The organism is Nocardia glycosmidis (assembly GCF_052545115.1).
This window is the reverse complement of record NZ_JBQWRH010000006.1, coordinates 1-115343: the sequence shown is the minus strand read 5'-3', so window position 1 is coordinate 115343 and position 115343 is coordinate 1. Positions and strand designations below refer to the sequence as shown.

General features: G+C 66.7%; 101 protein-coding genes and 1 tRNA gene (1 of these 102 running past the window's edge). 58 read left to right on the top strand and 44 right to left on the bottom strand.

The window, feature by feature from the left end:
• The 4 genes in view from eno to ACT86A_RS09880 are tightly spaced (at most 23 nt apart) and all read left to right on the top strand, a layout consistent with a single transcriptional unit that may run on beyond the window.
• Positions 1 to 888, top strand: the 3' portion of a protein-coding gene (gene eno, locus ACT86A_RS09895; protein WP_445091735.1) for a phosphopyruvate hydratase. 399 nt of this gene lie to the left of the window's left edge; 888 of the gene's 1287 nt are visible here — the last part of the coding sequence; its start codon lies off the left edge, out of view; the stop codon is at positions 886 to 888.
• Positions 889 to 911: 23 nt separating this feature from the next.
• Entirely contained in the window at positions 912 to 1508 is a 597-nt protein-coding gene (locus ACT86A_RS09890) for an FtsB family cell division protein (RefSeq protein ID WP_445091734.1), read from the top strand.
• Positions 1505 to 2044 (top strand): DUF501 domain-containing protein, encoded by a 540-nt coding sequence (locus ACT86A_RS09885; protein ID WP_445091733.1) that lies wholly within the window; start codon positions 1505 to 1507, stop codon positions 2042 to 2044. Before ACT86A_RS09890 ends, ACT86A_RS09885 begins: the two co-directional genes overlap by 4 nt.
• Complete coding sequence (locus ACT86A_RS09880; RefSeq protein ID WP_445091732.1) at positions 2037 to 2984, top strand: Ppx/GppA phosphatase family protein; 948 nt, start codon at positions 2037 to 2039, stop codon at positions 2982 to 2984. Before ACT86A_RS09885 ends, ACT86A_RS09880 begins: the two co-directional genes overlap by 8 nt.
• A 6-nt stretch (positions 2985 to 2990) precedes the next feature.
• Here the strand turns inward: ACT86A_RS09880 and ACT86A_RS09875 are convergent, their stop codons facing one another.
• Positions 2991 to 3482, bottom strand: a complete 492-nt coding sequence (locus ACT86A_RS09875) for an SRPBCC family protein (protein ID WP_445091731.1) — start codon at positions 3480 to 3482, stop codon at positions 2991 to 2993.
• Positions 3483 to 3815: 333 nt separating this feature from the next.
• Between ACT86A_RS09875 and ACT86A_RS09870 the strand changes: the two genes are divergently transcribed.
• The 5 genes from ACT86A_RS09870 to ACT86A_RS09850 all read left to right on the top strand — a co-directional run bounded on the left by ACT86A_RS09870 (position 3816) and on the right by ACT86A_RS09850 (position 8117).
• Positions 3816 to 5315, top strand: coding sequence for an amino acid permease (locus tag ACT86A_RS09870; RefSeq protein ID WP_445091730.1), 1500 nt, complete (start codon positions 3816 to 3818; stop codon positions 5313 to 5315).
• A 45-nt stretch (positions 5316 to 5360) separates the two neighbouring features.
• Positions 5361 to 6278: a ribonuclease Z gene (locus ACT86A_RS09865; RefSeq protein ID WP_445091729.1), complete on the top strand. Its 918-nt coding sequence runs from the start codon at positions 5361 to 5363 to the stop codon at positions 6276 to 6278.
• A 197-nt stretch (positions 6279 to 6475) separates the two neighbouring features.
• A tRNA-Leu gene (locus tag ACT86A_RS09860) sits at positions 6476 to 6552 on the top strand.
• Positions 6553 to 6580: 28 nt separating this feature from the next.
• Positions 6581 to 7177 carry an HAD family hydrolase gene (locus ACT86A_RS09855; RefSeq protein WP_445091728.1) on the top strand — a complete coding sequence of 199 codons (597 nt, stop codon included), beginning with the start codon at positions 6581 to 6583 and terminating at the stop codon, positions 7175 to 7177.
• Positions 7178 to 7874: 697 nt separating this feature from the next.
• Positions 7875 to 8117: a hypothetical protein gene (locus tag ACT86A_RS09850; protein ID WP_445091727.1), complete on the top strand. Its 243-nt coding sequence runs from the start codon at positions 7875 to 7877 to the stop codon at positions 8115 to 8117.
• Positions 8118 to 8394: 277 nt separating this feature from the next.
• Here ACT86A_RS09850 and ACT86A_RS09845 read toward each other — a convergent pair whose 3' ends face one another.
• From ACT86A_RS09845 to ACT86A_RS09825, 5 genes are all read right to left on the bottom strand, one after another.
• Entirely contained in the window at positions 8395 to 9132 is a 738-nt protein-coding gene (locus ACT86A_RS09845) for an alpha/beta fold hydrolase (protein WP_445091726.1), read from the bottom strand.
• A gap of 306 nt (positions 9133 to 9438) precedes the next feature.
• Positions 9439 to 10842 carry a hypothetical protein gene (locus ACT86A_RS09840; RefSeq protein ID WP_445091725.1) on the bottom strand — a complete coding sequence of 468 codons (1404 nt, stop codon included), beginning with the start codon at positions 10840 to 10842 and terminating at the stop codon, positions 9439 to 9441.
• Between the two features lie 181 nt (positions 10843 to 11023).
• Positions 11024 to 12079, bottom strand: coding sequence for a 2,5-dihydroxypyridine 5,6-dioxygenase NicX family protein (locus tag ACT86A_RS09835; RefSeq protein WP_445091724.1), 1056 nt, complete (start codon positions 12077 to 12079; stop codon positions 11024 to 11026).
• 102 nt (positions 12080 to 12181) lie between these two features.
• Complete coding sequence (locus ACT86A_RS09830) at positions 12182 to 13327, bottom strand: cytochrome P450 (RefSeq protein ID WP_445091723.1); 1146 nt, start codon at positions 13325 to 13327, stop codon at positions 12182 to 12184.
• A gap of 173 nt (positions 13328 to 13500) precedes the next feature.
• A complete protein-coding gene (locus ACT86A_RS09825) occupies positions 13501 to 13698 on the bottom strand; it encodes a ferredoxin (RefSeq protein ID WP_445091722.1) in 198 nt (65 codons plus the stop codon).
• A 347-nt stretch (positions 13699 to 14045) separates the two neighbouring features.
• On the opposite strand from ACT86A_RS09825, the gene ACT86A_RS09820 reads away from it, so the two are divergent.
• The 3 genes from ACT86A_RS09820 to ACT86A_RS09810 all read left to right on the top strand — a co-directional run bounded on the left by ACT86A_RS09820 (position 14046) and on the right by ACT86A_RS09810 (position 18401).
• On the top strand, positions 14046 to 15332 hold the full coding sequence (locus ACT86A_RS09820; RefSeq protein WP_445091721.1) for an amidohydrolase family protein: 1287 nt from the start codon (positions 14046 to 14048) through the stop codon (positions 15330 to 15332).
• A gap of 120 nt (positions 15333 to 15452) precedes the next feature.
• Positions 15453 to 16970 carry an FAD-binding oxidoreductase gene (locus tag ACT86A_RS09815; RefSeq protein WP_445091720.1) on the top strand — a complete coding sequence of 506 codons (1518 nt, stop codon included), beginning with the start codon at positions 15453 to 15455 and terminating at the stop codon, positions 16968 to 16970.
• A gap of 30 nt (positions 16971 to 17000) precedes the next feature.
• Positions 17001 to 18401 (top strand): MFS transporter, encoded by a 1401-nt coding sequence (locus ACT86A_RS09810; protein ID WP_445091719.1) that lies wholly within the window; start codon positions 17001 to 17003, stop codon positions 18399 to 18401.
• Positions 18402 to 18526: 125 nt separating this feature from the next.
• Here the strand turns inward: ACT86A_RS09810 and ACT86A_RS09805 are convergent, their stop codons facing one another.
• The 3 genes from ACT86A_RS09805 to ACT86A_RS09795 form a co-directional block, all read right to left on the bottom strand.
• Positions 18527 to 19051, bottom strand: a complete 525-nt coding sequence (locus ACT86A_RS09805) for a carboxymuconolactone decarboxylase family protein (RefSeq protein WP_445091718.1) — start codon at positions 19049 to 19051, stop codon at positions 18527 to 18529.
• Positions 19052 to 19171: 120 nt separating this feature from the next.
• The gene (locus ACT86A_RS09800; RefSeq protein WP_445091717.1) at positions 19172 to 20122 is read right to left on the bottom strand and encodes a LysR substrate-binding domain-containing protein; all 951 of its coding nucleotides are present in this window, start codon (positions 20120 to 20122) and stop codon (positions 19172 to 19174) included.
• 36 nt (positions 20123 to 20158) lie between these two features.
• The gene (locus tag ACT86A_RS09795) at positions 20159 to 20362 is read right to left on the bottom strand and encodes a hypothetical protein (protein ID WP_445091716.1); all 204 of its coding nucleotides are present in this window, start codon (positions 20360 to 20362) and stop codon (positions 20159 to 20161) included.
• Between the two features lie 263 nt (positions 20363 to 20625).
• On the opposite strand from ACT86A_RS09795, the gene ACT86A_RS09790 reads away from it, so the two are divergent.
• Together ACT86A_RS09790 and ACT86A_RS09785 are read left to right on the top strand one after the other, a co-directional pair.
• On the top strand, positions 20626 to 21207 hold the full coding sequence (locus ACT86A_RS09790) for a TerD family protein (RefSeq protein WP_445091715.1): 582 nt from the start codon (positions 20626 to 20628) through the stop codon (positions 21205 to 21207).
• Between the two features lie 327 nt (positions 21208 to 21534).
• On the top strand, positions 21535 to 22938 hold the full coding sequence (locus ACT86A_RS09785) for a three-helix bundle dimerization domain-containing protein (RefSeq protein ID WP_445091714.1): 1404 nt from the start codon (positions 21535 to 21537) through the stop codon (positions 22936 to 22938).
• A 122-nt stretch (positions 22939 to 23060) separates the two neighbouring features.
• On the opposite strand, the gene ACT86A_RS09780 is transcribed toward ACT86A_RS09785, so the two are convergent.
• The 3 genes from ACT86A_RS09780 to ACT86A_RS09770 all read right to left on the bottom strand — a co-directional run bounded on the left by ACT86A_RS09780 (position 23061) and on the right by ACT86A_RS09770 (position 25011).
• A complete protein-coding gene (locus ACT86A_RS09780) occupies positions 23061 to 23741 on the bottom strand; it encodes a DUF305 domain-containing protein (RefSeq protein ID WP_445091713.1) in 681 nt (226 codons plus the stop codon).
• An 86-nt stretch (positions 23742 to 23827) separates the two neighbouring features.
• Complete coding sequence (locus ACT86A_RS09775) at positions 23828 to 24367, bottom strand: DUF6153 family protein (RefSeq protein ID WP_445091712.1); 540 nt, start codon at positions 24365 to 24367, stop codon at positions 23828 to 23830.
• A gap of 83 nt (positions 24368 to 24450) precedes the next feature.
• On the bottom strand, positions 24451 to 25011 hold the full coding sequence (locus ACT86A_RS09770; RefSeq protein WP_445091711.1) for an AMIN-like domain-containing (lipo)protein: 561 nt from the start codon (positions 25009 to 25011) through the stop codon (positions 24451 to 24453).
• 216 nt (positions 25012 to 25227) lie between these two features.
• Between ACT86A_RS09770 and ACT86A_RS09765 the strand changes: the two genes are divergently transcribed.
• Positions 25228 to 26379, top strand: coding sequence for a class I SAM-dependent methyltransferase (locus ACT86A_RS09765; protein WP_445091710.1), 1152 nt, complete (start codon positions 25228 to 25230; stop codon positions 26377 to 26379).
• A 128-nt stretch (positions 26380 to 26507) separates the two neighbouring features.
• Complete coding sequence (locus ACT86A_RS09760; RefSeq protein WP_445091709.1) at positions 26508 to 27362, top strand: Bax inhibitor-1/YccA family protein; 855 nt, start codon at positions 26508 to 26510, stop codon at positions 27360 to 27362.
• A 74-nt stretch (positions 27363 to 27436) separates the two neighbouring features.
• On the opposite strand, the gene ACT86A_RS09755 is transcribed toward ACT86A_RS09760, so the two are convergent.
• The 3 genes from ACT86A_RS09755 to ACT86A_RS09745 form a co-directional block, all read right to left on the bottom strand.
• Complete coding sequence (locus ACT86A_RS09755; protein WP_445091708.1) at positions 27437 to 28657, bottom strand: acetyl-CoA C-acetyltransferase; 1221 nt, start codon at positions 28655 to 28657, stop codon at positions 27437 to 27439.
• A 44-nt stretch (positions 28658 to 28701) separates the two neighbouring features.
• On the bottom strand, positions 28702 to 29592 hold the full coding sequence (locus ACT86A_RS09750) for an SGNH/GDSL hydrolase family protein (protein ID WP_445091707.1): 891 nt from the start codon (positions 29590 to 29592) through the stop codon (positions 28702 to 28704).
• Between the two features lie 90 nt (positions 29593 to 29682).
• Entirely contained in the window at positions 29683 to 30144 is a 462-nt protein-coding gene (locus tag ACT86A_RS09745; RefSeq protein ID WP_445091706.1) for a hypothetical protein, read from the bottom strand.
• A 102-nt stretch (positions 30145 to 30246) separates the two neighbouring features.
• On the opposite strand from ACT86A_RS09745, the gene ACT86A_RS09740 reads away from it, so the two are divergent.
• Positions 30247 to 31635, top strand: coding sequence for a cystathionine beta-synthase (locus ACT86A_RS09740; protein WP_445091705.1), 1389 nt, complete (start codon positions 30247 to 30249; stop codon positions 31633 to 31635).
• A gap of 71 nt (positions 31636 to 31706) precedes the next feature.
• Here the strand turns inward: ACT86A_RS09740 and ACT86A_RS09735 are convergent, their stop codons facing one another.
• Positions 31707 to 32186 (bottom strand): DUF4254 domain-containing protein, encoded by a 480-nt coding sequence (locus ACT86A_RS09735; protein WP_445091704.1) that lies wholly within the window; start codon positions 32184 to 32186, stop codon positions 31707 to 31709.
• A 330-nt stretch (positions 32187 to 32516) separates the two neighbouring features.
• Between ACT86A_RS09735 and ACT86A_RS09730 the strand changes: the two genes are divergently transcribed.
• Complete coding sequence (locus ACT86A_RS09730) at positions 32517 to 33659, top strand: cystathionine gamma-synthase (protein WP_445091703.1); 1143 nt, start codon at positions 32517 to 32519, stop codon at positions 33657 to 33659.
• Positions 33660 to 33772: 113 nt separating this feature from the next.
• On the opposite strand, the gene greA is transcribed toward ACT86A_RS09730, so the two are convergent.
• Complete coding sequence (gene greA, locus ACT86A_RS09725) at positions 33773 to 34267, bottom strand: transcription elongation factor GreA (protein WP_445091702.1); 495 nt, start codon at positions 34265 to 34267, stop codon at positions 33773 to 33775.
• Positions 34268 to 34564: 297 nt separating this feature from the next.
• Positions 34565 to 35026 (bottom strand): DUF4307 domain-containing protein, encoded by a 462-nt coding sequence (locus tag ACT86A_RS09720; RefSeq protein WP_445091701.1) that lies wholly within the window; start codon positions 35024 to 35026, stop codon positions 34565 to 34567.
• A 122-nt stretch (positions 35027 to 35148) separates the two neighbouring features.
• On the opposite strand from ACT86A_RS09720, the gene mca reads away from it, so the two are divergent.
• The gene (gene mca, locus ACT86A_RS09715; protein ID WP_445091878.1) at positions 35149 to 36015 is read left to right on the top strand and encodes a mycothiol conjugate amidase Mca; all 867 of its coding nucleotides are present in this window, start codon (positions 35149 to 35151) and stop codon (positions 36013 to 36015) included.
• The gene (locus tag ACT86A_RS09710; RefSeq protein WP_445091700.1) at positions 36012 to 36284 is read left to right on the top strand and encodes a hypothetical protein; all 273 of its coding nucleotides are present in this window, start codon (positions 36012 to 36014) and stop codon (positions 36282 to 36284) included. The genes mca and ACT86A_RS09710 overlap by 4 nt, the downstream gene beginning before the upstream one ends.
• Positions 36285 to 36487: 203 nt before the next feature.
• Here the strand turns inward: ACT86A_RS09710 and ACT86A_RS09705 are convergent, their stop codons facing one another.
• Positions 36488 to 38485: an APC family permease gene (locus ACT86A_RS09705; protein ID WP_445091699.1), complete on the bottom strand. Its 1998-nt coding sequence runs from the start codon at positions 38483 to 38485 to the stop codon at positions 36488 to 36490.
• 408 nt (positions 38486 to 38893) lie between these two features.
• On the opposite strand from ACT86A_RS09705, the gene ACT86A_RS09700 reads away from it, so the two are divergent.
• The 4 genes from ACT86A_RS09700 to ACT86A_RS09685 all read left to right on the top strand — a co-directional run bounded on the left by ACT86A_RS09700 (position 38894) and on the right by ACT86A_RS09685 (position 43444).
• Entirely contained in the window at positions 38894 to 39538 is a 645-nt protein-coding gene (locus tag ACT86A_RS09700) for a hypothetical protein (RefSeq protein WP_445091698.1), read from the top strand.
• A 274-nt stretch (positions 39539 to 39812) separates the two neighbouring features.
• Positions 39813 to 39968 (top strand): hypothetical protein, encoded by a 156-nt coding sequence (locus tag ACT86A_RS09695; protein ID WP_445091697.1) that lies wholly within the window; start codon positions 39813 to 39815, stop codon positions 39966 to 39968.
• Between the two features lie 3 nt (positions 39969 to 39971).
• Positions 39972 to 41300 carry a HipA domain-containing protein gene (locus tag ACT86A_RS09690; protein WP_445091696.1) on the top strand — a complete coding sequence of 443 codons (1329 nt, stop codon included), beginning with the start codon at positions 39972 to 39974 and terminating at the stop codon, positions 41298 to 41300.
• Between the two features lie 92 nt (positions 41301 to 41392).
• Positions 41393 to 43444: a thioredoxin domain-containing protein gene (locus ACT86A_RS09685; RefSeq protein WP_445091695.1), complete on the top strand. Its 2052-nt coding sequence runs from the start codon at positions 41393 to 41395 to the stop codon at positions 43442 to 43444.
• A gap of 21 nt (positions 43445 to 43465) precedes the next feature.
• On the opposite strand, the gene trhA is transcribed toward ACT86A_RS09685, so the two are convergent.
• Positions 43466 to 44152 (bottom strand): PAQR family membrane homeostasis protein TrhA, encoded by a 687-nt coding sequence (trhA, locus tag ACT86A_RS09680; RefSeq protein ID WP_445091877.1) that lies wholly within the window; start codon positions 44150 to 44152, stop codon positions 43466 to 43468.
• A 328-nt stretch (positions 44153 to 44480) separates the two neighbouring features.
• On the opposite strand from trhA, the gene ACT86A_RS09675 reads away from it, so the two are divergent.
• Positions 44481 to 45269, top strand: a complete 789-nt coding sequence (locus tag ACT86A_RS09675; RefSeq protein WP_445091694.1) for an isoprenyl transferase — start codon at positions 44481 to 44483, stop codon at positions 45267 to 45269.
• Between the two features lie 52 nt (positions 45270 to 45321).
• The gene (locus ACT86A_RS09670) at positions 45322 to 45879 is read left to right on the top strand and encodes a hypothetical protein (protein WP_445091693.1); all 558 of its coding nucleotides are present in this window, start codon (positions 45322 to 45324) and stop codon (positions 45877 to 45879) included.
• A gap of 6 nt (positions 45880 to 45885) precedes the next feature.
• Here ACT86A_RS09670 and coaA read toward each other — a convergent pair whose 3' ends face one another.
• The gene (coaA, locus tag ACT86A_RS09665) at positions 45886 to 46818 is read right to left on the bottom strand and encodes a type I pantothenate kinase (protein WP_445091692.1); all 933 of its coding nucleotides are present in this window, start codon (positions 46816 to 46818) and stop codon (positions 45886 to 45888) included.
• Between the two features lie 498 nt (positions 46819 to 47316).
• Here coaA and ACT86A_RS09660 point away from each other — a divergent pair, with 498 nt between their 5' ends.
• The 5 genes from ACT86A_RS09660 to glyA all read left to right on the top strand — a co-directional run bounded on the left by ACT86A_RS09660 (position 47317) and on the right by glyA (position 59060).
• Complete coding sequence (locus ACT86A_RS09660) at positions 47317 to 53871, top strand: non-ribosomal peptide synthetase (protein WP_445091691.1); 6555 nt, start codon at positions 47317 to 47319, stop codon at positions 53869 to 53871.
• Positions 53872 to 53900: 29 nt separating this feature from the next.
• Positions 53901 to 54821 (top strand): aldo/keto reductase, encoded by a 921-nt coding sequence (locus tag ACT86A_RS09655; protein WP_445091690.1) that lies wholly within the window; start codon positions 53901 to 53903, stop codon positions 54819 to 54821.
• A gap of 77 nt (positions 54822 to 54898) precedes the next feature.
• Positions 54899 to 56269, top strand: coding sequence for a wax ester/triacylglycerol synthase domain-containing protein (locus ACT86A_RS09650; RefSeq protein ID WP_445091689.1), 1371 nt, complete (start codon positions 54899 to 54901; stop codon positions 56267 to 56269).
• 64 nt (positions 56270 to 56333) lie between these two features.
• Positions 56334 to 57533, top strand: coding sequence for a DUF885 domain-containing protein (locus ACT86A_RS09645; RefSeq protein ID WP_445091688.1), 1200 nt, complete (start codon positions 56334 to 56336; stop codon positions 57531 to 57533).
• 231 nt (positions 57534 to 57764) lie between these two features.
• Positions 57765 to 59060, top strand: a complete 1296-nt coding sequence (gene glyA, locus ACT86A_RS09640; protein ID WP_445091687.1) for a serine hydroxymethyltransferase — start codon at positions 57765 to 57767, stop codon at positions 59058 to 59060.
• 217 nt (positions 59061 to 59277) lie between these two features.
• On the opposite strand, the gene ACT86A_RS09635 is transcribed toward glyA, so the two are convergent.
• The 4 genes from ACT86A_RS09635 to ACT86A_RS09620 form a co-directional block, all read right to left on the bottom strand.
• Positions 59278 to 60015, bottom strand: coding sequence for an ESX secretion-associated protein EspG (locus ACT86A_RS09635; protein WP_445091686.1), 738 nt, complete (start codon positions 60013 to 60015; stop codon positions 59278 to 59280).
• The gene (locus ACT86A_RS09630) at positions 60015 to 61325 is read right to left on the bottom strand and encodes a WXG100 family type VII secretion target (protein ID WP_445091685.1); all 1311 of its coding nucleotides are present in this window, start codon (positions 61323 to 61325) and stop codon (positions 60015 to 60017) included. Before ACT86A_RS09630 ends, ACT86A_RS09635 begins: the two co-directional genes overlap by 1 nt.
• 133 nt (positions 61326 to 61458) lie before the next feature.
• Positions 61459 to 61845 carry a hypothetical protein gene (locus ACT86A_RS09625; RefSeq protein ID WP_445091684.1) on the bottom strand — a complete coding sequence of 129 codons (387 nt, stop codon included), beginning with the start codon at positions 61843 to 61845 and terminating at the stop codon, positions 61459 to 61461.
• 369 nt (positions 61846 to 62214) lie between these two features.
• A complete protein-coding gene (locus ACT86A_RS09620; RefSeq protein ID WP_445091683.1) occupies positions 62215 to 63411 on the bottom strand; it encodes an FAD-dependent monooxygenase in 1197 nt (398 codons plus the stop codon).
• 113 nt (positions 63412 to 63524) lie between these two features.
• On the opposite strand from ACT86A_RS09620, the gene ACT86A_RS09615 reads away from it, so the two are divergent.
• Together ACT86A_RS09615 and ACT86A_RS09610 are read left to right on the top strand one after the other, a co-directional pair.
• Entirely contained in the window at positions 63525 to 64238 is a 714-nt protein-coding gene (locus ACT86A_RS09615) for a TetR/AcrR family transcriptional regulator (protein ID WP_445091682.1), read from the top strand.
• Between the two features lie 23 nt (positions 64239 to 64261).
• Entirely contained in the window at positions 64262 to 64696 is a 435-nt protein-coding gene (locus ACT86A_RS09610; RefSeq protein ID WP_445091681.1) for a limonene-1,2-epoxide hydrolase family protein, read from the top strand.
• Positions 64697 to 64705: 9 nt separating this feature from the next.
• Here ACT86A_RS09610 and ACT86A_RS09605 read toward each other — a convergent pair whose 3' ends face one another.
• Positions 64706 to 64981: a hypothetical protein gene (locus ACT86A_RS09605; RefSeq protein WP_445091680.1), complete on the bottom strand. Its 276-nt coding sequence runs from the start codon at positions 64979 to 64981 to the stop codon at positions 64706 to 64708.
• 87 nt (positions 64982 to 65068) lie between these two features.
• Here ACT86A_RS09605 and ACT86A_RS09600 point away from each other — a divergent pair, with 87 nt between their 5' ends.
• The 4 genes from ACT86A_RS09600 (at position 65069) to ACT86A_RS09585 (ending at position 68820) form a co-directional block, all read left to right on the top strand.
• The gene (locus ACT86A_RS09600) at positions 65069 to 65437 is read left to right on the top strand and encodes a DUF488 domain-containing protein (RefSeq protein ID WP_445091679.1); all 369 of its coding nucleotides are present in this window, start codon (positions 65069 to 65071) and stop codon (positions 65435 to 65437) included.
• Positions 65438 to 65813: 376 nt separating this feature from the next.
• The gene (phoH2, locus tag ACT86A_RS09595; protein WP_445091876.1) at positions 65814 to 67088 is read left to right on the top strand and encodes an RNA 5'-3' helicase PhoH2; all 1275 of its coding nucleotides are present in this window, start codon (positions 65814 to 65816) and stop codon (positions 67086 to 67088) included.
• A 184-nt stretch (positions 67089 to 67272) separates the two neighbouring features.
• Positions 67273 to 67854 carry an LGFP repeat-containing protein gene (locus ACT86A_RS09590; RefSeq protein ID WP_445091678.1) on the top strand — a complete coding sequence of 194 codons (582 nt, stop codon included), beginning with the start codon at positions 67273 to 67275 and terminating at the stop codon, positions 67852 to 67854.
• Positions 67855 to 67950: 96 nt separating this feature from the next.
• Complete coding sequence (locus tag ACT86A_RS09585; RefSeq protein WP_445091677.1) at positions 67951 to 68820, top strand: acyl-ACP desaturase; 870 nt, start codon at positions 67951 to 67953, stop codon at positions 68818 to 68820.
• A gap of 184 nt (positions 68821 to 69004) precedes the next feature.
• On the opposite strand, the gene ACT86A_RS09580 is transcribed toward ACT86A_RS09585, so the two are convergent.
• Both ACT86A_RS09580 and glpX read right to left on the bottom strand, forming a co-directional pair.
• Entirely contained in the window at positions 69005 to 70408 is a 1404-nt protein-coding gene (locus ACT86A_RS09580; RefSeq protein WP_445091676.1) for a class II fumarate hydratase, read from the bottom strand.
• Positions 70409 to 70573: 165 nt separating this feature from the next.
• A complete protein-coding gene (gene glpX, locus ACT86A_RS09575) occupies positions 70574 to 71617 on the bottom strand; it encodes a class II fructose-bisphosphatase (RefSeq protein ID WP_445091675.1) in 1044 nt (347 codons plus the stop codon).
• 132 nt (positions 71618 to 71749) lie between these two features.
• Between glpX and ACT86A_RS09570 the strand changes: the two genes are divergently transcribed.
• The gene (locus ACT86A_RS09570; RefSeq protein ID WP_445091674.1) at positions 71750 to 72316 is read left to right on the top strand and encodes a DUF4245 domain-containing protein; all 567 of its coding nucleotides are present in this window, start codon (positions 71750 to 71752) and stop codon (positions 72314 to 72316) included.
• 447 nt (positions 72317 to 72763) lie between these two features.
• Positions 72764 to 73261, top strand: a complete 498-nt coding sequence (locus ACT86A_RS09565; protein WP_445091673.1) for a GNAT family N-acetyltransferase — start codon at positions 72764 to 72766, stop codon at positions 73259 to 73261.
• A gap of 141 nt (positions 73262 to 73402) precedes the next feature.
• Here ACT86A_RS09565 and ACT86A_RS09560 read toward each other — a convergent pair whose 3' ends face one another.
• From ACT86A_RS09560 to ACT86A_RS09550, 3 genes are read right to left on the bottom strand one after another with little or no spacing between them, the layout of a single operon-like run.
• Positions 73403 to 73684: an exodeoxyribonuclease VII small subunit gene (locus tag ACT86A_RS09560; RefSeq protein ID WP_445091672.1), complete on the bottom strand. Its 282-nt coding sequence runs from the start codon at positions 73682 to 73684 to the stop codon at positions 73403 to 73405.
• A 57-nt stretch (positions 73685 to 73741) separates the two neighbouring features.
• Positions 73742 to 75076: an exodeoxyribonuclease VII large subunit gene (gene xseA, locus ACT86A_RS09555; protein ID WP_445091671.1), complete on the bottom strand. Its 1335-nt coding sequence runs from the start codon at positions 75074 to 75076 to the stop codon at positions 73742 to 73744.
• Positions 75073 to 75753, bottom strand: a complete 681-nt coding sequence (locus tag ACT86A_RS09550; RefSeq protein ID WP_445091670.1) for a lipid droplet-associated protein — start codon at positions 75751 to 75753, stop codon at positions 75073 to 75075. Before ACT86A_RS09550 ends, xseA begins: the two co-directional genes overlap by 4 nt.
• Positions 75754 to 76051: 298 nt before the next feature.
• Between ACT86A_RS09550 and ACT86A_RS09545 the strand changes: the two genes are divergently transcribed.
• The gene (locus ACT86A_RS09545; RefSeq protein WP_445091669.1) at positions 76052 to 77056 is read left to right on the top strand and encodes a 4-hydroxy-3-methylbut-2-enyl diphosphate reductase; all 1005 of its coding nucleotides are present in this window, start codon (positions 76052 to 76054) and stop codon (positions 77054 to 77056) included.
• Between the two features lie 121 nt (positions 77057 to 77177).
• Here the strand turns inward: ACT86A_RS09545 and ACT86A_RS09540 are convergent, their stop codons facing one another.
• Positions 77178 to 78032 (bottom strand): DUF6542 domain-containing protein, encoded by an 855-nt coding sequence (locus ACT86A_RS09540; RefSeq protein WP_445091668.1) that lies wholly within the window; start codon positions 78030 to 78032, stop codon positions 77178 to 77180.
• 438 nt (positions 78033 to 78470) lie between these two features.
• Here ACT86A_RS09540 and ACT86A_RS09535 point away from each other — a divergent pair, with 438 nt between their 5' ends.
• Positions 78471 to 79646, top strand: a complete 1176-nt coding sequence (locus ACT86A_RS09535) for an exonuclease SbcCD subunit D (RefSeq protein ID WP_445091875.1) — start codon at positions 78471 to 78473, stop codon at positions 79644 to 79646.
• 178 nt (positions 79647 to 79824) lie between these two features.
• Entirely contained in the window at positions 79825 to 82905 is a 3081-nt protein-coding gene (locus ACT86A_RS09530) for an AAA family ATPase (RefSeq protein WP_445091667.1), read from the top strand.
• 133 nt (positions 82906 to 83038) lie between these two features.
• Here the strand turns inward: ACT86A_RS09530 and ACT86A_RS09525 are convergent, their stop codons facing one another.
• From ACT86A_RS09525 to ACT86A_RS09510, 4 genes are all read right to left on the bottom strand, one after another.
• Positions 83039 to 83581 carry a methylated-DNA--[protein]-cysteine S-methyltransferase gene (locus ACT86A_RS09525; protein ID WP_445091666.1) on the bottom strand — a complete coding sequence of 181 codons (543 nt, stop codon included), beginning with the start codon at positions 83579 to 83581 and terminating at the stop codon, positions 83039 to 83041.
• A gap of 11 nt (positions 83582 to 83592) precedes the next feature.
• Positions 83593 to 85224: a DNA-3-methyladenine glycosylase 2 family protein gene (locus ACT86A_RS09520; RefSeq protein WP_445091665.1), complete on the bottom strand. Its 1632-nt coding sequence runs from the start codon at positions 85222 to 85224 to the stop codon at positions 83593 to 83595.
• 167 nt (positions 85225 to 85391) lie between these two features.
• Positions 85392 to 85595, bottom strand: coding sequence for a YbdD/YjiX family protein (locus ACT86A_RS09515; RefSeq protein ID WP_445091874.1), 204 nt, complete (start codon positions 85593 to 85595; stop codon positions 85392 to 85394).
• A 53-nt stretch (positions 85596 to 85648) separates the two neighbouring features.
• Positions 85649 to 87907 carry a carbon starvation CstA family protein gene (locus ACT86A_RS09510; RefSeq protein WP_445091664.1) on the bottom strand — a complete coding sequence of 753 codons (2259 nt, stop codon included), beginning with the start codon at positions 87905 to 87907 and terminating at the stop codon, positions 85649 to 85651.
• 233 nt (positions 87908 to 88140) lie between these two features.
• Between ACT86A_RS09510 and ACT86A_RS09505 the strand changes: the two genes are divergently transcribed.
• From ACT86A_RS09505 to ACT86A_RS09480, 6 genes are all read left to right on the top strand, one after another.
• Positions 88141 to 89454, top strand: coding sequence for an ABC transporter substrate-binding protein (locus ACT86A_RS09505; RefSeq protein WP_445091663.1), 1314 nt, complete (start codon positions 88141 to 88143; stop codon positions 89452 to 89454).
• A 56-nt stretch (positions 89455 to 89510) separates the two neighbouring features.
• Positions 89511 to 90386 carry a carbohydrate ABC transporter permease gene (locus tag ACT86A_RS09500; protein WP_445091873.1) on the top strand — a complete coding sequence of 292 codons (876 nt, stop codon included), beginning with the start codon at positions 89511 to 89513 and terminating at the stop codon, positions 90384 to 90386.
• Positions 90387 to 90418: 32 nt separating this feature from the next.
• Positions 90419 to 91291: a carbohydrate ABC transporter permease gene (locus tag ACT86A_RS09495; protein ID WP_445091872.1), complete on the top strand. Its 873-nt coding sequence runs from the start codon at positions 90419 to 90421 to the stop codon at positions 91289 to 91291.
• Between the two features lie 169 nt (positions 91292 to 91460).
• Positions 91461 to 92540: a redox-regulated ATPase YchF gene (ychF, locus tag ACT86A_RS09490; RefSeq protein WP_445091662.1), complete on the top strand. Its 1080-nt coding sequence runs from the start codon at positions 91461 to 91463 to the stop codon at positions 92538 to 92540.
• A 246-nt stretch (positions 92541 to 92786) separates the two neighbouring features.
• Positions 92787 to 93005, top strand: coding sequence for a type II toxin-antitoxin system VapB family antitoxin (locus tag ACT86A_RS09485; RefSeq protein ID WP_445091661.1), 219 nt, complete (start codon positions 92787 to 92789; stop codon positions 93003 to 93005).
• Positions 93002 to 93415, top strand: a complete 414-nt coding sequence (locus tag ACT86A_RS09480; protein WP_445091660.1) for a PIN domain-containing protein — start codon at positions 93002 to 93004, stop codon at positions 93413 to 93415. The genes ACT86A_RS09485 and ACT86A_RS09480 overlap by 4 nt, the downstream gene beginning before the upstream one ends.
• Before the next feature lie 323 nt (positions 93416 to 93738).
• Here ACT86A_RS09480 and ACT86A_RS09475 read toward each other — a convergent pair whose 3' ends face one another.
• Positions 93739 to 93927 carry a hypothetical protein gene (locus ACT86A_RS09475; protein WP_445091659.1) on the bottom strand — a complete coding sequence of 63 codons (189 nt, stop codon included), beginning with the start codon at positions 93925 to 93927 and terminating at the stop codon, positions 93739 to 93741.
• A gap of 167 nt (positions 93928 to 94094) precedes the next feature.
• Between ACT86A_RS09475 and ACT86A_RS09470 the strand changes: the two genes are divergently transcribed.
• Positions 94095 to 96653 (top strand): N-6 DNA methylase, encoded by a 2559-nt coding sequence (locus tag ACT86A_RS09470; protein WP_445091658.1) that lies wholly within the window; start codon positions 94095 to 94097, stop codon positions 96651 to 96653.
• 289 nt (positions 96654 to 96942) lie between these two features.
• A complete protein-coding gene (locus tag ACT86A_RS09465; protein ID WP_445091657.1) occupies positions 96943 to 97689 on the top strand; it encodes a hypothetical protein in 747 nt (248 codons plus the stop codon).
• 616 nt (positions 97690 to 98305) lie between these two features.
• On the opposite strand, the gene ACT86A_RS09460 is transcribed toward ACT86A_RS09465, so the two are convergent.
• A complete protein-coding gene (locus ACT86A_RS09460) occupies positions 98306 to 99037 on the bottom strand; it encodes an alpha/beta hydrolase (RefSeq protein ID WP_445091656.1) in 732 nt (243 codons plus the stop codon).
• Positions 99038 to 99691: 654 nt separating this feature from the next.
• Between ACT86A_RS09460 and ACT86A_RS09455 the strand changes: the two genes are divergently transcribed.
• Positions 99692 to 100897 carry a glycoside hydrolase family 76 protein gene (locus tag ACT86A_RS09455; protein ID WP_445091655.1) on the top strand — a complete coding sequence of 402 codons (1206 nt, stop codon included), beginning with the start codon at positions 99692 to 99694 and terminating at the stop codon, positions 100895 to 100897.
• Positions 100898 to 100926: 29 nt separating this feature from the next.
• On the opposite strand, the gene ACT86A_RS09450 is transcribed toward ACT86A_RS09455, so the two are convergent.
• Together ACT86A_RS09450 and ACT86A_RS09445 are read right to left on the bottom strand one after the other, a co-directional pair.
• Positions 100927 to 101337, bottom strand: coding sequence for a type II toxin-antitoxin system VapC family toxin (locus tag ACT86A_RS09450; protein ID WP_445091654.1), 411 nt, complete (start codon positions 101335 to 101337; stop codon positions 100927 to 100929).
• Complete coding sequence (locus ACT86A_RS09445) at positions 101334 to 101555, bottom strand: FitA-like ribbon-helix-helix domain-containing protein (RefSeq protein WP_445091653.1); 222 nt, start codon at positions 101553 to 101555, stop codon at positions 101334 to 101336. Before ACT86A_RS09445 ends, ACT86A_RS09450 begins: the two co-directional genes overlap by 4 nt.
• 379 nt (positions 101556 to 101934) lie before the next feature.
• Here ACT86A_RS09445 and ACT86A_RS09440 point away from each other — a divergent pair, with 379 nt between their 5' ends.
• From ACT86A_RS09440 to ACT86A_RS09420, 5 genes are all read left to right on the top strand, one after another.
• Positions 101935 to 103743 carry a hypothetical protein gene (locus ACT86A_RS09440; protein ID WP_445091652.1) on the top strand — a complete coding sequence of 603 codons (1809 nt, stop codon included), beginning with the start codon at positions 101935 to 101937 and terminating at the stop codon, positions 103741 to 103743.
• Positions 103744 to 104045: 302 nt separating this feature from the next.
• On the top strand, positions 104046 to 105440 hold the full coding sequence (locus ACT86A_RS09435; protein ID WP_445091651.1) for an ATP-binding protein: 1395 nt from the start codon (positions 104046 to 104048) through the stop codon (positions 105438 to 105440).
• A 19-nt stretch (positions 105441 to 105459) separates the two neighbouring features.
• Positions 105460 to 107412, top strand: coding sequence for a hypothetical protein (locus tag ACT86A_RS09430; protein WP_445091650.1), 1953 nt, complete (start codon positions 105460 to 105462; stop codon positions 107410 to 107412).
• 393 nt (positions 107413 to 107805) lie between these two features.
• Positions 107806 to 108933 (top strand): hypothetical protein, encoded by a 1128-nt coding sequence (locus ACT86A_RS09425; RefSeq protein WP_445091649.1) that lies wholly within the window; start codon positions 107806 to 107808, stop codon positions 108931 to 108933.
• A gap of 185 nt (positions 108934 to 109118) precedes the next feature.
• Positions 109119 to 109832, top strand: a complete 714-nt coding sequence (locus ACT86A_RS09420) for a DUF1906 domain-containing protein (RefSeq protein ID WP_445091648.1) — start codon at positions 109119 to 109121, stop codon at positions 109830 to 109832.
• Between the two features lie 18 nt (positions 109833 to 109850).
• Here ACT86A_RS09420 and ACT86A_RS09415 read toward each other — a convergent pair whose 3' ends face one another.
• Positions 109851 to 110210, bottom strand: a complete 360-nt coding sequence (locus ACT86A_RS09415) for a hypothetical protein (RefSeq protein ID WP_445091647.1) — start codon at positions 110208 to 110210, stop codon at positions 109851 to 109853.
• Positions 110211 to 110335: 125 nt separating this feature from the next.
• Positions 110336 to 111136: an Rv1157c family protein gene (locus ACT86A_RS09410; protein ID WP_445091646.1), complete on the bottom strand. Its 801-nt coding sequence runs from the start codon at positions 111134 to 111136 to the stop codon at positions 110336 to 110338.
• A gap of 318 nt (positions 111137 to 111454) precedes the next feature.
• Here ACT86A_RS09410 and ACT86A_RS09405 point away from each other — a divergent pair, with 318 nt between their 5' ends.
• The gene (locus tag ACT86A_RS09405; protein WP_445091645.1) at positions 111455 to 112753 is read left to right on the top strand and encodes a mannosyltransferase; all 1299 of its coding nucleotides are present in this window, start codon (positions 111455 to 111457) and stop codon (positions 112751 to 112753) included.
• Here the strand turns inward: ACT86A_RS09405 and ACT86A_RS09400 are convergent.
• Together ACT86A_RS09400 and ACT86A_RS09395 are read right to left on the bottom strand one after the other, a co-directional pair.
• Entirely contained in the window at positions 112701 to 112991 is a 291-nt protein-coding gene (locus ACT86A_RS09400; RefSeq protein ID WP_445091644.1) for a 4a-hydroxytetrahydrobiopterin dehydratase, read from the bottom strand. The two genes, ACT86A_RS09405 and ACT86A_RS09400, sit on opposite strands and share 53 nt — an antisense overlap.
• A 48-nt stretch (positions 112992 to 113039) precedes the next feature.
• Entirely contained in the window at positions 113040 to 113216 is a 177-nt protein-coding gene (locus tag ACT86A_RS09395; protein WP_445091643.1) for a hypothetical protein, read from the bottom strand.
• A gap of 155 nt (positions 113217 to 113371) precedes the next feature.
• Here ACT86A_RS09395 and typA point away from each other — a divergent pair, with 155 nt between their 5' ends.
• Entirely contained in the window at positions 113372 to 115270 is a 1899-nt protein-coding gene (gene typA / locus ACT86A_RS09390) for a translational GTPase TypA (protein WP_445091642.1), read from the top strand.
• The last annotated feature ends 73 nt before the right edge of the window (positions 115271 to 115343 follow it).

Here is a 115343-nt window from a genome sequence, read left to right as displayed (position 1 = left end):
GGTGGCCCGAACGCGCACGTGCTGCCGGTCCCGATGATGAACATCCTCAACGGCGGCGCGCACGCCGACACCGGCGTGGACGTCCAGGAGTTCATGGTCGCCCCGATCGGCGCGCCCACCTTCAAGGAGTCGCTGCGCTGGGGTGCGGAGGTGTACCACGCGCTCAAGTCGGTGCTGAAGTCCAAGGGCCTGGCTACCGGCCTCGGCGACGAGGGCGGTTTCGCGCCCGATGTGGCCGGCACCAAGGTGGCGCTCGACCTGATCAGCGAAGCCATCGGCAAGACAGGTCTGAAGCTGGGGAGCGATGTGGCGCTCGCGCTGGACGTCGCGGCGACCGAGTTCTACACCTCGGGCAGCGGCTACCAGTTCGAGGGCGTGGCGCGGACCGCCGAGGAGATGGCGCAGTTCTACGCCGAGCTGCTGGCCGGTTACCCGCTGGTGTCCATCGAGGACCCGCTGTCGGAGGACGACTGGGACGGCTGGGTGACCCTGACCGACCAGGTCGGCGACAAGATCCAGCTCGTCGGCGACGACCTGTTCGTCACGAATCCGGAGCGCCTGGAAGAGGGCATCGCCAAGGGCGCCGCCAACGCGCTGCTGGTGAAGGTGAATCAGATCGGCACGCTCACCGAGACCCTGGACGCGGTCGAGCTGGCGCACCGCAACGGCTACCGGACCATGATGTCGCACCGCTCCGGCGAGACCGAGGACACCACCATCGCCGATCTCGCGGTGGCCGTCGGCAGCGGTCAGATCAAGACCGGCGCCCCCGCGCGCAGCGAGCGCGTGGCCAAATACAACCAGCTGCTGCGGATCGAGGACGCCCTCGGCGATTCGGCACGCTACGCCGGTGACGTCGCGTTCCCGCGGTTCGCGTTCGAAGGCTGATCTCGAGTTAGTAAAGGCATGACATGACGGAGCGACGTGCGCGTGGGACCAGTCCAGCCGGACGAGGGGACCGCCGCACGTCGCACGCCCCCGGATCACGTCCGGCCGATGCCGCGCCCAAACGCGGCCGCCGACGGTCGGATTCCGCGGAGAAAAAGCCGGGGCCGCGCAAGCGCGGCCCGAATTCCTCTGCCGACCAGCACGAATACACCATCTTCGGGTTGTCCACCGGCAGAGCGGTGATCCTCGCGATGGTGGTGTGCGCGCTCGCGCTCACTCTCGCGGTGCCGATGCGCACGTATTTCACCCAGCGCGCCGAAGCGACGCAGCTGGCGCAGCAGCGCGAGGTGCTGGACGCGGACCTGGCCCGGTTGCGCGATCGTCGCGCGCAGCAGCAAGATCCGGCTTACATCCGCAGCGAGGCGCGGGATCGGCTTCGTCTGGTGATGCCGGGAGAGACGCCCTATATCGTGCAGGTGCCCGGTATCGAGGCGCCCGCCCCGCCTCCGGCGCCGACCAGAGCCAGGGAACCGGACCCCTGGTACACCGAATTGTGGCGCAGCATCTCCGAGCCGCAGCCGACGTCCACGCCACCGCAAGTATCGGAAGGATCCAGGTGACCGCACCCACCGACCAGGATCTCGCGACCATCGCCGAGCAGCTGGGCCGCGCGCCGCGCGGCGTGCTCGCCATCGCCTATCGCACCCCGGACGGGATCCCGGCCGTTGTGAAGACCGCGCCGCGCCTGCCGGACGGCACCCCCTTCCCGACGCTCTACTACCTGACCGATCCGCGGCTCACGGCGGAGGCGAGCCGACAGGAATCGGCGGGTGTGATGCGCGAGATGACCGAACGGCTCGGCGCCGACCAGGAACTGGCCGCCGCCTACCGCGCCGCCCATGCGAGCTACTTGGCCGAGCGCGACGAGATCGAATCGCTCGGTACCGATTTCACCGGCGGGGGAATGCCCGAGCGGGTCAAGTGTCTGCACGTGCTGATCGCGCACGCGCTGGCCAAGGGCCCGGGCGTGAACCCGCTCGGCGACGAGTCGGTGGCGCTGGCCGCCGAGCACGGACTGCGCGGCACCGCGATTCCGCACGACTGGCCGAAGTATCAACCGGCCGGTCCGCGAGAGACTGGAGGCAGCAATGAGTAACCGGGTAGCCGCCGTGGACTGTGGCACGAACTCCATCCGCCTGCTGATCGCCGATGTGCTCGGCGATGGACGCCTGGCCGACGTGCACCGGGAGATGCGTATCGTCCGGCTCGGCCAGGGCGTCGACGCGACCGGTTCGCTCGCCCCGGCGGCGATCGAACGCACTCGCGCCGCGCTGGCCGACTACGTGACGCTGATGCGCGAGGCGGAGGTCGGCCGTGTGCGCATGGTGGCCACTTCCGCCACCCGGGACGCTGCCAACCGGGAAGATTTCTTCGCCATGGCGCGCGCCGAACTCGGCGCCGTGGTGGCGGGCGCCGAAGCTGAGGTGATCACCGGTGACGAGGAGGCGCGGCTGTCCTTCTCCGGCGCCATCGGCGAATTGTCCAGCGCGGCAGCGCCTTTCGTGGTCGTGGATCTGGGTGGAGGATCGACCGAGCTGGTATTCGGCGACAGCGCGGGCGTGCGGGCCGCGTTCTCCGCCGATATCGGGTGCGTCCGGATCACCGAGCGTTGCCTGGCGGGCAATCCGCCGACCGCTGAGCAGATCGCCGCCGCACGTGCTTTCGCCGGCGAGCGGCTCGCGGAGGCGTTCACCCATGTGCCCGTGGAAGGAGCGCACACCTGGGTCGGCGTGGCCGGAACCATGACCACCCTCGCCGCGGTGGCACTGGATCTCCCGGAATACGACTCGGAGAAGGTCCACCTCACCCGGCTCAGCCTGAACCAGGTGCACGACGTCTGCGGCAGGCTGATCGCCATGGACCACGACCAGCGCGCGGCGCTCGGCCCGATGCATCCGGGCCGGGTCGACGTGATCGGCGGCGGGGCGGTCATCACCGAGGTGCTGGCGGAGGAATTGTTCCGTCGCGCGGGCATTTCCGAGCTGGTCGTCAGCGAACACGACATTCTCGACGGTATCGCCCTGTCCATCGCCTGAGCCGCGTCAGGTGGTCGGGACGTCCTGGCCCGCACCGACTTCGCCGCGCGTCGCGGCGCGTCGCGCCTTGCCGACCGCGATATCGGCGAGTCTGGACAGCGATTCCTTGTTTCGCGGTACCAGCAGTAGTTCTTGGACGGTGGTGGGTATCAGAGCGCCGAGCCCGTGTTTCGAGTGCTCGTACATGCGGATCTCGGTGTCGCCGGACGCCGTGGCGACGAGTTCCAGGCGAATCCACGCCGAGCCGAGCGGCCGCAGCTTGGCCTCCAGCTCGAGCATGCGCGGCGGGGCCATCGCGACCACCTCGGTCGTATCGTCCACGGTCAACGGCCACACACCTGCGCTGTAGTGCAGCTTGGAGCCGACCGCGGGCCAATCGTCATCGACCTCGCGGATGTGCGTCGCGCCGACCACCCAGGCCGAGAACAGCCACCCGTCGGCCAAGATAGCGAAGATCCGCTCGGGTGATGTCGGGATAATGGTTTCCACGTGAACCATCAGCACAATGCTTTCTCGAGTACGGGGATCGGGGCGATCGCGCTGTTCGGCCTCTCCTGGTGCGGAGTGCCCGGTCGTGCCGGAAGCAAACCCGCGACAAATTCCTGAACAGAACAAACGAATATGCTCGAAAAGCCGCTGGTCGTGAAATTGTCAGTAGATGGTTGATACGGCAACATCGCGGGGAATCGAAAGCGCCACGGATGCTCAGTCCCCCGCGCGCCACGACCGCTCCGGTAATGCCGAAGTAGACGACTCGTTTCGTGGCGGGCGTACCGCGACGCGCCGCCGGGTACCGAAGACATGCACATCAGCGCTGATGAAGGAGAAGCCGTGACGAACCCAAGGCCACAAGCCGAGACGGGTACGGTCTCGTCTCGATGGGCCGGCATATTGCGTACCAAGTCCATCGAGCAGTCGATCCGTGACACCGACGAGCCCGACTCGAAACTCCGCAAGGACCTGACCGCTTGGGACCTCACCATCTTCGGCGTTGCCGTGGTGGTCGGGGCGGGGATCTTCACGCTCACCGCACGCACCGCGGGCGAGGTCGCTGGGCCTTCCGTCTCGCTCGCGTTCGTCTTCGCCGCGATCGCCTGCGGGTTGACCGCGCTGTGCTACGCGGAGTTCGCCTCGACCGTTCCCGTGGCGGGCAGCGCGTACACCTACTCCTACGCCACCTTCGGCGAGCTCGTCGCCTGGATCATCGGCTGGGACCTGACCCTGGAGTTCGCGCTCGCCGCCGGGGTGGTCGCGAAAGGCTGGTCGCAGTACCTCGGTGAGGTGCTCGGCACCACGCCGATCGCGCACTTCGGTCCGGTGAGCTTCGACTGGGGCGCGGTATTGCTGATCACGATGCTCGGCGTGCTGCTCGCGACTGGCACCAAGGTGTCCTCGCGGGTGTCGGCGGTGGCGGTGGCCATCAAGCTCGGCGTGATCGCACTCGTGCTGGTCGTCGGGGGCACCTACTTCAAGTCCTCGAATCTGTCGCCGTACATCCCGCCATCCCAGACCGGCGAGCGCGGCGAGGGGCTGCGGCAATCGCTGTTCTCGTATCTGACCGGCGCCGGGCACAGCAACTTCGGCTGGTACGGCCTGCTCGCCGCGGCCAGCCTGGTGTTCTTCGCATTCATCGGCTTCGACGTCGTCGCCACCGCGGCCGAGGAGACCAAGAACCCGCAGCGCGCGGTGCCACGCGGCATTCTGGGCTCGCTGCTCATCGTCACCGTGCTGTACGTCGCGGTATCGCTGGTGCTCACCGGCATGGTGTCGTACACCGAGCTGTCCGGCAACGACGCCACACTGGCCACGGCCTTCGCGATTCACGGTGTGACCTGGGCGAAGAACATCATCTCGATCGGCGCCCTCGCCGGGCTCACCACGGTTGTGATGGTGATGTACCTCGGGCAGACCCGGGTGTTGTTCGCGATGGCGCGCGACGGCCTGGTGCCGCGCAAGCTCGCACACACCGGTCGGCACGGCACGCCGGTTCGCATCACCGTGCTCGTGGGCGTCGTGTGCGCCCTGCTGGCCGGTTTCGTCGACTTCGGCACGCTGGAAGAGATGGTCAATATCGGGACGCTCTTCGCGTTCGTGCTGGTGTCGGTGGGTGTGCTCATCCTGCGTCGCACCCGGCCCGACCTGCCGCGCGGTTTCCGCGTCCCGCTCGTGCCGCTGATTCCCGTCCTCGCCGTGCTGTCGTGCCTGTGGTTGATGCTGAACCTGTCGGTAGAGACCTGGTTGCGGTTCCTGGTGTGGATGGTGATCGGGTTCGTCGTCTACTTCGGCTACTCCCGGCGTAACTCCGTGCTCGGGAAGACCGCGGTGAGTTAGCGCCCCGTTCGGTCTATCGAGTGTGTCGGCGGATAGCCTGGCGCGGTGTCGCAGCGTGAGTTGGTTGTTCTCGGGACCGCTAGCCAGGTTCCGACGAAACAGCGAAACCACAACGGATATTTCCTGCGGTGGGATGACGAGGCAATCCTTTTCGATCCGGGAGAGGGGACGCAGCGGCAGATGACTTATGCCGGTGTCTCCGTCACGGGGCTTACGCGGATCGCTATCACCCATTTCCACGGCGACCACAGTCTCGGGCTGGCCGGGGTGGTGCAGCGGATCAACCTCGACCGGGTGCCACATCCGGTCGACGTGTGGTTTCCGGCTTCGGGCGCCGCGTACTACGACCGGCTGGTCAACGCGACTTCCTACTATCACCGAGCCGAGCTTCGGCCGTGCCCCGTGATGGGCCCCGGCGTCGTGGATGTGCCCGAGGCGCCGTTCACGGTCACTGCGGTCCGGCTCTCACACCCGGTCGACACCTTCGGCTACCGGCTCAGCGAACCGCCACGTCGGCGGATTCTGCCCGACCGGCTGCGCGCCCTCGGATTGCGCGGCCCGGTCATCTCCGAACTCCAACGGCGCGGCAGCGTCGAGTTCGGCGGTCGCACAATCACTCTGGACGAGATCAGCGAGCCGCGGCCCGGCCAGAGCTTCGCTTTCGTCATGGACACTCGGCTGTGCGCCGGCGTCCAGGAACTCGCCGCCGACGTCGACATGCTCGTCATCGAGGCAACCTTCCTGGACGCCGACGAAGAACTCGCCACCGAATACGGTCACCTCACCGCGGGCCAGGCCGCCCGAGCCGCGGCCGACGCCGGGGTCCGCACCCTGGTCCTCACCCATTTCTCCCAGCGCTACCGCGATCTCGACGAGCACCTGACCGAAGCCGCGAAGTACTTCCCCGGTGAGGTGCACATCGCCACCGACCTCGCCCGAATTCCACTGCCGCCCCGTCGCTGACATACCGAGACCGACACGCGCCCAGCCAAATTTCCGCGCCCAGCCCGGCGGCGGACGGTAACACCAGCCCGCCACCGCCGATCTAATCCTCTGGGACGCCTGCCCGAGCCACCCGGCCGGCCACGGCAGACGCCCGCCACCCCGACGAATTGTCGGAATTCCGGTACAGCCGTACGACTCGGTACGCTGTCCAGGAAGCCCCTATAGCCCAATTGGCAGAGGCAGCGGACTTAAAATCCGCCCAGTGTCGGTTCGAGTCCGACTGGGGGCACCACAAAACCGCCAGGTAAGTCTTCTTCTTCGTGGCTCACTTCGCCCGAGTTGCCGCCCTCAGTCCGCAGTGGGTCCGCAGCAGCTGCGAGCGCCCCCGGTTCATTGCGTCCGCGACCGTCGCGAGGGCTTTCGCCGCCAGGACAACAAACGGCATCGAGGCTGCGTTCGTCGCGATCGAAGTTGAAACCGTCCGAACAGCCCGCCAAACCTCATACGTCCACAGTGTGATTCGCGCCGCTGCGAGCCCATCGCACACCGTCGCCATCGTCAGCAACAACTCGGCCACAGCGATCCAGATCTCCCTCGATGCCCGCAGCCTCGAGTTCGCCGGAATCTTCGCCCGTAGTGGGGCGGATGTCCAGCAGCTAAAGCCGACGCCATACCTCCTACAGCAAGCCATCAACACACTCGGCGTGACGACGGACGAGTGCGTGTTCGTCGGCGATTCGATCACCGACATCCAAGCGGCACACGCCCCCTGTCATCGTATTCGTCAACAAGCCTGGCAAGGCCGAATGGTTCGCCCGGTGGCAACCAACCGCGACCATCAACACGATGGCCGAGCTATTGCCAGGGTTGCCCTCTGCAGCCGATCGGCAGGCCGTAGACGCATCACAGCCGCATAATCTAGAATTCTGGAGTCACGCGAGTGATGCTGAGCGGTGGGACCGCCCCGTATGACGGCCCCACCTGGTGGGTTAGCTAGTCCACACTCGGCGGACCAGCATGAGCGCCCCGGCGATCACGGCAGCACCGACCAAGACGATGCCGTAATCGACCGGGGCCTTGCTCTTTCTCCGGCGATGTTTCGCCATCCCCACCACCTCCTTCCTGGGCGCGGTGTGTGGACCAAGTCCACCGCCCCTCGGCTGGAGGTGCATCCACCCTACGGGATTCATCCGACAGGAACCGTTGAACCGCAACCGTTTCCAGCCGCATGCCAGGACGTCGTGCACCGCCTGCAGCGATGCCACCCACATTCAGGACGACCGGGATACCGCATCGAGCGCGCCGCACGTGGTGCGAATGTCGGGCTTCACTTGATCCTTGACGTTTTGGCTGCACTGGAGCCTTGACGTCGGACCTTAGGCAGGTTAGTACTGCCACGGACACTTGTTAAAGCGTTTGTCCGTCGCGGGGATCAGCGGCTAACGTTCGCGAACGTCCTCGCCCAAGGCGCGCTGGCTCCGGATGAATGCGCCCCGTTTGGAGGGGTTGGCAGCCCGTTCGAGCCGGGCCGAGTCCGAGGGGAGTCCACATGATGTGGGCTCCCCTAAGCCTCACGGGCCAACCGGCAGTGGCGTGCCGGGCTATCACGACACGATGGACAGCCCTTTCACGCTGAACAAGACGCCGTACGGCTTGGCCAATCAGCTTGTCATAGGCGGTGTCATCGAGGCCGCCACCAACTGGTGCACGCACAACCTGCAGGACCGGCTGAACCAACTGCGGATTCCGGCCACCTTCGACTTCGAGCCCGCAGGCACCCATTCGTGGGGTTATTGGCAGGACGCGTTCTACCGATCTTGGCCGATTCTGGCCAATGGCCTCGGATTACCCGAGTAACCGGTAAGCCCCCTGAGTGCGCTGAAGACGCCGGAGAGGTGCCTAACCGACGACCAGGGGAATCGGCCTCTGATGGCCACCGAATCATGATGCAATCTATAGGCTTTCGCCGAAATGTGCAGGTCATCCAGGGGCAGCGCCGAGCGTCTGCGCTCGAGCAGTGGCTGTTGGGCGCCCGGCGGTGTTTCGTGGCGCGTGGCCCCGCCGCGACCTTATCCCCGGACCGACCGCCGACCAGGCGAAGGGGCGGGTGAAACCGCGTCGAAGCCGCGCTCGACTAGCCGAGGAAGTCTGCGAGCACGGCGGCACCTCGGGCCGGATCCTGGAGCATCCACCAGTGCCCAAGGCCTGCCAGGCGGGCGGTCCGGGCGCCCGCGCGTTCCCCGGCGCGAATACGCTGATCGCCGACGCCGACGTAGGCGTCCTCGGTGGCGACGATGTGCAGGCCGGGGCGGGTGGCGGCAGCTTCGAGGTTCTTGCCCAGCTCCGCCATCGCGGGCTGGGCGGCCGAGCGATACAGCGACAGCATGGCGCGGCCCATCTCGTCGCAATGCGCGGCGGCAACCGCCTCGGCGACGTCGGCGGGCATACCGAGCTGAACGGTGCGTTCCACCCGTGTCTCCCACGGGGCATTCATCATGTCGGCGACGAGTTTCTCGCCCTCGACCGGCGTCTGCCAGATCTGCGCGAGGTCGTGCCATACGTAGTCCGGGTCGAACAACCCGACGACATCGCTGACCCAGCTGCGCAGCAGATCCGGCCGGTACATCGCGACATTGACCACATGCGCGCCACCCCAGTCGTGACCGACCAGGTCGACCGGCTCACCGATCGCCTCCAACTCGCGCACCAGCCAATCGCGGTATTCGAGCATCGTGGCGCCGAATCCGTCCGGCAGCGGCGCACCGAACCCGGGCGGGGACAGGCAGACCGTGTCGTCGCGGCCCAGTTCGGCTCGCAGCGGACCCCAGATGGCATCAGTCTCGGGATTGCCGTGCACGAAGACGATTGTCATACCTGACACGGTAGCGCAGTGGCTGACGCTGCTGGAGGAACCGGGTTACGGGGTGCGGATACTGCGGAGGACACGACATTCGCGCAATTCGCGCCTGTAATCCGGTGTGATGCCGCACTGCTCGGCGCAACGAAATCGCCGATAGCCCGGTGCCATGATTACGCTCAAAAAGAATCGGTCTCGAGGCCGGTGTCCCTGCCCGTGGTCATCGGCGACGAGGTCTCTGCGGGATCGCTGACGCGCGGGCGTTCGGCATACGGCAGCAATTCTGTGGCCCAGGCGATCTCAGCGTTGTGAATATCCTCGCTACCGAGTCACGCTCCGTGGTGCCGACGAAATCCGCTGCGCGTCTCTGTCGTACGGCGCGGGTGCGATCCTTGCCCGGATGGTGGTCTGCTCATGCCGCTCGACCTGGGGCTTACGGGAACCTCCATTGGGCTCGCCCCAAGTGATGACGACTTCGGAGCCGATCTCCGCGTGTCCATGGTTTATTACCGCGAGCGATAGGACGTCACCCAGCGGATTCTGGTAGGCCGCGTGGCGTGACAGGCCGATCAGGTCTCCCCCGAGGGAGCGAATTTCGTCGTGCTGGCTCCAGGCGTAGTTCACGATGGGGAACGTGAAGGCCTTGTATCGCGGTTGCGATCCGAACTGAGACCGCAGAACCCGTGCGACATCTTCCCGATCCCATACCAGCGTCACCTTGGTTCGCTTGGCCTCCTCGGGCAGGCCGGCGAGTGCTTCTCGTCCGTGAAAGTCGTGATCGAACTTGATCACGTTCCCGTAGCCGAAATCGTAAGGCGTCGCGTAGTAATCCTCGATATTCGAGCCGACGAAACTGCCACCCAGCTCGAAGTTCGCCTCGTAGGTATTTGCAGGCAACGTCCGGCGGTAATCCTTCAGTTCTGGATCGGTGAGTATCCCAGGTACGGGATACGGCATCCAGCCGCTGGTCAGGTTACTGTAGTAGGCGGTCATCCCCATCTGCTTCAAACCGAAGTCCTTGCCGGCTTCCAGAACGAGCGAGTGAACCGACTCTTCTTCGGCGAACGGCCCGGAAAGTTCAACCGCGAAAGAACCTGTCATGCCGTGCCGCAGTGCCATGACGTCGTGTTCGCCAATGCGCACGAGCTGGTGGCGGAAGAACGGGATTTCCGGTGTCTTTCCTTGCACCAAACGGTCGAAGATCGTCTCGGCATTTGGCCCGGCCAACTCGAACCGGTACCTGACACGGGTACCGCGCGGGTTGTTGTTGGTGGATTCATCGCGGAAGAGTTCGACGTCGTAGCCACCCTGTTTCGCCTGATATTCCACCCAATTGTGCACCGGCGCACCGCTTACGAGCTCAAAACTCTCTTCGCCGTGCCGGTAGAGGATGCTGTCGCCGATGAGGTGGCCGCTGGGCGTGCAGGCGATGAACTGCTTGGCCCGATCAATCGAGTAGTTCTTGAAACTGTTGATCGCGATCGAGTTCAGGAGGGCGAATGCACCCGAGCCTTTGACGAACAGCGCTGGCATGTTGTGTGACTGATGCAGGAGAACCGCTGTCTCCGCGGCCGCCGTCTGCTCATCGCGCCAGTTCGAAAACACCTGCGGCACCGGGTCGGCCCGCACCGCTCGCGAGGAGTGCATGGGCTTGACGTCGTTGTACAGGTGGCTTACCAGATCGGTTGTTCGGTCGATGAATTCCTGCAGGTTCTCGCTGCACATGTCGCATCTCTTCTCTGTTGTGGCCGCCTGGCCACCCTGGACGGTCACGAGCTCGTGACCGATGGCTGTGGCCCCGACACGGTCCACTCGGGCGCTTGCACTTGTCGTCTTCTCGAGGTTCGTTGTGGCCGGCTCAGGCCTTCGTCGGCCGGCCACGGCAGCTGCGCCTGCCTCGACCGGGTCAGATCGTCGGCTCGACGACCAACCGCTCGTCGGTGAACTTGCCATCCTCGAGTACGGCTTTGCCGTCGAGCAGCACGGTGCAGTCGGACATGGGGATGTCGATGTGTCCCTTGGTCGACCGCGTGCCACCGTGTTCGGTGTTGGGGCCGGTGGAGAACAGGAAGTTGCCCGCGTAGACACGCGCGGCCGCGGTGAGCCGGTTCAGCTGCGCGTTGACGTGGAAGATGTAGTCGCGGTGCGCGTTCGGGTGCAGGCCGAAACCGAGATGCGAGATGGCGTAAGGGTCCATGTCGTCCTCGGAGACCTTGTTGCGGTCGAGCCAGTGCCTGAACTCGCGCGCATCGGCGCTGCCTTCGACCTTGCGAATGAAACCGTCGCGGACCTCCAAGCGGATCTCCGACTCCACGATCCGCGCGAAGGGCAGAATCCACATGTCACCGGGCTGGATCACCACTGTCCCGTTGGCGCTGCCCTCATCCGGGCAGTTCGTGATGTGACCCGCACCCCACAAATCCATCCGGCCCGGCTCTTCGGCGAAGCCGTACTGCGATTTCACCCTGAGCTCACCGCGCGTCCAGGTCAGCTCGGTGCCCGCCTGGTTGAGCAACGTGATCTCACGAGCACCCGCCCACAGCTCCGCGGCCTGCAGCACGGCCGGTTTCAATCCCGGCGGGGAAAGCAGCTTCTCCAACTCCACCGGACCATCCATGATGGTCTGAATCCGCACGCCGGCGTCCCGCAGCTGACGCGACCAACTGGCGAAGTTCGGCGGGTGGAAGGTGACCACCAGCTGGCACTGCTTGAGCGCCGACATGATCCCTTCCGCGCCGGTGATGCCGTCGGCGGCTACGCGACTGGGGTCGGGCAATGAGCTGAATCCGAGCTCGAAGGCGAAAGCCCCGAGTTCCTTCAACGCATGCGACGCCGCGGCGACATAATCACGCGGAGTATCAAGGTTGGTCAGCAGAGCCACGGTCTCTCCGGGCTTGACCGCGCACTGTTCGAGATTCTTCCGGAACAGGCCGGCCAACTGAACCTGGTGCACAAGGGACATCTAGATCACGCTTTCTCTCAGTAGACTTCGAGTTCATATTGCCGCGATGGTTGCGACTGCTTCGGCACTCCATATCCCGCGGGTAGGCAGACGACGTGAGTATCAGTCACCCAGCCGCACCGGCAATCGGCGGAAACCCAAATTTGCCCCGCCTTCGAGGCCGGTGTACTCCGGCGCACCATCGAGCCTTATTCGCGGTAGTTCACGCAATTCTTCGAGGAGTATGCGCAGTTCGGTGCGGGCAATGGGGGCACCGACGCACTGATGTATTCCGGCGCCGAAGGCGAGGTGTCCGCGCGCGCCCCGGGAGACGTCGGCCTCGGCGCCGCCTGGATACTTTTCTTCGTCTCGGTTGGCGGAGCCGTAGGCAAGCAGCACCGACTCACCAGCCGGGATGACGACGTCGCGAACCTGGACTTCGCGCGTGGTGGTCCGGGCGAACAAATGGGCAGGGCTGTGCTGCCGCAGCGACTCCTCGACAAAACGCGGAATGATGGCGGGATCATTTCGAATCTGCTCTTGGAGATCAGGCGACGAGCCGAGGAGATAAGCGACATTGCACAGCGCATTGACGGTCGTCTCGTGGCCGGCGATGGCGAATGTGGTCAGAGTACTGATGAGTTCTTCATCAGTTATCGGCCGACCGTCGATTTCCGCGCTCAGCAGTGTTGTGATGTAGTCGGGCTTCGGGTCGGCCCGGCGTGCTGCGATTTCCTCGGCCATCAGGTCGCGGAGCGGATTTCGGGCCTCGTGAAGAGGCCGTGTAGCAGCCTCGTCGAAGGATGCCTGGGTCAGTTCACGGAACTGGGAAACAGTGCTTTCGGAGTATCCGATGAGTTCGGAGAGTACCCGTAGCGGCAGTGGCGCGGCGACAGTGTCGACGAAGTCGGCCGACTTCGCTTCGGCAAGGTCACCGAGAAGTTGCTTGATCGTCTTGCGGACAAGCGGCCCCAGCCCCGTGATCTTCTCCGGAGTGAAGGCCGAGGTGAAGAGTGCGCGATAGGCGGTGTGTATGGGGGGATCGAAGTCGATCGGAATCGAGTGACCGACCTCAGGAACTCGAACCCCGTTCGCGGAGGAAAATGTTCTGTGATCGCGCGCCGCTGCGATGACGTCTTCGTAGCGCGTAAGGATCCAGAATCCGCCGTGCGATTTCGAATGCGCTACCGGGCAGCGAGAACGCAGCTCCGCATAGGTTTCCCAAATGTTGTGCTCACCCATGTCCGCCGCGTGGTGGTCGAAATCCACGTCGATATTCCTACTCATACCACGCTCCTGGATCTTGCGGGATTTGCGATTTACTTCGCATGGCTGCTGCGTACACTCGGGAACTTGCGATTCGAACAGCACGCAGCGTTGCCCCGAGGCTCTTCGGCGTGGTCGGGTAGTCGACAAGCCCGGTTGACTGCCGGCGGTAATTCTCAGCTGCGCACGGTGATAACATCAGCCGGGCAGTCATTGATGGCTTGTTCGACCGCGAGGCGCAAGTCCTCGGGTGGGTCTGTCTGCAGTAGAACGGCTTTGGCGTCGTCGTCCAGGTCGAAAACCTCAGGTGCGGCGATGAGGCAGTAGCCGCAACTGGTGCACCGCTCGCGGTCGAGGGTCAGGTGCATGGACATTCGCAAACTCCTTCGGTGTCCCACTCCGCTACGAGACTTGCGGGCCTCGCGGGCACATATCGGCGCCCGGGTGGTCAGGGCTGAACAGAGGACACGGCGAGCATTCCTGAGGGAACGTCCGAATAATCCGGGACCTTTGGTGCCGATGCTAGACCCGCGATTTTCTTTCCGTCCAATAGGGATTCGTCCCGGGCATATGCCTTTATGGGCATACCGGCGAGGTGGTCGGCCATCGGCCCAGTTCAGCGGCACGTCAGAGCAACTAGAGCCCCGACGGCGACGATTTGGCATAGGTCAGTTGCAGATGGGTATTGGTGCTATTTCGAAAACTGCGGGATTCTCTAGTCATGCTGACTCCGCACGAGAGCAAGTCCGACCGAGAGCTGGTAATCACCGGTGCGCGTATCCTCACTCTCGATGATACGAGCACCGTTATCCGAAACGGCGTCATCCGAATTTCGGGTGACACGATCGTCGGAATCGGTCCCGCGGAGGACTATCGTGCGCAGCCCGGTGTCACCGTTATCGACGCCAATGGCTTGGTGGCCCTCCCCGGTCTGGTCAACGCCCACATGCATTTTCACTACCGACGTTGCGGCGGCACGGTGGGGCCCGAGATCCTCGGCCCGCCGGCACTGGATGCTCTGAGGTCGACGCGAACCGCGTTCAACATGCTGCGCGAGGGCGTAACGAGTGTGCGCGACCTCGGTCACGACGATCATTCCCGACTGCATGTTCGCGACGCCATCGACTCTGGAATGATCGTCGGGCCGACCGCCACCGTGTCCGGCGCCGCACTCGGAATGCCCTACGGGCATGCTGATTTCGTCGCGGAACGGGTGAACGGAATCCAGGATCTGGTGGTCGCGATCCGCAGACAGGCGCATGAAGGCGCCGACCTGATCAAGATCATCGCCAGCAACGAGGACCTTCCGAATCCGCCCGGCAACGAGCTGACCACCAACTGGTACAGCCGGGAAGCGATCGATATCGCTGTGGAGACGGCGCACGAGTGCGGGCTCCCGATCGCCGCACATGCCATCGGAACCCGCACAATCGAGTGGTGTATCGAAGCCGGTGTAGACACCATCGAACACGGAATCTACCTGCAGCCTGATCAAGCAAAAGCCATGGTCGAGCGCAACATCTCGATGGTTCCGACGCTGTCCGGCTACTACGAGAACAGCCGCACCTACTGGGGGCGAGCTTGGCAGCCGCGATACGCCGCCCTGTGGGAAGTACACCGCGAGACGATCTCCAACGCCGTCGAGGCGGGTGTACGGATCGGGCTGGGCACCGACACGCTCGGCACGATGGTCCTCGAAGCTCACCTGCTCCATACCTTTGGTGGTGCATCGCCGCTCGACGCACTCGAGGCGGCCACCCGCGGCGGTGCGGCCATCGTCGGGCGTCAGAAGGAAATCGGCAGCCTCGAGACAGGCAAGCGTGCCGACATCGTCCTCATCGATGGATCGCCGGAGCACAACCTGAAGGACTTGGCGAAGGTCCGGCACACCATCGTCGGTGGCGTCGCGTTCAGCCGCGAGGAACTGTCCAAGGTGATCCCCGATCGGCATAAGTTGTACGTCGACGAGTGGGATGGATCTGACGGCTCCGGACCGCTCGGTACCTGATCGCCTCCAGCGCGACAAGCCAATTCAAGCCGACCGGCACGCGTGGGACGGATACCCACAGAGTAACCGGCCGCCACCTCGATCGGGCGGCCAGACTGCGGAGAAGGGCAATCGAACCTGATGAGCATCGTAATCGACACCAGCCTGGAGCGGTACGAAGCAGACGTACGGCGTGAGCTCGGTCCGGACGCCGCGACTCGAGACGAACAGACATTGGCCAGGTATGGCGCTCACGGACTTCCGGGCCCCGACATTCCGCCGGTCCTGGTCACCTACCCCGGATCCACCGGCGATGTCCAGACCCTGGTCCGCCTGGCCGCGCGCCACAAGATCGAGCTCTGCCCCCTGAGCACCGGTCAGAACATCGGCATGGGGTCGGCCGCGGCGGCGCGGCATGGTCAGGTCATAGTCGACCTCGGGCGGCGGATGAATCGGATACTCCACGTGGACGACGTGCTCAACTACGTGGTCGTCGAGCCTGGCGTGACCTACCAGCAGCTGCACGACGAACTGCTCCAGCGCGGCGATCGGCTCATGCTCGACACGACGAGTGGTCCACCGCTGGGCGGTCCCCTCGGCAACACCCTCGACAAGGGGGCGGGCTACACCCCGGCCGGAGACCACTTCGGCAACAGTTGCGGCTTCGAGGTTGTCCTTCCCGATGGCCGCGTCCTGCGCACCGGCGACGGGTCCGTTTCCGGTGCCAAGTCCTGGCATCTCTCGAAGTACGGCCTCGGGCCGGTACTCGACGGACTGTTCGTCCAGTCGAACCTCGGCATTGTCACGAAAATGGGCATCTGGCTGCTCCAGCGGCCTCCCGTGGTTCGGGCCTTCGGGTTCAGCTATCCCGAAGACGAGGATCTGGCCGAGATCATCGAGCTGGTTCGTCCGTTGAAGCTCAGCAATGCCGTTCCTACCGCGATCAAGGTCACCAGTGACCTGTACTCGCTCGGCACCGAGATGCGATTTCCCGAGGATCTCGCGGGCGGGGCGTCGTCGCTCGACAACGCGGCGCGCGCCGAACTGCGCCGGCGACACAACTGGGGCGCTTGGACTGTGACGGGTGCGGTGTACGCGGCCGATGAGGGCGCCGCCGAGGCGCAGTTGACACGCGTGCGCGAACACTTCCTGGCCGGCGGAAAGGCCACCTATCTGGATCATGAGACCATCTCGAGTGATCCGAAACTACGCATCCACCTCGACACGTATACGGGCAGGCCCACTGCCTCCGAGCTCGGGATCCGCAACTGGCGTGGCGGCGGACTAGCCTCGATGACGCCCGGTACACCGCTGATCGGCAGCGTCGCCGCGGAGCATCAGGCGTTGTCGCGCCGGATTCTCGACGAGCACGGCTTCGATTTCGTCGTCGAGTACATTTGCGCGGGCCGCCTCGCGCGTGCGCTGCACATGGTCTTGTTCGACTCCGCGAACCCGGAGGAACGAAGCCGGGCCGTCGCTTGCGTCACTGCACTCGCCGACGCCTATGCGGCGGAAGGCTGGCCGGTGTCCCGCATGCCCATTCACCTGCACGGCGACGAGATGCAGCGCCGAGAAGTATTCAAAGACGTCTGTAGTGCAATCAAATCGACGATCGATCCGGATCACCTGATCGCACCGAGCCGCTACGGAATCGTGTAGCCGCGCCCGAAAGCGACAGGAGAAAGTGGTATGACGTCGAACCGTCCCGCTATCGGCGACGCAGATCCATTAGGGTGCGGGCCGACGCGACTATCCGGCTCCACGGATGGCTCCGCACCCGCGGCCGCAGACACACCGACCAGGCCCGGGTCGATGTGGCGCGTCGCGGCTGCCAGCTGTGTGGGCAGCATGATCGAGTGGTACGACTTCTTCATCTACGGGTTCGCGGCGGCGCTCGTATTCGGCAAGGTTTTCTTCCCCGCGCTGGGAACCGCAGCCGCGACGGTCGCGTCGTTCGCCACCCTCGGCGTCGCATTCGTTGCCCGGCCGATCGGTGCAATCGTGTTCGGGCACTTCGGTGATCGGCTCGGTCGCAAGAAAACGCTGATCGCCTCGCTGCTCATGATGGGCCTGTCGACAGTGCTGGTCGGCCTGATCCCGACTGCGAACGAAATCGGCGTGGCGGCACCGGTGTTGCTGGTGGTCCTGCGCATTGTGCAGGGGCTCGCGGCAGGAGGAGAGTGGGCAGGCGCCGCACTGTTCGCCGCGGAGAACGCCCCCGCGGGAAAGCGGGGATTCTGGGCGATGTTCGCCTCGCTGGGGGGCGGACTCGCGCTCGCCCTCGCCCCCGCGACTTTTCTGGTCGCCGGCATCGGAATGAGCGATGACGCATTCGCAGGGTGGGGTTGGCGCCTCCCGTTCCTTGCCAGCTTCGCGCTCATCGGTGTCGGACTATGGATCCGGTTGAGAATGACTGAGACGCCAGTATTCGAATTGGAGATGGCTCGAGGGCCATCGACCCGGGTTCCGTTCATCGAGGCATTGAAACGGCAACCACTGCGGATTATTTTCGCTAGTGGAACGATGATCATCGTCGCGGCCTTCGGATACACCGGTGCGACATATTTCACAAATTACGGAACGTCCACCTTGGGTCTCGGGCGGACAGTCGTTCTGTCGATGAGCACCCTCGGTGGCTTGTGCAGCGTGCTAGGAATTCTCGTCGGCGGCGCGATCTCGGATCGATTCGGTCGGCGCCGGGTGGTGCTTGTGACGACCGTCCTCGGAATCGTATGGGCGCCGGTGCTATTCCCGATCTTGGACAGTGGTTCATTGTTCTTGTTCGGCGTCGGGATCGCCGTGACAATGTTCATCAACGGATATGGATTGGGCCCGATGAGCGCCTATATGTCGGAACTGTTCGATACGCGCTACCGCTACACTGCCGCGGGCTTGAGTTACAATTTTGCCACGATCATCGGCGGCGGGATTGTGCCGATCCTCGCCGTTGCGATTACCGCCGCTTTCGGCGGGTTCGTGTTCAGTATCCTGCTGGCGGGCCTGGCGGTAGTCAGCATGCTGTGCGCCCTCGCACTTCCGGAGACGCGGAGTGACGAGTTGTACAAGCTGCCCGAGGTTGAATCCACGTGAGATGCGCTGGTAACCCGGGTAACGGCAGGTGCCCCTCCGCGAGGTCACCACAAGCCCACGGTTGGAGTAGCGGTCCCAGGTCCGCTGTCCGATCTCCGGCCGGCGAACCCGGGAGAGTTCGCCGATCACTCGTGGTCGCCGGCGAACGCCGGGCTGATCCCTTCGGGCAACGGGGCGCGCCAAACGCGCAGCACAAGGCTGAGCATTTCTCGGTAACCGGTCAGCACAACCACGTCGGACAGCGTTTCGATCCCGAGTATTTCCACAGCGCTTGCATAGAGCTCGTCTTCGATGTCCTGCTCTTTCACCAAACGCGCTGTGATCGCGTACACCATCGCCTCGTCATCCGAGAATGTCGGCACGCTCTGGTCCATGCGGATGGTGTCGATCTCGTCCTGAGTAAGCCCGATAGCCAGCCCGAGGCGCTCGTGCGCATACCATTCGTATTCGGATCGGTGCAGCGCCGCGACTGTCAAAACGGCGATCTCCCGTTGCCGGGCAGTGAGATTCGTACCGTTGCGGACCGCGTCCCCGAGTTCTTGAATTCCGTGACCCACTACAGGATTCAAGAGCATGGCATTGAAAGGACCCTCCAGGCGGCCATCCGCATCCGTCACCCGGAAAGTGGCGGGGCGGGGACCGGTCGGCACGCGGAGAATCCGTTCGTAGAAGGCCCGGCGCGATTCGTCGAGTTCCTGCGGTGTCGGCCAGTGCAGGCGACCGTGTTCCATCGGTGTTTCCCTCTTGTGTGGAATAAGTTCACGTTTCGGCTAGATCGAAACTGCCATCATTCTGGAATACGAATTCAGCCTGCCCCGAAGCTCCTCAGCAGTCGAGAGCAGCAGTTCCATCAAAAGCCGAACGCCCCGACTCGGATGGCGATTCTCGGAAACGGTGAGACCGACCGTGCTGGTGATTTTCGGCAGCTGGATGGGCAGGATCTCCAGGGCCGAATCGCTCTCGGCGATGAGGAAGGGCAGAGCAGCGACAGCATCGGACGAGACGAGGAGATTGCGCAGAGTGAGAATCGACGTGCACTCGATGCGATTCGGCGGAAGTTTGAATTCGCGCGAAGCGAACAGCATCTCGAACTCTCGGCGCAGCATCGTCTGATCAAGTGGGATGATCCACGGGTAATCGAAAAGGTCGTCGAAGCTGGGGTCTCTGCCTGCGACCAGAGGATGCCCTTTGCGGGCGACGGCGCGGACCGGCTCGGAATAGAGTCCGATTTGGCGCAGACCGGTTGGCGCCAACCCAGTCGTGATGCGACCGATCGTGATGTCGATCTCCCCCGAGAGGAGCGCCGAGCGCATCAGATCGGGTGTCATCTCCCGCACGACGACAGTGATACCCGGGTGCTTCTCCTTCAGTGCATGAATTGCCTTCGGAAGAAGAATGTTCGAGCCGGCCAAATGTGTCCCAACGGTCACTCGTCCGGCGGTTGCGTCAGCCATTTCGTGCAAATGCTGATCAGCCTGGCGTACGTGCGACAAGATGGCTCGCCCGTGCTCGAGAAACATTTCTCCAAAAACAGTTGGAGACATCCCGCGCGGTCCGCGATGGAACAGCTCGACACCGAGCACACCTTCGAGATCGCGCAGCCCACGCGTGACGACCGGCTGTGTGATGTGCAGGGCCTCCGCCGCGCGGACGATACTGCCATAATCGGCAATAGTCACCGCGAGAACGACTTGCCGAAGCTTCAGTCGGTCGACCAACATATTGTTCCCCTTGTCTCTATAACGGACCATTACGTATCAAGGGCGGATTACCACCTTCGAGAAACCGTTCTTGCGGTCGGCGAACGGTGCGGCTGCGCTGGGTAATTCATCCAGCGTCTCGGAGCCGCACATCGACGTGGTGATCGTCTTGACGATGACATCACCGGCGTGCTCGATCCGGGGATCCTCGACCTTCTCGATCCGAACGTCCCGCGCACCGTGATACGCCCCTGCACGCATGACTTGTCTCCGATCCCACCGGGGTACTTCCTTTCCGTAACGCTATCCTAGAGCGAGATTCTAATAGTGGGAACCTTTCGGCGGAAGTTCACCGAACTGATACACCCCGGCACAGCCGCTGGCGCTACCGCAGCCGCCGCTCCATCTGCCGGCACGAGCTCACCGTCACTACCGCTGCGAGGCGCATTCGCGTGATTCGCGAGCGTGATCGGGTGTAACGCTGTGCCGCTCGGCGTCCCGAAATCGCCGGTAGCCTGGCGGCCATGATTACGCTCAAAAAAGAAGACGGCGCTGCGGATCTGGCGGGGATCACCAAGCTCAGTGTGGGGGTGAGCTGGGATCCGTCGGGAGGCACCAGCGGTGGGGCGCTCGGCTGGGCGCGCCGCAAGCGCGGGGTCGACCTGGACCTGATCGCGATTCTCATGCAGGGCAGCGAGCCCGTGCGTTTCGCGGGACTGGACTCGTTGAACCCATTGGGCAACAGTTCGGTCGTGCATACCGGCGACGAGCAGACCGGTGCCGCTTCCGGTGACGACGAGACGGTGCACGTCACCTTCGCGGATGTGCCCGGCGCGATCGACGCCATCATCTTCGTCGCCGCGGCCTTCAAGAAGGGCAGTTCGTTCGAGAAGGCGAACAACATTTCGTTCAAGGTCTACGACTCGACCGGTGGCAGCAGCCAGCAGGTCGCCGACATCTGGCCGTCGCTGCTCGGCAATGACAACGCCAACGCGGTCGCCCGGGCGTTCCGTTCCGGCGATGCGTGGCAGCTCGAAGTGCTCAACCGTAAGGGCAAGATCAAGCAAGGTGATAAGCAGGCACTGCTGCGCTTCGCTATGCAGTAGTGGTACCCGCGCACGGGGAAACACGAGGACAACGTGCGGTGGCGACTCGGCGATGCGGTCTTGAATTCTGTATGGCGCGTTCGGCGGCCTCGAGTGCCGAGTTCAGGCGGCGCCGGGCGCGCTGCGCATCAGTGCTACGCGGGCCTCTGAGCTGGGTGGAAGCGAGGTGACCGAGGTGCGTGAGATACCCACCGACGCAGTGGAAATCATGCACCGGAGGGAAGGTCGGCTGGATGTCGGCGTCGCTGGGATAAGGCTAGGGTTGGCCGGCGCGGTGCAGCCGGAGATGCCGCCGCGCTAGCGTCGGGACGCCGAGGAGATGGTGTGGTGATCGATACCGTTCGGGAGGAGCAGGCACTCCGTCAGATGACGGAGCGGCTGGTCGAAAACTACACCGAGACGCACTCGGCCGAGCAGATCCACAGCACTATCGATGTGGCGATACGCAAGTTCGAAGGTCACCGGGTGCGGCAGTTCGTTCCGATCCTCGTCGAGCGGGCGGTGCGAAGCGAGTTGGCGAAGCCCGCCGAGGCGGACGTTCGAGCGGCGGCTGTAGCAGTGGAAAAGGCAGCGGGGCCGACCGAAGCGAATTCGACGTTCACGCTGCCCAATTTCGGTGAACTGTGGTCGGCGAACAAGCGGTTCGCGCCGCTCGCGATTGTGGCGGCCGTTGTGGTGGTCGCGTTGGCGGTGGTGTTTGCCGTGCGCCAGCCGGATTCGCCACCGCCCGCCGCGGCCCCCGTCCCGGCTGCGCCATTGACGGTGGTGCGCGGTGTCGTCGGCTCGGAAAAGGTGGCGTTCTTCCAGGACCCGAAGGTGATCGATGTGCTGGCGCGCAATGGCGTTCGCGTCGAGGTCGAGCCGGCCGGATCGCGGCAGATCGCCACGTCCATCGACCTCGCGAAGTACGATTTCGCGTTTCCGTCCAGCGAACAGGCCGCCGAGCGAATTCAGCGGCTGCGCAACGTGACCGCCAAATACACGCCGTTCTCCTCACCGATGGCCGTCGCGACGTTTACGTCGATCGCGGATCTGCTCGCCGGAGCGGGTGTGGTGCGCCAGGGGCCGGGGACGGCGATCGACCTGCGCCGCTACCTCGATCTGGTCCGTAACGACACGCGCTGGGACGAACTGCCGGGCAACACCGCCTACCCGCTGCGCAAGAACATCCTGATCTCCACCACCGACCCCCGGACCTCGAACTCCGCCGCCATGTACCTGGCCGCGGCGAGCTACGTCGCCAACGGCAACACGATCGTGCAGGGCCAGACCGCCGAGCAGGCTGTACTACCCGCGCTGGCACGACTTTTCGTCGGCCAGGGCTACACCGAGAACACCACCGAGGGACCGTTCAACAACTACCTCGCCACCGGCATGGGCCCCACACCGATGGTCTGGATCTACGAGTCGCAGTATGTCGAGGCCACGGTTCGTGGACAGGTCAAACCCGACATGACGTTGCTGTATCCGTCGCCGACGGTGCTGTCGCGGCACACGCTGGTGCCGTTCGGGGCGACCGGCGACCAGCTCGGTCGCCTGCTGTCCACCGACCCCGAGTTGCAGCGGCTGGCCGCCGAGCACGGCTTCCGGACGAACGACGCCGCCCAATTCGCGAAGGTCGCCGCCGAGCGCAACGTTCCGGTGGCCGCGGATCTGATCGACGTGGTCGCCACCCCGACCTACGACACTCTCGAGCATCTGCTCGACGGCGTCACCAAGTCCTACAACTGAGTTCCGTGTCCGCGTTTCGGTGCGGACGAGCCGGGCGGCAGGTGTGCGGCTACTTCTCGCGCCCGGGAGGCGCCCGGCCGTGCCGATATCGATGGTCAACCGATATCGGCACGGCGCACTGGTCAGCGCTGGCCGAGCATGGTGCGCATCTGGTCGATCTCGGCCTGCTGGGCCGCGATGATCGCGCGGGCGAGCGCTTGCGCGTCCGGGTTCTTACCGTCGGCGATTTCGGTCTGGGCCATAGCGATGGCGCCCGTGTGGTGCTCGATCATCATGGTCAGCCACTGGCGGTCGAAATCCGGGCCGGATGCCGCTCGCAGGGCGGCCATCTGTCCGGCGGACATCATGCCGGGCATGGGTGCACCGGACATGGGTGCACCGGACATGGGTGCACCGGACATGGGCATGCCCGGCATGGGGGTGCTCGGCATGTCGTGGCCCTGATGGCCCTCGCCGCTGCTGGGGGCGGGCCGGCCGAAGCTCTGCAGCAGGGTGGTGATCTGCTGCATCTCAGGCGCTTGTGCTTGCTCGATCGATGTGGCGAGCGCGCGCAATTGCTGGTTGTCGGTGCGGCTGGGTACCAATCCGGCCATTTCGACGGCTTGTGCGTGATGCGGGTACATCATCTGCAGAAACGTCACGTCGGCGTCGTTGTGTTCGGCGCGCGCCGGGGTAGCCGCTGTCGAGCTCGCAGAGGTGCCGTGTTCGGTGGTATGCCCGGTCTCGGCGTCGCTACATCCGGCGAGGCTCAGCACGGCGATGGCTGCGGCTGCGACGGTCAGGCGGGGGCGGGTGATGGACATGGTTGTGCTCCTTGTGCATGGGAAGTCTGGTGGCGGGATGGACAACGCCGCGACCGTGGCGCGGGCACACGGCTGCGGCGGACCTGTCAGATCCGCAGGATTCCCAGTTCGGCCAAGGTGAGCACGGTCCAGGGTGGCGGTCTTTCCCGCCGCGGACGCCAGTGCCGCGCCAGTGCCCCACCGCCGCCGGGACGATCGGCCGGCATTCGGTAGAGCAACACCAACGCGACCAGCGTCGCGAGAACGACGAGGATGAAGACACAGCCGTGTATTCCGCTGTGCGCGCGGTCGCACCCATCCCCGGCGCAATCCGGACCCGAGGCGCCACTCGCCGCTGTAGACCACACGGCAGGGTTCGACGACGCGGCCCTGTCGCCGTCCATCAGGGTTCGCTCGGAACGGTCCAGCGCGGCCGTGCTGATACCGGCGCCGCCTGCCGAACGGTCGCCTTTGCCGGATTGCGCGCCGATGTCCACGGAGTGCGCTGCGTTCGAGCCGTGAACACCGGTGGCATGGCCGGTGGCCGTGAACACGACCGAGTGCATAGCGACGATTCCGGCCAGCAACGCCAGCACACCGATCAGCCGGGCGAACCCGGCTGGTCGGAAGAGGCGGCGGCGGACCACGAGCTCCGATTCTAGTGGTCGCCGATCTGTCGCGCCCGCGATACCCCTTGGGCGTATCGGTATCGGGCTACGTTGGTGTCGGACTAGGGACCGGCGATGTCCACGACCAGCCTGGTCGGATTGGACAGGGCGGTGACGGTGAAGGTAGGCCGGTCGGCCTGCACCCCGATGAACGACTGGGTGGTGCCTTCGAACACCGCCGTCCGGTACACGCCGGCGACGCCGGGCACCGCCGCGTCGACAGCCGGATCCGGGCCAGAGTACGGTGTCACGCCGCTGTCGAACGGGTAGGCCGAGCCCAGGATGCGTACCTCGAGAACCGACGCGCCCGCCACGTCGACGGGATTGCCGCTGCCGTCCTGCACGGCGCGGTCGGTGTACCGGACGAGCCACCCGGGTGTCCCGACGCCGCCGAGGTCGTAGACCACACGATCGAAGCCGGGTTGGCGGCCGAGCCGGATATCGGTGACCGTCAGCGCGGCGTCGGCGGAGGCGGCGCTCTGCTTGGGCGAGGTGTCCTGCGGCCCGGCGGGCGCCGCGCGGGGGATCGAGGCGACCGGTAGCCCGGGGGTCGACTCGCCATCGCCGCAGCCCGAGAGCAGTACCGTCGCGACCGCGACCGTCAGCACCATCACGTTGCGCATGTGGCCGATGCTACTCAGCGAAGGGCGTCGGATGGCGTAATCGGAATTCGCCGCGGTTGATTCGCCGTCGACCGGACGTGAAGGGACCTTGTCGCGGCAACGTAGACTGCGTCGAATCCCTTGTGGTAGTGCGTCACACAGTGCGGTTCGGGCGGTCGGAACGCTATGGGACGGGGTGGGCGCGACCATGCGGCAACGATCTAGCACACTTGTGGTGTGGGACATGTCGAGGACGTACTGAGCCGATTGCGGCGGTATCCGGACGTGGAGGCACTGAACCTCTACGCCGTGGACGCCGCCGATCGGCTGATCCTCGACGTCGCCGCCGAGGCTTTGGCGAGTGCCGACGGTGGAAACGTAGCCGTAATCGGTGACAGTTACGGCGCGCTGACTCTCGGCGCCGTCGCCGGGCACGATCTGCGCGGCGTCCGGGTGCACCAGGATCTGCTCACCGGCGAGCTCGCGCTGGCCAATAATGCCCGCGCACTGGGCCTGTCGGATCGCTATACCGCGCACCCACTCGGCGCCGGGTTGCTGGATGATGTCCGAGTGGTGTTGCTCCGCTTGCCCCGGGTGCTGGCGGGGCTGGTCGAAATCGCCGACGCCATCGCCCGTTACGCCGACCCGGACGTGGCGGTGTTCGCGGGCGGCCGGGACAAGTATCTGACCAAGTCGATGAACGACGTTCTGGCCCAGTCATTCTGCGAAGTTCGCGCCAGCCGCGGCAGGCAGAAGTCGCGCACCCTCTTCGTTGCCGGGGCCAAACCCGTGGGCGACCCGCCGTTTCCAGTGCGCGAACGACTCGATGAATTGGGTCTCGAGGTGGTCGCGCACGGCGCGGCTTTCTCCGGCGCCCGCCTCGATATCGGGACCAGGTTCCTGCTCGAGCATCTGAAATCGATGAAGCCGGACGCGCGCGACGCGATCGACCTCGGCTGTGGCACCGGCATCTTGGCCGTCGCACTGGTCACGGCGCGGCCGGGGATCAAGGTGGTCGCCACTGATCAATCCGCCGCCGCGGTAGCGTCGGCGCGCGCCACCGCCGACGCCAACGGTGTCGCCGATCGGGTATGCGTCGTACGCGATGACGCGATGTCCTCGGCCGCGGACAACAGCGCCGATCTGGTGCTGTGTAATCCGCCGTTTCACGTCGGCGCGGCGGTGCACACCGGATCGGCGATCAAGATGTTCGCTGAAACCGGCCGGGTGCTACGTCCCGGTGGCGAGTTGTGGACCGTGTACAACTCACATCTCAACTATCGTTCCGTGGTCGAACGCATGGTGGGCCGGACCGACGTGATCGGGCGCAACCGGAAATTCACAGTGACTCGGTCCGTGCGTGGTCTGCACGACCCGAGGCAGCGGTAGAGTCCGAATTGTCCGGCTTACCGAGTTCCCCGGAACTCGCGGCGGATGACAATCGTTGGACCAGGCAGTTGGATATCGAGGCAACCACCTCGAGGAACAGCGGCAACGACTCCAGAAAGGGACGTGCTTTGCGTACCACGAGCAATCCGGTTTTCAGGAACCTGCCCAGGCAGGAAGGCGGTGGCTACGCCAGCTTCGGTTCCGGCGTGGCGCCCGCGGGACAGTACGGCCAGCAGTACGGCCAACACCCGCAGTACCAGCAGCCCTACCCGCCGCAGGCCCCGCCCACCACCCGGGCGATGACCATCGATGATGTGGTGATCAAAACGGGCATCACCCTCGCGGTGCTCGCCCTGTCCGCGATCCTCTCCTACGGCCTCACCAACGCGAACACCTCGCTCGCGCCGCTGTTCGTGATCGGCGGTGGCCTGGTCGGCCTGGTGCTGGTGCTGATCGCGACGTTCGCGAACAAGATGGACAACCCGGTCCTCGTGCTCTCCTATGCGGTTGCCGAGGGACTTTTTCTCGGTGCGCTGTCGTTCATGTTCACCAATATCGAGTTCGGCGGGGTCGGCGGTAGCGCGCTGATCGGTCAGGCGGTGCTGGGCACGTTCGGTGTCTTCGCGGGCATGCTCGTGGTCTACAAGACCGGCGCCATCCGGGTGACGCCGCGATTCACCAGGATCATCGTCGGCGCCATGATCGGCATCGTGGTGCTCATGCTGGGGAACCTGATCGCCGGCTTCTTCATTCCCGGCGGCCTCGGCCTGCGCGACGGCGGCCCGCTGGCGATCGTCTTCAGCTTGGTGGTCATCGCCATCGCCGCGTTCAGCTTCCTGCTCGACTTCGACGCCGCCGATCAGCTGATCCGCGCTCAGGCTCCCGAGCGAGCGGCCTGGGGCGTCGCGCTCGGCCTCACCGTCACTCTGGTCTGGCTCTATGTCGAGATCCTGCGACTGCTCAGTTACTTCCAGAACGACTAGCCTGCTTCCAGAACGACTAGCCACACAGTGAAAGGGGCGGTCGCCGGAACATCCGGCGACCGCCCTTTCGCGTCTCAGCTCAAGCGTTCGATGACCATCGCCATGCCCTGGCCGCCGCCGACGCACATGGTCTCCAGACCGAACTGCTTGTCGAAGGTTTGCAGGTTGTTGATCAGCGTGGTGGTGATCCGGGCGCCGGTCATGCCGAACGGATGGCCCAGCGCGATCGCGCCGCCGGAGACGTTCAGCTTGTCCTCGTCGATCTTCAGCGCGCGGGCGGAGCCGAGCACCTGCACGGCGAACGCCTCGTTGATCTCGACCAGGTCGATGTCGTCGATCGTCTTGCCCGCCAGCGCCAGCGCGCGCTTGCATGCCTCGATCGGGCCGAGGCCCATGATCTCCGGTGACAGTCCGGACACGCCGGTGGACACAATGCGCGCCAGCGGCGTCAGCCCCAGCTCCTTCGCCTTGGTGTCGCTCATGATGACCAGCGCCGCCGCGCCGTCGTTCAGCGGGCAGCAGTTACCCGCGGTGACGGTGCCGTCCGGGCGGAACACCGGTTTCAGTCCGGCGACCGCGTCGTAGGTGACTCCGGCGCGAGGGCCGTCGTCTTTGCTGACAACTGTGCCGTCCGGCAGCGTCACCGGGGTGATCTCGCGCTCGAAGAAGCCGTTCTCGAGCGCCTCTTCGGCCCGGTTCTGCGAGCGCACGCCCCAGCGGTCCTGCTCGTCGCGGGTGATGCCGGTGAACGAGGCGACGTTCTCGGCGGTCTGACCCATCGCGATGTAGACGTCGGGCAGCAGGCTGTCCTCGCGCGGGTCGTGCCAGCTGCCCGCGCCGCCCCCGGCGGTCTCGGCGGTGCGCTCCTGAGCCGCGGCGAACAGGGAATTCTGGGTGTTCGGCCAGCTGTCGGCGGAACCGTTCACGTAGCGGGAGACGGCTTCTACGCCTGCGGAGATGAACACGTCGCCCTCGCCCGCCTTGATCGCGTGGAACGCCATCCTGGTGGACTGCAGCGACGATGCGCAGTAGCGGTGCACCGTGGTGCCGGGCAGGAAGTCGTAGCCGAGTTGCACGGCGACGACACGACCGATGTTGAAGCCCTGCTCACCTCCGGGCGAACCGCAGCCCAGGATCAGGTCGTCGATCTGCGCGGGGTTCAAAGCGGGCACTTTGTCGAGCGCTGCCCGCACAATCTGCGTGGTCAGATCGTCGGGCCGCAGGTCGACCAGCGAACCCTTGCGGGCCCGGCCGATCGGGGAGCGTGCGGTCGAAACGATGACGGCCTCGGGCATGAGGACACTCCTTTGTGGGACGGTCGCGGTGCACCCTTTTGTACTTACTCTCGGATGCGTATCGAATTTACGTCTCGCCGCGCACCACTGGAAGTGGTGGTCGCACCGCGCACGGTCTCGATGAGGGCCGGAAGCAGTTGCGCGGCGGCGATTTCGTAACCCGCGGCCGAAGGGTGGAACCCGTCGGCCGCGAAAAGGAGTTCGGGCGCGGCGCGGAACTCCGGGGTGAGCAGATACCCCATCGGCACCGGATGCCCGCCCGCGACAATCGTCGCCACGCGCTGCGCCCTGGCCAAACGGACACTCCAGTTGTGTACCACGGTCCGCAGCGGCTGCGGGATGGCGGTCACCATGCCCAGGTTCGGGCAGGTGCCGACCACCACAACGGCGTCGGCGCGGCGCAGCCGGGCCACGGCCGCGGCGAGCCTGCGCGCGGAGGCACGAATCGAATGCTTCTTGGTGACATCGTTGGCGCCGATCAGAATGACCGCGACGTCCGGTGGCGGGCCCGCGACGAACATCGCGTCCACCTGACCGGCCAGCCCCTTGGAGGTGGCGCCGGAGATCGCCTTGGTGCTCAAACGGATCCGCTGCCCGGTCGCGTCGGCGAGGCCGCGGGCCAGGCGCACGCCCGGCACTTCGTCGGCCACCACGCAGCCCACACCCGCCGCGGTGGAGTCGCCGAAGATCATCAGGTGCAGGTCGGCGTGTTTGCCGGTGCGCCACGGCTCAGGCTGCGTGCAGCCCGCGGTATAGACGCCGTCCGCCTCCGGCGGTTTCGAGGTGTCCCGGCCGATCACGCCGCGCGCGACCCCCGCCTGGGCCATGAGCAGGCGATAGGTCGCCCACCATGCGGTGCCGGCGCCCGAACCGGCGAGCACGGCCGCGGCACCGGTCACCGCCGCGGTCCGCCAGTGGAACTGAGGTGTGCTCACGTCAGGAATTTTACGAAACAATGCCGACCCGCTCAGTGCGGTACACGCGCCGAGGCGCTGCTCCGGGGCGCCGTCGCCGGATCGGCTAGCTCAGCCCGGCACCACGAAGGAGCCCCGGCCGGGCAGGCTCGCCGCATCAGTGGAGACGGTGACCTCGACCAGTCCCGGGCCGGTGTCCTGGAACAGCGCGTACTGGATGCTGCCGTAGATCCCGGTGACCACCGTGTTGTCGTAGCGGCCGGTCGCGCCCGTGGTGACGTTGCGCCAGGCGACGGTCGTGCGGACCTCGCACAACGGCGCGAACGGGTACTGGCCGGGCCCGATGCCTGATACCGGGAGTGCGCGGACATTGAGAATGGCGCGGCCCGGCCATTCGGGGCTGGTGTCGGCCCAGGTACGGATGGTGGTCCAGCACAGGCCACCATGCGCCGCGGTCGGCACCTCGGGGAATTCGACGGTCCCGGCGTCCGCGGGCGCGCCGGATCCGATCACTAGAGCCATCGCGGATCCGGCCAGAATCGCTGCGGCGCGGGCGATGTTCGGCTGCCTCATGGCAGCGATCCTAAGGGCACGACGGCCGGTTTGCCGGTATCCCGGACCGCCTGCGTCCGACGTGCGCTGACTCACAGATAGTGCGTCTGCAACGATGGGTCCATGCGCATCGCGGATCATGTCGTGGATCTCATCGGCAATACGCCGCTGGTCCGGTTGAACTCGGTCGTCGGATCGAACGCAGGGCTGGTCGCGGCCAAGATCGAATACCTCAACCCGGGCGGCAGTTCGAAGGACCGGATCGCGGTGAAGATGATCGACGCCGCCGAGAAGTCCGGACAGCTGCGCCCCGGCGGCACCATCGTCGAACCCACCTCCGGCAACACCGGCGTCGGCCTGGCACTGGTCGCGCAGCAGCGTGGCTACTCGTGCGTGTTCGTCTGCCCGGACAAGGTCAGCGAGGACAAACGCAACGTGCTGCGCGCCTACGGCGCCGAGGTCGTCGTCTGCCCGACTGCCGTGCCGCCGGACCACCCGGACAGCTACTACAGCGTGTCCGACCGCCTGGTCCGCGAGATCGACGGCGCGTGGAAGCCCGACCAGTACTCCAACCCCGGCGGCCCGGAAAGCCACTACGAGACAACCGGCCCGGAGATCTGGCGCGACACCGACGGCAAGGTCACCCACTTCGTGGCGGGTGTCGGCACCGGCGGCACCATCACCGGCACCGGTCGCTACCTCAAGGAGGTCTCCGGCGGGAGGGTGAAGGTCATCGGCGCCGACCCGGAAGGATCGGTGTATTCCGGCGGCACCGGACGGCCATACCTGGTCGAGGGCGTCGGCGAGGACTTCTGGCCGTCCGCCTACGACCCGGCCGTGCCGGACGAGATCATCGCGGTGTCCGACGCGGACTCCTTCGATATGACCCGCAGGCTGGCCCGGCAGGAGGGACTGCTGGTCGGCGGCTCGTGCGGCATGGCGGTGGTCGCGGCGGTCGAGGTGGCGCGGCGTGATCCGGATGCGGTGGTCGTGGTGCTGCTGCCGGACGGCGGTCGCGGCTATCTGTCGAAGATCTTCAACGACGAGTGGATGAGTTCCTACGGCTTCCTCCGCGAGCGGCTGGATGGCGCCGAAGAGCCCTTGGTCGGTGACGTGCTGCGCGGTAAGTCCGGCGCACTGCCCGACTTGGTGCACACCCATCCCTCGGAGACATTGCGCGACGCGATCGAGATCCTGCGTGAGTACGGCGTGTCCCAGATGCCCGTGGTCGGCGCCGAGCCGCCTGTCATGGCGGGCGAAGTCGCGGGCAGCGTGTCCGAACGCGCCTTGCTGTCGGCGGTCTTCGCGGGGCGGGCGCACCTGACCGATTCGGTGGGCCAGCACATGAGCGAGTCGTTCCCGCTGATCGGCTCGGGCGAGCCGATCTCCGCCGCGACCAAGGCTCTCTCGGACACCGACGCGCTCATGGTCGTCGAGGACGGCAAACCCGTCGGCGTCATCACCCGCCACGACCTGCTCGGGTTCCTCAGCACCGGCCACATCGGAACGTAACCGAACCTTCCGATCCGCGTGCCCGTGCGACGCGGAGTTCGTGCGGCAGGGTGTCGCGGCTGGAATCGACGCTATGCCGGTCGTCCGCGACGCACTGTTTCGCGCACTCCGCCGGTAATCAGGTCGGTCCACTCGTCGGCTAGCGAAGCCAGTCGGTACCAGGCGGCGTGCACGCGGACGTCGGAGACCTTTTCGGCGGTGTGCAGCAGATGGCTGGCGTGGACGTGGGCTGCGGCCATCCGATCCACTGTGGCGCCGAGAGATTCCGCGCGCGGGTGGTCGGTCGAGCGCTTGCCGGGTAGCCGACCGACCACCCAGGCATCGATGGCGGACACCAGTTCGGCACGGCGGCAATCTGTTCCGGCGGCGGACAGTGGATCGGTGCGCAGCTGCCGGTGCAGCGTAGCCAGGGTTGCGGCCCAGGCCAGCAGGGGATGATCGTCGTCCGAGTCGCTCGGACGCGCGCCGAAGGCCGCGACGAGTTCGCGCTGATCGGGCAACGGTCGGGCGCGGCCGCGCGGGTCGCGCGGAAGGTGATCACGCACGAACATGGCTGGCTCCCAGTGCATTCGGAACCGGTCGGCGTGCGCCACGGTCGATCGACAATTTGTGCATCGTGCACCTCCGGTGGAGTGGCGGTGGTGGCATCGCCCATATGCCGGGTCCTCCTTCAGTGTGACCACCACGGTTGGCCTCCCGATGACACGCACATGGCTCCGAAATGACGACGCGTGACAACTGGCTGCCGACGGCGCCCCGACCAGCACCTGGTCGGTGCCGTCACGCCTGGCCCTGGCCCGGATGTCGCCGGGATCGGCGCCGAAATCGGGTTCGGTCAGCCCGGAGCAATTGCCCGGGAATCGCCCGATTAGGCTGAGCCCATGAGCGAGCTGGGATTCTCCACACGTGCCGTGCACGCCGGGTTCGAACCCGATCCGCAGACCGGCGCGGTGAATGTGCCCATCTACGCGAGTTCGACATTCGCCCAGGATGGCGTGGGTGGGTTGCGCGGTGGTTTCGAGTACGCCCGCACCGGTAACCCGACCCGCTCGGTGCTGGAGGCGAACCTCGCCGCGCTGGAGTCGGGCCGCTACGGCCGCGCCTTCGCCTCGGGCATGGCCGCGACCGACTGTGCCCTGCGGGCCACCTTGCGTCCGGGCGATCACATCGTGATCCCCGACGACGCCTACGGCGGCACCTTCCGGCTGATCGACAAGGTATTCAGCCAGTGGGGTATCGAGCACTCGCCCGCACACGTGTTCAACGTCGACGAGATGCGCGCCGCGATTCGGCCGAACACCAAGCTGGTCTGGGTCGAGACCCCGACCAACCCGCTGCTGAGCATCGGCGATATCCCCGCACTGGCCGATGTGGCCCACGCCGCGGGCGCGAAACTGGTGGTCGACAACACCTTCGCGACCCCCTATCTGCAACAGCCGTTGCTGCTCGGCGCCGACATCGTGGTGCACTCCACCACCAAGTATCTCGGCGGCCACTCCGACGTGATCGGCGGCGCGCTGATCACCAACGATCCCGAACTCGACGCGGCGTTCGCGTTCCTGCAGAACGGTGCCGGCGCGGTCCCCGGCCCGTTCGACGCCTTCCTCACCCTGCGCGGCACCAAGACCCTCGCGCTGCGCATGGACCGGCACTGCGACAACGCCGAAACTCTCGCGGAGTTCCTGTCCCGGCACCCCGCGATATCCCAGGTGATCTACCCGGGCCTGCCCGAGCACCCCGGCCACGCGGTCGCCGCCGCGCAGATGCGGCGATTCGGCGGAATGATATCGGTCCGCCTGCACGGTGACGTCGAGGCCGCGCGCAAGTTCTGCTCGCGGACCGAAGTGTTCACCCTCGCCGAGTCCCTGGGTGGGGTCGAGTCGCTGATCGAACATCCGGCCGCGATGACGCACGCGTCCACCGAGGGCTCCGAGTTGGAGGTGCCCGCGGATCTGGTGCGGCTGTCGGTCGGTATCGAGGATGTCGGCGACCTGCTCGCGGATGTCGAACAGGCGTTGAGCTAGGTTCTCGGAAATCCGGGTTCACGGACATGAGCGAGCGGCCGCACCCGATGATCGGTCGCGGCCGCTCGTGTCCGCGGGTGTGTCGGCTGGGCAGTGTGCCGCAGCCGCGAACGTCAGCTGTGGTAAGGCTCCGCGCTGATCAGTGTGACCTTCATGGTGTTGCCATTGGGCAAAGTGTATTCCCTGGTCTCGCCCACCTTGGCGTCGATGAGCGCGCCACCGAGCGGGGAACTCGGCGAGTAGGTCTCCAGCTTGGAATCGCGCAGACCCTCTTCACGGGTGGCGATCAGGAAGGTTTCGGTGTCCGTCTCGTCGCCGTCGTAGTAGACCTTGACGACCGACCCTGGAAGCGCGACGCCGGATTTCGTGGGTGCAACGCCGACCTTGGCGTTGTTCAGCAGTTCCTGCAGTTGGCGAATGCGCGCCTCCTGCTGACCCTGCTCCTCGCGCGCGGCGTGGTACCCGCCGTTCTCCTTGAGGTCGCCTTCTTCGCGGCGTTCGTTGATCTCGGCGGCGATGACCGGACGATTGGCGATGAGCGCGTCGAGTTCGCTCTTGAGCCTGTCGTGCGACTCCGGGGTAAGCCAGGTCACTTGCGTCTCAGTCATCTCGATCACTCCCTAGTAGTTGTTCCCGGCAGGCCGGGATTCCCTGAGCACTGGCGTATACCCGCTCGGAAGCAGGCATGCACCAGTCGACGGCTAGAGCGATCCTGGGAAGTTCATCGAACCCCGACAGGCCCTGGTTGCGGGCAAGCTCGCAAGCCCGAACCGTCAGTGCTGGCCGCCAATGCAGCAAACACGGCTCCGAGCCCCGGAACCGTGTATCAAACCATTTTAGCATGATTCACAAATGTGCAGGTCGGAGTTGATTTCGTGGGCACGTCGGGGGCAAACGCGCGGAAATCAGCCAGCTCGAAGATAACTGGGCACGCGATCACTACACCCGTAGATGGCGCTCGATACCGGTCGCGGGGACGCACGCACGGTTGTGGTCAACTCCACCGTTCCGCTGTTGGAGGGCTCGACGAGCACCTCGCGACGGCCCAGCTCCGAACCGTCGCGCGCCATCGCGCGGACGAAGCACACCACCGGTTGCGCCGGGTCGACCCGGGTGACCTTGAACCGGACATTCACGGTCGAGTCGTCGACCACGGTGTAGCCGAGTTGCTCGGCCTCGATGTCTTCCGGGCCGTACTTCTGATAGCCGAGGTAGGCGACGCCGAGCCCGGCCAGCAGAACCACCGCGCCGAGGACGGGCGCGATCCAGCGCCGCCGCACCAAGGGCTGCGTTCCGTACCGGTTGGCCGGCGGTCCGCTGGGCGCGGTCGCCGCGAGACCGCCGTCTTCCGGCGCAGGCTCACTCATGAAGTCGTCGCTCCCGGGGGGTAGGTCGGAACAAAAATGGGTCGAATGGAACTATAGGTAACGAAGCCCCGACACCAGCGAGCGAGAGCGACGGTGAACGAGACGTGAGTGGCCTTCGCCTCATGGCGGTGCACGCCCACCCAGATGACGAATCCAGCAAAGGTGCCGCGACCACCGCCCGTTACGCAGACGAAGGACACGAGGTCCTCGTCGTCACGCTGACCGGCGGCGAGCGCGGAAGCATCCTGAACCCGGCCATGGACACCCCGGGTGTCCTGGAGCGGATCGATGAGATCCGCCGGCAGGAGATGGCGGCCGCGGCGCGCGCGCTCGGCGTGCGCCAGCACTGGCTCGGATTCATCGACTCGGGCCTGCCGGAGGGTGATCCGCTGCCGCCGCTGCCCGAGGGGTGCTTCGCGCTGGTTCCGTTGGCGGAGGCCACCGAGGCCCTGGTCCGCGTGGTGCGCGAGTTCAAGCCGCATGTGATGACCACCTACGACGAGTTCGGCGGCTATCCCCATCCCGACCACATCCGCGGCCATGAGGTGTCGATGGCCGCGTTCGAGGCCGCGGGCGATCCCGAGCGCTTCCCCGACGCGGGCGAGCCGTGGACGCCGCTGAAGCTGTACTACGACCACGGGTTCAGCATGCAGCGGATGGAGGTGTTCGCCGCGGAGTTCGAGCGCATCGGTGAGCCGTTCCCGCTGCAGGAGTGGCTGGACCGGATGCGCAAGTACGCCGCCGAGCGCGGTGACGTGGTCTCGCGGATCACCACGCAGATCGAATGCGCCAAGTACTTCCCGCAGCGCGACGACGCCTTGCGCGCGCACGCGACGCAGGTCGACCCGAACGGGGCGTTCTTCTCCATTCCGATGGAAATGCAGCAGCGGTTGTGGCCGACCGAGGAGTTCGAGCTGGCCAAGACCCGGGTGAGCACCGCGGTGCCGGAGACCGATCTGTTCGCGGGCATCGAGGACGAGCCGTCGTGACGCTCTGGCTGCTCGCCCAGACGCCGGGCACCCCGACCGGGCCCGAGTTCGGCAAAGCGTCGCCGCTCGGGCTCGCCATCGTGCTGATCCTGCTCGCGGGCACCTTCCTGCTGATTCGGTCGATGAACCGGCATATCAAGGGTCTGCCCACGACCTTCGAGCCCGAGCATCCCGAACCGGACCAAGAGGCCGACGAGGGCACCGAGCACGGCATCACCCGACGTACCCAGGAGCCGAAAGGCGCCGACCCCGAAAAGCGCGCCGAGTAGTTTGTTGTCGTGCCGCGCGGGCGGCGGTGCTGCTGGTGCGCACAGCTGGGCGGATCGGCGTGGTCGAGGTGCTTGTCTGAGGCGTCGGCGCGGTGGCGTAAGTCACGATCACACGGCCACCTACTTTCTGTCGAAGATCGAGCTGGCGCGCGGCACCGCCCCGGCGATGGCAGTGTGGCGGAGGCGGCGACCTCAGCCGGTCGTCATCGTGCGTCGGTGATTCCGCGACGGACTTCGCCAGGACTGTGTGTGACCTTGGAGAAGTCCCGCAGTCGGGACGAATGCAGCTGGTAGGGCACGCTCGTGACCATGACACCGGGCTCGAACAGCAGCCGTGCCTTCAAGCGCAGCGAGCTCTGATTGTGCAGCAGGTTCTCCCACCAGTGACCGACGACGTACTCCGGGATATAGACGCTCACCACGTCGCGGAGACCGAATTGGCGCAGCCGTTTGATGTATTCGACTACGGGACGGGTGATTTCGCGGTACGGGGATTCGATGACTTTGAGCGGGATGGCGATGTCGTGCTGTTCCCAGTCTCGGACCAGGCCGTGGGTCTCGGCGTCGTCGACGTTGACGGTGATCGCGGTGAGGGTGTCGGGCCGGGTGGCGCGGGCGAACTGCACGGCGCGCTGGGTTGCCTTGTGCCAGCCGGACACCAGCACGATGGCGTGGACTCGGCCCGGCAGCGTAGGAGTGTCGTCGGGGTCGATCGCCAGCTCGGCGCGCACCTTCGTGTAGTGGCGGTAGATGAGGTACATCACCAGGACCAGCACCGGCATCGCGATCACGACCAGATAGGCGCCGTGGCTGAACTTGGTGATCATGACCACGACGAGAACGACGCCGGTGAAGCAGGCGCCGACCGCATTGATCAGCTTGCTTCGCCGGATACGCAATCGTTCGATCGGAAGTGTCGCGCTGCGTAATTCCCGATTCCAGTGCCGGACCATGCCGGTCTGGCACAACGTGAACGAGGTGAACACGCCCACGATGTAGAGCTGGATCAGCCGGGAGGTCTGCCCGTCGAAGGCGTAGATGAGTCCGCTCGCGACCAGCGCGAGCAGGATGATGCCGTTGGAATACGCCAAGCGGTCGCCGCGGGTGTGGAGTTGGCGGGGCAGGTACCGATGCTGGGCCAGAATCGATGTCAGCAGCGGGAATCCGTTGTAGGCGGTGTTGGCGGCCAGGATCAGGATCAGCGCGGTGGTGACCATCAGGTAGTAGAACGGGAGACTGCTGCCGCCGAAGACTGCCGCCGCGATCTGGGCGATCACCGTCTTCTGGGCGTCGGTGTGGCAGTCGCCGGAGAATCCGATGAGATCGCAGGTGTTCTCGGTGACCCGGGTGTGGGAGATCATCGCCAGCGCGGTGACCCCGCAGAACATGACGATGGCGATGACTGCCATCGCGGTCATGGTGCGAGCTGCGTTGCGGGCCTTCGGTTTCCGAAACGCCGGCACCCCGTTGGAGATGGCTTCCGCGCCCGTCAGCGCGGTACAGCCGGAGGCGAACGCGCGCAGCGCCAGGAACGTCACCGCTGCCGTACTCAGCCCGACGTGTTCTGCGTGTATCTCGTAGTGTGCGCTCTCCGCGACCGGCGCATGCCCGAATACCGTCTCGCCCAGGCCGATCGCGACCATCGTCAGCACCCCGAGGACGAATCCATAGGTCGGAATGGCGAACGTACGCCCGGACTCCCGCACGCCGCGCAGGTTCATCGCTGTCAGCAGCACGATCAACGCGATATCGATGAACACCCGGTGGGGGTACAGGCTCGGGACGGCGGAGATGATGTTGTCCACACCTGCCGCGATGGACACCGCGACGGTCATCACGTAGTCCACCATCAACGCCGCCGCGACCACCAGACCGGGGAGCGCGCCGAGATTCTCCGCGACCACCTCGTAGGAGCCGCCACCGGAGGGGTAGGCCTGCACCACTTGGCGATACGACAGCGCGACAACCGCGAGCAACAGGACGACACCACCGGCCACCCACGGCGTCAGATAGAGGTAGCTGAGCCCGCCGAGGGTGAGGATGAGCAGGATTTCCTGAGTCGCGTATGCGACGGAGGACAGCGGGTCGCTGGCGAAAATCGGCAACGCCAGGCGTTTCGGTAGCAACGTCTCACCGAGCCGATCGCTACGAAACGGGCGTCCCAGCACAACTCGCTTGGCGATATCGATCGGTGAAACCACGATGACTGAGCGTAAGGCGGCACAGGGGGTGCCGATACGGCTCGGGCCGTAGAGAAAATGTAAAAATTTGCCCGATCATCGGATGAAATGCATTAACGGGCTTACACCTGGCCCTTTATCGCATTCAGCGTTGTTTGCTCGCCGCACACCCAGGAGGGTCAACCGATCCGACCACGCTGAGCGGTGCGTTACTTACTTCGACGGCGAGGTCATATTTCCGGCTCTGGTGGAAGCATCCCAGGCAGACGTAGTGCTCGATGCGGTTCTCGGTGCCCTCTGGATTTCTGCCGGATCAGGACCCGGATTCGGGCTGCGGCAGGTGTAGCCGACCCGGCGGCAGGGCATCTATCCAGTGCTACAGCGAAAGGCGAGCCGACCTCGGGCACGGTCCGCCGCGACCGAGGAGGAATGACTACCGATATGAGTTTCCAGCAGGGCTGGCCCGGCGCGGCACCGGGCAGCTATCCGCCCCCGCATCCCCACCTGCCGGGCGATGGCTACGGGGCGCCGCGATCTTCGGCGGGTGGTGGCAGCGGGATCGCGGCGGGATTGCTCGCGTTGCTGGGTGGCGGTTGGGAGATGTATGGCCTCGTGTCGTTGGTGAAATTGCGGATCTTCGACACTCTGGCCGGTCTTGCGCTGATCAGCGTGGCGGTGGCCGGATTCGTGGCGTTCCTGCTCCTTCTGGGCGGTGTCCTGCTGCTGTGTCGATCGACTGCCGGCCGAGTTCTGGTGATCGTCGGCAGCGCACTGAGTTTGATCAACCTGGCTGTGGGACTCGCGAGGGTAGGGCTTTTCGGCCTGCAGCCGATAGTCGGCGGCGTGCTGACACTGGCGACACTCGTCCTCGCCGCCATCAGTCCGACCGGCCGGTGGATCGCGGCACGTCGTCGATCAACTCCGCTGTACAGCCCCCAGTCCGCACCGCCATATGGCCAACCCCCGTTCGCGCAGTACGGCCACCAGCCTCCCCAGCCATACGGACATCCAACCGCTCCGCCGCCGGTCCATCCGGCTCCACCGTACGGCCGGCCGCCATATCCGAACCGCTGACCTGCTGGTCCGGCGTCGGGCTGTGGCGGGGTGAAGCCGGGTGAAAGGCGGGCATCGTTAAGGGGCCTTTTACGACGAGCCGTAGCGTGCCGCCCATGACGTGATCATTTTCCAACATCTTGGAGCGGAGCGCTGAATGTGACAATTTTTTGACATCGGCACCTGTGCGGAATAATGTTGGAATATGCCAACATCGACGCGAGGTGGATCGACGCCTATTCGCTCCCCGGAGGCTCTGGGGCGGGCGGTTCGCGCTGCTCGCGTGGAGGCCGGGATGACGCAAGCCGAGTTGGCCGAGCGGACGAGAGCCAACCGATACGCCATCCACGTGCTGGAGGCGGGGAACGAGACTCGGGCTGTAGAGCTGATTTTCGATGCGCTGGCCGCGCTGGGGCTCGAGTTGACGATCCGGCCACGCGGGCGGGCGTGACGCATGGAACTGGATCTGTGGCTCGGCGGCCGTTTGGTTGCGCGGACGATCAGCCGCGATCGCGGAGCCAAGGTCCGGATTGTCTACGAAGACCAGGTCGCGGCCGAAGTCGGCAGCGAAGTTCCGCTGTTGTCCTGTTCGCTACCTACGCCAGGGCCCAGCTCTCCGGCAATGGCTCGCGCTTTCTTGGAAGGGCTGCTTCCGGAGGGACGAGCGTTGGAGACCGCGGCGGCGCAGGTGCGTGGCGTACGACTGCGTAACGGTGCTCCTGACGCTGCGAGTGACACCGTGTTGTTACTGGCTGCCTATGGCCGCGAATGCGCCGGTGCCGTCGTGGCGATGCCCGCGGGTTCGGCGAAGCCCACAGGGGGCCGGTACGAAGTGGTCGACGCCAATGGTTTGGCAGGGCTGGTGACGGCCCTGCCGGAGCATCCTCTGGGTGCCGACCTCAGTCGTGACATTCGTATGATGCTGGCCGGGGCGCAACCCAAGTTGCTCCTGGCCCGCATCGGTGACCGCTGGTGCGAACCCGTGGACGGAGCACCGTCGACCCATATTCTCAAGCCCACTGGCGTCTGGCCGCACAGCGCGCGGAACGAGGCGCTTGTCATGACGTTGGCTCGCGAGATCGGGCTGACCGATCGTCCGGTGTGGGTCGAGGACGTAGGTGGCGTCGAAGTGCTCGTGGCCGAACGCTACGACCGCGCGATACGAGCCGGCGGATCCATCGATCGGCTCCACCAGGAGGACATGTGCCAGGCCGTGGGGCTGCGGCCGGTGGACAAGTATCACATCAGCCGGCCGAGTAAGCGAATGGCCAAGCTGCTCAGACAGTTCACCGAATCACCCCGCCTCGAGCTCGAGCGGCTGTTCCGCCTGTTGGCCTTCCGTGTGATCGTCGGCGACGAGGACGGTCACGGGAAGAACTATTCGCTGTTGCTGGATGATGGAAGCGTCACGCTCGCACCGCTGTACGACTGCCTGTGTACTTTGGTCTATCCCGAACTCAGCGGTCATATGGCGACCCCGGTCGGCACCCAGGTGACCTTGGCGAAGGTTGACCGCGCGGCTCTTATCGATGAGGCCAAGGCTATGGGGATGCCCGAGGCCGAGGCGAATGCGAGCCTGGACGACCTCGGCGGCTCGGTGCGTACAGCGATCGACGCGCTGGGTCCCGGGCTGACGGCCGGATGGCCCAGCGAGCAGATGATCGGTCTTATCCGAACTCGACTCGATCGACTGGAATCCGGTCGACCACTCGGCGCACCCCGGGCTGAGGGTCCGCGATCTCATCGAACACTGGACCAATCGACATGGCAACGCCGTCCGTGACGAAGAGAGCGCTCGCCCCTGTTGTCTTCCGCCACCGGAGAGTCGAGGAGTTGGTTTCCGCGCGGCGCCGGGAGTGGTCGTACGGTGGAGCCATGAATCGGCTCGGTAAGGCGACCTCTCCGTACCTGCGCCAGCATGCGGACAACCCGGTGCACTGGCGCGAATGGGATGCCGATGCGCTGGCAGAAGCGCGTGAGCGGGACATGCCCATCCTGCTTTCGATCGGGTACGCGAGTTGCCATTGGTGCCATGTGATGGCGCACGAGTCGTTCGAGGACGTGGCGACCGCCGAGCAGATGAACGAGAACTTCGTTTGCGTGAAGGTCGACCGGGAGGAGCGGCCCGATCTGGACGCGGTCTATATGAATGCCACGGTCGCGATGACCGGACAGGGCGGCTGGCCGATGACCTGCTTCCTCACCCCGGCAGGCGAACCGTTCTACTGCGGCACCTACTATCCGAAACTTCCGCGCGGCGGCACACCGTCGTTCACGCAGTTGCTCACCGCGATCACCGATACCTGGCGCACCCGCCGCGACGAGGTGGACCAAGCGTCCGCGCAGATAGCCGAGGCGCTGCGCGCGCAGGCGGCGGGGCTGCCCGACGCGGATCTGGCCATTACCGCAGAGTTGCTCGGCCACGCCGTCGCCGCCGTGCTGCGCGAGGAGGACGAGAAGCACGGCGGCTTCGGTGGGGCGCCGAAATTCCCGCCGTCCGCGTTGCTGGAGGGTCTGCTGCGGCACTGGGAGCGGACCGGCGATCCGGCCGTGTTCGACGTGGTCGCCCGGACCGCCGAGGCGATGGCGCGCGGCGGCATCTATGACCAGCTGCGTGGGGGTTTCGCCCGGTATTCGGTCGATGCCGCGTGGGTGGTGCCGCATTTCGAGAAGATGCTCTACGACAACGCGCAGCTGCTGCGCGCGTACGCCCACCTGGCGCGGCGCAGCGCGTCGGCGCAGCCGGAATCGTTGTCGCACCGGGTCACTCGCGAGATCGTGCGGTTCCTGCTCGACGACCTGGGCACGGCGCAGGGCGGCTTCGCCTCGGCGCTGGACGCCGATACGCACCTGGAGCCCGGTAAACCAGGCGTCGAAGGTGCGACCTATGTGTGGAATCCCGCTGAGCTGGCCGGTGCGCTCGGTGCGATCGACGGGGCATGGGCCGCCGAATTCTTCGGCGTCAGCACTGCGGGGAACTTCGAACAGGGCACGTCCGTGTTGACCAGATACACCGAGCCGACCGCCGCGGCGGACAACGCCCGCCTGGAACGCGTTCGGGCGACGCTGATCGCGACGCGCGATCGCCGTCCGCAGCCCGAGCGCGACGACAAGGTGGTGACCGCGTGGAACGGGATGGCGATCACCGCGCTCGCCGAAGCCGCGGGCGCGCTGGACGAACCGGATTGGGTGGCTGCCGCCGTCCGGTGTGCGCGGTTTCTGCTCGCCGAGCACGTCGTGGACGGGCGGCTGCGGCGTGCGTCGCTGGGCGGTGTCGTCGGCGCCGCGCCCGGCGTGCTCGAGGACTACGCCTGGCTGGTTACCGGACTGCTCGCGCTGCACCAGGCCACCGGTGAACTCAGCTGGTTGGACGACGCGCAACAGTTACTGAACACGGCGATCGAGCACTTCGCCGACCCCGACCAGCTGGGCGGCTGGTTCGACACCGCCGATGACGCCGAAACGCTCGTCACCCGTCCGCGCGATCCGGTCGACGGCGCTACGCCGGCCGGCGCGTCGGCGCTGGCGGAGGCGCTGCTCACCGCCGCGGCCGTGAGCGACCCGGAGCGCGCGGCACGCTACCGCGAGCACGCCGACCGCACGCTCGAGCGCGGCGCGATCGTGCTGGCGCGTGCTCCTCGTTCGGCGGGCCAATGGCTGGCGGTCGCCGAGGCGGCCCTGCGCGGGCCGCTCCAGGTCGCGATCGCCACCGAATCCGGCTCCCGCCCAATGGAATTGCTCACCGCGGCCCGGTTGGCCGCTCCTGGCGGCTCGGTCGTTCTCGCTGCCGCTCCCGATGCCGTCCCGCTGCTGGCCGATCGGCCACTGGTTCGGGACGCCGCCGCGGCGTATGTCTGCCGCGGTTCGGTGTGCGACCTGCCGGTCTCCACCCCCGACCAGCTCCGCATGGCGCTGCGGCGGAACTGACAACGCGCCGGCTGGATGCGCTCAGCGCAGGACCACCAGCCACACCGCGACGTAGTGCGTCAGCGCCGCGAGGGCCGTGGCCGCATGGAAGAACTCGTGGTGACCGAACACAGTCGGCCACGGATTCGGCCACTTGGTCGCGTAGAGGATGGCGCCGCCGCTGTAGAACAGTCCGCCGATCAGCAGCAGGATCAACGGCGCGATGCCGATCTGGCTGTTCAGTTGTCCGGCCACCGGCACGATGGCCCAGCCGAGCAACAGATATAGCGGAACGCCGACCCAGCGGGGCGCGGTCGGCCACAGCAGTTTCAGCGCCACCCCGGCCAGCGCTCCCGCCCAGACCACGGCCAGCAACGTCTGCCCCGTCCGTCCGGGCAGCCCGAGTAACGCGAACGGCGTATAGCTGCCCGCGATGAACAGGAAGATCATCGAATGGTCTGCCCGCTTCATCCGGATGCGGGCGCGCACGGTCGGCCAGGTCACCCGGTGGTAGATCGCGCTGATGCCGAACAGTCCGCACACGGTGAACCCGTAGACCAGCGTCGACCATCCCGCCGTCGCCGAGATCGTGGCGGCGGTCGCGATCAATATCGCGGCCGCGATCGCCGCGACGCCGACGGCCCAGGTGTGGATCCAGCCGCGCAGGCGTGGTTTGACGAGCACATCCGCGAGCGCTTCGCCCGCCGCGTGCGGGCCCGTGGTGACCAGTGCCGCGTCGGCGGCGCCGACCGGTTCGGACACGAGTACCTCCTGATTGGACGCAGCCGGACGAAGTCCGGCCCAATTGGACACAGCTGGAGCAGTCCGGCCCAATGGACGCAGCCGGAGGATTCCGGCCCAATGGACGCAGCCGGAGGATTCCGGCCCACATGGACACAGCCGGAGCAGTCCGGCCGTAGCCGCGTGCCGGCCGAGCGGAGATGGCGCAGCCGCTCAGCCGAACCCGTGAGTAACCTACGGAACCGTAAGTTACGGCTCTACAGTACTGTACCGGCGTATCCCGGTCGATGCCGAGATCGTGTCGGTGAGGCGTAGGGTGGCCCGCGTGGAACTTCCGAGTCAGGTGCGGGGTCTGCCGTATCGCATCTACGAGGCCCGGCTGTCCAGGCAGCTGGCCGGCAAACAGCATCCCCGCCACGTCGCGGTGATGTGCGACGGCAATCGCCGGTGGGCGCGGGAGAACGGTTTCACCGACGTCAGTCACGGTCATCGGGTCGGCGCGCTGAAGATCGCCGAATTGGTCGGCTGGTGCGCGGCCGAGGGCATCGAGATGGTCACGGTCTACCTGCTGTCCACCGAGAACCTGCGGCGCGATCCGGACGAGTTGGAGACGCTGTTCGAGGTGATCACCGACGTGGTCGAGGAACTGTCGGCACCGGAGCAGACCTGGAGCGTGCGCATCGTCGGCTCACTCGACGGCTTCCCCGAACTCATCGCCAAGCGGCTGCGTACCGCGGCCGAGCGCACCGAAGGTCGCGATGGTGTGCACGTCAACGTCGCGGTCGGTTACGGCGGCAGGCAGGAGATCGCCGACGCGGTGCGCTCGCTGGTCCGGCAGGAGGTCGCTGCGGGCGAGACGGGTGAGGACCTGGTCCAGTCGATCACGGTGAACGCGATCGGCCAGCATCTCTACACCTCCGGCCAGCCGGACCCCGACCTGGTTATTCGCACCTCCGGTGAGCAGCGATTGTCCGGGTTCCTGCTGTGGCAGAGCGCATACTCGGAAATATGGTTCACCGAGGCGTACTGGCCGGAGTTCCGGCGGGTGGATTTCCTGCGGGCATTGCGCGACTACGCCGCACGCCATCGCCGCTTCGGCGTCTGAGCCGGTCTCTGTGCGGCGGATCTGCCGCTGTTCTCGCTCACCGCGCGGTGCGATGAGCGCCGATTTCGTCAGCTACCCGGAGTTCGGTAGGCGCTTTCTGGAGTTCGCAGCCTCCGAAGAGCGCATCTTGGCGACATTCAGCCGGCTGACCGGCGCCGCTTTCGATCTCGGCCCGATCGGCGTCGGCCCGGGGCGGCTGGCGAAGGTGACCGCGGAGGTCCAGCTCGGCCGGTCGCGGCTGCACCGGCTGGATGGCGAGCTGATCTGCTTCGAGCAGATCATTCCGCTGGAACTCGACCTGCTGCTGGACGTGGCCGTCGATCGGCATCGGTTCCACGTCGAAGGCACGGTTCACCTGCACCTGACGGTGCGTACCGCCGCGCCGTTGCGGGTGGTGATCGAGATCGCCGAGCCGCGTCCGGCCGACGTCCGGGTCGATGTCGCCGCCGCGACCAGGCGAGGCCAGTGGCTGCGCGTCCTCGCCGGCGTCGATCATGAGGTCAGGCGATTCGTCGCCCGCTATATTTCTACCGAAATCCGCAGGCCGGATGTAGCCGCCGCCTGCGATATCGATGTCGCCCGGCGCCTCGATCAAGCGTGGCAGCTGTAATAGAAATCACAATTTACGCAAGCGCAGCCGGTTGATGCTGTGGTCGGCGTCTTTGCGCAATACCAGGGTGGCCCGCGGCCGGGTGGGCAGAATGTTCTCCACCAGATTGGGGCGGTTGGTGTTGTTCCAGATCTCCTGCGCGGCGGCGGTCGCCTGCTCGTCGGTGAATCCCGAGTAGTGGTGGAAATGCGCGTTCGGATCCGCGAACGCGGTCTCGCGCAGCGTGAGAAACCGTTGCACATACCACTTTTCGATATCCTCGATGCGCGCGTCGACGTAGATCGAGAAGTCGAACAGGTCCGAGACCATCAGTCGTGGACCGGTCTGCAGCACGTTGAGGCCCTCCACGATCAGAATGTCGGGCTGCCGTACGCAGTGCAGCTTCCCCGGCACGATGTCGTAAGAGATGTGTGAATACACGGGTGCGCAGACTTCCGCCGCACCGGATTTCACCTCGGTGACGAATCGCAGCAGCTTGCGACGGTCGTAGCTTTCCGGGAATCCCTTGCGGTGCATGACGCCGCGCCGGGTGAGTTCCGCGGTGGGATAGAGGAATCCGTCGGTGGTGACCAGATCGACGCGGGGATGGTGATCCCAGCGCGCGAGCAGTGCTTGCAGCACGCGGGCGGTGGTCGACTTGCCGACCGCGACGCTGCCCGCGACGCCGATCACGAACGGTACCTGATGATCCGGATGGGTTTCGCCGAGAAAGGTCGCGGTGGCGGCGAACAGGCGCTGGCGAGCGGCGACCTGCAGATGAATGAGCCGAGCGAGCGGGAGATAGACTTCCGCGACTTCCTCGAGATCGATCTGTTCTCCGAGGCCACGCAGCCCGATCAGTTCTTCCTGGGTGAGCACCAGGGGAGTCGACTTACGCAGGGTTCGCCACAGTTTCCGGTCGAATTCCACGTATGGACTCGGCTCGCTCATCCGTGCCACTTACCTGACACTCCCCTTCGGCAAACACGCACGGTTACCGCGCGGATCCGGTGAGATTCGGTCTAGCTGTCGCCGCATAGCCGAATTCTGCTCTCTGCCGTGCTGACGTGATGAGTGGGGTCTACTACCGGCCGGTAACCGGCTCGACGGCCGGATGGAAGCCGATTGTGCACCGACCGAAATGCAATTCCGAATGGGACTGAGTTTCGCCATACAAAATGCGCGGATCGCGCGCCTTCTCTCGGCTTCGGGCGCGGCGCCCGGTAGGGACCGGATCCAACTCGATGGCCAGCGCGGATCGAGCGAATCGCCGAGCAGGCGCGCCATCGGTCTCCTACGCGGCCGGGTGCGCCCGATCGATCCCGGCGCACAGCGTGCGTCCTCGGCACCTCGGCTCGACCGGGAAGCCCAAGGACGTGGAGGCACCGTCGAGATGGAGCGCCGGACGAGCGCGTCGTAGTGTTCATTCATGCGTCAGACCTATGCCAGGAAGCGACCGTGCAGCGATTCGAGCGGATTTTCGTCGCTGTCGCTGCCGATCCGTGCGCGATCGTCGATGCGATCGGCATCCTCGACGTCGCTGAACAGGACGTCGCAGCACAGGACGTCGCAGAACAGGACAGGGCACTGACCGCGCCGATCCGCCCTGCCGAGCCGAGCCAGGCTGCGCAGGTCGGTGTCACCATGCTGCCCGAGCTGCTGGCCGGGGCGGTGGAGAACAATCCGGACGGCGTCGCGGTGGTCTACGCGGACGCCTCGACGCGGCTGGGTGAGCTGGAATACGTCGACCTCGATGACCGGTCGACCCGGCTGGCTCGATTGCTGATCGACCGCGGCATCGGCCCGGAGGATCTGGTCGCGATCGGCATTCCGCGCTCGCTGGACTCGGTGCTCGCGGTGTGGGCCATCGCCAAGACCGGCGCCGGATTCGTGCCGGTGGACCCCAACTATCCGGCCGAGCGGGTCGCGCATATGGTCTCCGACTCGCGTGCGGTCTTGGGACTCACTATCGCCGAGGTACGACCGGATCTGCCCGAAGACGTGGACTGGCTGGTCATCGATGCCGAGAATGTCGATCGACGGGATGTCGATCGACGGCTCGACGACTACTCGGCCGCGCCGGTCACCGACGCGGATCGGACCCGTCCGTTGCGCGCCCAGCATCCGGCCTATGTCATCTACACCTCCGGATCGACCGGCAAGCCCAAAGGCGTGGTTGTCACGCAGGCCGGACTGTCCGGCTTCTGCGATGAACAGCGCGAGCGCTACCGGGTGACGAGCACGTCCCGCACATTGCATTTCGCTTCGCCGTCGTTCGACGCGTCGGTGCTGGAACTGCTGCTGGCGGTGGGCGGCGCCGCCACCATGATCGTGGCGGCGCCGACCGTCTACGGCGGTCCGGAACTGGCCGCGCTGCTGCGCCGGGAGCGGGTGACGCACGCGTTCATCACCCCCACGGCGCTGGCATCGGTCGACCCGACCGGACTGGACAAGCTGCGCGTCGTGGTGGCCGGTGGCGAGGCGTGCCCACCGGATCTGGTCCAACGCTGGACGATCCCGATTGCCGGGCGCCGCACCCGCGAGTTCTACAACGGATACGGGCCGACCGAGACCACGATCATGACCAATATCAGCGCGCCGCTGGTGCCGGGCGAGACCGTCACCATCGGCGGGCCGATCCGCGGCATCACCGAGTACGTGCTGGATCCGCGACTGAAGCCGGTGCCGGACCTGGTCGTCGGCGAGCTGTACATCACCGGCGCCCAACTGGCACGGGGATACCATGAGCGACCCGCGTTGACGGCCGCTCGGTTCGTGGCGAACCCGTTCGACCCGAGCGGAGCCCGGCTGTACCGCACCGGCGATCTGGTTCGGCGGACCGTCGATGGGCGGCTGGAGTATCTGGGCCGCAACGACTTCCAGGTCAAGATCCGCGGGTTCCGCATCGAACTCGGCGAGATCGACGCGGTGCTCGGCGCCCACGACACGGTCGACTTCGCGGTCACCGTCGGGCACGAACTTGCCAGTGGCGCAACGATTCTCGTTTCCTATGTGCACGCCGCCGCCGACGCGGTCGTCCGTCCCGACGAGCTCGTCGCGTTCGCCGAACGCAGCCTTCCCGCGCACATGGTGCCCACCACCGTCATGGTGCTGGACGAGATCCCGCTGACCCCGGTCGGCAAACTCGACCGCGCCGCGTTGCCCGCGCCGGTGCTGCAGGCGAAGCAATTCCGGGCGCCGTCCGGGCCGCTGGAAGAACTGGTCGCCGGCGCGTTCACCGCACTGCTGCGTCCCGCAGCGCCGGTCGGAGCCGACGACGATTTCTTCGAACTGGGTGGCAATTCGCTGATCGCCACCCGGCTCATCGCGCGGCTGGGAGCGGCACTGGACGCCCGCATTCCGGTGCGGTTGCTGTTCGAGGCGTCGACGGTGGCCGCCCTCGCGGCGCATCTGGGCACGAGCGGGACCGGGGCGGGCCGCCGGCCGTTGACCGCCGGTCCGCGCCCGGAGCGGATCCCGTTGTCCTTGGCGCAGCAGGGAATGTGGTTCCTCAACCGTTTCGACACCGCCTCGGTGGCTTACAACGTGCCGCTGGTGGTGCGGTTGAGCGGTGCCCTCGATACGGACGCGCTGCGAACGGCGATCGCGGATCTGGTGGCCCGGCACGAGATTCTGCGCACGATCTATCCACACCAGGACTCGGGTTCGGGGGACGCCCAGGATGCTCCGGTGCAGGTGATCCTGCCTGCGGCACAGGCGGTTCCGCAGCTCGAGGTCCGGGCTGTCCCGCCGGCCGACGTGACGGATGCCGTCGTCGCCTTGGTGAGTACCGCTTTCGACCTCACTACCGACGTACCGGTCCGGGTGGTGCTGTTCGACCTGAACGGCGCGAACCCGGATCACTCCGGTGCCGCGCCCGAGTATGTGCTGGCGATGGTGGTGCACCACATCGCCGCTGACGGGTCGTCGATCGGCCCGCTGACCCGGGACCTGATGACCGCGTACTCGGCGCGCTGTGCCGGAGCAGCTCCGGCTCGGTCGCCGTTGCCGGTGCAGTATGCCGACTACAGCCTGTGGCAGCGGGAGCTGCTCGGCGCGGAGGATGATCCGGAATCGTTGGCGGCGGAGCAGATCGCCTACTGGAAGCAGGCGCTGGCCGGGTTGCCGGATCAGCTCGACCTGCCGTCGGATCGGCCGCGTCCGCTGACGCGCTCCTACGCGGGCGGCGGGGTCGCGCTGCGGATCGATGCCGAAACCCACCGTGCGCTGGTGGAATTGGCGCGGGCCGAGGGCGCGACGTTGTTCATGGTCGTGCACACGGCGTTGGCCGTGCTGCTGGCGCGGTTGTCCGGCACCGACGACATCGCGATCGGTTCGCCGGTCGCCGGGCGGGGCGAGGCGGTACTCGACGACCTGGTCGGCATGTTCATCAACACCCTGGTCTTCCGGACCCGCTACGACGCCGGGGAGACCTTCACCGACCTGCTCGGGCGGCAGCGCAAGGCCGATATCCAGGCGTTCGCGCATGCGGACGTACCGTTCGAGCGGCTGGTCGACGTGCTGAAACCGGTCCGGTCGACAGCGCGGCATCCGCTGTATCAAGTGGCACTATCGTTCCAGAATCTGGAGCCCGTCGCGCTGGAGCTGCCGGATCTCACGGTCTCGGGTCTGGATATCGGTACCGAGGTGTCGCAGTTCGATCTGCACTGGATGGTGGGTGACACCTACGACGGTGCGGGCACGCCGAGCGGGATCGGCGGCGTGGTCAGCTACGCCGCCGACATGTTCGACCACGACACGGTGCAGAGCTTTGTCGACCGGTTCGTGCGTCTGCTGTCCGCGATTGCCGCCGAACCCACGGCGGTGCTCGGTGATATCGACGTGATCGATGCGGCCGAACGCGTGCGGCTGCTGTCCGACGCGGTCGACACCGCTCACCCTGTGCCGGACCGTATCTTGCTGACCGGCTACCGCCATGCCGTTGCCGCGACACCGGATGCGGTGGCTGTGGTGCACGACGAGACGGTCTGGACCTATCGGGAATTCGACGCGCGGGTCAACCGCTTGGCCCGGTACCTGATCGGGCAGGGGATCGGTCCCGAGTCCGTGGTCGCCCTGGCGCTGCCGCGGTCGCCGGGGTTGCTGGTCGCGATGTATGCGGTGCTGACCGCGGGAGGCGCGTACCTGCCGCTCGACCTCGATCATCCCGCCGGCCGGCTCGCGTACGTGCTGGAAGTGGCCGAACCCGTGTGCGTGCTCACCGGCAACGGCAATCCGGTCCCCGGTTCCGGGGACCCGGTCCTCGATGTCCCGGTCCTCGATGTCCCGGTCCTCGATATTGACGCCCTGGATCTGTCGGCATACGCCGCCGATCCCGTCGCCACCGGCGAGTTGCGTGCACCCCTGCGTGCGGACCATCCGGCATATGTGCTGTTCACGTCGGGATCGACCGGGCGCCCCAAGGGGGTGATGGTGTCGCATGGCGCGATCACCAACCAGATCGAATGGATGGCGGCGCAGTATTCGTTCGCGCCGGACGACGTCTACCTGCAGAAGACGGCTACCACGTTCGACGTGTCGTTGTGGGGCTTCTTCGCTCCGCTGTCGGTGGGTGCGCGATTGGTGCTCGCCGCGCCGGGCGGTCAACGGGATCCGGAGTACATCGCAGGTCTGATCGCCGCCCACCGCGTGACGATCACCGACTTCGTCCCCTCTGTGCTGCAGGTGTTCCTGGCCGCCGCCGCAGTGGAGCAATTGGCGTCGCTGCGTGCGGTTTTCGTTATCGGGGAGGCTTTGCCGCCCAGCACCGTCGCCGATTTCGCCGCGCTGTCGAGTGCGGGATTGCACAACTTGTACGGCCCAACCGAAGCGGCGGTGTCCGTGACGTATTGGCCCGCGTCGACGAATGACCGGGCCACTGTGCCGATCGGTGTCGCGGAGTGGAATACGCGGACCTATGTCCTGGATTCCCGGTTGCGTCTCGTCCCGGCCGGCGTAGTCGGCGAATTGTATTTGGCGGGAGACCAGTTGGCGCGCGGCTACCTACGGCGTGCGGACTTGACCGCGGATCGATTCGTCGCCGACCCCTTCGGCCCGGCGGGCGCACGAATGTACCGGACCGGTGATCTTGTGCGCCGCCGTGCCGGTGTCCGCGGTCCCTCCGTATCGACCCAGACCGGGTTGACGCAGACCGCGTCGACCCAGACGGTGTCCACCCAGACCGTGTTTACCCAGACCCCGGCCCCCGGACCGGACGCCACCGCCGGTGGCGTACTGGAGTATCTCGGCCGCAGTGACTTCCAGGCGAAGATCCGTGGCCACCGGATCGAGCTGGGGGAGATCGAGGCCGCGCTGCTGGCCGAGCCATCCGTCGCCCAGGCGGTGGTCGTGGTTACGGCGTCGGAGAGCGGTGACCAGCTGGTCGCCTATGTGGTCGCGGCCACCGACGTCGCGGCCGACGCTCTGCGCGAGTCGCTGGCGCAGGTGTTGCCCTCGTACATGGTGCCGTCGGCCATCATGCTGCTCGACTCCTTCCCGGTGAACGACAGCGGGAAGCTCGATCGTGCCGCGCTGCCGAAGCCGGTGTTCCGGGCGCGCGAGTTCGTCGCGCCGGCGACTCCGACGGAGCGGGCGGTCGCGGAGGTGTTCGTCGATGTCCTCGCCATCGCGCGTGCGGGCGCCGAGGACGATTTCTTCGATCTCGGCGGCACGTCGCTGCTGGCGTTCACGTTGCAGCGCGCGCTGACCGCACGGCTCGGCATCGACGTGCCGATGGCGGCACTGTTCACCGCACCCACCGTGCGCGGCCTGGCGGCCCGTATCGACAACCTGGACGAGCCGGCAATCCCGGCCGACGACTCCGAGACCATCGCCACCGATGCCGTTCTGGAGCCCGAGATCGACGGTGCCGGCGCCGCGCCGGTGCGCTCGGCAACCCCGATGGATGTGCTGCTCACCGGTGCGACCGGATTCGTGGGAGCGCACCTGCTGCGGGAATTGCTGGCCAGCACCCCGGCTCGCGTCTGGTGCCTGGTACGCAGCGACGATGACGAGCGGGCATACAAGCGGATTCGTAATGCCCTCGAGAAATACCGCATCTGGGATGACGCCTACGAGACCCGTATCGTCGCTGTCGCAGGTGATCTGGCGGCTCCCCGCTTCGGGCTCGGCGACACCGGCTATGACCGGCTGGTGGACCGGATCGACGTGATTTACCACAACGGAGCTCGGGTGAACCACATCGAGCCCTATTCGCGGCTGCGTGCCGCCAACGTGGCGGGCACCCGAGAGGTGTTGCGGCTGGCGACCACCGGCCGGATCAAACCGGTGCATTTCGTGTCCACCGTCAATGCCGTGATTCCCGCCGCCCCCGCACCGGATTTCCGCGGTGGCGAGGACACGGTGGTGCGGGTCGGCGAGGTGTCCCGGAACGGGTACGTGGCCAGTAAATGGGTTGCCGAGCAACTGGTCCGGCAGGCCGGTGAACGCGGTGTGCCGGTAAGCATCTACCGGCCCGGAATCGTCTGCGGCGATCCGCGGATCGGTGTGAACAGTGCGGACGACTCGTTCTGGAACATGATCCGCGCGGCCGCCATCCTGGGGCTCGCGCCCGACACCGGCGACGCCGACACGGCGCTGGTACCGGTGAACTACGTCGTCGGCGCCATCGTGGCGCTGGCGGCCGAAGCCACCAGCGGGGCGGCCTATCATCTGGTGAACTCGCAGCGGGTGGCGATTCGCGACATCTTCGAATCCCTACGCAGGCACGCGATCCCGGTCGCGATCGCCTCGGTCGAGGAGATCGGCGCCAGACTGGCCGCGGAAGCGGCGGCGCGCGACGCGGCCGGCGACGACTCGCTGGTGCGTGCCGCCCTGGTCAGCGGCAATTACGGCGGTGTGGCAATCGCCGTCGATGACACCCGGACTCGTATGGAGCTCGCCGGGCACGGGATCCATTGTCCGCCGATCGATTCGGCTGCGCTGGACGCGTATGTCGAGTCCTTCATCGACTCGGGGTTCTTTCCCGTCCCGCGCGATGCAAGTGCACGTTGAGTGATCAGCCACCCATTCGGAAGGAAGCCATGACCGAACAAGCCGAGTCACGTCCCGCCGCCGCGTCGGGCACCTTCGCCCTCGGCGGCGATCTCCCGGTTCATCGCCTTGGTTACGGCGCGATGCAGCTCACCGGCCCCGGGGTGTGGGGCGACCCGAAGGACCCGGATGAGGCCATTCGTGTTCTCCGCCGTGCCGTGGAACTCGGTATCACCTTCATCGACACCGCGGATTCCTACGGTCCGTTCGTCAGCGAAACGCTGATCCGCCAGGCCCTGCATCCCTACGCCGACGACCTGGTCATCGCGACCAAAGCCGGACTCACCCGGTCGGGTCCCGGTGACTGGCGTCCGGTCGGCCGCCCCGAATACCTGCGTCAGCAGCTCGAACTGAGCCTGCGCCATCTCGGCCTCGACCGGATCGATTTGTATCAACTGCACCGGATCGACCCGAAAGTGCCGCTGGCAGACCAACTCGGTGAGCTGGCGCTGCTGCGCCAAGAGGGCAAGATCCGCCACATCGGCCTCTCCGAGGTGACTGTCGCCCAGGTCGAGCAGGCCCGCAAGATCGTCGACATCGTCTCGGTGCAGAACATGTACAACCTGGCCAACCGCGGCGCCGAGGACCTGCTGGAGTACGCCGAGGCGAACGACATCGCCTTCATCCCCTGGTTCCCCATGGCGACCGGTGATCTCGCCCGTCCCGGTGGCGTCCTGGACAGCTTCACCCGTGCGGACGCCAGCCCATCCCAGCTCGCGCTCGCCTGGCTGCTGCGCCGCTCGCCGGTCCTGCTGCCCATCCCGGGCACCGCCAGCGTGGCGCATCTGGAAGAGAACACCGCGGCGGCCACCATCACGCTCACCGATGCCGAATACACCGCCTTGTCCGAGGTCAGTGCTCCCGCGCCGCGCGAGCGGCGCTTCCGGCTGCCGAAACTGAGCCGCAGCTGATCGAACAACTCGCCGACAAGCGATTTCGCTGTTCGGGCGATAGAGTGCGGCAAACCGGGATCAATGAGAGCAGCAGGATGCGCGATTCACAGTTGGTGGCAAATGACGCCTCCTATTACTACTTCACGCGCTCGGGTCGCGTCACCGACTGGACGATATGGTGGGTGTTCGACAACGAGACCGGTGCGCCGCCGACCGCCGCCGACTTGGCCCACCACATCCGTGAGCGGGCTGAGCTGCTCGAACCGCTGCGCCGCCGGATTCATGAGGTGCCCGGCGGGCTCGGGCATCCATTCTGGGGTGTCGACGACAGTCCGATAGACAGTCACGTCGTCACCCATGCGGCGGAGCTGGACTGGGTGGGATGTCTCGACCGGATCGGGAGCATCCTGGAGCGACCGCTCGATGCCCGGGTCAGCACCTGGCAGCTGCACCTGTTCCCCGGCGTATCCGGCGTACCGACGCTGAGCGGCTCGGGCACCGTGGTGATGATGCTGGTCAGCCATGCGCTGATGGCGGGCCCGGCGGTGCCGTCGCTGTCGCAAGCGTTGTTCGCTTCCGCGCCCGCACCGCTGCGGATCGAGGGGCTCGGGTCTGCCGCCAAGCGCCTGGGCCCGCGCCTGAACCTGGCCGCCGCGGGCGGCGTATTGCGGTGGCCGTTGCAGGTGATGCGTTTCAACGCCCGGGTCCGGGCCGAAAACCGCCGGATCGCCCGCACCGGCGACGACGGCGGGCCGCAGACGCCGCCGCGCAGCAAGACGGTGTTCAACCGACGAATCGGTCCCCGACGCGCCGTGCGGTCGATTCCGTTGAAACTAAGGGACTTTCGGGCACCGGGGATCACGGTGACGTCGGTCGGCCTGACAGCGATCTCCCGGGCCATGCAGCGTTATCTCGAAAAGCAGGATGGGTGCCCGGACGATCTGGCGGCGTTCGTGACCGTAGCGGTGCCGGCCGCACGGGCGCTGGGTGTCAATCACGTTGGCGCCGACGTCGTCGACTTGTTCCCAGGAGAACCCGACCTCGCCAGCCGTGCGCGGGCGGTCGACGCCATGCTGCGGGTACGCCGTCAGTCGTCGTCGAGCCGCCGCGAACTCACTCGACTGGAGTTGGTCGACCTGCTTCCGAGCCGCGTGTATCGGGCCAGGTTCGGCACGCTTCCGCCGGCCGAACCGCCGGCGCCCGATGTCGCGCATACGATCTTGACCAGCATTCGGTGCGAGTCGAATGCCGAATGGTCGTTGCTGGGCAGGCCGTTTCGCTTCGGGGGCGGCACGCCGCCGGTATACCCGGACATCGGTCTGGCACACTCGTTCCTCGGCGTGGGAGACAGTTTTACCGTGACCGTGGCGTGTGATCCGGCGATTGTCCCTGACCTGGATGATTACATCGACATCCTGCGGGAATCGTTCCACGAAATCGCTGCCGTCATCGGCGAGACGGACTGAGGATCGTCGGTCGTGCCCCGCCCCGCACTGTGTGCGTCCGTTCGGCGCGCTAGTGTCGGCTGGCATGGAAGCGCATCCGCTCGTCACCGAATACCTGCGGCTCGGCCTCGCCTTCGATCGGCTCGAGGAAGGGTTCGTCGACGCCTACACCGGTGATCCCGCGCTGCGGCTCGCCGTGGAGAACGCGCCCGCGCCGCAGCCACGCGAGTTGGCCCGCCGGGCCGGCGCATTGCGCGCCGCGGTGCCGGATGCCGGGTTGTCGCCGCAGCGTGCGGAATTTCTCGACGTGCACTTGCGTGCGCTGGAATGTTCCGGTCGCAAGTTCGCCGGCGACGAAATCGGCTTCGTCGAGGAGGTCCGCGCCTATTTCGACGTCGACATCGCACCCGGCGAGGTGGCGGACTATCGCGACGCGCACCGGCAGATGGACGAAGTGCTCGCCGGAAGCGGCTCGCTGGCCGAACGAATGGCCGCCCACCGCAAGGCCGACGAGATCCCACCGGAGCGACTGCAGGTCTGCGTCGAGGCGTTTTCCAGTGCGCTGCGCGAGTTGGTCCGCGCCCGCTACCCGCTGCCCGACCACGAGCATGTGACCTATGAGGTGGTCGGCGACAAGCCTTGGTCCGGATTCAATTACTACCTGGGCAATTACCACTCTCGGGTCGCCATCAACTCCGACCTCGAGCAGCACATGGCACACCTGCCGCAGCTGATCGCACACGAGTCGTACCCGGGGCACCACACCGAGCACTGCCGCAAGGAGGCCGGGCTGGTCGCCGACGGGCAGGCCGAGCAGACACTGTTCCTGGTGAATACACCCCAGTGCCTGATGGCCGAAGGTCTGGCCGATCTGGCGCTGCGCTCGATCGTCGGGCCGGACTGGGGGAAGTGGGCGCAAGAGATCTACGCCGATCTCGGCCTGCGCTTCGATGGGGAACGGGCCGAACGACTTTCGAATGCTTCGGCCAAGCTGCTCGGTGTGCGTCAGGACGCCGCGCTGCTCTTGCACGACCGGCGGCGCACCCCCGACGAGGTGGCGGAGTTCTTGCAGACCTGGAGCCTGGTGACACCGCAGCGGGCCCGGCAGTCGCTGCGGTTCCTGTCCTCGCCGCTGTGGCGGGCCTACATCTCCACCTATGTGGAGGGCTATCGGCTGCTGGGCGGATGGCTCGATCGCGCGGTCGACGCCGACGACCGGGCCGACCGGTTCCGCAGGCTGCTCGACGAACCGCTCACACCGGGCGCGGTGCGCGCCGCCGCGTAAGCGACAGCGGCGAACTGGGCGCGGCGCGTGGTCGCGTCCGGCGCAGGCATCAGGACGTGATCACGGCGGCGGCTGGCCCTGACGTCGCGTTGTGCGATGCGGCGATATATCGCCCGTCGCGGCAGCACATGGAGTGTCGTACGTCACGGCTGCGCGGTAAGTTGTCCGGTTGTCCGGGCGAGGGATGAACCCCCTGCTCGGAGCTCGGACCTCGGCCCATAGACTGAGGCCGTGACGCCGACGACCGCCTCTGTCAATACCCAGTCTCTCGGTGAGCTCGATCCGGAGCTCGCTGCCGCGATGGCAGGCGAGCTCGCCCGGGAACGGGACACCCTGGAGATGATCGCCTCCGAGAACTTCGTGCCGCGCGCGGTGCTGCAGGCGCAGGGCAGCGTGCTCACCAACAAGTACGCCGAAGGTTACCCGGGGCGGCGTTATTACGGCGGGTGCGAGGCCGTCGACGTGGTGGAGAACCTGGCGCGCGACCGCGCGAAAGAGCTGTTCGGCGCGGAATTCGCCAACGTGCAACCGCATTCCGGCGCGCAAGCGAACGCCGCGGTGCTGATGTCGCTGATGGAACCGGGCGACAAACTGCTCGGCCTCGACCTCGCGCACGGCGGTCACCTCACGCACGGCATGCGGCTGAACTTCTCCGGCAAGCTCTACGAGGTGCACTCCTATGGGGTGAGCAAGGAAGACCACCGCGTCGACATGGACGAGGTGCGCGCGATCGCGCTGGGCGCGCGTCCGAAGGTGATCGTGGCGGGCTGGTCGGCCTACCCGCGCCATCAGGACTTCGCGGCGTTCCGCTCGATCGCCGACGAAGTGGGTGCCTATCTGTGGGTGGACATGGCGCACTTCGCCGGTTTGGTCGCCGCCGGGCTGCACCCCTCACCGGTGCCGCACGCCCACGTGGTGTCCTCGACCGTGCACAAGACGCTCGGTGGCCCGCGCTCGGGTCTGATCCTGGCCAAGCAGGAGCACGCCAAGAAGCTGAACAGCGCGGTGTTCCCCGGTCAGCAGGGCGGGCCGCTCATGCACGCCATCGCGGCCAAGGCCGTCGCCTTCAAAATCGCCGCGACCGAGGAGTTCCGCAACCGCCAGGAGCGCACCCTGTCGGGCGCGAAGATCCTGGCCGAGCGCCTGACCGCCGCGGACGTCAAGGACAAGGGCATCAGCGTGCTCACCGGCGGCACCGACGTGCACCTCGTGCTGGTCGACCTGCGCAACTCCGAACTCGACGGCCAGCAGGGCGAAGACCTGCTGCACGAGATCGGTATCACGGTGAACCGCAACGCCGTTCCGTTCGACCCGCGTCCGCCGATAGTCACCTCGGGTCTGCGCATCGGCACCGCGGCCTTGGCCACCCGTGGCTTCGGCGACACCGAGTTCACCGAGGTCGCCGACATCATCGCCACCGCGCTGGCCCGCACCACCGACCTGGACTCGCTGCGCGCCCGGGTGGGCAAGCTGGCCAAGGACGTCCCGCTGTATGACGGTCTGGAGGACTGGCGCATCCTCGGCTGAGCCGCCATCGCTTCGCGCATCCGGTGCGGTCAACCGGATGTGCGAAGCGCGGCCGGCGCGCAGTGTGACGTTTGCTCGGGCACGACGTCGCACGGTGATGCTCAGGAACCAGGCAGTTCGATGCCTTTGACGGCGGCCACCTCGGGCTCGGAAATGCTTCGATGTCGTCCCGAGTTTTCATGGCCTCAAAACTACGAGCCGACTCGGCGACCTGGCACTAGCGGTCGATGCGCGCTTTGGCGCGCACGATCGCCTCGTCCAGGTACCGGGCGATGTCGCCGCTGGTACCGGGGCGGATCATCAGTGCGCGATTGGCCGGGACCTCGCAGTAGCGGCCGTCGGGCGTATCGATCCAGCGCAGGCGGCCGGTGCACAGCGGTTGCGCGTTGCGCGGACCGAGTAGCACGACGGCGGTGCCGCGCGTGGTGGCGGACTGGTGCCAGAAGCGCCGGTAGCGTTGCTTGATCTGATCGGCGGGCGCGTTGCCGAACACGTCGGGGCGATCGTCGCCGAGGTCGTCGAGCAGAAAGCTCTTCTCACTCGCGGTGCCGGCCGGGGTTTCCGGCAGCAGGCGCACCAGTTCGGTGGCGAGTTGGTCGGTCCGATAGCGGCGTAGCCGGACTCGGCCACCATCCGGCGCCGGGGATTGCTCGGCGAGCACACCAGAGCCGGTCCGGGTGCCGCAGGCGACAGCCCGCAGTTCGACGCCGTCGCGGGTGTTGTCGTAGCCGACCAGTTCGATGCGCCAGTCGGGCCGGGCCAGCGTGCTGATCGCGGCGCGCAGCGGCAGCCGCTCATCACCTTCCAGTTCGGCGCGGAACTCGTGCTGGTAAGTCTGGTACTCGCGTAGGCCGGGAAACCGGCTGGTGAACCGGAATGGGAACGGCATGCGATCCAGGCCGGTGCCGAACCACGCCGCGGCGAACTGCTCGGCCGACAGTGTCCACGGCGCCATCATCGCTCGCCGAGCGCCGACGGTACCGTTGGTTTCACCTCGCCGAGCAACTCCTTCGCATGCTCTTCGGTGCGTAGGTATTTCGGCGATTTGTGCTCGTCGTCCGTGCCCCTGCTGTGGATACCGGGCGGGATCATGCCCGAGTATGTCGAGACGCCGGGCGCGGCGGGGCGGCCCGGCACAGACGGTGGTGTCGGCGTCGCGGCGACGTTGGGTGGTGCGGCGCGGGAGGTGCCTGGTCGCGATTGGTTGTCGTGGTCCGCGGTGATACTCGTGCGACCGAGCGGGCCGGGTATGCCCGGCCCACTCGGCGGGGTGTTGAGTGAGTTCGGCGGGACATTGAGTGGGTTCGGCGGGACATTGAGTGGGTTCGGCGGGGTGTTGAGTGGGTTCGGCGGGGTGTTGGCTGAGCTCGGTGTAACAGCGACGGGCGCCGTCGGCTGTGGCATGGTGGGCACGGCCGGGGTGGCGGGCGTTGTCGGCAGTGGCATCGTGGGCGCGATCGGGGTGGCCGAGCCGGATGGCGCGAGCCTCACGGTGGACGCCGCCGTGGTCGACGTTTCAATGTCCTGATTGTGCGGAACTGCCTGGGCCGGAACCACTTCCGGATCAATTTCGAACATCGGCCCCGCTTGCTCGGCGGGGTTTGCTTTCGTGTCAGCGCCGCCGGAAAGGTCGCTGACCTCAGCGGGGGACGTGTTGCCGGAGACGGCGGCGTCGCTGCGGCCGGCACCGTTCGATATCGCCTGTGGTCTGACGTTCGTAGCCGCCTCCGTGCCGTTCCCGGCGATGAAAGCCGATGGCGCGGCGGCGGGTGCGAGTGGGCCGGGCAGGGTGGGGATGGCGGATGCGGTGGTCCCGTACGGCTGAACGTATTGGGTATGCATCTCGTCGCGGGCCTGTTCCTCCCGAGAGTTACGCTGCCACGGATCGGCCGGATTGCCGGAGGTGTCCGGCACGTCCGATACCGACAGCTTGAACTTCGCCGCGGCGTTCGCCGCCGTTGATAACGGCCCGCTCTGCGCCGCCAATGCCTCGCTGAAATCACCCAACCGTGCCACGTAGTCCTGTACGGCACGCACCGCGCTCTCCGCCGCCGCCCCCTCCCAATGTTGTCGTACCGCTTTCTTGATCGCGGTTTCGAATTCTTGCCCAGCGCTCGTCACCGTTGCCGCGATGCCCGCCCATGCGTCGAGCGCATCGCCGAGCTCGGCCGGATTCATCGCGTCGGCCGCCTGTTCGATCTCGGCGAGCGAGAAGCTCTGGGCGTTTTCCGGATTGGTGATCGCTCGGCCGTCGGTCTGTCTCATGAGCGCTTCCCCCTGATTTTCAGCTGCCAGAAGGCAGCGGCGGTGCGATTGTCTGGGCGATGTCACACGGCTTGGGGCGACGCCATGGTGGCGAAGCCGCCCTTCAACCAGCGCCTACCACACTGAACGGCCTTCATCTGTTCAGTTCCCGTATCTCGGCTGCGAACTCGGTGTCGGTGCGGTGATAGGTGTCGCTGATGGTCTTGAACAATGCCCGGAGTTCTTCGGCGACGGTGACGTAGTCGCTCAGAATGTCGTAGGCGTTGTTCGGGCCTCCGAATGCCTTCTCGCGGAACAGCCGCACCAGTTCGACCGCGGACGAGAGGCGCGGATTGCCTTCACCCAATCCCCACGATGTCTTCTCGCCGAGCTCGCGTGCGTCCGCGCGAGCGCCGGTGAGCTGGTTGATCAACTCCTGGCACGCCCGGTCGATCTCGCAGAACCCCTGCGGACCCATCCGCACCCGTAGCGCCCCGGTTTTCGCAGCCTCGACGTAACCGGGAAATGGGCTGTCCACCATTGCCGCCCCCTTCCGTCAGTGGTGTCTGACCATATAGACGCGTCCCGTCCCGCTCCGGTTCCATCGGAAACACTGCGGATTCCGCGAACGCGCGCCCCCACGACACTCGATGCGGCGCCGGAGGAGTCGGCGCAGATTCCGCGGCGTTGCGGCCACACCTCGACCGGGCGCGGTCCACGATGCCTCGACCGCGGATCCAAGTGCAGCAGCGGGCCGGCCGTCCGTCGCCGTATCCAGGCCGCGATCACCATCGGCGATACATATGGGCGTGCCTATACCGTCTGCTGTCGCCGTACCCGGGGCAGGTTCGGCGTCGAGCGTTCCGCCCGGCGGGCCGGGCCGAGTGGCGTCAGGGCGGCTGACGAACTCTCAGCCCGCGTCCCGGACGCCGACCAAGGCCGGGTAGTCCCGCAGGTCGATGTCTTCGGCGGCGTGGTCGCCGTATTTCGCCATCAGGCCGAACAGTGGAGATCCGAGGAACCAGTTGCGGGCTCTGATGCCGAGGCGGGTCTTCGGAGCCAGGAACGGCCCGATGTTGCTGTTGCCTGCGATCTTCGCGTAGCGCGTCATGATCTCGTCATAGCGGCCGAATGCCACCGTGTGATCGCCATCGGCCAGCGCCAACTCGCCCGCGATGACGTACGCGCCGACCACGGCGAGTCCGGTGCCGAAGCCGCCCAGTGTGTTTCCGTATGCGGAGTCGCCGACCAGCGCGACGCGCCCTCTGGTGTAGCGGCCGGCCATCCGAACTTGGCTGATCGAGTCCAGATAGACGTCATCGAAGTCGGCCAGTTCCGCGAGCATCCGCGGCAGTTCCCATCCCACGTCGGCGTAGCTATCCATGAGCACGCGCCGCTGGGCGGCGCGGTCGTCGCGTGGGTAGTCGAGTTCGGGAGCGGCGAACAGGTACATCTGTTGCGCCTTCGGTCCGCCGCTGATCGCCAGCCGGCCAGGAGCGTTGTGAGCGTAGGCGGTCGCCCGTTCCCGCGGGCCGGTCGTCTCCGTGCTCCACGGGCTGGCGCCTGCGACGGCGTAGTAATAACCCAGGTACTTCACGAAATCTCGCTCCGGGCCGAAAGCCAGCGCCCGTACCCGGGAATGCATGCCGTCCGCCCCGAAGACGAGGTCGAAGATGCGTGCGGGCGCGTGCTCGAACTCGACATGAACGCCGTCCCCGGTCTCGGTCAGCGTGGTGATCGAATCACCGAACAGATATTCGCAGTGGTCGGCGGTGCGTCGGTAGAGGATCTCGGACAAGTCGCCGCGCAGGATCTCCACGTCGCCGCCGGTGAAATCGCCCGGCATCAGGGCGAGCCGCGTGCCGCGCTGGTCGATGAACACGGTGTCGGTGGTGCCGGTCTTGTGTTCTTCGACCGCGTCCAGGATGCCCATCCGTTGCAGGACGGTGCGGTGGGTATGGCCTTTGAAATCGACGGCCTGCCCGCCGGGGCGCAAGGCGGGAGCTCGCTCGACGACGGTGACGGCGAATCCGTAGCGATGCAGCCAATGGGCCAGGGCGGGTCCGGCGATGCCGGCGCCGGAGAGCAGGACGGTGGTGTTGTGCATGAGTATCAGCTCCCGAGTAATTAGTGTCCATAGGAAACTGTATCCATTGGACGCAAAATAGAGTATGGTAGACACAGTTCTACGTCAAGTCGTTTTCCGGAAGGACTCGCCTCATGCCGACACCGACCGCCCTGGAACTGCTCTGGGGCACGCAGCAGCGCCCCAAACGCGGGCCGAAACCCGCGCTGTCGGTGGAACGGATCGTCGCGGAGGCGGTCGCGCTCGCTGATGCCGAGGGCTTGGCCAACCTGTCCATGCAGCGGCTGGCCGAGCGCTTGGGGTTCACGAAGATGTCGCTGTACCGCTACATTCCCGGCAAGGCCGAACTCGTCGCGCTCATGGTGGATACCGCGCTCGGCGCGCCCCCGCAGATTTCCGGGTCGGCCCCGGGCGAGGAGCCTTGGCGCGACCAACTCGGCGTGTGGTGCGAGACGCTCTACCAGCGCTTCAGCGATCATCCCTGGTCGCTGGAGGTGTCGGTGGGCGTACGGCCGATCGGCCCGAACGAGATGGCCTGGATGGAATCCGCCCTCGGCGCGCTCGCCGAAACCGGACTCACCCACGCCGAACGCCTGGACGCCATCGTCCTGCTGACCGGCCACGCGCGCAGTCTGGTGCAGCAGGTGCGCGGGCTGGACGCCGAGGCGTTCGAGAAACAGATCGCGCAGCAGTTCGCCGAGATGGTCGCCGCCGCGGCCGATCGTTACCCGGCGGCGGCCGCCGCGTTCGCCGAGGAAGGCGCGGCCGCGGGTGGGGAAGGCGCGCTGCGGTTCGGCATCGAGCGCATCCTCGATGGACTTGCCGTGCTCATCGCGCGTCGTCGCTGACCAGCGCGGCTTACGCTCGGAATATGACCGACGAACCCGACCTGAAACAGGACTCGATCACCACGGTGCGGGAGTTCTTCGCCGCGCTGGCACTGGGCGCGCCGGAGGAGGCCATCGACCTCCTGCACCCGGACGTCGTCTGGAAGAACACCTCGCTGCCCGATGTGCGCGGCGCCGGCCGGGCTGGCGGCGTACTGCGCGGCCTACGCCGCGAGTGGCTCGGCTTCGGTGCCGACATGCACCACATCGCCGCCGACGGTGACATCGTGCTCACCGATCGCACCGATTACCTGCGCTTCGGGCCGGTGCGCATCGGGTTCTGGGTGACGGGCACGTTCGAGCTACACGAGGGCCGAATCATCCTGTGGCACGACCATTTCAGCTGGGAGAACTTCCTCGGTGGCACAGCTGTCGGCCTCTGGCGGGCGGCAATGGCGCGTGGTAACCAGCGCGGCTGATGCGCGGACTCACGTGGAGTGCTGGGTCAGGTACTCCAGGTAGACCGGCCGCAACACCTCGGCAACCGCGCTGTCACCCGCGTGGATGTAGTCGTCGATCATGGGCAGCACATATTTGATGTCCGCCTCGCTCTCGCCGACATTGCCCGCGGCGGCCTCCGCGGCCGGGATCGAGGTGAGCAGCCGCCAGAGGAACTTGACGTCACCGCGCCGCACGGCCAACTTCATCGCTCGGTCGTGCAGCTCCTTCGACGACAGCTTCTCCAAATCCTTGTTACCGGACATACCAGCGACTCTATCCGCCGGATCGGGCGGGCGGCGACTGCGTGGCGTATCCCGGCAAAATGTCGGCACCGTGCTGCGATGACTACCATGACACGCCGACCGCCGCCCGGATTCCGGGTGAAACGCGTCTACGAGACACCGGACCTGGGCGACGGCGCCCGCGTGCTGGTCGACCGCCTCTGGCCGAGAGGGATCAGCAAGGCGCAAGCCCGGGTCGACCGCTGGCCCAAGGAGCTCACCCCGTCCACCGAACTGCGGCGCTGGTTGCACGCCGACCGGGATGCCCGCGCCACCGAGTTCGTCCGCCGCTATCGGGCCGAACTCGCGACTGCGCAGGCTCAGCAAGATCTGCGGGAATTGCGCGCGCTGGCCGCCGAAGGTCCGGTCACTTTGCTCACCGCCGTACAGGATCCGGCGAACAGCCATGTCACGGTACTGCTCGACCTGCTGCGTTGAGCCTGGCGACCGTCCGGTTTACGACAAATTCACGGACCTGCCGCCCTGTCTCCGAGCGCGCACGCGAGGTTCGCAGGTAGCGTCGAATGTGCGGGCCGCGGCGGTGTGGCTCGTACGGGAGGTCCTGACCGTGACTGAGTTGCTCAGTACGAGGGGGCCGGCACCCGGCCCTAGTGGCACCTGACGGCAACGTCGGGCCCATCAGGACGGACCGGTCCAGCGCGATCGTTCGTGCGAGTGCCGCACGAACACAGAGGAGCCCACCGTGACTGCTGCACGCTCCGTTCCCGCTCCCTCGGCGAACTCCCGCTCCGCGAAAGGCGGAGCCGCCGCGAAGGGGGCCCGCCCCTCGCAATTACCCGGCAAAACCTTCGTCATCGACACGTCGGTCCTGCTGTCGGATCCTTGGTCCTTCACCAGGTTCGGCGAGTACGACGTGGTGTTACCGCTGGTGGTCATCAGTGAACTCGAAGCCAAACGGCACCATCACGAGCTGGGCTGGTTCGCGCGGGAAGCCCTGCGCAACCTGGACGATCTGCGCCTGCAGTACGGCAGGCTGGATCAGCAGGTGCCGATCGGCACCGAGGGCGGAACGTTGCAGGTGGAACTGAACCACACCGATCCCGCGGTCCTCCCGGTCGGGTTCCGCACCGACACCAACGATTCCCGAATCCTCGCCTGTGCGCTCAACCTGGCGGCGGAGGGACGCGAAGTGGTCCTGGTGTCCAAGGACATTCCGCTGCGCGTCAAGGCCGGTGCGGTGGGCTTGGACGCCGACGAATACCACGCACAGGACGTGATCACCTCCGGCTGGTCCGGGATGGTGGAGCTGGATGTCAGCTCGTCCCAGATCGATCAGCTCTACGCCGAGTCCGCGATAGATCTGGACCAAGCGCGAGAACTGCCCTGCCACACCGGTATCCGGTTGCTCGGCAGCAGCTCCAGTGCCCTCGGCCGGATCACCCCGGACAAGCGGGTGCAGCTGGTGCGCGAGCGTGAAGCGTTCGGGTTGCACGGTCGCTCCGCCGAGCAGCGGATCGCACTCGACCTGCTGCTGGACGAGAGCGTCGGCATCGTCTCGCTCGGCGGCCGGGCCGGCACCGGCAAGTCCGCGCTCGCGTTGACCGCGGGTCTGGAGGCGGTGCTGGAACGGCGCACCCAACGCAAGGTGGTGGTATTCCGTCCGCTATACGCGGTCGGCGGCCAAGAACTCGGCTACCTGCCCGGCACCGAGAGCGAAAAGATGGGTCCGTGGGCGCAGGCGGTGTTCGACACGCTCGACGGGCTGGCCAGCCGTGAGGTGCTGGAGGAGGTGCTCAGCCGCGACATGCTGGAGGTGTTGCCGCTGACCCACATTCGTGGGCGGTCGCTGCACGACTCCTTCGTGATCGTCGACGAAGCCCAGTCGCTGGAGCGGAATGTGCTGCTCACGGTGCTCAGCCGGCTCGGAACCGGGTCCCGGGTGGTGCTCACGCACGACGTGGCCCAGCGGGACAATCTCCGCGTCGGCAGGCATGACGGCGTCGCGGCGGTGATCGAAAAGTTGAAGGGCCACCCACTTTTCGCGCACATCACACTGACCCGCAGCGAGCGGTCGCCGATCGCGGCGTTGGTCACGGAGATGCTGGAGGAGTACGGCCCCAACGCTTGACTCGGCGTGTCGTCCAGCGGCGTGTTTCACCTCATATCCGGCGGGTATTATCCGCCGCGATAGCTGTTCGGTATGACCCGGTGATCGCTTGTCGATCGCCGGGTCATTTCCGGCAATCGGCCGAGGCTACGCACGCCGTCACCGAGCCCGTGGTGTGCCGGTAGCCCTTTGCGAGAGGATGGACATGCACCACTTCGCTCGACGAACGGCTGGATTCACCGCAGTGCTCGCCGCGGCGGGGCTGGTCGCGGCCGGCTGCGGCAACGATGACAACACGCAGACCGGTGCCACTACGACCGGCAGGTTCACCACCATCGCGTCACCGACCACCACCGCCATGCACCACACCACGACGCGGGACAACTCCGACCGCACCACGGGCACACCGGGCGCCGCCGCGGACGAGACCAGGATCATGACCCCGAGCGGGGAGATCGCCGTGTCCGGCGACATCTATGACAAGTACGTGCAGAACGGTGGCCCGACCGGACCGCTCGGCCTTCCCCTGGCAGCCGAGCAGGACGGCCCCGCCGAGGGCGAATACCAGGACTTCGCCGGCGGCACGATCTCCCAGGCCAAGGACGGCGAACCGCATATCGTGTGGGGCGAGATCCGCAAGGCATGGGAGGACAACGGCGGCGCGCAGGGCAAGCTCGGCTACCCGATCAGCGACGAGAAGGACATCCCCGGCGGTAAGCAGAGCGATTTCGCCGGCGGCACCATCACCTGGGTGGACGGTACTATCACCGTCACGCCGAAGTCGTAACCCGGTATTCGGCGTCCGGGACCGGCGGTCCCGGACTGCCAGTCGACCCCATCCATCCACCCCGCGCTTCGCGGGCCGAACCGCAAGGTTGTCTCGGTGCAAACTCTCCTGACCGATCGCGAACTGCTCGAATCGCTCGCGGTGGACGTAGAACTGATTCTGCGCAAGCACATCGACGCCGCCGACGGGTGGCAGCCACACGACTTCGTGCCGTGGGATAACGGGCGTAACTTCGCATTCCTCGGCGGCATCGACTGGACGCCGGAACAGTCCGAGCTGAGCGAAACCGCCAGACTGGCCTTGACCGTCTCCGTGCTGATCGCCGACAACCTGCCCTCATATCACCGGGAGGTGGGCAAGTACCTGCGCACCGGTGCGTGGTGGCGCTGGGTCGGGCGCTGGACGGCCGAGGAGAACCGGCACGAGATCATGATCCGCAACTACCTCATGGTCACCAGGGCGGTCGACCCGGTGGAGCTGGAGCGGTTGCGCATGGAGCAGATGACCAAGGGCTTCCGCCGCCCGGCGATGCATCTGCTCGACGCGCTGGCCACCTGCGCGTTCGAGGAGGCCAGCAGCGCGCTGCGGCATCGCAACATCGCGGCGCTCCAGGAAAACCCGCAGGTCACCGCGATCGCCGAGCGGATCGCGCTGGATGACGAACTGCAGTCGGCAGTCTTCGCCGATCTGATCGCGGCAGCACTGGAGCTGGTCCCGGACCAGGCCATGCGCGCGATCGCGGACCGAGTCGCCGGTTTCGAAGTCCCCGCCATAATCCTCCCGGACGGCCGCAGCAGCGACGAAGTGCTGGCCGCGGCCGGCGTCTACGATCGCGCCGCAGAGGGCGAACTGGTCTTCGCTCCGCTGCTGAAGCGGTGGAACGTCTTCACCCGCACCGATTTCGGTCCGGACGGCCGGCTGGCGCGCGACGAACTCGCGCACTTGTCCGCCGCTGCGGGGCTTTAGGCCGTACAGGTTGGGAGACAACGGGTTTGCGTTCAGGGCCTGCGCTGGGAGTCGCGCGGGTCCTGGGCGTACCCGGTGAGTTACCCATGTCTCCGCGAAATCAGCTGATGGGTTAGCTAGGCGAATAAGTAGTCGCGTCGGCCGAACGCCACCCCGTTTCGGTGCGATGCGGCGTTCGTTCTGGTCAGGCCGGGTCTTCTGGCTTCGCCATGGCGAGCACGTCGAGTCGGCGGTCGAGTTCCTCCTCGGTCAGTTTCGCACCGATCAGTCCGCGGTCGACGACGGTCTGACGAATCGTCTTCTTCTCTCTGAGCGCTTCCTTGGCGACCGCGGCCGCCTCCTCGTACCCGATCGCGGAGTTCAGCGGAGTGACGATAGATGGGGAGGACTCGGCGAGGGAGCGCAGATGCTCGACGTTGGCGACCAAGCCGCGCACGCATTTGTCGGCGAACAGGCGGGAAACATTGGCCAGCAGGCGAATCGACTCCAGCAGGTTGCGCGCCATCACCGGGATGTACACGTTCAGCTCGAAGGCGCCGCCCGCGCCCGCGAAGGCGACCGCGGCGTCGTTGCCGATCACTTGCGCGCCCACCTGGGTAACCGCCTCGGGCAGCACGGGATTCACCTTGCCCGGCATGATCGAGCTGCCCGGCTGCAGATCGGGCAGCTGGATCTCGGCCAGCCCGGTCAGCGGGCCCGAGCCCATCCAGCGGATGTCGTTGGCGATCTTGGTCAGGCTCACCGCGATCGTGCGCAGCGCGCCGGAGGCCTCGACCAGCCCGTCCCGCGCGGCCTGCGCCTCGAAGTGGTCCTCGGCCTCGCGCAGCGCGTCGATGCCGGTGGCGCGCACCAGCTCCGCGACGACCTTCGCGCCGAAGCCTTCCGGCGCGTTGAGCCCGGTGCCGACTGCCGTTCCGCCGATCGGCAGCTCGCCCAGCCGCGGCAGCGTCGCCATGATGCGGTCGATACTCGCCGCCACCTGGCGGGTGTAACCGCCGAACTCCTGGCCCAGGGTCACCGGGACGGCGTCCATGAGATGAGTGCGGCCGGACTTCACCACAGTGCGCCACTCGGTCGACTTGTCCAGCAGCGCCAGGCGCAGATGCTCCAGTGCGGGCACCAGATCGGTGATGACGGCCTCGGTGGCAGCGAGATGCGTCGCGGTGGGGAAGGTGTCGTTCGACGACTGCGACATGTTCACATGGTCGTTCGGGTGTACCGTGACGCCCCGGGCCTCGGCCAGCGAAGCGATCACCTCATTGGCGTTCATGTTCGAGCTGGTACCGGAACCGGTCTGGAAGACGTCGATCGGGAATTGGTCGTCGTGCTTGCCGTCGGCGATCTCGCCGGCCGCCTCGATGATGGCGTCGGCCTGCACCGGATCGAGCAGACCCAGCTCGCGGTTCACCGTGGCGCACGCCGCTTTCAACAGGCCGAGCGCGCGAATCTGGCCGCGTTCCAAGCCGCGTCCGCTGATCGGGAAGTTCTCCACGGCCCGCTGAGTCTGCGCTCGCCACAACGCGTCCACCGGAACCCGAACCTCGCCCATGGTGTCGTGTTCGATGCGGTACTGCGTCTGCTCGGTCATGCCGTAATCCTATTTGCAACGTCTGCGGCGCTGCGTTGTTCGCGGCCTCCTTCTGGGCTACGCGGCCGAGCGACCGCCGTGGCGACTTTGTCGCGGGCACGGCGGTCGCGCAAACGAGAGCCATAAAGAGGCCGAGAGCACGCGGCGCCGCAGGCGCCGCCGATATCACGGCAGTGGTGGGACGGCGTGCTCGTCGCCGATGAAGTCGACCGACGAGTACTCGCGCAGCTTGGTCAGGCGGTGGTAGGCGTCGATCATGCGGACGGTGCCGGACTTCGAGCGCATGACGATCGAGTGGGTGGACGCCCCGCCGCCGAAGTAGCGCACGCCGCGCAGCAGGTCGCCGTCGGTGACGCCGGTGGCGCAGAAGAAGACGTTGTCGCCGGAGACCAGGTCTCGGGTGGTGAGCACGCGGTCGAGGTCGTGGCCGGCGTCGATGGCCTTCTGCCGCTCCTCGTCGTCCTTCGGGGCGAGCATGCCCTGGAGCTCGCCGCCCATACAGCGCATCGCGGCGGCGGCGATGATGCCCTCGGGCGTGCCGCCGATGCCGACCAGGATGTCGGTGCCGGAGTCCGGCCGGGCGGCGGCGATCGCGCCCGCGACGTCGCCGTCGGAGATCAGGCGGATCCGGGCGCCGGCGTCGCGGACCTGCTGGATCAGCTCGGCGTGCCGGGGACGGTCCAGGATGCAGACGGTCAGGTCGGACTTCGCGGAGTTCTTGGCCTTGGCGACCCGGCTGATGTTCTCACCGATCGGGGCCGAGATATCGATCACGTCGGCGGCGTCCGGGCCGACGGCGATCTTGTGCATGTAGAACACCGCCGACGGGTCGAACATCGCGCCGCGCTCGGCGACCGCGAGCACGGAGATCGCGCCGGGCACGCCCTTGGACATCAGCGTGGTGCCGTCGATCGGGTCCACCGCGAAGTCCACTTCGGGTCCGGTGCCGTCGCCGACGGTCTCGCCGTTGTACAGCATCGGCGCCTCGTCCTTCTCGCCCTCGCCGATGACGACGATGCCGCGCATGGACACCGAGCTGACCAGCTGCCGCATGGCGTCGACGGCGGCGCCGTCGCCCCCCTCCTTGTCGCCACGTCCGACCCACCGGCCAGCGGCCATCGCCCCGGCCTCGGTCACGCGGACCAGTTCCAGTGCGAGGTTGCGGTCGGGCGCCTCGCGGCGGCTGGTGCTGGGGGAAGTTGCCGTCATTGCGGGGTGCCTCCTGTGCGTCGGTTCGTGCGGGTCAATTGTCTCATTCCGGGTGGCACGGTCGTACACCCCTGGCCCGGGCGATTCGGGGTGCGCCGGGGCAGTGCCGCGCCATGAGTGGATACTGGGAGCGTGTCGTACCAAAAGCCACGCATCATGAACGACTACCGGGATCTGTTCTGGTCGCTGATCCCGCTGGTTTTGATCGCCGTGGTGTTCGCGGGCCTGGCCAGCCAGTGCAGTTTCGCCGCGAACGGTCCGACACAGGGCACGATTCCGCATTTCGACGTGCGGGCGGCGCTCACCGCCGACGCGAAATCCCTGCCGTTCCCGATCCGTGAGCCCGCTCTGCCCGCGGACTGGACGCCGAACTCCGGCAGCCGCGAGTCCATCGGCGGCCAGGGCGGCGGACCGGTCAGCACCGTGGGCTACATCACGCCGCAGGGCACCTACATGCGATTCACGCAGAGCAACGCGACCGAGGAGGCGCTGGCTCGGTTCGTTCTCGGATCCCGGTACGCCGGCGGCACCGAGCAGATCGGCGCGCAGAAGTGGATCGTCTACACCGAACCGGGCTCGGAAACCGCGTGGATCGCCGACCTCGGCCGATCCCGGGTGCTGATCACCGGCGCGGGCAACCAAGCGGCATTCACCACCCTCGCCCAGGCGATCACCGCCGCCCAGCCGCTGAAGCCCTGACGCTTCACCAGCGCGCTGGTGTCCAGGTAGAGCATCAACAGGGCTCGTCGTCGCGAAGTGCCTGCAACGCCGAAATTGCTCGGCCCTCGGAGTCGACGGATTCGCTGTTCAGTCGACGGCGCATGTCCGCGACCAGGTCCGATCGACTCCTATTCGCCGGCCGTGTGCGTCCTTCGGCGAGCATCCGTGCTCGGACGTCGCGCTCCGCATCCACTGGCACTATCCTGCCGATAACCTTGTATGTGTCACAAGTGGGTTTGCTTGCCTGCGGTCACCTACGGCAGTTGGGCCGGCCGCGGCGCGAGACACGTGCCGAACCGGATATCGGAGGTTGATGAATATGGCTGTCCTCAGCTGTCTTCCGCATGCCTTCCTCCGGTCCGCGCGCCCCTGACTCCACAGACGCGTCGACGCGGACCGGTCCTCTTCGATGACCAGGAGTGTCACGTGTCTCTTGTTGTGTCCCCAGATCTGATCACTGAACGTCTCGTCCTGCGGTCGTGGACGGCCGACGAGGCGGCCGCCATACTCGATGACCGGCGCGCGGCCGCGTGGCCTGCGGATTTCCCGGCCGAGGGTGATCGTGTTATCGCCGGACTGTTCGACGAGCATCCGGACTGGCTCGGACCCTTCGGGCACCGGTTGATCGTCGAGCGAGCCAGCGGGCTCGTTGTCGGATCGATCGGGTTGTTCTGGCCGCCGCTGGACGGTGATCTGGAGCTCGGGTACGGCGTCGTCGCGTCGCGGCGTGGTCGCGGCTACGCCACCGAGGCGGCTGTCGCGCTGACGGCCCACGCGTTCACCGCGCCCGGCGTTCGCGTGGTGCACGCCGATGTCGAACTCGCCAACCCGCCGTCGGTGCGTGTGCTGGAGAAGGCCGGGTTCCAGCGGGTCGGTACACAAGACGGCGTAGCCCGGTTCCGCGCCACATCCGTACGGCGCTAGACGGCGACCCAGCGGGGTCCGTCGGTCAGTGGTGGCTCACCACGTTGACGACGGTCCCGCTGGGGTCACGGACGAAGAAGCGGCGTACGCCCGCGGCTCGTCGCGCAGGGCGTAGACGATGTCGGCGCCCGCGGCGGATGGTCATTCCGGTTGCTCCAGGTCGGAGCGGTGCAGCGCGTCCTCGACGCGTTTGCGTGCGCCTGCCAGGTGCTCTTCACAGCGGTTGGCCAGCGCCTCGCCGCGTTCCCACAGGGCGAGGGATTCGTCGAGGTCGAGGCCACCCTGCTCGAGGATCTTCACCACATTGACCAGTTCGTCCCGGGCGCGTTCGTAGCCGAAGCCGGCGATCTCGGCCAGTTCGTCGGCGGGGTCGGCGCCGGTCTCGTCCTTACCCGTGGACTTGCCGGAGTCGGCCAAGGTCATTCCTCCCTGTGTCGGTGCGCGGTGCTGTGTCGGTGTGCGGTGCCGACGCGCGACTGCTCACTCATTCGCTGGTTGTCGGTGCGCGGCGCTGGCTGCGTCGCTCTTCGCGCCGAGCGCCTTGGTACCGAGCGCGGCGGCCGTGACGGCGCCGTCGGCGACCCGGATGCGCAGCTGGCTGCCCGCGGGCGCGTCCTCGATCGAACGCACCACCACCCGGTCCCGGCCGGTGACGCGCTGCACGACAGCGTAGCCACGGGCCAGCGTCGCGGCCGGGCCTACTGCCGTGAGTTTCTCGCGCAGATGTGTGGTTGCGGTGGATTCGGTGCGGAGATACTGCTGAACACAGCGACGCGCCGAAGTACGCAGGCGCTCGATCTCTTCCTGGCGGCGGTCGATCTCGCGCAGGGGGTCGGCGAGCACCGGCCGCGAGCGCAACTGGGCAAGCGCCCTGGTCTCCCGGTCGACCCAGCCACGCAGCGCGGCGGCGCTGCGGCCGCGTAGCTCACCGACGCACGCCAGCTCGGCGGCGGCGTCCGGGACGATGCGCTTGGCGGCGTCGGTCGGGGTGGCCGCGCGCAGATCCGCGACGAAGTCGCTGAGCGGGTTGTCCGGTTCGTGGCCGATCGCGCTGACGATCGGCGTGGTCGCGGCCACGATGGCGCGGCACAGCGCTTCGTCGGAGAACGGCAGCAGGTCTTCCACGCTGCCGCCGCCGCGGGCGAGCACGATCACCTCCACGGCGGGGTGGCGATCGAGGTCGGCCAGCGCGGCGAGCAGCTGCGGCACCGCGGTGGGTCCCTGCACCGCGGTATTGCGGATCTCGAAACGCACGGCCGGCCACCGATTTCGCGCGACGCTCAGCACATCCCGCTCCGCGGCGCTCGCGCGGCCGGTGATCAGGCCGATCGTTCCGGGCAGGAACGGGATCGGGCGCTTGAGCCGGGGATCGAACAGGCCCTCGGCGTCCAGCAGCGCCTTCAGCCGCTCGATGCGGGCCAGCAGTTCGCCGATGCCGATGGGCCGGATCTCCAGCACACGCAAGGAGATCGTGCCGCGCCCGGTGAAGAAGGAGAGTTTGCCATAGACCACCACTCGGCTGCCCTCGTGCAGCGGGACGGGGGAATTGCGGATGAGGTCCGGATCGCAGGTCACCGAGAGGGACATGTCGGCGGACGGGTCGCGCAGCACCAGGAACGCGGTTCGGGTGCCGGGGCGCAGGTTGATCTGGGTGATCTGACCCTCTACCCACACGCTGCCGAGCCGGTCGATCCACTGGGCGACCTTGATGGCCACCGAACGCACCGGCCAGGGGTGCTCGGCGGAGTTGGCGGCGGGTTGCCCAGAGGTTTCCCGGCCGGCCGTCGATGCCGGCGGCGTCCGCGGGTCGGTCACTGGGCCCGCACGGTGGCGATCCGGTTCGTCAGCATGGTCACGAACGGCGCCCTGGCGCGGGTGTGCTGCTCGTACTCCAGCAGCGCGGTGAGATCTTCCACGGTCAGCATGCGCAGCCGGGCGCGCAGCTGGGCCAAGGTCATGTCGGTGTAGCCGTAGCGCCTGGCGACTTCGGGTTCGATGATTCCGGGCGCGTCCGCGGCCGATTCGGCTTGCGGCTCAGCGGTTTTCGGTTCGGCGGTTGTCGGTTCGGTAGCAGCCGGTTCGAACGAATCGTCGATGGTGGGGGCCGGGGCGACGTGACCGTTGGTCGCGCCGGCGCGGGAGGTGGCTTCCGCGAAGGATTCGACCGCACGGTACGGGTCGTGGTCTTCGTCGGCGTAAAGATCGAATCGACTGGTGTCGAAGGGGGCTGGGTTCGGGTCGTCGGTGCGGTCCTCGTCGAACGTGGCCCACTCCGGCTGTTCGACCGGGCGGTTGGACAAACGGTCGAAAACCGCGTCGCCCTTCAGTGCCAGGCTGGTCACGAACTGTTGGACGTGCATCGTCGTCTGCAGCAGCTGACTGATCGCCGTGATCGGGAAATTCACTGCCGCCGTGGGGAGCCGGCGGGTTTCCTCGAGGGCGTAGACGGCGGCGCCGGCGGCGACCCGGGCCAGGAAGGGTGGTCGAACCATGGTCCCAGCCTGCCCGAAATGGTGTGTTATGCAAAAGATAGGCGTGCGCCAGTCGCTGATCCGTCTGCCTCGGCGGGTGGCGGATCGGCCAGAATTTCGCGGCGCTGCGCTCATACCCGGAGAATAGACCGCGGGTCCCGGCGCGAGCACTCGCCCCGATCACCCGCGCGTCGCGGCGCCCAGTGGTCCGCGATGGTCTTGCGGCCCAGCTCACGGCCTGAACCCGGTCGCTGCGGCGGCGATGTGGCGGACAACTCCCGGACGTGGCCGGCCCCCCGGCCGCACGTATCCTGTGGGCATGTCTTCGGCCATTGCCTTGAACGTCGGAATCGCCCGCTCGGCAGGTGTCGCAAACGCCGACGGCGGAAAGCGTGTGTTGCTCGCCGAGCCGCGCGGGTACTGCGCCGGCGTGGACCGTGCCGTCGAAACCGTGGAGAAGGCGCTGGAGAAGCACGGCGCGCCGATCTACGTGCGCAAGGAGATCGTGCACAACCGGCACGTGGTGGAGACGCTGCGTGCGCGCGGGGTGGTATTCGTCGACGAGACCGACGAGGTTCCGGAGGGCGCGGTCGTCGTCTTCTCCGCGCACGGTGTCTCGCCCGCGGTGCACGAATCCGCCGCGGCGCGCAACCTGCACACCATCGACGCGACCTGTCCGCTGGTGACCAAGGTGCACCAGGAGGCCAAGCGGTTCGCCCGCGACGACTACGACATTCTGCTGATCGGTCACGAAGGCCACGAGGAGGTCGAGGGCACCGCCGGTGAGGCGCCCGAGCACGTCCAGCTGGTCGACGGACCGGACGCGGTGGACAAGGTCAGCGTGCGTGACGAGTCGAAGGTGATCTGGCTCTCGCAAACCACGCTGAGCGTGGACGAGACGATGGAGACGGTGCAGCGGCTGCGGCAGCGCTTCCCCGCCTTGCAGGATCCGCCGAGCGACGACATCTGCTATGCCACGCAGAACCGTCAGGTCGCGGTGAAGGCGATGGCGCCGGAATGCGACCTGGTGATCGTGGTCGGTTCCCGCAACTCCTCGAACTCGGTGCGCCTGGTCGAGGTCGCGCTCGGGGCGGGCGCCAAGGCCGCCTTCCTGGTGGACTTCGCCCGCGAGGTCGATCCGGCTTGGCTCGACGGCGTCCGGACGATCGGCATCACCTCCGGCGCGTCGGTCCCGGAGATCCTGGTCCGCGGCGTCCTGGACATGCTGGCCGGGCACGGATACGGCGATGTCCAGCCGGTCACCACGGCAAACGAGACACTCGTCTTCGCGCTGCCCCGCGAACTGCGCGAGACCCGCCGCTGAGAACACCCGAGCCCGCCGCTGAAATCCGAGCCGAGCGCTGAAATCCGAGCCGACGGATGAACGCCTGAGCCCGCCGCTGATCCGGCCTGAGGTTCATCGCCGGTCCATGCCGGGCAGGCGGCTATAGATTCTCCGGCCTGCGCCGCTCGGTGCGAGTCGAATCGCGGTAACGCACGTTGGGTTGCGGATGCGGAGGGATTTCCCGGCGGGCGCCTGCCGTGCGCGGTGCTTCGCCTTCGGCGCGGGCCATCGCCCCGGTCGGGCGGGAGCCGCCGCGTGCCGGGGCACGGCTTTCGCGTGGCCGGGACGGGGTGACCCGGGGCGGGGCGTCGGCGACCTGGGCCGCCGCTCGGCGGGACGGACGGGAGGCGGGCTGGTTCACGTCATCCAGGTCGGGCTCATCGGGCTCGGTCCGTGGACGGCGGGCCCTGCGCCGCGCGGCGTCCGCGAGCGTGCCGGAGGCGCGAGTGGGCCCGGCCTTCTTGGCGGGCGGCTTCCTCCCACCGCGGCGCACGGGGAGCGGTCCACTGGCCTCCTGTTCGCGCCGGTGCAGCAGGATTCGGGCACCGCCGATCAGCGCTACCACGACCGTGGCCAGCATCATCGTCGGGAAGCGGTACACCAGCGGGATCGCCAGGTTGAGCAGGATGTCCTTCACCGAGGTCGAGCCGCGGCCGATGAGCTGCTGATAGGCCAGCGGCACAGCGACGAACAGCAGCAGCGGCGGCAATACCATCGTGCTGAACAGCCCGCGGTAGCGCACCGCCGCGACAGCCGCCACACATCCGACGATGTACAGCGTGGCGAACGTACCGGTCAGCTCGCCGCCTCCGCCCGCCGCGTCGATCAGGAATCCCACAAACGTGCAGGCAGCCGCGATCAGGACCGCCGCGCCGATAGGGGTTCCCGGTACCGACGGCAGGATCGAGCGTTTCGCCGCGGGCACCCGGGATCGCGCACGTTCGGAAGCAGCCACGCTATGCACCCTAGTTGCCGCCGCACTCGGTGGCGTCGCGGCACGGCCATAGGCCTGCGGCTACCCACCCATGTCGGCTGAGGTCACCCAGCGGCTCAGGTATCCACCGGGGCGATCGCAGGCACCGGAGATTCGGCTTCCAGCTCGTGCGGATCGCGCACGGGTGCCCGTTCGCTCCGATGCGCTGATCCAGTCGAAACCGCGATGTAGCCGTGCGGATGGAGGTCCGCCGCGGCGACCGCCGCATGGCCTACGGGATCGTCGGTACCGCGATGGCTGGGAAGCTTCGGCGTGCCCGGCAACCTGCGTGACGATCCGGGCCGGGTGACCGAACACGTCGTCCGATCCGGCGGACACGCCGTGCCGTGCCTGGGCAAACCCGGCGCGGCGGGCGGGGCGATTGAAGTCTGTCGGTGGGTTGCCCTACGGTTTCGCGGCATGCGGATGCTGCACACCTCGGACTGGCACATCGGGCGCACGTTTCACGGTGTCGATCTGCTTGCCGACCAAGCTCGTTCACTGACCGCCATCGCGGAGCTGGTTGCCGAGGAGTCGGTCGACGTGGTACTGCTGCCAGGCGACGTGTACGACCGGTCGATCCCGAGCGCCGACGCGATCGCGGTGTGCAACCGGGGATTCGAGGCCATCCGTGCGGCGGGGGCGCAGATCGTCGCCACCTCGGGTAACCACGATTCGCCGGCCCGGCTGGGTGCCGGCGCCAGTTTCGCCGCCGCGGGCGGGTTGCATCTGCGCACCACGGTCGCCGATGCCGATCGCCCCATTCTGCTCCAGGACGCTCATGGGCTCGTCGCGTGCTACGGCATCCCGTACCTGGAACCGGAGATCACCCGGGCCGAACTGGATGTGCCGCAGGCCCGTTCGCACGCGGAGATCTTGGCCGCGGCGATGGCACGCATCCGCGCCGACATCGCGCGGCGGCCGGATGCGCGGACGGTTGTGCTGGCGCATGCCTTCGTAGTCGGTGGCGCGGCCACCGGGTCGGAACGGTCGATCTCGGTCGGGGGAGTGGAGACGGTGCCGTTGGCGGCTTTCGAAGGCATCGACTACGTGGCGCTCGGCCATCTGCATTCGCCGCAGACGCTGGCGGAGTCGGTGCGCTACTGCGGCTCGCCGCTGCCGTACTCGTTCGCCGAGAACTCGCATCGCAAGGCGGTGTGGATCGTCGATTTGGACGGGGCGGGCTTGTGCGCGGTACGGCGCCGGGATCTGCCGACGATCCGGGGACTGAGCAAACTCACCGGCACCCTGGACGAGTTGCTGAGCGATGTGGGGCACAGCGAGTCCGAAGAGCATTACGTCTCCGCAATGCTCACCGACACCGCTCGCCCGGTCGACGCCATGCGCAAACTCAGAGCACGGTTTCCCTACGCCGTGCACGTCGAATGGGCACGGCCCGAGGGCAACCCGGAACTGCGCTACCGTGAGCGGGTGCACGGCCGCCGCGACACCGACGTAGCCCGCAGCTTCCTCACCGACGTTCGCGGCGCGCCGACCGGCAGCGAGATGGCCTGGCTGGAGAGCGCGCTGACCGCCGCCGTCGCGGAACGCGAGCAGATGAGCGCGGTGACCACGCCCGAGGAGTTGACGGCATGACCGGTCACGCCAGGCGGCGGCAGGGTGGCGTGGTTATACAGGGCCCGGCGAACGCGGATAGGCGACAGAGCATGAGCGGTTGGGCCTGGCGGCAGGGCAGCGTGGCGACACAGGGCTGCGCGCATGCCGATAGACGACACCGCACGGGCGAGCCGGCCATGGGCGTGGGCGCGGCGATATGAGACTGCACAAGCTGGAGATGACCGCGTTCGGCCCGTACGCGGACACCACGGTCGTCGACTTCGATGCGCTCGGCTCCGACGGCTTGTTCCTCCTGCACGGCCAGACCGGCGCAGGAAAGACCACGGTGCTGGACGCGATCGCGTTCGGTCTCTACGGCAAGGTGCCCGGTGCGCGTGGTGAAAGCAAGCGACTGCACTCCGATCACGCACCGGAGAACACGCCGCCGCGGGTGGTGCTGGAGGCGACTCTGGGCGGTCGGCGACTGCGGCTGACCCGTAGTCCCGAATTCGCGCGCCCCAAACGAGACGGCACCGGCGTGCGCATTGTGCCGGCCAAGGCGACGCTCGCCTGGCTGGACGGGCACGGCGAAAATCTCTCTCGGATAGCGGATATCGGGGAAGAGGTGCTTCGGTTGCTCGGAATGAGTGCCGACCAGTTCTTCCAGGTGGTGCTGCTGCCACAGGGCGATTTCGCCCGATTCCTGCGGTCGGACAATGAAGACCGCGAGAAGTTGCTCGAAAAGCTCTTCGATACCCACCGTTTCGGCACCGCCGAGCAGTGGCTGGCCGACAGACGCCGTGCCGCCGAAGCCGAGCTGGACGTACGGACCGACGGCATCAAGCGACTGATCACCCAGGTCGGGATGGCGGCCGGAGTCGCGGATTCGGTCGGCGCGGTGGAGTCCGTCGCCTGGTCCGAAGACCTGCTGTCCGCCGCACGCGCCGATCTCGCGACCGCCGTCACCGAACTCGAACGTTGCCAGCACGAATCGGCGCGGGCTCGTGAGCAAGCCGAACAACAGCGTCGGTGGCACGAGCTGCACCGCAGGATGGCCGCGGCGCGTCAGCAGCTGGACGACCACGCCGCCGGGGCCGAACGGCGCGGTGCGCGACAAGCCGAACTCGACTTGGCGCGCCGGGCCGAGCCGGTCGCGGCGGCCATCGACGAGGCGCGCGCAGCGGTCCGGACCCAGCGGCAGCGTGGCAGCGAAAAGGCCAGCGCGGCAAGACAATTGGTGGCGCGGCTGCGGGAGCCGGCAAGCATCGAACTCGGTGCGGCCGAGTTGCTCCGGTCCGATGACGACGCGCAGCTACGCGAGGGCGCAGACATCGACGCGGCGATCCAGCGCTGGAGCGGGCAGATCGGGGCCCTGGACGAAGTACGCGTCGACGCCGCGACCGCTGCCCGGCTGGGTGACGAACTCGTCGCGCTGCGCGCCGAGGACACGACGCTGGCCGAACGCGTCATCGAACTCACCGAGCGGCGCGACCAGTTGCCCGCCGCGCTCGCCACGATGGAGGCCGCGCTGCGCGAGGCGACCGAGGCCGCCGCGGCGCTGCCCGGCCTGACCGCGGAGACCCAGCGACTACAGACGGCTGCCAAGGCCGCCGTCGAACTGGCCGCGCGCCGAACCGCGCTCGATCACGCCAGGGTCGAGTTCGATACTGCCCGCACGACCCACCTGGACGCGAAGGAACTCGTGCTCGACCTGCGCGAGCGCAGGCTGTCCGGGATGGCTGCCGAGCTGGCCGGTGCACTGATCGAGGGAAGTCCGTGCGCGGTGTGCGGTTCCGCTGTCCATCCCGCGCCCGCCCAGCCCACCGCGACCGCGGTCGCCAAGGACGAGGAGGAGGCCGCCCAGGCGGCCGAGCGCGCGGCGGAGGACAGCCGCGATCGCGCGCTGGCCCGCATCACCGGGTTGGAGCGCGAGATCGAAGCGCTGGTCGCGCGCGGCGGCGACACCGATCGCGTCGAGCTCGCCGCTGCACTGCGCGCCGCGACCGACTGTTACGAGGACACCGCAGAGCTGGCCGCGCATGCCGACGACCGGACCACCGAGCTCGCCCGGCTGCGCGAGGACCAGACGCTGGTGCACGATGAGCTGCGCGAATGTGCCGCCCGGCGCAGTGCGGTCGGCGCCACCATCACCTCCGCCGAGCAGCGCCGGAACGAACTCACCGAACGTCTGCGCACCGCCGCCGGCGCCGACGAGACCATCGAGCGGCGCCGCGCTCGGCTCACCGCCCTCGTTGCCGAGGCGACCGCCCTGCGCGACGCCCGCGCGGACGCGGTGGCCGCAGACGAGCAGGTCTCGACTATCGCCGAACGTGTGGAAAGACTCGCCCGCGCTGCGGGTTTCGAGGCAGCCGGGCAGGGTGGCGATTCCGGCGTAACCGCGGGCGGCGGTGCCCGCGATGACCTCGCGTTGCTGACCGCCTACGCGAAGGTTGTCGCCGCCGCCTCGCGTCCGCCTGAGCGGCTGGCCGAGATCGAAGCGGAACTCGTGGCGGCAGACCGTGCCCGTGCCCACGCGCAGGCCGTTCTGGCGGAGCCGGAGATCCAGGCCGCGGTGACGCTGCAGCCGGCTGACTCGGCCGAGCTGGACGCCCAGGTAGCAGCCGCGCAGGCCCGCTTGAACGCCGCGGTGGCCGCCCACGCCGAAGCCGGCAGGCGAGCGGGTCAGCTGGCGGACCTGTGCGGTCAGCTCTGGGCCGCCGTCGACCGGATCACTCCGGCCCAGCAGTCCTTCGACGAGCTGAAGGGACTCGCGGATGTGGTCGCCGGGCGCGGTGCGAACAATCGCCACATGTCCCTGCACTCCTATGTCCTGGCCGCCCGTCTGGAAGAAGTAGCGCAAGCGGGGTCGTTGCGGTTGCGCAAGATGTCCGGTGGCCGTTACGAATTCGTCCACTCCGACAAGGCGGGCCCGCGTGGTCGCCGCGGTGGGCTCGGCCTCGACATCCGCGACGATTACACCGGGGCCATTCGGCCCGCCAAAACCCTTTCCGGCGGCGAAACCTTCATGGCCGCACTGTCATTGGCGTTGGGTCTGGCCGACACCGTGGCTGCCGAATCGGGTGGCGTGGTTCTGGACACCCTTTTTATCGACGAGGGCTTCGGCGGCCTGGACGCCGACAGCCTCGACGCCGTCATGGGCGTTCTCGACGAACTGCGTGCCGGTGGCCGAGTGGTCGGCGTGGTCAGCCATGTCGACGAGATGCGTCAACGCATCCCCAGCCGTCTGCATGTCCTGCGCGGCCGCACCGGCTCCCGCCTGCAAGCAACCATCGCTTGACGCGGGGTCGTGTCCTGCGTCTGGATGCGGGCGAGACGTTCTCCGATGTGCGGTACCTGACGCCGCGGGTGCCGAGCGACGCGGCGATTCCTGGCCGATGTCTCGAAATATGAATCGGTGCGCTCGGGGACGCTCAGCTCTCGTGGTCGAGTAGCCAACGCTTCACCGGCAACCCCCAGCGGAATCCGCCGAGTGCGCCGCCGACGCGAAGGATTCGATGGCAGGGCACGAAGAGCGCGGCGGCGTTGCGGGCGCACGCGTTGGCGGCGGCACGTGTGGCGTCCGGGCGGCCGGAGCGGGCGGCGAACTCGGTATAAGTGAGCGGGCTTCCCGCGGGGACCTGACGCAGCACCGCCCAGGCATGTACCAGGAAATCCCCGGATTGCTGGCGAACCGGAATCGGGTCGATCGCCGTGAGGTCGCCTTCGTGGTAGGCGGTGACGGCGCCGCTGACTTCGCCCAGCGATGCTCGTTGCCGCAGCCGGGCGGGGCGCAGCGTGGGATGGATCAGGCCGCGCAGGTTCTCCGCGTCGCAGGTCCAGCCGGAGGCCAGGACCGCCCCGTCCGAGTCCACGAGCGCGGTGAACGGACCTAGTGGCGTATCGGTAGTCGCGAAATCAGCTGTAGAAGTGCCGATTCCGTCGACTGCGAAGGAAACGGTGGTGCTGGCGTTCATGATTCGACCATTCATGATTCGACACTGCCTTTCGTGGTGGCGAGCGCAGGAACTTTGGTAGGTGTGACGCGGTCGGTCAGCGCCGCTTTCCAGAGGTGCATCGACAGGTACGACCGCCATGGCGCCCAGCGCGCGGTATCCGTCAGGTCGATGCCCAGCAAGGCCGCCCCTTGGCGGACGACCAAATCGGTGCTCAGCAGTACGTCCGGATCGGCGAGCAGGCGCATGGTCATGTAGTCGGCCGACCAGGGCCCGATGCCGTCCAGTGCGAGCAGATCGCGGCGCAGGTCGGCGGCGGTATGCCCCTGGTGCAGTAGCAGCTCGCCGGTGGCGAGCGCCTCCGCGGCGGCGACGATGGCGCGGATCCGCCGTGCCGGGCCGGTCAAGATTTCGGCGCCCCGCTCGGCGATCACTTCCGGTGTCGGGAACAGCAGCGGGATCGGACCGTCGACCCGCTCGCCCAGCGCCTCGACCAGCCGCGCGGTGTGCGTGGCCGCGGCGGCGACCGAGATCTGCTGGCCGATCATCGTGCGCAGCAACAGTTCCGCTCCATCCAGGCAGCCCGGTACCCGAATTCCCGGCGTGAACGGCGGCCGCAGCGCGCCGATCCGGTCGGCATCGGGGATCGACTCGGCATCCGGCGGCGAGCCCGCGCCGGCGTCCGGCAGAGACCTGGTGTCGTGATCCGACAGTCGCTCCAGGGACGGCGCGGACGCATCCGGCCGGACGCCGAACGCCTCGTCGATCCCGACCGGATCGGCGTCCAGATCCAGCAGGTGCCGCAGCCGCGCCACCGTTGGCGCGAGATCACGCATGTCGTGCAGGGACAACTCCGCCCGCACGTGGTCGCGCTGGAAACTCAGCCGCACCGTGGCGTGCCCATGCGGCGTGCGCAGGTTCCTGGTGTACGTGCTGTTTTCCCACAGCTCCAGGCCGGGCACGACGTGCGCGGACAGGAACCACTCCAGCCAGGCGCGGTCCAGCGGCTCCCGGTAGGGCAGCCGCAGCGTGAGCGAGCCGGTGGCGCCGACGGCGGGACGAGCGGGCCGGCCGGATCGTGCGCGTTGCGCCTCGGTCCGCATGGTGGTGGGGCTGACCGCGAAGACTTCGCGCACCGTGTCGTTGAACTGGCGGATGGAGGCGAATCCCGCCGCGAACGCGATATCGGACATGGGCATCGTGGTGGTCTGGATCAGCAGTCGCGCGGTGTGTGCCCGGTGCGCCCGGGCCAGCGCCAGCGGTCCCGCGCCCAACTCGGTGGTCAGCACCCGCGTGAGCTGGCGCTGCGAATAGCCGAGTGTGGCGGCCAGTGCGGGCACGCCGCCGCGTTCGATGACGCCGTCACCGATCAGCCGCATCGCTCGCGCGGCCAGATCCGCCCTCGTGTTCCACAGCGGCGAGCCCGGTGCGGCGTCCGGCAGGCAGCGGCGGCAGGCACGGTAGCCGGCCTGTTGCGCCGCGGCCGCGGTCGGCAGGAACGAGACGTTGGCCCGCTTCGGGGTGATCGCCGGACACGAAGGGCGGCAATAGATTCCGGTGGTCCGCACCGCGGTGAAGAATTGTCCGTCGAATCGCGAGTCTCGGGTGGTCACCGCCCGATAGCACCGTTCGAAATCCAATGCCGTGATCGTCACGTCCCCCACAATGGCAGCAATGACGGACCTGCGCTAGCGGAAATCGGCCACCGTTGACCGTTGACCGGTGTGGCCGCCGACTCCCAAGGCGCCACGACATCGCGCCATTGCCGCGTGGCGAAGAATATGTGAACCACCCACAACGATATGCGGCGGCGCGCACCGGAAAATTTTGCTCAGCAGCAGCGGTTGGCCGGATTGCGATCCGCCTCGGCGTACCGCTGCCGCCAGTACTCCCGCTCGGTCGGGATCGCGCACTCCGGGTGCCTGCGACGCAGGTGCTCGACGTAGCGCCGGTAGTCCTGTCCGCCCAGTATCGAGTCGAACCACCAGATCCCGGCGCGGACGCCGGCTGCACAGGCCCGTGCCGTGGCCCGCAGCCGGGTGCCGACCGGTCGCGCGGACCGGTCGGCACCCGTGGTCGCGGAAGCGCTCATCGCGCGTGCACGTGCGCGGCGCCGGGTGCGCGCACTTGCCCGGTCGCGATCAGCTCATCCCACTGCTTCTGGACTTCCTTCTCCGCCGCGGTGGCGACGAATCCACTGGGCGCGAAGATCTTCGACGGCTCCTCGGGTGTCTCGGTGGTGCTCGTCTCGCCGGAGCGCCAGGTGCGGTAGGCGACCACCGCGCCGACAACCGTCACGATCAGCACCAGCGCCGCGAACACGATCGACAGGGTCCCCTGAATGAAGGTATTGCGCACGATGGCGTTCATATCGTCCTGGGTCTTCGCGGTCAGGCACAGTTTGCCTGCCTCCTGCGCGGCCCGGCAGATGCTGTGCTGCTTCCAGTACCCCAGCTTCGGGTCGGCGGAGAAGATCTTCTGCCAGGACGCGGTCATGGTCACCGCGAGGTCCCAGACCAGCGGAATGCCGGGGATCCAGGCCCATTTAGCCAGGCCCTTCTTCACCACGATCACCAGCACCACGGTCAACGCCATCGCCGCGAGCAGTTGGTTGGCGATGCCGAACAGTGGGAACAGCGTGTTGATGCCACCCAGCGGATCGGTGACGCCCATCAGCAGGATCGACCCCCACGCGGCGACCACCAGTGCCGAGCACAGCCACGCCCCGGCCCGCCAGGACGGATCACGGAACTTCTTCGCCGCCCCGCCGAAGTTGCCCAGCGCGTCCGACAGCATGAACCGCGCCACCCGGGTGCCCGCGTCGATCGTGGTGAGGATGAACAGCGCCTCGAACATGATCGCGAAGTGGTACCAGAACGACTTCATACTCGCGCCGCCGAGGAACTGGTGGAATACCTCGGAGATGCCGACCGCGAGCGTCGGCGCACCGCCGGTGCGGGAAATGATGGTCGTCTCGCCGACGTCGCTGGCCGCTTGGCTCAGCTGCGCGGGCGTCACGGGAGGACCACTGAGGCCGAGGCTGTTGGTGTAGGCCGCTGCCTTCTCCGCGGTGCCGCCGGTGAGCCCGGCCGGCGCGTTCATCGCGAAGTACAGGTGCTGGTCGACGATCGTGGCCGTGATGATGGCCATCACCGCGACGAACGACTCCATCAGCATGCCGCCGTAGCCGATCATCCGCGCTTGGGATTCCTTCTCCAGCAGCTTCGGCGTGGTCCCGGAGGAGACCAGCGCGTGGAAACCACTGAGCGCGCCGCAGGCGATGGTGATGAACAGGAAGGGGAACAGCGATCCGGCGAACGCAGGCCCGGTGCCGGTGGTCGCGAAGCTCGAGACCGCGGGCGCCTGCAGCACCGGCAGCGTGATCAGGATGCCTACCGCGAGCAGGACGATGGTGCCGACCTTCATGAACGTGGACAGATAATCCCGCGGCGCCAGCAGCAGCCACACCGGAAGCACCGAAGCGAAGAAACCGTAGGCGATCAGCAGCCAGGAGATGGTCACCGGCGAGAGCGTGAACCAGCTGGCGCCCCAGCTGGTTTCCGACACCCAGCCGCCGCCCACGATGGCGAGCAGCAGCAGGCCGAACCCGATCAAGGACACCTCGCCGACCTTGCCCGGACGTAGAAACCGCAGGTAGACGCCCATGAACAACGCGATCGGAATGGTCATGCCGATGGAGAAGACGCCCCACGGACTGTGCGCGAGCGCGTTGACCACCACCAGCGCGAGCACCGCGAGCAGGATCATCATGATCACGAGAACGCCGACGATGGCCGCCCAGCCACCGACTACGCCCAGTTCGTCGCGCGCCATCTGACCCAAGCTGCGACCGCGCCGCTTCATCGAGACCCACAGCACCAGGTAGTCCTGCACCGCGCCGGCCAGCACCACACCGACCACGATCCAGATAGTCCCCGGCAGGTAGCCCATCTGCGCGGCCAGCACCGGACCCACGAGCGGACCCGCGCCGGCGATGGCGGCGAAGTGGTGTCCGTAGAGCACCCGCCGGTCCATCGGCATGTAGTCTTTGCCGTTTTCCAGGATTTCGGCGGGTGTGGCCAGGTCGTCGCGCGGCTTGGTGATCTTGCGTTCGATGAACCGGGCGTAGAACCGGTACGCGATGATGTACGTGGACACCGCGGCGATCACGATCCACACCGCATTGACCGATTCGCCACGCGAGATGGCGAGCACCGCCCAGGCGATGGCACCCAGTACCGCGATCGCGGCGAAGATCAATTTCTTGGCGGGAGTGATCGGGGACTTGTCGACCACGCCGACGGGCGGCAGATCGGGATCGGTCCGCAGATATTCGATTGTCGCCATCTGCCTACTCTCCTGTGAAACGCGCAGGATCTTGCTGAACCCTAGGACGCTGAAACATAGGACAACGTATCCGATAGGCGAACGCCGCCGTGCCGATTCCGGCCGTCAGGCGTGCAACGTGAAATATTGTTCATGCGCCGGCCGTCACCCAGCGATAGCCGAGACGTATGCCGGTATAACGAATGCCGCTATGAGGTCGAAGAAGCTCCACATCCGCCCGGAGGAGGGCTGTGTTGCGTGCCGATCCCGTCGCCCAGGTCCGTCGCCGGACGCTGCTCGGGTCGGCGCTGGCGGCCCCGCTGCTGGCCGGCGGCGGCTGCGGCTCCGATGACGACGCGCTGACCTTCTTCTTCCAGGCCAGACCGGAAGAGGCGCGGGTGCGGCTGAAGATCATCGACGAGTTCCGGAAACGGCACCCGGACATCAGGATTCGCACCATCATGTCCGGTCCGGACCCGATGCAGCAGATGCTCACCTATTGCGCGGGCGGTAAATGCCCGGACGTGCTGATGGCCTGGGAACTGCTGTATTCCGGCTTGGCCGACCGCGGTGTGCTGCTGGATCTGAACACGCTGCTGGAGCGTGATCCGCAGTACGCGGCCCAGCTGCGCGCCGACAGCTACCCCGCGCTATACGACACCTTCACCTATGCCGGGGGACAGTACGCCCTGCCCGAGCAATGGTCCGGCGTGTTCCTGTACTACAACCAGCGCTTGTTCGCCGATGCGGGGATCACCCCGCCCGCTCGCTGGCGTGACGCATGGTCGTTCGACGAGTTCCTGGCCGCCGCCCAGGCTTTGACCGAGCACGATTCGTCGGGGCGGACGCGGTGGGGCTTCGCCGACGCCTGGGTGCCCTACTTCTCGGCGGCCTGCTTCGGCATGAACAACGGCGCCGAGTGGTTCACCCCGTCGGTGAATCCGACCAGAACCAATATCGGCGATCCGCGTTTCGCCGAAGGATTCCAGTTCTACGCCGACCTGGCGGTGCGCCACCGGGTGGCCCCGAAAGCAGCCGATACGCTGTCTGTTTCGGCGCCGGACCTGTTCCGGCGCGGACGGGCCGCCATGGCTCTGGGCGGACATTGGCTGTACTCCGAATTCGCCGGGCACGATGATCTCCCTATCGACGTCACGGTATTACCGGCAGGCCCGCGCGGCGGTCCGGGCGCGATCACCGATGTCGGCAGCACGGGACTGTCCATCGCCGCGGACAGTAGCCGCATCGAACAGGCGTGGGAATTCGTCAAATTCGCGACCGGGCCGGTGGGACAGGAGATCATCGCGGCGTCCGGCTTGTTCGTGCCGGTGCTCGGGTCCGCCATGCGGTCGCCGGGTTTCGCCGCCGCGCACCGCGAGATCCGCAATCTCGAGGTGTTCACCGAGGGCCCGGCGAACTCACGGCCATTGCCGGTGACGCCCGTTTGGGGCAAGGTTTCGGCTCTGCTCGAGCGCGGATCGAACCGCGTCCTGCGCGGCGCCGCCAGCGCCGACTCCTGGCACGGTCGTTTCGTTTCCGACGTCGATGCCCTCTTGCAGGCACGATGAGCGGGTTACAGCTGTCGCAAACTCCCGGCGAACCGCGGCGGCGTGCTCCGTCCCGCTTGGCGCGGCGGCGAGAACGAGCGGGTTGGGCATTCGTCGCGCCCAATGTGGGAGCCGTCGCGGTCTTCTTGCTGTTTCCGTTGGGTTTTTCGCTCTATCTGAGTTTTCATTCGTGGGACTTGTTCAGCCCCATGCGGTTCGTCGGTGTGGATAATTATCGAAGGCTGTTCGCATCCGATCCGTTGTTTCTCATCGCGGTCCGCAATACGGCCGTTTTCACGGTGCTGACTTTGCTGCCCACGGTGGCGATCGGACTCGCGGTCGCCGCGTTGCTGAACCGAAAATTTGCCGGTATCGGGTTGTTTCGAACAATTGTGTTCCTGCCGCTGGTCGCCTCGGCAGTCGCTATGGCGGTGGTGTGGCGGTTCCTGTTCACCGATGACGGCCTGCTGAACACCACGCTCGGCTGGGTCGGCATCGACGCGGTGCCCTGGCTGACCGACCCGGACTGGGCGCTGGTGTCGCTGAGCATCGTCACCGTGTGGAAGAGCGTGCCGTTCGCGACGGTCATCCTGCTCGCCGCGATGCAGGGCGTCCCGGACACGCTCTACGAAGCCGCGAAGATCGACGGCGCCGGAGCGCTGCGACGGTTCTCCGCGATCACCGTGCCGCTGATCCGGGGGCCACTGTCGTTCGTTTTCATCATCACGATCATCAACTCGGTGCAGGCCTTCGACCAGGCCTACGCGCTGACCGGCGCTAATGGTGGTCCGGAGACAGGCACCTATCTGCTGGGGATCATGCTTTTCCAGAATGCCTTCGGTTTCTACGAGGTGGGCTACGCCTGCGCGCTCGCTTGGGTGATCTTCGCCATCCTGCTGCTGCTGACGCTGCTGCAACTGCGGATGGCGCGGCGGGCGGAAGTCGAGCAGTGAACGCCGTCGAGGCGGCGCGGCGCGCGCTACCGATGCGGCGTGGCGGCGCGATCGTCACGCGCGGCCGGGTCGAGCGGGCGATCGTTCGGCGCGTCGTCCGCGGGGCCGCAGTCTACGCCGGGCTGGTCGCCGTCGCGTGGTGTGCGCTGCTGCCGATCCTCTGGGCGGTGTCGGGGTCGCTGAAACGAGACGGTGAAATCGCTGATACCGCAGTACTTCCGCAGCGGCCGCAGTGGTCCAACTACGGAAAGGTCTTCGAGCTGCTGCCGATGGGGCGGATGCTGCTCAACACCACGGTCTACGCGCTGTGCGTCACCGCGGGACAGGTCTTCTTCTGCTCGCTGGCCGGTTACGCGTTCGCGCGCCTGCGGTTTCGTGGCCGCGACATGCTGTTTCTCGCCTACCTCGCGACGCTGATGGTGCCGCTGACCGTGACGGTGATCCCGCAGTTCCTGCTGATGCGCGCGTTCGGCTGGGTGGACACGCCGTGGGCCATGATCGTGCCCGGCCTCTTCGGCAGCGCCTTCGGCACCTATCTGATGCGCCAGTTCTTCCGCACGCTGCCGGCGGAACTGGAGGAGGCGGCCATCCTCGACGGCTGTACCACGTGGCAGGTCTACTGGCGGGTCCTGTTGCCGCACACTCGCCCGGCCCTCATGGTGCTCGCCGTGCTCACCTGGATCACCGTGTGGAACGATTTCCTGTGGCCGCTGGTCATGATTCAGCGCGAGGACGTCGCCACCGCGACACTGGGTCTGGTCCGGCTGCAAGGTCAATACCACACCCAGTGGCCGATCCTCATGGCCGCCGCGGTCGTCATTCTGCTTCCGCTGCTGGTGATCTACGCGATCGCCCAGCGCGCGTTCATCCGCGGCATCGCGATGTCCGGGCTCGGCGGGCGTTGAGGCTCTCGCCGGCACTCTGCCCGGCGCGGCCTACCGACGGACTTCGTCCGGCCGCGCCGTTACGCGCACAGTAGGTGCCGAAACTCCAGAGGTCGCCCTCTTCGCGCACGTAGCGGATCATAGCCTCGGCGGTCGACGCGGGTCGCGTGGCGCGTAGACTCTCTTCCTCGTGAGTCTCACCCTCGGAATCGTCGGCCTCCCCAACGTCGGAAAGTCGACGCTGTTCAACGCGTTGACCAAGAACGACGTGCTCGCCGCGAACTACCCGTTCGCGACCATCGAGCCCAACGTCGGCGTGGTCCCGCTGCCGGACCCGCGGTTGAACCAGCTCGCCGAGATCTTCGGCTCCGAACGCATCGTGCCGGCCACCGTGTCGTTCGTCGACATCGCGGGCATCGTGAAGGGCGCATCCGAGGGCGCGGGCCTGGGCAACAAGTTCCTCGCCAACATCCGCGAGGCCGACGCCATCTGCCAGGTGGTGCGCGTGTTCGCCGACGACGACGTGGTGCACGTCGACGGTCGTGTCGACCCCTCCGCCGACATCGAGGTGATCGAGACCGAACTCATCCTCGCCGACCTGCAGACCCTGGAGAAGGCGGTCGTCCGCCTGGAGAAGGAAGCCAAGGTCAAGAAGGATCGCAAACCGGTCGCCGATGCCGCGAAGGCCGCCCAGGAGATTCTCGACAGCGGCATCACCCTGTTCGCCGCCGCCGACAAGGTGGACACCGAACTGCTGAAAGAGCTCTCCCTGCTCACCACGAAACCCTTCCTCTACGTCTTCAACGCCGACGAATCGGTCCTCACCGACGAAGCGAAGGTCGCCGAGCTGAAAGCTGCTGTCGCCCCGGCCGATGCGGTCTTCCTCGACGCCAAGGTGGAAGCCGAACTCCTCGAACTCGACGACGAATCCGCCCTCGAACTCCTCGAATCCATCGGCCAAACCGAACCCGGCCTGCATGCCCTGGCCCGAGCGGGCTTCCACACCCTCGGCCTGCAGACCTACCTCACCGCAGGCCCGAAAGAGGCCCGCGCCTGGACCATCCATCAAGGCGACACCGCCCCGAAGGCGGCCGGAGTCATCCACACCGACTTCGAACGCGGCTTCATCAAAGCCGAAATCGTCGCCTTCGCCGACCTGGTGGACGCCGGCTCCATGGCAGCGGCCAAGGCTGCGGGCAAGGTCCGCATGGAGGGCAAGGACTACGTTATGACCGACGGCGACGTGGTCGAGTTCAGATTCAACGTATAGGAGCGGCTACGCAGAAGTGACCGAGTCGGGGGCGGTCGGCGGCCGACTCTACGGCAGGTGCGCGCGCTCGGTGTCGACATCGTGCTCGAGATAAGGGCCGCCTGCGTCAGGCTCGATGGCGCGGTTCTCTAGACCTGTCGGACGTGAAGCGAAACGATGCCCTGTTCGAGGCTGTCCGCACGCTGGGGTGGCTCCGTGATACCGCTTGCTATATAATCAGTCATATAGTTTCGAGAGGGGGTCATCATGGCAGTCACAAGTGTCGACCTGGATCCGCGGTTGATCGAGCGTGCCAGGGCACTCACGGGTGCGAGGTCGAACCGGGCCGTCCTCGACCTCGCATTGCGCCGACTCATCGCCTCGAAGCAGAAGGGCGCGATGATCGACGGTATCGCGGGACTGGCCGACCTCGATAACGAGCTCGGCGCGGCGGTGATCTCTCCGGGTGAGTCCGGGTCCGCGTGACCGACTACCTGGTCGACAATTCGGTCTGGGCAAGGCTGGCCACTGGAGACTCAGGTATCACCGCGCGACTGCGGCGCATCGAGCGGGCGCCGTCCGACCTGTTCGTCACCTGCCCGCCACAGGTGCTCGAGTTCTGCCACAGCGCCCGGACGCCCGAGGAGCACGCACACTATCGAGAACAGATCTCGCTCGGGTTCCCGCTCGAGCACGCGCCCGACGAATCGCTCGTGCTCGATATCCAGGCGGCACTGTGGAACGCGGGGCTCGTCCGTGCGGCTGGCTCACTCGATATCCTCATCGCTGGCTACGCCATCGTGAACGACGCGACCGTGCTTGCCGCGGACCGCGATTACGAGCACATCGCAAAGGTTTCCGACCTGCGGTGCGAGTACATCGCGCCTTCGCCGTGACACTGCTTCGTGCCACAACGCGGAGGTGTGCCGTAGTCGGACAACCTGATGATGAACCAGGTGGTCGGCGTACGTAGAGGTTCTGGCAGGATTCGACCCGTGGTCGAGTTCCGTTTTCAAACAACATCAGGTGGGAAGGCAGCGCAGAAGTGACAGGTCCGCATTGGGATCTCACGGCTCACGTGCGGGGTGCTCTGTGCGAAGCCCTAGTCGCTGAAGCGGTCTATCAACTTCACGCCGACACCGTTCTTCATTCGCCCCGACATCCAGGCTATGACGTCGAGACCAAGGCGGGTTGTCTCAGAGTCGATGCTAAGGCGGCGTCAGTTCTCGATGTCGACCTTGATGGAGGCGGCAATGTTGATGCGGTCGAATGGGATGCGGGCGGTCGAGCTGACGTAATCCATGAGACGGCAACGCATCTGGGCTTGGTCGTGCTTGAGAGTGAGTCGACGTTGATGAGACTCTTCGGTGACGCAGAGACCGTGCTGCGCGGGGACGTGGTTGCCCACGGGCGGGTTTTTCTGGTCCCCGGTGCCATCGCGCGGGACGAATCCCTGCCGATCTGGAGCGCGCGTCACGGACGTCCTAGCCGTGGCCGGTTTCGATACCTGCGGTTAGCGACAGTCGAGGCGCATGAAGTCGAGTTCCGAACCGGAATTACTCCTGATGGGAAGAAGTGAGCGACAACGTGACTGATGCCATCCCCAGCGACAACGAAGCCCCAGACGGTCGTCTTATCGACTTCATCTCGGGCAAGAGCATCCCGGCCAAGCCCGAGGAGTTGCTCGCTGTGCAGCCGTTTGCTCGTCAGCTCGTCGAGGATTACGGCTACCCAAAGGAGCACATCCGTACTCGGCCTCAGTGGCACGTCAAGGCCCGGCCATCTGATCGTGCGAAGACGTACCCGGTCGACATCGCTGTCTTTACCGGCGAGCAACACCGCGATGAGGACCTGTTCCTCGTCGTTGAGTGCAAGAAACCCGACCGACGTGATGGCCGAGACCAGCTGGAGGACTACCTGCGCCTGTCCCGTGCCTACCTGGGCGTGTGGACAAACGGCAACGAGCGCTTGTTCCTACGTAAGCGCGAGGCCGCTGGCAAGGTCACCTTCGAGGAAATCCCGAACATCCCCCGCTTCGGTCAGCGCGTGGAGGATGTCGGTCTGTTCAAGCGGGCCGACCTGCGCCCAACCCATAACCTTAAGGCCGTATTTCGGTCGATTCGCAACTACCTCGCAGCCAACGCGGTTGGCATGACCCGGGACGAGCCTCTCGCGCAGCAGATCATGAACCTGATCTTCTGCAAGATATATGACGAGCGGTTCACCAAGCGTACGGCGGTCGTAACCTTTCGCGCTGGAGTGGACGAGCCGTCGGCTGAGGTCGCGGTACGTGTGAAGAACTCCTTCAAGAAGGTAGTCAAGCAGTACTCGGACGTCTTCACCGCCAGCGACAAGATCGAGCTCGACGACAAGTCGATCGCCTATGTCGTCGGTGAACTCCAGCAGTACTGCCTCATCGAATGCGAGCGCGACGTCGTCGGCGATGCCTTCGAGACGTTCATCGGTCCGTCGCTCAAGGGCGGCCAGGGCCAGTTCTTCACCCCGCGCAACGTGACCCATTTGGTGCGCATGCTGGTTCAGCCCAAGGTCACAGACATGATCCTTGACCCTGCGTGCGGCTCCGGCGGCTTCCTTGTCGAGGCTCTGCGGGGGTTGTGGGACCGGGTTGACGAGCAGGCCGACGAACTCGACTGGCCCGACGTCGAGCGCGACTCCGAGAAGCAAAAGGTGGCGATCCGACAGCTGCGCGGGATCGACAAGGACGAGTTCCTCAGCAAGGTGGCCAAGGCGTACATGGCACTCCTCGGCGACGGCCGTGGCGGGGTGTTCTGCGAGAATTCGCTTCTGCCGATGGTCGAGTGGGAGCTGAAGGCTCGGCAGGAGGTCTCGGTCGGTGAGTTCGACATCATCATGACTAATCCGCCCTTCGGCCAGAAGCTCAAGGTCACCGAGCGCAGCACGCTGACCCAATACGACCTCGGGCAGAAATGGAAGAAGGTCAGGGGCTCATCTCAATACGAGATGACGGACAAGACTGCCGACTCTCAGACGCCCCAGATCCTATTCATCGAGAGGTGCCTGGAGCTGATGAAGGACGGGGGGCGCATGGGCATCGTGCTCCCCGAGTCGATGCTTTGCAACCCCTCACACCGCTACATCATGCAATACATCCTCAGCCGGGCGAAGATTCGCGCGGTCATCTCCGTTCACGAGAATCTTTTTCAGCCGCACACACACGCCAAGACCGCCGTCGTACTCCTGGAGAAAGGTGCCGAGACGGACGGTGAGTCGCACGAGGTATTCATGGCTGTCGCCCGTTGGTGCGGCCACGATTCGCGAGGCCACTCAATCCCCTTCGACGACTTGCCCAAAATCGCCGAGCGGTGGGAGAAGTACCAAGGCGGTGTGCAACTCGACTTCGATCATCTCGGCTTCGTCGTGGACTCCGCCGAGATTACTGACATGATTTACCTGCCAAAGTATTACAACCCCGAGGTGAAAGCTTCCGTCGATGCGCTCGCGGATACGCACGACCTTGTCCGGCTCGGCGATCTTGTCGCGGATGGTGTGATCGACGTGTCCACCGGTGACGAGGTTGGCAAGCTCGCATACGGAACCGGGTCAATCCCGTTCATCCGCACGAGTGACATCGCCAATTGGCAGATCAAGGGTGATCCTAAGCACGGTTTGAGCGAGGCCCTGTACGAGTATTACGCCGACAAGCAGAACGTGGCTCCCAACGACATTCTCATGGTTCGGGATGGCACCTACCTCGTCGGCACCTGCGCGATTGTCACCGACCTGGATTGGAAGATTGTTTATCAGAGCCACATCCTGAAGTTCAAGGTCCTCGACCAGGACCGAATGGACCCACACCTGCTGCTCGCTCTGCTGTCGTCACCCTTGGTGAAATCTCAGATATTCGCCAAACGGTTCACCCAGGACATTATCGACACTCTGGGCGGTCGCTGGGCCGAGCTGGTGCTACCTATCCCGAAAGACGCTAGGCGGCGCAAGGAGATTACCGATAGCGTCAAGAAAGCTATCTTCCTGCGTCGCGAAGCGTCGGAGTTGTCGTGGCAAGCCGTGCAGAAGGTCGCCCCACGCGCAGAGGGCGAGATTGCGCTTCTCGACGACGAGGCCGAGTACGGGTTCGGAATCCTCCACCAGTAGCACGGCGGAGCTGGGGGGAACTCTGATCAGCGCGCGAACGGGAGGCCGAGAGCTACGCCCTGTGCCGGTGCCGCTCAGACCTGAGTTGGCTCATGTTTTCTCCGGTGGTGGGTTCGGAGTTCGGCACTAACCGAATGAGCCAACTCAGGTGGGACATTCGACGGGCGCGGTCTCGGCCACCCGTTCGTGGGAGGTATTGGCCGGTATCTGAGCGCGGCGATTCGGGGTCTTTGCCGTCTTCCTGAATCTGTTTGCCCTGCGCCAGGCTCACCGGATAGCATGCATTCCGGTGTCCGGATTGCCGAATTTCGGCAATTGTTTTGTGGATATGACGGCGCCATCACCCGACATCGCTGACAATGACATCGCCGGGCTCAATGTCCGATTTGAAGCTTGGAACGATGAGGAGATCCCTGTGAAGAGCAGGAAGACGGGGTATGCGACTGCGATCGTGTCGTTCGCGGCACTATGTACGAGCATCGGATGCGCGAGTGCGGAACCCGCTCATGCGGCCTCGATTTCGCTTGTCGTACCAGACTCCCTCGGTGGTCGCGAGAAGATAGTTCGGCCCCCGAATGCGGTGGACCAGGCCGACCAGGCTGCCGAAATAGCACGCTTCCGAGCTGCGGTGCCGACCGCTGACACCATTATCGACGGCCTCTACAGGAAAGGCACCTCGCCCAGTGGGCTCATCTTGATGGCGGGCACCGCCCGGATAGAGGGAGATCTCGAGACCACATTGGACAGGCTCATCTACAGCACTCCCACGGACAAGTTGGGCGGAGTAGGAGGGGTGCTGACCCCAGACCTGAAGTTTGTGGATCTGGTGTCTGTGGCCCCAGGGCCGCTGGGTGGACTGGCCAAATGTGCTGGCCAGAACCGTAGGAACGATCCATACAATCGAAACTACCCAGTTGCCGTGTGCGTCTGGGCAGATCGGGGCAGCGTGGGCTCGGTGATCTGGCCGACCGCTTCGGTGGAGGTCGCTGGAGGTGAGTTCGCCGCGATCCGAGGCCAGGTTGAACAGGTTAGCTGAGTTATTCAGCTGATTGAACGCTCCCCTGGACCTGACCACTCAACGATGTGGCTGATTCTGGTGGCGTACGGTGAACCACCTTCGGCATAACAGTGCGTTCAGGCGAGGGTCGTGAACAGCTCATCTGTGTGTCACGGTTCAATTTCAGTCGATAGGTCGGACGTGTGGTGCCCGGAAGAGCTCACAGAAATTGGATCCGCTGTGTGCGAGCGTGTTGCAGCAACTGGTAGCTTCGCGGCATGACTGTTTCGCAGGCTGGACACACGGATGCGTTGTGGGCTGTCCCGCGGGTCGAGTTCCGTTTCAATATATAGGAGCGGCTACGAAGTAGCGCGTCATGTGACTCGCTGCTGGTAGAGGCTCTGCTGAACCCACATCCGTTGGGGGCTCGGTCGTTTCGCCGGCGCCGAGGGCCGGTTCTGTGAGCGCGACCTGCACCGCGTCGATCCGCAGACGCGCCGCCCCGACCGGCCAGTACCGTGGACGGTCGGCACCGGCGCGGTCGGGGTTGCGCAGCTGCGGGCCACCGCTATCGAGGAGGGCCGGGACCTGTTTTCGATGAGCGGCATCCTGGCCGACAGCTCCTATCGTCTGCTGCAGGCCTGACCGGCTGGCCTCATTTCAGGTGCCGGGCGAAGAACCGGTTCCCGTCGTCTCCCTCGAACTGTGGAACGCCGGTATGCCCGCCGATATTGGCGTGCAGCGTCTTCTCCTTGGAACCGAACGCGTCGAACAGGTCCAGGGCCCGTTGCCGGTCGTTTCCTTCGTCGTCCCACTGCAGCAGGACCTGCAGCGGAATGGTGACCTGCCGTGCCTCGTCGAACATGCTGCGGGGCACGAAACTCCCGGCGAACAGAAGGGCGGCCGAGATGCGTGGCTCGACCACCGCCAGCCGGACGCCGATGGCGATCACCCCGCCCGAGTACCCCACCGGGCCGCCGATCTCGGGCAGCGCAAGCAGGGCGTCCAGGGCGGCCCGCCATTCCGGGACCGCCTTGTCGACCAGCGGGAGCACGAGCCGGTCGATGATCTCTTCGTCGACCGGCTCACCGGCCTGCAGCGCCCGGCGCAGGTCGGCGCGGGCCTGCTCGGCGGCGGCGGAACGGGGCCGGTCACCGCTGCCCGGGAGCTCGATGGTGGCCGCGGCGTAGCCCTCCGCCGCGCTGGCCCGGGCCCGGGCCACCAGTCGCGGGTACATGTTCCGCAGTCCGCCGGGGTGGCCGACCAGGATCAGCGGCGCCGGTGCGGACGCGGATCCCGGCGTCCACAGGATGCCAGGGATCTCGCCGAGGGTGAATTCGCGCTCGAGGACGCCGTCGTCGAGGCGCTGTTCAGAAGTGAATTGCATCGTGGTGCCTTTCGGGAGTGCTCTTGAACGGCGCTCCCGGACGACTATCGCCCGACCGTGACCCCAGAGGGGAGCACCCATGTCGATACTGCGTTCACGGGTACCACCTCCTCGTTGTCTCACACGGCCTCCCGAAAGCTAGCAGTGGTAGCCGTGGTCGGCCAACTGGTTTTTGTGGTGGGTTCGTGGCCGGATATCACGGAGCCACTTGCTTGAAATCAGGCTTCAGGCTCCAAGGCTCGCCGCGCAGACGGTCACGCCCTGAACCCGGCATGAGCTGAGGTGGTGGGCACCCGAGCGGGCGGGTTGCTGGGAACCTGCTGTCAATCGGCGCAGAGTTCCAGCAGAGTGCATTTACGCCCGTTGTTATTCCTCTTGTGCGGCTGTACTTTTCGGTTATCCGCTGGATTGTCGAAAGGGTCGACCATGCTTCTCAGTCTCATCCTCGCAGGACTATGCGCTACTGGTAGTGCCGCCGCCGGAATCCTCGGCACCGCAGCTGCCCTGGCGGGCAATATCTGAATCACCCGGCGCCAACTGTCCGGTACTCGGTGAGCCGGTCGTCGCCGCGCCGAGACGGTCGTTGCGCGATAGGGTAGCGGCACGGTTTCCGGCCCCCGGTGATCGTTGTTCAGTCGAGGGAGTCCGGAGCGGATGGATCGCCGGAACACGGGGATCGGCCGGCGCAGTCTGCTGTTGGCGGCCGGAGCCTCGATCGCACTTACCGCGATGGCCCAGCCGACGCAGGCGGAGACGATCAGGCCGATGGTGTCCATCGGCCCCGAGGAGCCCGGGAGGCGGGCCGACCTCGCGGAACAGGCGATCGTGCAGCGGCACGTGCGCACGCTCTGGGGCCAGCCGCAGACCCGGCTGGGCACACTCGCCTGGCCTGCGTCCTTGCTGGACCAGTCGTTCATGCGCTGGTGCTATTGGTGGCAAGCCCACCTGCTGGACTGCGCGGTCGACGCCGCATACCGCGCCCGCACCCCTGAACGCATAGACCAGGTGGTCGCCCTCGCACGCGGTATTCGGACGCGCAATATCACCGGCTGGACCAACCGGTACTACGACGATATGTCGTGGCTGGTGCTGGCGCTCGAACGCGCCGACCGGCTGCTCAGTGTCCAGCTCGGCGACGCTGTCGGCGAACTGCGGGCCGGCTTGATCGAGGGCTGGAACCCGGTCGTCGGTGCGGTGCCCTGGCGGTCCGGCGACGATTTCTACAACACCCCCGCGATCGGTCCGACCGGTATCGCTATGGCGCGTTTGGGTGAGCTGTCCCGCGCCGGACAACTTGCCGATTTCCTGTACACCCGATTGCACGACACCGACAGCGGCCTGATTCTCGACGGTGTCCATGAGCCCGGCGGACGAGTAGAGCGGACCGTCCACACCTACTGCCAGGGCGTGGCTATCGGGCTGGAAACCGAGCTGGCGCTGCGTACCGGTGAATCGGGCCATCACAGGCGCGCGGCAGCCCTCATCGCCGCAGTGCGGGACAAGCTCACAAACGCAGGAGTGATTGCCGCGGCCTCCGGGGACGATTCCGGGCTCTTCATGGGAATCCTCGCCAGATATCTCGCGGAGGCCGCACTGGCCTTGGGCGACACCACCGCAGCGGATATCGTGCACGCTTCCGCGCGGGCGGCCTGGGAACACCGCGCCGAGGTGGACCGGCTACCGCTGTTCGGTATGGACTGGACCCGCCCGGTCACGGTGCCGGCGAATCTGGAAACCTTTCCCCAGCTGGCGCACTCGTCCGCCGCTTCGGCGGCGAACCTGAGCCGCGATCTCTCGGTACAGCTGAGCGGGTGGATGCTGCTCGAAGCGGACTACCAGCTCACCGCCGCGGGACGCTGAGCCAACGGTGGCCGGAGTACGCAGGCGAGTCAATCTGTCCAGGGATTGATCACTGCTATGCCGATATCGGTGAAATCTTTGACGTTTCGGGTCGCGATCGGGCACTCCTGTGCCGCGCAGATCGCCGCGATTTGTGCGTCCGCGTAACCGATAGGGCGGCCGATGCGGCGGCGCTCGACCACGATACGGCCGTATATGCGCGCCGCCTGAAAATCGTAGGACTCGATTTCGGCGCCGAATTCGCTGAATACGTCTTCGGCCAGTGCGCCCAGCCCGGCTTTGCGGTGCCCGTCCGGCAGGTTCTCGATGCCTGCCCAGATCTCGCCTACGGTGACTGTCGTGAGCGTCACCTCGGAGGAGTTCTCCAACCATTCGATCACCCGAGGATCGGGGGTGGGCTTGAACAACTCCGACACGACGTTCGTATCGGCGATGATCACAGCTGCGCCGCTCCGGCCTCCGCCTGCTCGGGAATGTCCAGTTCCGCAGCATACGGACGGCTGCGGTCGTACAGCTCACGCAGCAGGCGTTTGGGCCGGACCGCCGCGGCGAGAATCGCCCGTGCCTCGGCTTCCATGCTCCGACCGTGCGCAGCGGCCCGGCGGCGCAAACGTTCTTTGACATCGCTGTCGAGGTCGCGGATGGTGATACTCGCCATGCAATCAATGCTATCACTGACTGCATCACGCAGCGACGGTCTATCGTCGGCGAAGCAAACCCGTGGAATCGGCTTGGTGGCTGGTGCCACAGCTCAGCAGCTGGCGTGGGAGATGGCAATTCAGTCATAGAGGCATCTGCCGGGATGGCTCCAGAACTCGTCGGCCGTACGAAATAGGTGGGTACTCAACCGCGTTGGGGTAGTGGTCCGGCCACGAACGCACCCCTGTCCGAAGGCACTCGGGTCGAACGGTTTTCGATAACGGGTTATCTTTTCGGTCGCGGCCGAGGCGGTTGTCGCGTTCGACGACTGTCGACGGCCCGAGCTGCTCTGGCGCACTGCGTCTGGAACACTCGATCATCGGAAAGGTTCTTTGCTGATGCTCCGTCGTTTCACGACCCAAGCGCCCGCCGCGGCGCAGCCTGTGGATGATCTGGTGGCCGGCGCCCTGCCGGACCGGGTGCAGATCGCGCATGAGCGGTTGGCGCACCAGGACGATCCGGCGCTGCTGGAAGCGCTGTCGGAACGAGAGCTCGGCGCTGCACGCGAGCTGGCCGAGCTCGTGCGTGACTATGAACGCCATGAGCAGCGGGCGCGTATCCAGGCGGCGGCTGATGCCGCGGAGCGGGTGCGGCGCACGGCGGCCGAGTTGGCCGAACGCGAGGCCGCGGATCTGCTGCGGGCCGCGCAGGCGATCGGGGAGCAGCGGCACAGCAGCAGCCCGCATGCGAAAGTCGCTCGCCTGCATCAGCGCAAACCGCGTGTGCTGGGGTTGCTCGCCGGTGTGGTGGCGTTTTCGATGCTGTTCTCCGCAGTCACGGTGCAGCAGAACATCGCACCCACCGGCGGCGTGAGCAATCCGATGTTCTGGTTGTCATACGGACTGGAAGCACTGATCAGCGCGGTGCTCGTCGCCCTGATGCTGTCCACCGGCGATACCTCCGAGTGGGGTGTGATCGACCGGCTGTGGCAGGTCTACACCGTCGAGGGCGTCCTGCTGACAGCGAGTATCGCGCTGAATACGTTCCCGTACTTCAGGACCGGGGACATGGCGGGCATCGGAATCCATATGATCGCGCCGATCATGATCGGCGTCGCGCTCGTCACCCACCGGCTCATCGCCGAGCGATACGGGCGGGCGATAGAGCAAGCGACCGCGGCCGTGCCCGACCACGAAGATCTCCAAGAGCGGCTGGCGGCGCTCACTCGAGTCGGCGGAGCCGCGAACCAGATCTTGCCGAGCATCCTCGCCTCGCCGCCCACATCCGCTCGCCGCGTCAGCGAACACCCTGCCGGTACTACCGAGCCGGCCGACGCTCCGGCGGACCCGACCCTCCCGGTGCAGCCGCCCGCCGACGCCGCTGAGGACGAACGGAGCACCGCGCAGCCGTCCACCGCGCAGGCCCCCTCTGCCACCGATCCCACCGCCACAGCGCCCGAGCAGGCGCTGACCGAGCTGTGGCTGGCCACTACTCCGCTCCCGGTTATCGAGCGGCTCCCCGCAGCGGACTCGGGCGGTTCGCAAGCCGATGCCGCCGACGGTACCGATGACGCCGAACTGAACGCGCGGTTGGCGGCGGCCGTGCGACAAACCCTCCACCGCATCCGGATCAGCGAGCAGGCGGAGCCCGCGCGCGTCGAACACCCGGCGGGCCCGGAATCTGTTGAACGCCCGGCGGGTCCGGAATCTGTTGAACGCCCGGCGGGTCCGGAATCTGTCGAACGCCCGGCGGGCCCGGAATCTGTCGAACACCCGGCGGGCCCGGAATCTGTCGAACGCCCGGCGGGCCCGGAATCTGTTGAACGCCAGCCGGATCTGGTGTCTGTCGAGCGCCCGGCGGAGCTCGTACCGGTCGAGCACCCCAGGGGTGCCGTGCCTGTTGAGCATCAGGTGGCGTTCGCCGCCGCTGTTCCGCCGAAGCTGTCCTCCCCTGATTCCCCGGCGACGGTAGACGAGCAAGCCGCGGAGACGGAGACGCCCGAGAAAAATACTGACTCGATCGAGCGAGGGGAATGGCAGCCGATGCCCACACGCGAGGCCGAGGACCGCGGATCGAGCGAGAGTGACAACCACCTCGCCTCACAGGACACACAGATCGCGGCCGGACCGATCGCGGACGAGACCGGTAATGCCTTCGCCGCGACCGCAACGCAGGTGGCCGATGCCCCACAGCTCACTGCCCGGTAACTCGGGCTCAGAGCGTTCGCGCTAGCCGCGGATTGCTGAAGCCGGTCGTGAACCCGAGCACGCTACCGGTGGACGGCGGCAACGGCCGCGATACCAAGGGACCGGTTTGCGGCCGCAACCAGGTCAGCGGACGGGGCCGAATGTCGGGACGAAACCACCGAGCTGAGCTGTGCTCGTGGTGCTGATGCGGACAGCACCACGGCAGTGTTCAGCGCACCGGCGATTGTCAATTTATTTTCCGGCATGTCTCCTCGCGCTGCTCGAGGTCGACCCGGTCGCCGAATGCACGTAGCGTCGAATTCGTGAAAGTTCCCGCACACCTGCCCACGACGGTGGGCGAGCTGCGCTCGGCCGGATATCTGCCGCGTGGCGTGAAGACCGAGATCCGCGAGAATCTGCTGGCGCTGTTGGGTTCCGGCGGCGAGCCGTGGCCCGGCATCGTCGGCTTCGACCGGACCGTTGTGCCGCAGTTGGAACGCGCGTTGCTCGCGGGGCACGACGTCGTGCTGCTGGGGGAGCGCGGTCAGGGCAAAACCCGGCTGCTGCGTACGCTGGTCGGCCTGCTCGACGAGTGGACACCGGTGATCGCGGGCGCCGAACTCGGCGAGCATCCGCTCGACCCGATCAGCCCGCAAGGGCACCGGCTCGCGGCCGAGGCGGGCGACGACCTGCCCGTCGCCTGGCGGCATCGCTCGCAGCGCTATGCGGAGAAGCTCGCGACACCGGACACGTCGGTCGGGGACCTGATCGGTGATGTCGACCCGGTCAAAGTGGCCGAGGGGCGCAGTCTCGGCGATCCGGAGACCATCCATTTCGGCCTCGTGCCGCGTGCCCATCGCGGCATCGTCGCGATCAACGAGCTGCCCGACCTGGCCGAACGCATCCAGGTCGCGCTGCTGAACGTGATGGAGGAACGCGATATCCAGGTCCGCGGCTACACTCTGCGGCTGCCGCTGGACGTGCTGCTGGTCGCGACCGCCAACCCGGAGGACTACACCAACCGCGGCCGGATCATCACGCCGCTGAAGGACCGGTTCGGCGCGGAGATCCGCACCCACTACCCGCTCAGCGTCGAGGCCGAGGTGGCCCTGGTACGCCAAGAAGCCGACCTGGTGGCGGAGGTCGGCGATCCGCTGATCGAGGTGCTGGCCAGGTTCGTGCGGCAACTGCGCGAGTCGTCCGCGATCGACCAGCGCTCCGGGGTGTCGGCGCGATTCGCGGTCGCCGCGGCCGAAACGGTGGCCGCCGCCGCGCTGCGCAGGTCCGCGGTGACCGGCGAGCGTCCCGCCGTCGCCCGTCCGGTCGACCTGGAATCCGTGCCCGCGGTGTTGCGCGGCAAGCTGGAGTTCGAGTCCGGCGAGGAAGGACGCGAGCAGGAACATCTCCTTCACCTGCTGCGGCGCTCGTTCTCCGAGACCGCGCGGGCGTTGCTCGGTGGACTGAACTTGCGGCCATTGGCCGAGGCGGTCGGCGACGGTCACCTGGTCACGACCGGCGAACGCGTGCCCGGTGCGGAAGTATTGTCCGCGCTACCCGAGCTACCGGTCCTGCACGAGGTCGCCGGTCGGCTCGGCGTCGACGCCGCTGATCCGCCGCCGCGCATCGCCTCGGCCGTCGAGTTCGCCTTGGAGGCCCTCTATCTGGCGCGCCAGATCGCGAAGGACTCCGACGACGGCATGGCGGTGTACGGCCGATGAACGCTCTGCGCGAGGCGTCGTGACGTCCCCCGATCGCTACTCCTATGGGCCCTATCACGACGGGCCCGACCCGCTGGCGCCTCCGCTCGACCTGCGGGAGGCGCTGGACCGGATCGGACACGAGGTGATGGCGGGTGGCTCGGCGCATGGCGCATTGCAGGAGCTGTTGCGGCGCGGCACCGGCACCACTCCCGGACTGGAGGAGCTGACCCGCCGGGTGTGGCAGCGGCGTTCGGAGATCTCCCGGCGGCACCGGCTGGACGGCACGTTGCACGAGGTCCGCGAACTGCTGGACGAGGCGCTGGAGGCCGAGCGGGGCGCTCTGTTCCCCGATCCGTCCGATGCCGCCAGGTTCGCCGAAGCGCAGCTCGACGCGCTGCCGTCGAGCACGGCCGCCGCGGTCAACGAGCTCGCCGGCTACGACTGGAGATCCGAAACCGGTCGGGAGAACTACCAGAAGATCCGCGACCTGCTCGGCCGGGAGCTGCTGGAATCCCGCTTCCAGGGCATGAAGCAGGCGCTACGCAGCGCTACGCCGGAGGACGTCGAACGGGTCAGACGAATGATGTCCGACCTGAACGACCTGCTCGCAGCGCATGCCCAGGGTGCGAACACCGAGCGGCAGTTCGCCGAATTCATGGCCGCGCACGGCGAGTTCTTCCCCGAGAACCCACACGACACCGAGGAACTGATCGACGCGCTCGCCGCTCGCGCCGCCGCCGCGCAACGCATGATGAACTCGATGTCCGACCAGCAGCGGGCCGAGCTGAGCGAACTGATCGGCCAGGCGTTCGGCGACCCGCGGATCGCCCAGCAGGTCGCCGCGCTGGACGCGAATCTGCGGGCACTGCGCCCGGGCGAGGACTGGGCTTCCGGACAGCGGTTCCGCGGCGAGGATCCGTTGGGGCTCGGCGCGGGCACGCAGGCCCTGCAGGACCTCGCCGAACTGGACGCCCTCGCCGAGCAGCTCGCCCAGTCCTACCCCGGTGCCAGGTTGGAGGACATCGACATGGACGCCCTGGCCCGGCACCTCGGCGAAGACACGAGCGTGGCTGCGGCTCGGCTGGCCGAGCTGGAGCGGGAACTGCGCAGGCAGGGCCTGTTCGAACGCGCGCAAGACAGCTCGCTTCGATTGACGCCCAAGGCGTTACGCCGCCTCGGTACGGTCGCCCTGCGCGATGTCGTCGGTCGGTTGCGGTCTCGGCGTGGCGAGCGGGATACGGCCCTGGCCGGTGCGGCGGGCGAGCCGACCGGGGCGGCACGCGCGTGGCAGTTCGGCGACACCGAGCCGTGGGATGTATCGAGGACCGTGCGCAACGCGGTGCTGCGATCGGCGTCGACGGGCAGTCGGCATGTCGCGCTGGATGTTTCCGACGTCGAGATCATGGAAACCGAGCAGCGGTCCAGGGCAGCCGTGGCGTTGTGCGTCGACACGTCCTGGTCGATGGTGCAGGACGGCCGATGGGTGCCGATGAAGCGGACCGCCCTCGCCCTGCACCACCTGATCGGCACCCGGTTCCGGTCCGACGCGATGAGCGTGATCACGTTCGGCCGGTATGCCACGACAGTCGGCATCGGTGAACTGACCGAGCTGGAAGGTGTGTGGGAGCAAGGCACCAATCTGCACCACGCACTGCTGCTCGCCGCGGCGCACCTGCGCAAGCATCCGGACGCGGTGCCGGTCGTGCTCGTCGTCACCGATGGCGAGCCCACCGCCCATTTGGAGCCGAACGGCGAGGCGTACTTCAACTGGCCGCCCGAGTCGCGCACCTTGTCCGTGACGATGGCCCAGGTCGACGCGCTGGCCCGGCTGGGCGCTGCGCTGACGGTGTTCATGCTCGGCGACAACCCGCGACTGGCCGCGTTCGTCGACTCGATGGCCCGCCGCAGCGGCGGCCGCGTCGTGGCGCCCGACCTGGACGGTTTGGGCGCCGCTGTGGTCAGCGACTACTTACGCGGCAGACGCGGCTGAACGATGCGGCTTATTCTGCTGCGTGAACGGGTGCCGATCGGGGGTTGTCCCAGCCTGGTGGGCGCGGCCACGCCTGGTTGAATCGCGAGATGAGCCTGCCGATTCGGTCCGGGTCGGCGTCGGGCCGAGACCGTGACGCGGGCGTGGCCGGTTTCAGGTGGTTGTCACGAACGCTCTCGATCCGCCCAGCGAGACATCGGATGAAAGAAGCAGCGCCGATAGCCTTACGATGGAGACGACGGTGCCCGGCAGCGCCGTCGCCGGTCCCCGCCCTGCTTCCCCCTCATCGGCAGGACGGGGATTTCGGGCAGCAGCCGCGCGTGCGGTGGTAACGAACGATCGGTCGCGTACCGTGTCGGTTGTCCATCGAGAGGTGAGGGTTCGGAACTACTGATGCCGCCGACCGACGAACCGCCCACTGCGCCGGCCTGGATCGACTATGCCGAGTTCGGCGAGCGTTTCGTCACGCACGCGGTGACCGCGGCCCGGATCGAATCCGCCATCTCCGGCATGGCCGGCCGCGGGCTGACCATCGGCCCGGTGTCGATCGGCCCGGCTGGGCTCGCCGGTTTCGTCGCCGAAGGCAAGATCGGCACTCCGCACGTCGAGCACAGCGGCCCAGGTGTGACGTTCGAGGTCACCGTTCCGGTGTCGTTGACGCTGAAGGTGCTGCTGGGTGGCCGCAAGCTCCGGTTGCAGGCCAGGGTCGAGATCGATCTGACACTGCGCGCCCGCACCGCCGAGCCCGTGCTCATCGTCATCGATATCCCGCCGATCACCCAGCGCGACATCAGCTTTGTCTTGCGCGCCCAGGCGGTGGAGTCGGCTTGGGAGTGGCTGTTGGGCCCGATCGCGGGAGTGGTCCAGCGCGATGTCGCTGCCCGGGTGAACGCCATGCTCGCCGATCCGCAGACCCGCCGACGTCTGGTATTCGACGTCGACGCGATGGTCGCGGGCACCCGATCGAAGCATCGGGACCGCGCCGAGTTCGAGTGGATCGGCTACGACGAGTTCGGCTACCGGTTCTTCGCCCACATCGTGACTCGCCAGCGCGTGTTCGACGTGGTCGAACGGTTGGCCGGCCGGCCGATCGAGATCGGTCCAGTGCGGACCGGACCGCGGCGTGCCGCGACGGTGACGGTCCGCGGAGCGGTGCGGATTCCGCGCCTGGCCGACCGAGCGGCCGAACCGGTCGCGTTCGATCTCACGCTGCCGGTGCGCCTGGATATCACCGTTGCTGTTCTCAAAGCCAATCACTATCGTGCTGACGTCGAAGTTCCGTTGGTGCTCAGCGCCAGAGCGGCCGACCCGTTGCTGGTGGTGATCGACGTGTCGCCGCCCCACCCGGCCGAGATTCGCGTGGAGTTCACCGCGCACGGCGCTCGCGCGGCGGCGCTCGGTGTAATCGCGGGGATCAAGAAGCAAGTCGTGACGCGGGTTGTCGCGGTGGTCCGCAAGGAACTGGCTGATCCGGCGATGCGCACGATCGACGTTGCCGCGCGCATCGACAGCATCGCCTGACCACGTTGCCGGTACACGACGAATCGGGCGTGTGACCAGTGTGAAATATGTGCCGCCTGGGTCTAGCGGTTCCCTTGTGAATGTGGTGAAATGAGTACACGTTCGAGGCTCCCGGCGCGCGATGGATAGGGGAAGGCGCGCCGGGCACGCTGCCATCCATGTCGGGTTGCGCGAAGGAGTCCACGATGCGTTCCGATTCGGTTTCCCGGCGTGACCTGTTCGCTTACGCGGCCGCGGCGGCCGTGGTCGGCATGACCGCCGGCGCGGCTCGGGCATCGGCCCGTCCTGCGCTCGGCACCCTGATCGATTACGCGGGCGGTGTTCCCTCAGCCGCGGCGATCAAGGAGGCGGGGCACCTCGGCGTGATTCGTTATGTCTCCGATCGCAGACCCGGCGCCGAGTGGATGGTGGGCAAGCCGCTGCGAGTCGCCGAAGTCGAGCAACTGCACGAGGCGGGCCTGCACATCGTTTCGTGCTACCAGTTCGGCAAGGGGCCGACCGCGGACTGGCGCGGCGGCTGGGAGGCGGGCAAGCGGCACGCCGAGCGCGGACTGGCGCTGCATCGCACCGCCGGCGGCCCGGATCACGCGCCGATTTACGCGTCCATCGACGACAATCCCTCCGCAGTCGACTTCGCCACCATGATCGCGCCGTATCTGCTGGGCTGGCAGGCTGTGCTCGGCACGGAGCGGACCGGCATGTACGCGAACGCGCCCACCATCGAGCTGGCTACCGCCGCGGGGCTGTGTTCCTGGTACTGGCAGCACGATTGGGGCACGCCGGACGGTTTCGTGCATCCCGCCGCACACCTGCACCAGTTCGAAATCGACAAGCGGTCGGTCGAGGGCGTGGGCGTAGATCTCAACAATGCGCTCGAGCCGCAGTACGGGCAATGGTGAGGTGGCGCGGCGCCGCCACTACGTCTGGCAGTGGCTCGAGGGCACGACACGCAAGTCGGGCTCGTCGTCCGGGACGACTCGTAGCGATGGACGGGTGTCCGGCGCCTCATGGTCGCCCAGCCAGGAGAACAGCGACCACCGGGACAGACCGGAGAACGCCGAACCGAGGCTGACGAACGAGAACGACGAGATCGCCGACCCGAACGACCCCACCGACCCGATCGACAGCACCGAGCCGACGCTGCCGATCGACAGGACCGAATAGGCCGAGCCGATCGACAGGATCGAACCTTCGGAGCGAATCGACAGGATCGACCGGTGCGAGCGTCTGCTCCGGATCGAATGAGCCGGGTGTGTCGAAAGATCGATGGTCCCCATAGCTAGCGGTCTACCACAGTCCTGGCGGACCTATGCGTCATCGCGGCAGATTCCTACAGGATCTGGGCGACCGCTCGGCATGAATGTGTGCGGCGACCGATGGAGCCGCCGCCCTCGGCCGGACCTCAGGGGACGGTGAAGAAACCGAGCGTCGGCAGGAACGAGCAGGTCCGTGGCTCGGCGTCAGCGGCCTTGGTGGTCAGCGAGCCGCCGACGACGGCGACGACGCGGCCGGAACCGGTGCTGGCGATGGCCGACAGTGTCGCGGGGCCGTCCGGGTTGATCTTGGCCTCATCCGTCAGCGGCAGTACGGCGGACTGGCGGGTGTCGAGGTTCAGCCACTGCACGGTCATCGGCGGGTTCTGTACCGGCGTCGGCGACTTGGTGCCGAGCGCGGTGAACACGAATCCGGTCTGACCGGCCTTCGGGCCGGGCGGCGGGAGGGTCGCCGGGCCCGGCACGGCCAGCGCGGTGCCGACCGAGTCGGCGCCCGGGCCGATGCAGTCCTTGCCGACTGTCGGGTACAGGAACTGTGCGATGACCGGACCGTCCTTCGGCACCTCGGGGCCACCGCCGCCGCTGCCGTCCAGGAAGGTGATGATCCGCTCGAGTGTCGCCTTGATCTGCGGCGGCAGATCCAGCGTGGCGAGCAGCTTGCGCGCCTGGTCCAGAATCGCCGACTGGGGTCCGGCGACACCCACGGGGCCGGCGATATCCGCCGGGCCGGCGATGGCCCCGACGATGGCGGGAGCCAGTGCGGCCAGTGCGTCCACCGGAACGCCCTCGGGGACCATCGGAACGCTGTGCGTAGTCGCCTCGGGTGCAGGCGCGGGGGCCGCGACTGCTGTCGTCGGTGCGGCGAGCGTGGCACTCGCCGCGATGGCGAGTGCGGACAATGCGATCCGCGATCCTCGGGTCCGAAGCACTGGTCTGGCCGTCCTTACCTCAGCGGTACAACTCGGTTCGAGGCTAAAAGCCGTCGTTTCGGGGGTCACTCTAGGGACATCGTGGCTGTGTGTACAGCCGGTCGTCAGCATGGCGCGGTGGGCGTTCAGGTAGCTGACGATAGTGCGCCGTGGTGTTGCTGGTGTGAAATCCGGTGCGAATGTTACCAGTGGTTCGAGGTTGGCATCGGCTGGATTCGCGCTGCGGCTAATCTAATCCGTGCCGTCCGCGCTGTCGTCGGAACACTCCGAAGCCCGGACGTATCGAACCGACACCGCACTCGAGCCGAAAGCAGCGATTTGAATCGTCACCTCCGATGGGCTGTGTCGGTGCTCGGTCTTTCCCTGCTCGCGCGGTTGCTCTGGATGTTGCTGTCTGCGAACGGCATGAACCTCGTCGACCTGCACGTCTACGTCGACGGGTCGGCCGCACTGCTGACCGATCAGCTCTACGACTTCACCTACGCGGAAAAGACGCCGGACTTTCCGCTGCCCTTCACGTATCCACCGTTCGCGGCACTGGTGTTCTTCCCTTTGCACTATCTGCCGTTCCCCGTCGTCGCGGTGGCTTGGCTGCTGGCGATCGCCGCGGCACTGTATGCGGTGGTGCACATCAGCTTCGAGTTCATGCTCGGTGCGCAGACGCTACGCGCGCCACGGTGGCGGGCCGCGACGGTGGGCTGGACGGCGGTCGGGCTGTGGCTGGAGCCGGTGCGCACCACGATCGACTACGGCCAGGTCAACGTATTCCTGGTGCTCGGCGCGATGCTCGCGGTGCGCAGTTCACGGTGGTGGGTCTCGGGCGGGCTGGTCGGCATCGTCGCCGGCATCAAACTGACCCCCGCGATCACGGGTCTGTATTTCGTCGCGCGCCGGCGGTGGGCGACCGTGGCGTGGTCGGCACTGGTATTCGGCGCGACGGTGGGCCTGAGCTTCTTGATCGCGCCGATCGAGGCGCGGCAGTACTTCGGCACCTTGCTGGGTGACGCCGATCGGATCGGTCCGGTGGGTTCGGTGTGGAATCAGTCAGTGCGCGGCGCGCTGAGCCGAATCCTCGGACACGACGTGCAATTAGGTCCGTGGTGGATCGGGGCCGTGCTGCTGGTCGCGGTGCTGGGATTGCTGGCCTGGCGCGCGCTCGAGCCGGACGACCGGCTCGGCACGCTGATCATGGTGCAGCTGTTCGGGCTGATGATCTCGCCGATCTCGTGGTCGCACCACTGGGTGTGGCTGTTGTCGACGGTGCTGTGGTTGGTCTACGGGCCGTTGCGTTCCGCGCCCGGCGCGCGCGTGCTCGCGGGATTCTGGGTGCTGACCATGCTCGTCGGTGTGCCGTGGGTGCTGTCCTTCTTCCAGGGTTCGATCTGGACCATCTCCCGCCCCGGCGTGCTGGCCTGGCTCGGCGCCGTCGACGCACTCGGCGTCGTGGTGTTCTACCTGTGGGTGATCCGGTCCGGGCGCCGCCACACGCGGTCAGGTCCGGACGAGGCAGCCAGGGAGGCCGCAACCAGCTCCACCGGCAGCACCGCGGATCGAACACGACGAATCAAGCGCACAACCGATCGATCTGGTGCGCCAGCGCGACGTCCAGCGCGGTGAGTCCGCCGGCGGAGTGGGTGGACAGTGTGAAGGTGACATTGCGCCAACGAATGTCGATGTCCGGATGATGGTCGGCGGCCTCGGCGGCCTCGGCGACCTGGCACACGAGTTCGATGCCCGCGGGAAACGTGGCCGCCTTGACCGTGCGGACCAGGCTGTCCCCTGATCGAGCCCACTCGGGCAGCTCGGTGAGGGCTTCGGCGATTTCGATATCGGAGAGCAGTGTCTGCTGCGCCATACCTCGTACTCCTCGCATCGGGCCGCCCCGGAAGGGTCGCGGCGCTGGTCAGGCTGCGCGGGCCTGCTTGAGTGCCTTCTTCAGATCCTTGCCGCAGATTCCCGCGGCTTCACACTTCTTCATCCGCATGATCACGACGGGGCACTTCAAGCAGCGCGTCTTCTTCCGACAGCACTTCTTCTTCGGCTTCAGGCTCGATACCTGTTTAGCTTTTACCTTGCCCACGGCGGTTAGCATACCCTTAGTACAAAGCCTGAAACGTTGTGGGAAGCAGGGTGCCGGTAGGGTGTACCTGGCCGCGATGCCCGGTGAATTTCGATTCTCCACCTGTTAGCAGGGGTCGGCCGAGCACCAACACCTAACAGCAGGAGGATTCAGGCGTGTCGTCTGCACGCGATTTTCGCAACGTCGCCATCGTGGCCCACGTCGACCACGGCAAGACGACGCTGGTCGACGCCATGCTGCGCCAGTCCGGCGCCTTCGCCGAGCGGGCCGAGCCCGTCGATCGGGTGATGGATTCCGGCGACCTGGAGCGCGAGAAGGGCATCACCATTCTCGCCAAGAACACGGCGGTGCACCGCCACCACCCGGATGGTTCGGTCACCGTGATCAACGTGATCGACACTCCCGGCCACGCCGACTTCGGCGGTGAGGTCGAGCGCGGCCTGTCCATGGTGGACGGCGTGGTGTTGCTGGTCGACGCGTCCGAGGGGCCGTTGCCGCAGACCCGCTTCGTGCTGCGCAAGGCGCTTGCCGCGTCGTTGCCGGTGATCCTGGTGGTGAACAAGACCGACCGCCCCGATGCCCGCATCGAGGAGGTCGTCGAGGAGAGCCACGATCTGCTGCTCGATCTGGCCTCCGATCTGGACGACGCGGCCGCCGAGGCCGCCGAGCTCGCGCTGGACCTGCCGGTGCTGTACGCCTCCGGCCGGGAAGGCAAGGCGTCCAAGGAGCGTCCGGAAAACGGGAACGCGCCGGACGCGGAGAACCTCGACGCGCTGTTCGACGTGCTGATGGAGAACATTCCCGCCCCCAAGGGCGATTCGTCCGCACCGTTGCAGGCGCACGTCACCAACCTGGACGCCTCGGCGTTCCTCGGCCGCCTCGCGCTGGTCCGCGTGCACAACGGCGAGCTGCGTAAGGGGCAGAGCGTCGCGTGGATGCATGCCGACGGCGTGAAGCAGGTGAAGATCACCGAACTGTTGCAGACGGTCGGTGTGGAGCGCCAGCCCGGCGAGGTCGCGGTGGCGGGCGACATCGTCGCGATCGCGGGCATCCCGGACATCATGATCGGTGACACCCTCGCCGACCTCGACGATCCGGTCGCGCTGCCACGCATCACCGTCGACGAGCCCGCCATCTCGGTCACCATCGGCACCAACACCTCGCCGCTGGTCGGCCGGGTGCAGGGACACAAGCTGACCGCCCGGATGGTGAAGGCGCGGCTGGACCAGGAACTGGTCGGCAACGTGTCGCTGCGCGTGCTGGACATCGGCCGCCCGGATGCCTGGGAGGTGCAGGGCCGCGGTGAGCTGGCACTGGCCATCCTGGTGGAGACCATGCGCCGCGAAGGCTTCGAGCTGACTGTCGGCAAGCCGCAGGTGGTCACCAAGCAGGTCGACGGCAAGGTGCACGAGCCGTACGAAGAGCTGACCATCGACTGCCCCGACGAGTACCTCGGCGCCATCACCCAGCTACTGGCCGCCCGCAAGGGCAAGATGGTGCAGATGAACAACCACGCCGCGGGCTGGGTGCGGATGGAATTCATCGTCCCCTCGCGCGGGCTGATCGGCTTCCGCACGGACTTCCTCACCGAGACCCGCGGCACCGGCATCGCCAACGCGGTGTCGCACGGCTACGCGCCGTGGGCGGGGGAGATCCGGGCCCGGCACACCGGCTCGCTGGTGTCCGACCGGTCGGGCTCGGTGACGCCGTTCGCCATGATCCAGCTGGCCGATCGCGGCCAGTTCTTCGTCGAGCCCGGCGCGGACACCTACGAGGGTCATATCGTCGGTATCAACCCGCGGGCGGAAGACCTGGACATCAATGTCACCCGCGAGAAGAAGCTGACCAATATGCGCAGCTCGACCGCCGATGTGATCGAAACCCTGGCCAAGCCTTTGCCGCTGGATCTGGAAGGCGCGATGGAGTTCTGCGCCGCCGACGAGTGCGTGGAGGTCACGCCGGAGATCGTTCGGGTACGCAAGCTCGTGCTCGGGCAGAACGAGCGGGCGCGGGAGTTGTCCCGGCGCAAGGCGAGAGACCGCGCCGCGCTGTAATCGTTGCCGTGCGGGGCGATCCGGCGTCGTGGCGGCGCCGGCTCGCTCGGCCGGGTCTCGTGCACGACTCCGG

Coding starts and splice junctions, on each gene's coding strand:
- ACT86A_RS09890 (WP_445091734.1), top strand. CDS start 912: ATGACGGAGCGACGTGCGCGTGGGACCAGTCCAGCCGGACGAGGGGAC.
- ACT86A_RS09880 (WP_445091732.1), top strand. CDS start 2,037: ATGAGTAACCGGGTAGCCGCCGTGGACTGTGGCACGAACTCCATCCGC.
- ACT86A_RS09875 (WP_445091731.1), bottom strand. CDS start 3,482: ATGGTTCACGTGGAAACCATTATCCCGACATCACCCGAGCGGATCTTC.
- ACT86A_RS09850 (WP_445091727.1), top strand. CDS start 7,875: ATGGACAGCCCTTTCACGCTGAACAAGACGCCGTACGGCTTGGCCAAT.
- ACT86A_RS09845 (WP_445091726.1), bottom strand. CDS start 9,132: ATGACAATCGTCTTCGTGCACGGCAATCCCGAGACTGATGCCATCTGG.
- ACT86A_RS09840 (WP_445091725.1), bottom strand. CDS start 10,842: ATGTGCAGCGAGAACCTGCAGGAATTCATCGACCGAACAACCGATCTG.
- ACT86A_RS09835 (WP_445091724.1), bottom strand. CDS start 12,079: ATGTCCCTTGTGCACCAGGTTCAGTTGGCCGGCCTGTTCCGGAAGAAT.
- ACT86A_RS09825 (WP_445091722.1), bottom strand. CDS start 13,698: ATGTCCATGCACCTGACCCTCGACCGCGAGCGGTGCACCAGTTGCGGC.
- ACT86A_RS09820 (WP_445091721.1), top strand. CDS start 14,046: ATGCTGACTCCGCACGAGAGCAAGTCCGACCGAGAGCTGGTAATCACC.
- ACT86A_RS09815 (WP_445091720.1), top strand. CDS start 15,453: ATGAGCATCGTAATCGACACCAGCCTGGAGCGGTACGAAGCAGACGTA.
- ACT86A_RS09810 (WP_445091719.1), top strand. CDS start 17,001: ATGACGTCGAACCGTCCCGCTATCGGCGACGCAGATCCATTAGGGTGC.
- ACT86A_RS09800 (WP_445091717.1), bottom strand. CDS start 20,122: ATGTTGGTCGACCGACTGAAGCTTCGGCAAGTCGTTCTCGCGGTGACT.
- ACT86A_RS09795 (WP_445091716.1), bottom strand. CDS start 20,362: ATGCGTGCAGGGGCGTATCACGGTGCGCGGGACGTTCGGATCGAGAAG.
- ACT86A_RS09790 (WP_445091715.1), top strand. CDS start 20,626: ATGATTACGCTCAAAAAAGAAGACGGCGCTGCGGATCTGGCGGGGATC.
- ACT86A_RS09780 (WP_445091713.1), bottom strand. CDS start 23,741: ATGTCCATCACCCGCCCCCGCCTGACCGTCGCAGCCGCAGCCATCGCC.
- ACT86A_RS09770 (WP_445091711.1), bottom strand. CDS start 25,011: ATGCGCAACGTGATGGTGCTGACGGTCGCGGTCGCGACGGTACTGCTC.
- ACT86A_RS09755 (WP_445091708.1), bottom strand. CDS start 28,657: ATGCCCGAGGCCGTCATCGTTTCGACCGCACGCTCCCCGATCGGCCGG.
- ACT86A_RS09745 (WP_445091706.1), bottom strand. CDS start 30,144: ATGAGGCAGCCGAACATCGCCCGCGCCGCAGCGATTCTGGCCGGATCC.
- ACT86A_RS09740 (WP_445091705.1), top strand. CDS start 30,247: ATGCGCATCGCGGATCATGTCGTGGATCTCATCGGCAATACGCCGCTG.
- ACT86A_RS09735 (WP_445091704.1), bottom strand. CDS start 32,186: ATGTTCGTGCGTGATCACCTTCCGCGCGACCCGCGCGGCCGCGCCCGA.
- ACT86A_RS09730 (WP_445091703.1), top strand. CDS start 32,517: ATGAGCGAGCTGGGATTCTCCACACGTGCCGTGCACGCCGGGTTCGAA.
- greA (WP_445091702.1), bottom strand. CDS start 34,267: ATGACTGAGACGCAAGTGACCTGGCTTACCCCGGAGTCGCACGACAGG.
- ACT86A_RS09720 (WP_445091701.1), bottom strand. CDS start 35,026: ATGAGTGAGCCTGCGCCGGAAGACGGCGGTCTCGCGGCGACCGCGCCC.
- mca (WP_445091878.1), top strand. CDS start 35,149: ATGGCGGTGCACGCCCACCCAGATGACGAATCCAGCAAAGGTGCCGCG.
- ACT86A_RS09700 (WP_445091698.1), top strand. CDS start 38,894: ATGACTACCGATATGAGTTTCCAGCAGGGCTGGCCCGGCGCGGCACCG.
- ACT86A_RS09695 (WP_445091697.1), top strand. CDS start 39,813: ATGACGCAAGCCGAGTTGGCCGAGCGGACGAGAGCCAACCGATACGCC.
- ACT86A_RS09690 (WP_445091696.1), top strand. CDS start 39,972: ATGGAACTGGATCTGTGGCTCGGCGGCCGTTTGGTTGCGCGGACGATC.
- ACT86A_RS09685 (WP_445091695.1), top strand. CDS start 41,393: ATGAATCGGCTCGGTAAGGCGACCTCTCCGTACCTGCGCCAGCATGCG.
- ACT86A_RS09670 (WP_445091693.1), top strand. CDS start 45,322: ATGAGCGCCGATTTCGTCAGCTACCCGGAGTTCGGTAGGCGCTTTCTG.
- ACT86A_RS09655 (WP_445091690.1), top strand. CDS start 53,901: ATGACCGAACAAGCCGAGTCACGTCCCGCCGCCGCGTCGGGCACCTTC.
- ACT86A_RS09650 (WP_445091689.1), top strand. CDS start 54,899: ATGCGCGATTCACAGTTGGTGGCAAATGACGCCTCCTATTACTACTTC.
- ACT86A_RS09645 (WP_445091688.1), top strand. CDS start 56,334: ATGGAAGCGCATCCGCTCGTCACCGAATACCTGCGGCTCGGCCTCGCC.
- ACT86A_RS09635 (WP_445091686.1), bottom strand. CDS start 60,015: ATGGCGCCGTGGACACTGTCGGCCGAGCAGTTCGCCGCGGCGTGGTTC.
- ACT86A_RS09630 (WP_445091685.1), bottom strand. CDS start 61,325: ATGAGACAGACCGACGGCCGAGCGATCACCAATCCGGAAAACGCCCAG.
- ACT86A_RS09625 (WP_445091684.1), bottom strand. CDS start 61,845: ATGGTGGACAGCCCATTTCCCGGTTACGTCGAGGCTGCGAAAACCGGG.
- ACT86A_RS09620 (WP_445091683.1), bottom strand. CDS start 63,411: ATGCACAACACCACCGTCCTGCTCTCCGGCGCCGGCATCGCCGGACCC.
- ACT86A_RS09615 (WP_445091682.1), top strand. CDS start 63,525: ATGCCGACACCGACCGCCCTGGAACTGCTCTGGGGCACGCAGCAGCGC.
- ACT86A_RS09610 (WP_445091681.1), top strand. CDS start 64,262: ATGACCGACGAACCCGACCTGAAACAGGACTCGATCACCACGGTGCGG.
- ACT86A_RS09605 (WP_445091680.1), bottom strand. CDS start 64,981: ATGTCCGGTAACAAGGATTTGGAGAAGCTGTCGTCGAAGGAGCTGCAC.
- ACT86A_RS09600 (WP_445091679.1), top strand. CDS start 65,069: ATGACACGCCGACCGCCGCCCGGATTCCGGGTGAAACGCGTCTACGAG.
- ACT86A_RS09590 (WP_445091678.1), top strand. CDS start 67,273: ATGCACCACTTCGCTCGACGAACGGCTGGATTCACCGCAGTGCTCGCC.
- ACT86A_RS09580 (WP_445091676.1), bottom strand. CDS start 70,408: ATGACCGAGCAGACGCAGTACCGCATCGAACACGACACCATGGGCGAG.
- glpX (WP_445091675.1), bottom strand. CDS start 71,617: ATGACGGCAACTTCCCCCAGCACCAGCCGCCGCGAGGCGCCCGACCGC.
- ACT86A_RS09560 (WP_445091672.1), bottom strand. CDS start 73,684: ATGACCTTGGCCGACTCCGGCAAGTCCACGGGTAAGGACGAGACCGGC.
- ACT86A_RS09550 (WP_445091670.1), bottom strand. CDS start 75,753: ATGGTTCGACCACCCTTCCTGGCCCGGGTCGCCGCCGGCGCCGCCGTC.
- ACT86A_RS09545 (WP_445091669.1), top strand. CDS start 76,052: ATGTCTTCGGCCATTGCCTTGAACGTCGGAATCGCCCGCTCGGCAGGT.
- ACT86A_RS09535 (WP_445091875.1), top strand. CDS start 78,471: ATGCGGATGCTGCACACCTCGGACTGGCACATCGGGCGCACGTTTCAC.
- ACT86A_RS09530 (WP_445091667.1), top strand. CDS start 79,825: ATGAGACTGCACAAGCTGGAGATGACCGCGTTCGGCCCGTACGCGGAC.
- ACT86A_RS09525 (WP_445091666.1), bottom strand. CDS start 83,581: ATGAACGCCAGCACCACCGTTTCCTTCGCAGTCGACGGAATCGGCACT.
- ACT86A_RS09510 (WP_445091664.1), bottom strand. CDS start 87,907: ATGGCGACAATCGAATATCTGCGGACCGATCCCGATCTGCCGCCCGTC.
- ACT86A_RS09495 (WP_445091872.1), top strand. CDS start 90,419: ATGCGGCGTGGCGGCGCGATCGTCACGCGCGGCCGGGTCGAGCGGGCG.
- ACT86A_RS09485 (WP_445091661.1), top strand. CDS start 92,787: ATGGCAGTCACAAGTGTCGACCTGGATCCGCGGTTGATCGAGCGTGCC.
- ACT86A_RS09460 (WP_445091656.1), bottom strand. CDS start 99,037: ATGCAATTCACTTCTGAACAGCGCCTCGACGACGGCGTCCTCGAGCGC.
- ACT86A_RS09455 (WP_445091655.1), top strand. CDS start 99,692: ATGGATCGCCGGAACACGGGGATCGGCCGGCGCAGTCTGCTGTTGGCG.
- ACT86A_RS09445 (WP_445091653.1), bottom strand. CDS start 101,555: ATGGCGAGTATCACCATCCGCGACCTCGACAGCGATGTCAAAGAACGT.
- ACT86A_RS09440 (WP_445091652.1), top strand. CDS start 101,935: ATGCTCCGTCGTTTCACGACCCAAGCGCCCGCCGCGGCGCAGCCTGTG.
- ACT86A_RS09425 (WP_445091649.1), top strand. CDS start 107,806: ATGCCGCCGACCGACGAACCGCCCACTGCGCCGGCCTGGATCGACTAT.
- ACT86A_RS09420 (WP_445091648.1), top strand. CDS start 109,119: ATGCGTTCCGATTCGGTTTCCCGGCGTGACCTGTTCGCTTACGCGGCC.
- ACT86A_RS09415 (WP_445091647.1), bottom strand. CDS start 110,210: ATGGGGACCATCGATCTTTCGACACACCCGGCTCATTCGATCCGGAGC.
- ACT86A_RS09400 (WP_445091644.1), bottom strand. CDS start 112,991: ATGGCGCAGCAGACACTGCTCTCCGATATCGAAATCGCCGAAGCCCTC.